Source organism: Rhodoplanes azumiensis, assembly GCF_042682915.1.
In the GTDB taxonomy this organism is placed as follows: domain Bacteria; phylum Pseudomonadota; class Alphaproteobacteria; order Rhizobiales; family Xanthobacteraceae; genus Rhodoplanes; species Rhodoplanes azumiensis.
Genome location: NZ_JBHUIW010000013.1, coordinates 1 through 115,343 on the forward strand (window position 1 = coordinate 1; position 115,343 = coordinate 115,343).

84 protein-coding genes, 1 tRNA gene and 1 pseudogene (1 of these 86 running past the window's edge) are annotated in these 115,343 nt (G+C 70.1%); 51 read left to right on the forward strand and 35 right to left on the reverse strand.

Annotated elements, in window-relative coordinates; all coding sequences use genetic code 11:
• Window positions 1-1,016 precede the first annotated feature (1,016 nt).
• Window positions 1,017-2,975, forward strand: a complete 1,959-nt coding sequence (locus ACFSOX_RS12325) for a peptidoglycan DD-metalloendopeptidase family protein (RefSeq protein WP_378478113.1) — start codon at window positions 1,017-1,019, stop codon at window positions 2,973-2,975.
• Between the two features lie 219 nt (window positions 2,976-3,194).
• Window positions 3,195-4,592 carry a nucleobase:cation symporter-2 family protein gene (locus ACFSOX_RS12330; RefSeq protein WP_378478114.1) on the forward strand — a complete coding sequence of 466 codons (1,398 nt, stop codon included), beginning with the start codon at window positions 3,195-3,197 and terminating at the stop codon, window positions 4,590-4,592.
• Window positions 4,593-4,764: 172 nt separating this feature from the next.
• Here ACFSOX_RS12330 and clpB read toward each other — a convergent pair whose 3' ends face one another.
• A complete protein-coding gene (gene clpB, locus ACFSOX_RS12335; protein WP_378478115.1) occupies window positions 4,765-7,362 on the reverse strand; it encodes an ATP-dependent chaperone ClpB in 2,598 nt (865 codons plus the stop codon).
• A 301-nt stretch (window positions 7,363-7,663) separates the two neighbouring features.
• On the opposite strand from clpB, the gene ACFSOX_RS12340 reads away from it, so the two are divergent.
• The gene (locus ACFSOX_RS12340) at window positions 7,664-8,755 is read left to right on the forward strand and encodes an NAD(P)/FAD-dependent oxidoreductase (protein ID WP_378478116.1); all 1,092 of its coding nucleotides are present in this window, start codon (window positions 7,664-7,666) and stop codon (window positions 8,753-8,755) included.
• Between the two features lie 117 nt (window positions 8,756-8,872).
• Here the strand turns inward: ACFSOX_RS12340 and ACFSOX_RS12345 are convergent, their stop codons facing one another.
• Complete coding sequence (locus tag ACFSOX_RS12345; RefSeq protein ID WP_378478117.1) at window positions 8,873-10,210, reverse strand: ArsB/NhaD family transporter; 1,338 nt, start codon at window positions 10,208-10,210, stop codon at window positions 8,873-8,875.
• Window positions 10,211-10,570: 360 nt separating this feature from the next.
• On the opposite strand from ACFSOX_RS12345, the gene ACFSOX_RS12350 reads away from it, so the two are divergent.
• Window positions 10,571-12,004 (forward strand): patatin-like phospholipase family protein, encoded by a 1,434-nt coding sequence (locus ACFSOX_RS12350; protein ID WP_378478118.1) that lies wholly within the window; start codon window positions 10,571-10,573, stop codon window positions 12,002-12,004.
• 202 nt (window positions 12,005-12,206) lie between these two features.
• Here the strand turns inward: ACFSOX_RS12350 and polA are convergent, their stop codons facing one another.
• Both polA and ACFSOX_RS12360 read right to left on the reverse strand, forming a co-directional pair.
• Entirely contained in the window at window positions 12,207-15,236 is a 3,030-nt protein-coding gene (polA, locus tag ACFSOX_RS12355; RefSeq protein WP_378478119.1) for a DNA polymerase I, read from the reverse strand.
• Between the two features lie 176 nt (window positions 15,237-15,412).
• Window positions 15,413-16,504, reverse strand: a complete 1,092-nt coding sequence (locus ACFSOX_RS12360; RefSeq protein ID WP_378478120.1) for an acyltransferase family protein — start codon at window positions 16,502-16,504, stop codon at window positions 15,413-15,415.
• A gap of 177 nt (window positions 16,505-16,681) precedes the next feature.
• On the opposite strand from ACFSOX_RS12360, the gene hrpB reads away from it, so the two are divergent.
• The 4 genes from hrpB to ACFSOX_RS12380 all read left to right on the forward strand — a co-directional run bounded on the left by hrpB (window position 16,682) and on the right by ACFSOX_RS12380 (window position 24,849).
• Window positions 16,682-19,204, forward strand: a complete 2,523-nt coding sequence (gene hrpB, locus ACFSOX_RS12365) for an ATP-dependent helicase HrpB (protein ID WP_378478121.1) — start codon at window positions 16,682-16,684, stop codon at window positions 19,202-19,204.
• A gap of 235 nt (window positions 19,205-19,439) precedes the next feature.
• Window positions 19,440-22,613, forward strand: coding sequence for a penicillin-binding protein 1A (locus tag ACFSOX_RS12370; protein ID WP_378478122.1), 3,174 nt, complete (start codon window positions 19,440-19,442; stop codon window positions 22,611-22,613).
• A 98-nt stretch (window positions 22,614-22,711) separates the two neighbouring features.
• Window positions 22,712-23,707, forward strand: coding sequence for a hypothetical protein (locus tag ACFSOX_RS12375; RefSeq protein WP_378478123.1), 996 nt, complete (start codon window positions 22,712-22,714; stop codon window positions 23,705-23,707).
• Window positions 23,708-23,871: 164 nt separating this feature from the next.
• Window positions 23,872-24,849 (forward strand): S1C family serine protease, encoded by a 978-nt coding sequence (locus ACFSOX_RS12380; RefSeq protein ID WP_378478124.1) that lies wholly within the window; start codon window positions 23,872-23,874, stop codon window positions 24,847-24,849.
• A 139-nt stretch (window positions 24,850-24,988) separates the two neighbouring features.
• Here ACFSOX_RS12380 and ACFSOX_RS12385 read toward each other — a convergent pair whose 3' ends face one another.
• Window positions 24,989-26,821: a M3 family oligoendopeptidase gene (locus ACFSOX_RS12385; protein WP_378478125.1), complete on the reverse strand. Its 1,833-nt coding sequence runs from the start codon at window positions 26,819-26,821 to the stop codon at window positions 24,989-24,991.
• 475 nt (window positions 26,822-27,296) lie between these two features.
• Between ACFSOX_RS12385 and fldA the strand changes: the two genes are divergently transcribed.
• The 5 genes from fldA to ACFSOX_RS12410 all read left to right on the forward strand — a co-directional run bounded on the left by fldA (window position 27,297) and on the right by ACFSOX_RS12410 (window position 32,526).
• On the forward strand, window positions 27,297-27,782 hold the full coding sequence (gene fldA / locus ACFSOX_RS12390) for a flavodoxin FldA (RefSeq protein WP_378478126.1): 486 nt from the start codon (window positions 27,297-27,299) through the stop codon (window positions 27,780-27,782).
• A complete protein-coding gene (locus ACFSOX_RS12395) occupies window positions 27,761-28,204 on the forward strand; it encodes a DUF2023 family protein (protein WP_378478127.1) in 444 nt (147 codons plus the stop codon). The genes fldA and ACFSOX_RS12395 overlap by 22 nt, the downstream gene beginning before the upstream one ends.
• A 159-nt stretch (window positions 28,205-28,363) precedes the next feature.
• Entirely contained in the window at window positions 28,364-28,864 is a 501-nt protein-coding gene (locus tag ACFSOX_RS12400) for a retropepsin-like aspartic protease family protein (protein ID WP_378478128.1), read from the forward strand.
• Between the two features lie 290 nt (window positions 28,865-29,154).
• A complete protein-coding gene (pgm, locus tag ACFSOX_RS12405; RefSeq protein ID WP_378478129.1) occupies window positions 29,155-30,816 on the forward strand; it encodes a phosphoglucomutase (alpha-D-glucose-1,6-bisphosphate-dependent) in 1,662 nt (553 codons plus the stop codon).
• Window positions 30,817-31,026: 210 nt separating this feature from the next.
• Window positions 31,027-32,526, forward strand: coding sequence for a phosphomannomutase/phosphoglucomutase (locus ACFSOX_RS12410; protein WP_378478130.1), 1,500 nt, complete (start codon window positions 31,027-31,029; stop codon window positions 32,524-32,526).
• 79 nt (window positions 32,527-32,605) lie between these two features.
• Here the strand turns inward: ACFSOX_RS12410 and mepK are convergent, their stop codons facing one another.
• The 4 genes from mepK to ACFSOX_RS12430 all read right to left on the reverse strand — a co-directional run bounded on the left by mepK (window position 32,606) and on the right by ACFSOX_RS12430 (window position 40,358).
• The gene (gene mepK / locus ACFSOX_RS12415; protein ID WP_378478131.1) at window positions 32,606-34,450 is read right to left on the reverse strand and encodes a peptidoglycan L,D-endopeptidase MepK; all 1,845 of its coding nucleotides are present in this window, start codon (window positions 34,448-34,450) and stop codon (window positions 32,606-32,608) included.
• 522 nt (window positions 34,451-34,972) lie between these two features.
• Window positions 34,973-37,063: a L,D-transpeptidase family protein gene (locus tag ACFSOX_RS12420; protein WP_378478132.1), complete on the reverse strand. Its 2,091-nt coding sequence runs from the start codon at window positions 37,061-37,063 to the stop codon at window positions 34,973-34,975.
• A gap of 218 nt (window positions 37,064-37,281) precedes the next feature.
• Window positions 37,282-38,799, reverse strand: a complete 1,518-nt coding sequence (locus ACFSOX_RS12425; RefSeq protein WP_378478133.1) for a sigma-54-dependent transcriptional regulator — start codon at window positions 38,797-38,799, stop codon at window positions 37,282-37,284.
• A gap of 212 nt (window positions 38,800-39,011) precedes the next feature.
• Entirely contained in the window at window positions 39,012-40,358 is a 1,347-nt protein-coding gene (locus ACFSOX_RS12430; protein WP_378478134.1) for a nicotinate phosphoribosyltransferase, read from the reverse strand.
• A 474-nt stretch (window positions 40,359-40,832) separates the two neighbouring features.
• Between ACFSOX_RS12430 and ACFSOX_RS12435 the strand changes: the two genes are divergently transcribed.
• The 8 genes from ACFSOX_RS12435 to ACFSOX_RS12470 all read left to right on the forward strand — a co-directional run bounded on the left by ACFSOX_RS12435 (window position 40,833) and on the right by ACFSOX_RS12470 (window position 49,772).
• Window positions 40,833-42,254 (forward strand): SLC13 family permease, encoded by a 1,422-nt coding sequence (locus ACFSOX_RS12435; protein ID WP_378478135.1) that lies wholly within the window; start codon window positions 40,833-40,835, stop codon window positions 42,252-42,254.
• Between the two features lie 64 nt (window positions 42,255-42,318).
• Window positions 42,319-43,443 (forward strand): 2-oxoacid:acceptor oxidoreductase subunit alpha, encoded by a 1,125-nt coding sequence (locus ACFSOX_RS12440; protein WP_378478136.1) that lies wholly within the window; start codon window positions 42,319-42,321, stop codon window positions 43,441-43,443.
• A gap of 22 nt (window positions 43,444-43,465) precedes the next feature.
• Window positions 43,466-44,329 (forward strand): thiamine pyrophosphate-dependent enzyme, encoded by an 864-nt coding sequence (locus ACFSOX_RS12445; RefSeq protein WP_378478137.1) that lies wholly within the window; start codon window positions 43,466-43,468, stop codon window positions 44,327-44,329.
• Between the two features lie 41 nt (window positions 44,330-44,370).
• Window positions 44,371-44,913 carry a 2-oxoacid:acceptor oxidoreductase family protein gene (locus ACFSOX_RS12450; RefSeq protein ID WP_378478138.1) on the forward strand — a complete coding sequence of 181 codons (543 nt, stop codon included), beginning with the start codon at window positions 44,371-44,373 and terminating at the stop codon, window positions 44,911-44,913.
• 11 nt (window positions 44,914-44,924) lie between these two features.
• On the forward strand, window positions 44,925-46,514 hold the full coding sequence (locus tag ACFSOX_RS12455) for an FAD-dependent oxidoreductase (RefSeq protein WP_378478139.1): 1,590 nt from the start codon (window positions 44,925-44,927) through the stop codon (window positions 46,512-46,514).
• 193 nt (window positions 46,515-46,707) lie between these two features.
• Window positions 46,708-47,619, forward strand: a complete 912-nt coding sequence (locus ACFSOX_RS12460; RefSeq protein WP_378478140.1) for a phosphate acyltransferase — start codon at window positions 46,708-46,710, stop codon at window positions 47,617-47,619.
• Window positions 47,620-47,658: 39 nt separating this feature from the next.
• Window positions 47,659-48,789, forward strand: coding sequence for a butyrate kinase (buk, locus tag ACFSOX_RS12465; RefSeq protein WP_378478141.1), 1,131 nt, complete (start codon window positions 47,659-47,661; stop codon window positions 48,787-48,789).
• Entirely contained in the window at window positions 48,786-49,772 is a 987-nt protein-coding gene (locus ACFSOX_RS12470; RefSeq protein ID WP_378478142.1) for a D-isomer specific 2-hydroxyacid dehydrogenase family protein, read from the forward strand. Before buk ends, ACFSOX_RS12470 begins: the two co-directional genes overlap by 4 nt.
• Here the strand turns inward: ACFSOX_RS12470 and ACFSOX_RS12475 are convergent.
• Complete coding sequence (locus tag ACFSOX_RS12475) at window positions 49,762-51,687, reverse strand: sigma 54-interacting transcriptional regulator (protein WP_378478143.1); 1,926 nt, start codon at window positions 51,685-51,687, stop codon at window positions 49,762-49,764. The two genes, ACFSOX_RS12470 and ACFSOX_RS12475, sit on opposite strands and share 11 nt — an antisense overlap.
• On the opposite strand from ACFSOX_RS12475, the gene ACFSOX_RS12480 reads away from it, so the two are divergent.
• The 4 genes from ACFSOX_RS12480 to ACFSOX_RS12495 all read left to right on the forward strand — a co-directional run bounded on the left by ACFSOX_RS12480 (window position 51,646) and on the right by ACFSOX_RS12495 (window position 55,042).
• The gene (locus tag ACFSOX_RS12480; RefSeq protein WP_378478144.1) at window positions 51,646-52,110 is read left to right on the forward strand and encodes a hypothetical protein; all 465 of its coding nucleotides are present in this window, start codon (window positions 51,646-51,648) and stop codon (window positions 52,108-52,110) included. The genes ACFSOX_RS12475 and ACFSOX_RS12480 overlap by 42 nt on opposite strands.
• Window positions 52,111-52,291: 181 nt before the next feature.
• Window positions 52,292-53,221 carry a DUF6282 family protein gene (locus ACFSOX_RS12485; RefSeq protein WP_378478145.1) on the forward strand — a complete coding sequence of 310 codons (930 nt, stop codon included), beginning with the start codon at window positions 52,292-52,294 and terminating at the stop codon, window positions 53,219-53,221.
• 68 nt (window positions 53,222-53,289) lie between these two features.
• Complete coding sequence (locus ACFSOX_RS12490) at window positions 53,290-54,204, forward strand: cupin domain-containing protein (protein ID WP_378478146.1); 915 nt, start codon at window positions 53,290-53,292, stop codon at window positions 54,202-54,204.
• 61 nt (window positions 54,205-54,265) lie between these two features.
• Window positions 54,266-55,042: an HpcH/HpaI aldolase family protein gene (locus tag ACFSOX_RS12495; protein WP_378478147.1), complete on the forward strand. Its 777-nt coding sequence runs from the start codon at window positions 54,266-54,268 to the stop codon at window positions 55,040-55,042.
• Between the two features lie 305 nt (window positions 55,043-55,347).
• On the opposite strand, the gene csb2 is transcribed toward ACFSOX_RS12495, so the two are convergent.
• The 5 genes from csb2 to ACFSOX_RS12520 all read right to left on the reverse strand — a co-directional run bounded on the left by csb2 (window position 55,348) and on the right by ACFSOX_RS12520 (window position 63,977).
• On the reverse strand, window positions 55,348-57,051 hold the full coding sequence (gene csb2, locus ACFSOX_RS12500) for a type I-G CRISPR-associated protein Csb2 (RefSeq protein WP_378478148.1): 1,704 nt from the start codon (window positions 57,049-57,051) through the stop codon (window positions 55,348-55,350).
• A 4-nt stretch (window positions 57,052-57,055) separates the two neighbouring features.
• Window positions 57,056-58,012: a type I-G CRISPR-associated RAMP protein Csb1/Cas7g gene (cas7g, locus tag ACFSOX_RS12505; protein ID WP_378478149.1), complete on the reverse strand. Its 957-nt coding sequence runs from the start codon at window positions 58,010-58,012 to the stop codon at window positions 57,056-57,058.
• A complete protein-coding gene (gene cas8g1 / locus ACFSOX_RS12510) occupies window positions 58,002-60,557 on the reverse strand; it encodes a type I-G CRISPR-associated protein Cas8g1/Csx17 (RefSeq protein WP_378478150.1) in 2,556 nt (851 codons plus the stop codon). The genes cas7g and cas8g1 overlap by 11 nt, the downstream gene beginning before the upstream one ends.
• Window positions 60,550-63,105 carry a type I-G CRISPR-associated helicase/endonuclease Cas3g gene (gene cas3g, locus ACFSOX_RS12515; protein WP_378478151.1) on the reverse strand — a complete coding sequence of 852 codons (2,556 nt, stop codon included), beginning with the start codon at window positions 63,103-63,105 and terminating at the stop codon, window positions 60,550-60,552. The genes cas8g1 and cas3g overlap by 8 nt, the downstream gene beginning before the upstream one ends.
• 795 nt (window positions 63,106-63,900) lie before the next feature.
• Window positions 63,901-63,977: transfer RNA gene (locus ACFSOX_RS12520), tRNA-Arg, on the reverse strand.
• Window positions 63,978-64,242: 265 nt separating this feature from the next.
• Here ACFSOX_RS12520 and mtnA point away from each other — a divergent pair.
• Complete coding sequence (mtnA, locus tag ACFSOX_RS12525; protein WP_378478152.1) at window positions 64,243-65,343, forward strand: S-methyl-5-thioribose-1-phosphate isomerase; 1,101 nt, start codon at window positions 64,243-64,245, stop codon at window positions 65,341-65,343.
• A 76-nt stretch (window positions 65,344-65,419) separates the two neighbouring features.
• Here mtnA and ugpB read toward each other — a convergent pair whose 3' ends face one another.
• A complete protein-coding gene (ugpB, locus tag ACFSOX_RS12530; protein ID WP_378478153.1) occupies window positions 65,420-66,805 on the reverse strand; it encodes a sn-glycerol-3-phosphate ABC transporter substrate-binding protein UgpB in 1,386 nt (461 codons plus the stop codon).
• Window positions 66,806-66,989: 184 nt separating this feature from the next.
• Here ugpB and ACFSOX_RS12535 point away from each other — a divergent pair, with 184 nt between their 5' ends.
• From ACFSOX_RS12535 to ACFSOX_RS12545, 3 genes and pseudogenes are all read left to right on the forward strand, one after another.
• Window positions 66,990-68,012 carry a TRAP transporter substrate-binding protein gene (locus ACFSOX_RS12535; RefSeq protein WP_378478154.1) on the forward strand — a complete coding sequence of 341 codons (1,023 nt, stop codon included), beginning with the start codon at window positions 66,990-66,992 and terminating at the stop codon, window positions 68,010-68,012.
• A gap of 53 nt (window positions 68,013-68,065) precedes the next feature.
• Window positions 68,066-70,170 (forward strand): annotated as a pseudogene (locus ACFSOX_RS12540) (sensor histidine kinase).
• Window positions 70,086-71,861: an ATP-binding response regulator gene (locus ACFSOX_RS12545; protein WP_378478155.1), complete on the forward strand. Its 1,776-nt coding sequence runs from the start codon at window positions 70,086-70,088 to the stop codon at window positions 71,859-71,861. Before ACFSOX_RS12540 ends, ACFSOX_RS12545 begins: the two are co-directional and overlap by 85 nt.
• A 242-nt stretch (window positions 71,862-72,103) precedes the next feature.
• On the opposite strand, the gene ACFSOX_RS12550 is transcribed toward ACFSOX_RS12545, so the two are convergent.
• Window positions 72,104-74,251: a TonB-dependent siderophore receptor gene (locus tag ACFSOX_RS12550; protein ID WP_378478156.1), complete on the reverse strand. Its 2,148-nt coding sequence runs from the start codon at window positions 74,249-74,251 to the stop codon at window positions 72,104-72,106.
• Between the two features lie 276 nt (window positions 74,252-74,527).
• Between ACFSOX_RS12550 and ACFSOX_RS12555 the strand changes: the two genes are divergently transcribed.
• A complete protein-coding gene (locus ACFSOX_RS12555) occupies window positions 74,528-75,436 on the forward strand; it encodes a helix-turn-helix domain-containing protein (protein ID WP_378478157.1) in 909 nt (302 codons plus the stop codon).
• 228 nt (window positions 75,437-75,664) lie between these two features.
• On the forward strand, window positions 75,665-75,844 hold the full coding sequence (locus ACFSOX_RS12560) for a hypothetical protein (RefSeq protein ID WP_378478158.1): 180 nt from the start codon (window positions 75,665-75,667) through the stop codon (window positions 75,842-75,844).
• Window positions 75,845-75,938: 94 nt separating this feature from the next.
• Here the strand turns inward: ACFSOX_RS12560 and ACFSOX_RS12565 are convergent, their stop codons facing one another.
• Window positions 75,939-76,976 (reverse strand): Bug family tripartite tricarboxylate transporter substrate binding protein, encoded by a 1,038-nt coding sequence (locus ACFSOX_RS12565; RefSeq protein WP_378478159.1) that lies wholly within the window; start codon window positions 76,974-76,976, stop codon window positions 75,939-75,941.
• A 609-nt stretch (window positions 76,977-77,585) separates the two neighbouring features.
• Between ACFSOX_RS12565 and ACFSOX_RS12570 the strand changes: the two genes are divergently transcribed.
• A complete protein-coding gene (locus tag ACFSOX_RS12570) occupies window positions 77,586-78,374 on the forward strand; it encodes an IclR family transcriptional regulator (RefSeq protein ID WP_378478160.1) in 789 nt (262 codons plus the stop codon).
• A 50-nt stretch (window positions 78,375-78,424) separates the two neighbouring features.
• On the opposite strand, the gene ACFSOX_RS12575 is transcribed toward ACFSOX_RS12570, so the two are convergent.
• Window positions 78,425-79,651 carry an integrase core domain-containing protein gene (locus tag ACFSOX_RS12575; protein WP_378478161.1) on the reverse strand — a complete coding sequence of 409 codons (1,227 nt, stop codon included), beginning with the start codon at window positions 79,649-79,651 and terminating at the stop codon, window positions 78,425-78,427.
• A 309-nt stretch (window positions 79,652-79,960) separates the two neighbouring features.
• On the reverse strand, window positions 79,961-80,737 hold the full coding sequence (locus ACFSOX_RS12580; protein WP_378478162.1) for an alpha/beta fold hydrolase: 777 nt from the start codon (window positions 80,735-80,737) through the stop codon (window positions 79,961-79,963).
• 153 nt (window positions 80,738-80,890) lie between these two features.
• Between ACFSOX_RS12580 and ACFSOX_RS12585 the strand changes: the two genes are divergently transcribed.
• The 6 genes from ACFSOX_RS12585 (at window position 80,891) to ACFSOX_RS12610 (ending at window position 86,316) form a co-directional block, all read left to right on the forward strand.
• On the forward strand, window positions 80,891-82,159 hold the full coding sequence (locus tag ACFSOX_RS12585; RefSeq protein WP_378478163.1) for a CaiB/BaiF CoA transferase family protein: 1,269 nt from the start codon (window positions 80,891-80,893) through the stop codon (window positions 82,157-82,159).
• Between the two features lie 206 nt (window positions 82,160-82,365).
• Window positions 82,366-83,106: a GntR family transcriptional regulator gene (locus ACFSOX_RS12590; RefSeq protein ID WP_378478164.1), complete on the forward strand. Its 741-nt coding sequence runs from the start codon at window positions 82,366-82,368 to the stop codon at window positions 83,104-83,106.
• Between the two features lie 122 nt (window positions 83,107-83,228).
• A complete protein-coding gene (locus ACFSOX_RS12595) occupies window positions 83,229-83,999 on the forward strand; it encodes a glutathione S-transferase family protein (RefSeq protein WP_378478165.1) in 771 nt (256 codons plus the stop codon).
• 161 nt (window positions 84,000-84,160) lie between these two features.
• Window positions 84,161-85,321, forward strand: a complete 1,161-nt coding sequence (locus tag ACFSOX_RS12600) for a PepSY-associated TM helix domain-containing protein (RefSeq protein WP_378478166.1) — start codon at window positions 84,161-84,163, stop codon at window positions 85,319-85,321.
• Window positions 85,318-85,569: a hypothetical protein gene (locus ACFSOX_RS12605; RefSeq protein WP_378478167.1), complete on the forward strand. Its 252-nt coding sequence runs from the start codon at window positions 85,318-85,320 to the stop codon at window positions 85,567-85,569. The genes ACFSOX_RS12600 and ACFSOX_RS12605 overlap by 4 nt, the downstream gene beginning before the upstream one ends.
• Before the next feature lie 258 nt (window positions 85,570-85,827).
• Entirely contained in the window at window positions 85,828-86,316 is a 489-nt protein-coding gene (locus ACFSOX_RS12610) for a TOBE domain-containing protein (protein WP_378478168.1), read from the forward strand.
• Here ACFSOX_RS12610 and ACFSOX_RS12615 read toward each other — a convergent pair.
• From ACFSOX_RS12615 to ACFSOX_RS12625, 3 genes are all read right to left on the reverse strand, one after another.
• Window positions 86,216-86,677 carry a winged helix-turn-helix domain-containing protein gene (locus ACFSOX_RS12615; protein ID WP_378478169.1) on the reverse strand — a complete coding sequence of 154 codons (462 nt, stop codon included), beginning with the start codon at window positions 86,675-86,677 and terminating at the stop codon, window positions 86,216-86,218. The genes ACFSOX_RS12610 and ACFSOX_RS12615 overlap by 101 nt on opposite strands.
• Before the next feature lie 125 nt (window positions 86,678-86,802).
• Window positions 86,803-88,944 (reverse strand): DUF294 nucleotidyltransferase-like domain-containing protein, encoded by a 2,142-nt coding sequence (locus ACFSOX_RS12620; protein WP_378478170.1) that lies wholly within the window; start codon window positions 88,942-88,944, stop codon window positions 86,803-86,805.
• A 70-nt stretch (window positions 88,945-89,014) separates the two neighbouring features.
• Window positions 89,015-89,626: a hypothetical protein gene (locus ACFSOX_RS12625; protein ID WP_378478171.1), complete on the reverse strand. Its 612-nt coding sequence runs from the start codon at window positions 89,624-89,626 to the stop codon at window positions 89,015-89,017.
• A gap of 286 nt (window positions 89,627-89,912) precedes the next feature.
• On the opposite strand from ACFSOX_RS12625, the gene ACFSOX_RS12630 reads away from it, so the two are divergent.
• The 5 genes from ACFSOX_RS12630 to ACFSOX_RS12650 all read left to right on the forward strand — a co-directional run bounded on the left by ACFSOX_RS12630 (window position 89,913) and on the right by ACFSOX_RS12650 (window position 93,648).
• A complete protein-coding gene (locus tag ACFSOX_RS12630) occupies window positions 89,913-90,194 on the forward strand; it encodes a DUF4212 domain-containing protein (protein WP_378478172.1) in 282 nt (93 codons plus the stop codon).
• A 13-nt stretch (window positions 90,195-90,207) separates the two neighbouring features.
• Window positions 90,208-92,181 (forward strand): sodium:solute symporter family protein, encoded by a 1,974-nt coding sequence (locus ACFSOX_RS12635; protein ID WP_378478173.1) that lies wholly within the window; start codon window positions 90,208-90,210, stop codon window positions 92,179-92,181.
• Window positions 92,182-92,493: 312 nt separating this feature from the next.
• Entirely contained in the window at window positions 92,494-92,796 is a 303-nt protein-coding gene (locus ACFSOX_RS12640) for a hypothetical protein (RefSeq protein ID WP_378478174.1), read from the forward strand.
• A 9-nt stretch (window positions 92,797-92,805) separates the two neighbouring features.
• Entirely contained in the window at window positions 92,806-93,126 is a 321-nt protein-coding gene (locus ACFSOX_RS12645; RefSeq protein WP_378478175.1) for a hypothetical protein, read from the forward strand.
• A 153-nt stretch (window positions 93,127-93,279) separates the two neighbouring features.
• Complete coding sequence (locus ACFSOX_RS12650; RefSeq protein ID WP_378478176.1) at window positions 93,280-93,648, forward strand: hypothetical protein; 369 nt, start codon at window positions 93,280-93,282, stop codon at window positions 93,646-93,648.
• A gap of 21 nt (window positions 93,649-93,669) precedes the next feature.
• On the opposite strand, the gene ACFSOX_RS12655 is transcribed toward ACFSOX_RS12650, so the two are convergent.
• The 9 genes from ACFSOX_RS12655 to ACFSOX_RS12695 form a co-directional block, all read right to left on the reverse strand.
• Complete coding sequence (locus ACFSOX_RS12655; protein WP_378478177.1) at window positions 93,670-94,374, reverse strand: ABC transporter ATP-binding protein; 705 nt, start codon at window positions 94,372-94,374, stop codon at window positions 93,670-93,672.
• Complete coding sequence (locus tag ACFSOX_RS12660) at window positions 94,361-95,113, reverse strand: ABC transporter ATP-binding protein (protein WP_378478220.1); 753 nt, start codon at window positions 95,111-95,113, stop codon at window positions 94,361-94,363. The genes ACFSOX_RS12655 and ACFSOX_RS12660 overlap by 14 nt, the downstream gene beginning before the upstream one ends.
• A gap of 92 nt (window positions 95,114-95,205) precedes the next feature.
• On the reverse strand, window positions 95,206-96,264 hold the full coding sequence (locus tag ACFSOX_RS12665) for a branched-chain amino acid ABC transporter permease (RefSeq protein ID WP_378478178.1): 1,059 nt from the start codon (window positions 96,262-96,264) through the stop codon (window positions 95,206-95,208).
• Complete coding sequence (locus ACFSOX_RS12670; protein WP_378478179.1) at window positions 96,261-97,133, reverse strand: branched-chain amino acid ABC transporter permease; 873 nt, start codon at window positions 97,131-97,133, stop codon at window positions 96,261-96,263. Before ACFSOX_RS12670 ends, ACFSOX_RS12665 begins: the two co-directional genes overlap by 4 nt.
• Window positions 97,134-97,202: 69 nt before the next feature.
• Window positions 97,203-98,360 (reverse strand): ABC transporter substrate-binding protein, encoded by a 1,158-nt coding sequence (locus tag ACFSOX_RS12675; RefSeq protein ID WP_378478180.1) that lies wholly within the window; start codon window positions 98,358-98,360, stop codon window positions 97,203-97,205.
• A gap of 129 nt (window positions 98,361-98,489) precedes the next feature.
• Entirely contained in the window at window positions 98,490-99,458 is a 969-nt protein-coding gene (locus ACFSOX_RS12680) for an LLM class flavin-dependent oxidoreductase (protein ID WP_378478181.1), read from the reverse strand.
• A 180-nt stretch (window positions 99,459-99,638) separates the two neighbouring features.
• The gene (locus tag ACFSOX_RS12685) at window positions 99,639-100,421 is read right to left on the reverse strand and encodes a CoA-transferase subunit beta (RefSeq protein ID WP_378478182.1); all 783 of its coding nucleotides are present in this window, start codon (window positions 100,419-100,421) and stop codon (window positions 99,639-99,641) included.
• Window positions 100,414-101,385 carry a CoA transferase subunit A gene (locus ACFSOX_RS12690; RefSeq protein WP_378478183.1) on the reverse strand — a complete coding sequence of 324 codons (972 nt, stop codon included), beginning with the start codon at window positions 101,383-101,385 and terminating at the stop codon, window positions 100,414-100,416. Before ACFSOX_RS12690 ends, ACFSOX_RS12685 begins: the two co-directional genes overlap by 8 nt.
• Complete coding sequence (locus tag ACFSOX_RS12695) at window positions 101,382-102,164, reverse strand: LamB/YcsF family protein (protein WP_378478184.1); 783 nt, start codon at window positions 102,162-102,164, stop codon at window positions 101,382-101,384. Before ACFSOX_RS12695 ends, ACFSOX_RS12690 begins: the two co-directional genes overlap by 4 nt.
• Before the next feature lie 263 nt (window positions 102,165-102,427).
• Here ACFSOX_RS12695 and pxpB point away from each other — a divergent pair, with 263 nt between their 5' ends.
• The 6 genes from pxpB (at window position 102,428) to ACFSOX_RS12725 (ending at window position 109,800) form a co-directional block, all read left to right on the forward strand.
• The gene (gene pxpB / locus ACFSOX_RS12700; protein WP_378478185.1) at window positions 102,428-103,198 is read left to right on the forward strand and encodes a 5-oxoprolinase subunit PxpB; all 771 of its coding nucleotides are present in this window, start codon (window positions 102,428-102,430) and stop codon (window positions 103,196-103,198) included.
• On the forward strand, window positions 103,195-104,286 hold the full coding sequence (locus ACFSOX_RS12705) for a 5-oxoprolinase subunit C family protein (RefSeq protein WP_378478186.1): 1,092 nt from the start codon (window positions 103,195-103,197) through the stop codon (window positions 104,284-104,286). The genes pxpB and ACFSOX_RS12705 overlap by 4 nt, the downstream gene beginning before the upstream one ends.
• A gap of 148 nt (window positions 104,287-104,434) precedes the next feature.
• A complete protein-coding gene (locus ACFSOX_RS12710; protein ID WP_378478187.1) occupies window positions 104,435-105,196 on the forward strand; it encodes a GntR family transcriptional regulator in 762 nt (253 codons plus the stop codon).
• A 68-nt stretch (window positions 105,197-105,264) separates the two neighbouring features.
• A complete protein-coding gene (locus ACFSOX_RS12715) occupies window positions 105,265-107,610 on the forward strand; it encodes a xanthine dehydrogenase family protein molybdopterin-binding subunit (RefSeq protein ID WP_378478188.1) in 2,346 nt (781 codons plus the stop codon).
• A 124-nt stretch (window positions 107,611-107,734) separates the two neighbouring features.
• A complete protein-coding gene (locus ACFSOX_RS12720; RefSeq protein ID WP_378478189.1) occupies window positions 107,735-108,562 on the forward strand; it encodes an FAD binding domain-containing protein in 828 nt (275 codons plus the stop codon).
• Window positions 108,559-109,800, forward strand: a complete 1,242-nt coding sequence (locus ACFSOX_RS12725) for a xanthine dehydrogenase family Fe-S subunit (RefSeq protein ID WP_378478190.1) — start codon at window positions 108,559-108,561, stop codon at window positions 109,798-109,800. Before ACFSOX_RS12720 ends, ACFSOX_RS12725 begins: the two co-directional genes overlap by 4 nt.
• A 201-nt stretch (window positions 109,801-110,001) precedes the next feature.
• Here the strand turns inward: ACFSOX_RS12725 and ACFSOX_RS12730 are convergent, their stop codons facing one another.
• The 3 genes from ACFSOX_RS12730 to ACFSOX_RS12740 form a co-directional block, all read right to left on the reverse strand.
• Window positions 110,002-110,853 carry a citryl-CoA lyase gene (locus tag ACFSOX_RS12730; protein ID WP_378478191.1) on the reverse strand — a complete coding sequence of 284 codons (852 nt, stop codon included), beginning with the start codon at window positions 110,851-110,853 and terminating at the stop codon, window positions 110,002-110,004.
• An 89-nt stretch (window positions 110,854-110,942) separates the two neighbouring features.
• A complete protein-coding gene (locus ACFSOX_RS12735; RefSeq protein ID WP_378478192.1) occupies window positions 110,943-112,145 on the reverse strand; it encodes a CaiB/BaiF CoA transferase family protein in 1,203 nt (400 codons plus the stop codon).
• A gap of 199 nt (window positions 112,146-112,344) precedes the next feature.
• Complete coding sequence (locus tag ACFSOX_RS12740) at window positions 112,345-113,724, reverse strand: formimidoylglutamate deiminase (protein ID WP_378478193.1); 1,380 nt, start codon at window positions 113,722-113,724, stop codon at window positions 112,345-112,347.
• Window positions 113,725-113,883: 159 nt separating this feature from the next.
• Here ACFSOX_RS12740 and hutI point away from each other — a divergent pair, with 159 nt between their 5' ends.
• Complete coding sequence (gene hutI, locus ACFSOX_RS12745) at window positions 113,884-115,086, forward strand: imidazolonepropionase (protein ID WP_378478194.1); 1,203 nt, start codon at window positions 113,884-113,886, stop codon at window positions 115,084-115,086.
• 226 nt (window positions 115,087-115,312) lie between these two features.
• Window positions 115,313-115,343 carry the beginning of a urocanate hydratase gene (gene hutU, locus ACFSOX_RS12750; RefSeq protein ID WP_378478195.1) on the forward strand. 1,634 nt of this gene lie beyond the right edge of the window, so only the first 31 of its 1,665 coding nucleotides appear in the window; it begins with the start codon at window positions 115,313-115,315; its stop codon lies off the right edge, out of view.

Below are 115,343 nucleotides of genomic sequence, written 5' to 3' on the forward strand. Positions count from 1 at the left end.
TTTACTTGTCAAACAGCCCGGCGCACACGCCCCGAAAAGAGCCCGGCACCAAAACCCGCCCCCCGCCACGGCAACACGCCAAAACGAGACGCAAGCCTCCATCCTACGACGCAGGCAGAGCGCCCGCATCCGTCACAGCCCCCATCCACACCCCGACACGACTCCGCCACCCGACATACAACCGGGTGCCAAAGTCCCACGCCAAAGTGAGGAACTCAGGGGATGCGCCATCGCGCCGAGGCGGCGGCGGCCCGTGAACTGGCGTTTTATGCTCCCCTGCCCTCGCGAAGTCAACACCGATTTCGCAGAATTTTCGCGTTTCTACATTTTCGCATGGTTTCAATGGCTTATGGATAAGTCAGCGACCCTGACGGAGCCATCCCGATCGGCAGGGCGCGAGCGAAATCGATCACGCCGGCGCCTCGGGGCGGCCCGCGATCTCCGGCTCCGGGAGGGGCGACCGGGCCGCTGCCGATCACGCGGCGATTCCGACGGGCCGTCGCGGACGACCGTTGTCGACGGCGAGCTCGGGTGGCAGCCGCGCCGTGGGCGGCAGCAGATGCGAAACCTCCTTGAACGCCTCCCGTACCCCTCTCCTCAGCGCCGCTCGACAGGCGCCGGAACCGACCGGCCAGAGCTGCCCGTCCTCCGTCCGGACCGCACCGACGCCCCCCCACTCGCGTGTGGTTAACGTGAAGCGCCGCGCGAAAATCCGTCCGACGCCGGAAAGTGTTGCGTCGGCGCAACGACCACCGCCGCGCGTCGCGACCGCAGCCCCCAGAGCCCCATTGCGGCCACAAAATTCGGGCCTCTGGTCACTCACGGGTAAGGGGTTCCATCCGGATTCGACGATCGCACCCGAAACTGTCGCCACCCGGCGACGGTGGAACGGTCGATCGCAGGCTCGGCCGGGTCCGTGCAAGGCGGACATCGGCCGGCTTCACCGCCGGGGGGCGGTGCGGAACCGGATGGGTGAGCGGCCCGCCAGGGCGGCTCGACAAGGGGGAACCGGGGACGTGGATCAGGGCAGGCCGCGCGGGTCGTATCGGCCGGGACCAGGGTCCACGGCTATCGATCTCGGCAACGAGCCGCCGCTGTCGGTCGACGGCGAGGTCGGCGAGCTCGACCGCCGCCGCATCTCGGTCCAATGGTTTTCCGGCACGATTCTCACCGGACTGTGCGGCGCGGCCCTGATGGGTGGCGCCGTGTTCGCGGCGCTCGACGGCGAGGCGAACTTCGCGGCGAGCCCGGAGCGGTTCGAGGCCGGCCTGCGCGGCACGCTCGGCAGCCAGGGCGAGCGCGTCGGCCTGCGCAAGGGTGATCGGCTGCCGGCCGTCGCCGAATCCGTCGCCTCCCGCCAGATCATCCGCATCTCGACGACGGCCCGCCACGGCGACCGCGAGATGGTGCGGGTGCGGCCCTATGTGCGGGTCGGCGCCAACCTGTCGCTGTCGCCGACCGAGTTCGCGGCGAGCGTTCCGCCGTTCAATCCGCAGAAGCTGATCGCCGAGCCGGGGGCCAGCTCGGCCGGCGAGGACGTCGCCAACGCCGCGCCGGACGCCGAGGTCTCCTACGTGACGCGCGATCTCGGCAGCGTGCTGCCGCGCGCCCGTATCGCCGTGTCGCTGCCGCTCGAGGACGTGCTCGGGCGGGTCCGCGAGGCGGCCCACTGGACCGGCGCCGGCTCGGCCCGCTACGCCTCGGCCGATCTGCCCGGCGCGACCCGGCTCGCTTATGCGGTCGAGGGCGACATCGACCCGTATGCGGGTTTCGAGGCCCGGATCGTTCCCGAGAACATCACGCTGCTGCCGAAGACGGCGGCGCAGGCGACCGGCGGCCTCGCCGCCAACGAGCGCATCCTTCCGGTCAAGAAGGGCGACACGGTCGGCTCGCTGCTCAAGGAGCTCGGCGCGTCGCCGGACGACGTCAAGGCGATCGCCGCCCTGCTCGGGTCGCGCGGCCGCGACGGCGCCCTCAAGGAAGGCCAGAAGCTGCGCGTGCTGATGTCGCCGATGATCGGCGGCCGCGCCCAGCCGGCCCGCGTCGTGCTGATCGGCGAGACGACGACCGAGGCGGTCGTCGCCCTCTCCGACATGGGCAAATACGTTTCCGTCGACGTCCAGAGCGCGATGACCCAGCAGGTCAACGAGCCCGAGGAGGACGACGACGGCACCGGCATGCGGCTCTACCAGAGCCTCTACGAGACGGCGCTGCGCAACAACATCCCGCGCCCCGTGATCGAGGATCTGATCCGCATCTACTCCTACGACGTCGACTTCCAGCGCAAGGCGCAGGCGGGCGACTCCTTCGAGGTGGTCTATTCGGGCGAGGACGACGCCGGCGGCCGCTCCGAGGTGCTGTTCGCCGGCCTGGTGATCGGCGGCGAGACCAAGCGGTTCTACCGGTTCCAGTCGAGCGACGACGGTGTCGTCGACTACTACGACGAGACCGGCAAGAGCGCGAAGAAGTTCCTGGTCCGCAAGCCGGTCGCCGCCGGCATCATGCGGTCCGGCTTCGGCTCGCGCTACCACCCGATCCTCGGCTACACCAAGATGCACACCGGCGTGGACTGGTCGGCCCCGATGGGCACGCCGATCTTCGCCTCCGGCAACGGCACGATCGAGAAGGTCGGCTGGGAGTCGGGCTACGGGAAGTATATCCGTATCCGGCACGCCAACGGCTACGAGACCGCCTACGGCCACATGACCGCCTATGCGCGCGGCATGGACGTCGGCACCCGGGTCCGCCAGGGCCAGGTGATCGGCTTCGTCGGCTCGACCGGCCTCTCCACCGGCGCGCATCTCCACTACGAGATCCTGGTCAACGGCCGCTTCGTCGATCCGATGCGGGTGCGCCTGCCGCGCGGCCGCGTGCTCGACGGCGGCGTGCTGGCGAGCTTCGAGCGCGAGCGCGACCGGATCAACGGCATGATGGGCCAGAGCCCCGCGCGCGTGGCGCAAGCCAGCCGTCGGTGATCTCTCCGTAAATCCTCGGACGCAAATTTCCCCGAAACGTGATCACGTCGCGGGCGTTCTGCCGCGTCCTGCGGCAGTTCTTCTCCGGGTCCGCGCCGGTTCTCGGACCGCACGCCGCCGCTGCACCGCAGTGCAGTGCGGCGTCGTTTCCGTGTGCTCGCACGTCCGGCCCACGCTCGACCACGGCGCCGGACCCGCCTGTCAACGAGGGGGAAAGCCTTGCAGCGCGCTATCGATCCCGTCGACGAAATCCTTCCCGCACCACGCCTGATCACGCTCGGCCTGCAGCACGTGCTGGTGATGTATGCGGGCGCCGTGGCGGTGCCGCTGATCATCGGCCGCGCCCTCAAGCTGCCGCCCGAGGACGTCGCCTTCCTGATCAGCGCCGACCTGTTCGCCTGCGGGCTGGCCACGCTGGTGCAGTGCATCGGCTTCCCGGGCGTCGGCATCCGGCTGCCCGTGATGATGGGCGTCACCTTCGCCTCGGTCGGGCCGATGCTGGCGATGGCGACGCAGCCCGACATCGGCCTCCTCGGCATCTACGGCTCGGTGATCGCGGCCGGCGTGTTCGGCATCGTGGTCGCGCCGTTCATCAGCCGGCTCCTGCCGCTTTTCCCGCCGGTCGTCACCGGCACCATCATCATGATCATCGGCATCTCGCTGATGCGGGTCGGCATCAATTGGGCGGGCGGCGGCCTGCCCACCCTCACTCGCGTCGTCGACGGCGTTCCGGGCGCCTTCCCGAACCCGAACTACGGCCAGCTGCCCGGCCTCGGCATCGCCCTCTTCGTTCTGCTGGTCATCCTCGCGCTGATCAAATGGGGCAAGGGCTTCCTGTCCAACATCGCGGTGCTGCTCGGCATCGTCGCCGGCGCCGTGCTGGCCTCCGCGATCGGGGTGATGCATTTCGACAAGGTGCTGTCGGCGCCGTGGGTCGGGCTCGTGCTGCCGTTCCATTTCGGCATGCCGCAGTTCCACCTCGTGCCGATCGCCACGATGTGCATCGTGATGATCGTCGTGATGATCGAGTCGCTCGGCATGTTCCTGGCGCTCGGCGAGATGACCGGACGCCACATCGACCGCAAGGCGCTGTCCCGCGGCCTGCGCGCCGACGGCGTCGGCACGCTGCTCGGCGGCATCTTCAACACCTTCCCCTACACGTCGTTCTCGCAGAACGTCGGCCTCGTCGGGGTCACCGGCGTGCGCTCGCGCTGGGTCACGGCGGCCGGCGGCGTGATCCTGCTGATGCTCGGCCTGCTGCCGAAGATGTCGGCGCTGGTCGAGGCGGTGCCGCTCGTCGTGCTCGGCGGCGCCGGGCTCGTGATGTTCGGCATGGTGGCGGCCACCGGCGCCCGCATCCTCACCGCGGTCGACTTCAAGGGCAACCGGTTCAACCTGTTCGTCGTCGCCCTGTCGGTCGGCTTCGGCATGATCCCGCTGGTGGCGCCGAACTTCTTCAAGGCGCTGCCGCACGCCCTGCACCCGCTGCTCGAGTCCGGCATCCTGCTCGCCGCCATCGTCTCGGTCGCGCTCAACGCCTTCTTCAACGGCGTCGGCTCGGCCGAGAAGGCCGCGCACGACGCCGCCGACACGGCGGGCGCGGCCGAGCATGTGTGAGCGGGACGCCGCTCCACGACTCGCATGACCGGCGAGCCGGTGGCCCTCGGTAGTAAAAGAGTCCAGCAGGAGGATCTTGCCGGCGGAACGAAAAAGCGGCCGGGACGATGTCCCGGCCGCTTTCTTCATATCGACACGAGCCCCGGCCTCACACCGCGCATCGCCCCGCCCCTCACGCCGCCCTGGCCACCGTCTCGCCGTTGAAGGCGAGGCCGGACTTGCCGGCCGTGACCGCGACGGTCTCGTCGTCCTTCACCTTGCCGGACAGGATCAGCTCGGCGAGCGGATCCTGGACGGCCTTCTGGATGACGCGCTTGAGCGGACGCGCCCCGTAGGCCGGATCCCAGCCCTTCTCGGCGAGCCAGTCCTTGGCGCGGGTGTCGAGCGTCAGCGTGATCTTGCGCTCGTCGAGCAGCCTCTGCAGCCGGCCGAGCTGGATCTCGACGATCCGGCCCATCTGGCCGCGCTCCAGCCGGTGGAACAGGATGATCTCGTCGATCCGGTTGAGGAACTCCGGCCGGAACGAGGCCTTCACCACGGCCATCACCTGCTCCTTGACGACGTCGGTGTCCTCGCCCTCCGGCTGGTCGACCATGAACTGCGAGCCGAGATTCGAGGTCATCACGATCAGCGTGTTGCGGAAGTCGACGGTGCGGCCCTGACCGTCGGTCAGGCGACCGTCGTCGAGCACCTGCAAGAGCACGTTGAAGACGTCCGGGTGGGCCTTCTCGATCTCGTCGAACAGGATCACCTGATACGGACGCCGCCGCACCGCCTCGGTGAGCGCCCCGCCCTCCTCGTAGCCGACATAGCCGGGCGGCGCGCCGATCAGCCGCGCGACCGAGTGCTTCTCCATGTATTCCGACATGTCGATGCGGACCATCGCCTGCTCGTCGTCGAATAGGAACTCGGCCAGCGCCTTGGTCAGCTCGGTCTTGCCGACGCCGGTCGGCCCGAGGAACATGAACGAGCCGATCGGCCGGTTCGGATCCTGCAAGCCTGCGCGGGCGCGGCGCACCGCGGTCGAGACCGCCTTGACGGCCTCGGCTTGGCCGACGACGCGCCGGCCGATCGCCTCCTCCATCTTGAGGAGCTTCTCCTTCTCGCCCTCCAGCATCTTGTCGACCGGCACGCCGGTCCAGCGCGACACCACCTGGGCGACGTGGTCGGCCGTCACGGCCTCCTCCACCATGGCGCCCTTGCCCTCGGCCGCCTCGGCGTCGGCGAGCTTCTTCTCGATCTCCGGGATGCGGCCATAGGCGAGCTCGCCCGCCTTCTGATACTCGCCGCGGCGCTGCGCATTGGCGAGCTCCACGCGAAGCTGGTCGAGCTCGGTCTTCAGCTTCTGGGCGTCGGATAGCCGCTCCTTCTCGGCCTTCCAGCGGGTCGTCAGATCGGCCGACTGCTTCTCCAGCGCGGCGAGCTCGGCCTCGAGACCGCCGAGGCGGGCGCGCGAGCCGGGATCGTGCTCCTTCTTCAGCGCCTCCTGCTCGATCTTCAGCCGGATGATCTCGCGGTCGATCGTGTCGAGCTCCTCGGGCTTGGAGTCGACCTGCATTTTCAGCCGCGCCGCCGCCTCGTCGACCAGGTCGATCGCCTTGTCGGGCAGGAAGCGGTCGGTGATGTAGCGGTTCGACAGGGTCGCGGCGGCGACGATCGCGGCGTCGGTGATCCGCACGCCGTGATGCGCCTCGTACTTCTCCTTCAGGCCACGCAGGATCGAGATGGTGTCCGGCACCGTCGGCTCGCTGACGAACACGGGCTGGAAGCGCCGCGCCAGCGCGGCATCTTTCTCGACGTGCTTCTTGTACTCGTCGAGCGTGGTCGCGCCGATGCAGTGCAGCTCGCCGCGGGCGAGCGCCGGCTTCAGGAGGTTGGAGGCGTCCATGGCGCCTTCCGACTTGCCGGCGCCGACCAGCGTGTGCATCTCGTCGATGAACAGCACGATGCCGCCGTCCGAGGAGGTCACCTCCTGCAGCACGGCCTTCAGCCGCTCCTCGAACTCGCCCCGGTACTTCGCCCCGGCGATCAGGGCGCCCATGTCGAGCGCCAGGAGCTTCTTGTCGGCGAGGCTCTCCGGCACGTCGCCGTTGACGATGCGCTGCGCCAGACCCTCGACGATGGCGGTCTTGCCGACGCCGGGCTCGCCGATCAGGACGGGATTGTTCTTGGTCCGGCGCGAGAGCACTTGAATCGTGCGGCGGATCTCCTCGTCGCGGCCGATGACCGGGTCGATCTTGCCGTCGCGCGCCGCCTGGGTCAGGTCGCGGGCGTACTTCTTGAGCGCGTCGTAGGCGTTCTCGGCCGAGCTCGAATCCGCGGTGCGCCCCTTGCGCAGGCTCTCGATGGCGGCGTTGAGGTTCTGCGGCGTGACGCCGGCGGCGGCGAGCGCGCGGCCGGCCTCCGAATCCTTCTCGATCGCCAGGGCGAGCAGCAACCGCTCGGCCGTGACGTAGCTGTCGCCGGCCTTCTCGGCCGCCTTCTCGGCGGTGTCGAACACCCGGGCGAGCGCCGGGTCGATGTAGAGCTGGCCGGCGCCGGAGCCGGCGACCTTGGGCCGCTTCTTGAGCGCCGCCTCGACGGCCTGGGCGACCTGGCGGGCGTTGCCGCCGGCGCGCTGGATCAGCCCGGAGGCGAGGCCCTCGGGATCGTCGACCAGCACCTTGAGCATGTGCTCGGGGGCGAATTGCTGGTGCCCCTCGCGGAGCGCAAGCGACTGGGCGGACTGGACGAATCCCCGCGACCGGTCGGTGTATTTGTCGAAATTCATGAACGTCTCCCTCGGCCTGGCCGGCCCGCCCCGAAGGCGCGAAGCGACCATCGTCGAGGCGCGCCCGGGCGCGCCCCTGGTTGTCTCGGCACGGCCCGTCACGGCACCGCGCCCGTCGGGAGAAATGTGGTAATGCCCCGCCGCTCGCGGAAGGGGCGGACAGGACCGAAATCCCCATTTTGGTTTCCCGGCCGAGGACACACGGCAGCCCGCCGGCCGCGGCCGTTGCTCCGCCCGCGGTCGGGTGTTAGCCGACGGGCGAGCCCGGTCGGGAGCGACGGGGCGGCGGCCGGGAGGGGACATGCAGGTTCTGGTGGTCGGGGCCGGGGTGGTCGGGCTCGCGGTGGCGCGGGCGGCGGCGCTCGCCGGCCACGACGTCATCGTGGCCGAGGCCGCCGGGGCGATCGGCACCGGCACCTCGTCGCGCAACAGCGAGGTCGTCCACGCCGGCATCTACTATCCGCCCGGCTCGGTGCGGGCCTGCCACTGCGTCCGTGGCCGGAGGATGCTCTATGCCTACGCGCAGACGCACGGTGTGCGGCATCGCAAATGCGGCAAGCTCCTGGTCGCGGTGCGCGACGCCGAGATCGCCAAGATCGAGATGCTGTGCGGCCAGGCGACCGCCAACGGCGTCGAGGGCATGACGATGCTCACCGCCGCCGCGGCGACGGCGCTCGAGCCGGCGCTCACCTGCGTCGCGGCCGCCCTGTCGCCCGAGACCGGGATCGTCGACAGCCACGGCCTGATGCTGGCCCTGCAGGGCGACCTGGAGGATGCCGGCGGCGTGGTCGCCTTCATGACCCCGGTGACCGGGATGGCCCCCGGCCCGGCCGGCTGGGAGGTCCGCTACGGCGGGAGCGAGCCCGGCCGCCTGACGGTCGACGCCGTGGTGAACGCCGCCGGCCTCGGCGCCCAGGCGCTCGCCCGGGCAACCGAGGGCTATCCGGCCGCGCGGGTGCCGCGCCTCGTCCTCGCCAAGGGCAACTATTTCCAGTACGCGGGCCGGCCGGTGTTCGGCCGGCTGATCTACCCGGCGCCGGTCGAGGGCGGGCTCGGCACCCATGTCACGCTCGACCTCGCCGGTCGGATGCGGTTCGGCCCGGACGTCGAGTGGATCGAGACCGAGAGCTACGACGTCGACCCGGCCCGCGCGGAAACATTCTATGCCAGCATCCGCACCTATTTCCCGGCCCTGCCGGACGGGGCGCTGACGCCCGACTATTGCGGCATCCGCCCGAAGCTGACCGGCCCCGGCGAACCGGCGGCCGATTTCCTGATCGAAGGCCCGGCCGAACACGGCCTTCCGGGTCTCGTGAACCTGTTCGGGATCGAGTCGCCGGGCCTCACGAGCTGCCTGTCGCTCGGCGAGGACGTGGTGGCGCGATTGGGCTGAGGCCGTCGTTCCGGGGCGGGGGCCTTCGGTCCGCGAACCCGGAATCCAGCGGCATGCTCCATCGGTGGGGCTGGATTCCGGGTTCGCACCTTCGGTGCGCCCCGGAATGACCCACCGTCAGAAATACCGCAGCCAGACGTAGAGGTGGGCGATGATGATCGACACCAGCATCATCGGGAAGCCGTAGAGCGTGTAGGTGACGAAGCGGAACGGCACGCCGTTGCGCTCGCCGAGCCCCGCCACGATCAGGTTCGCCGAGGCACCGATCATGGTGCCGTTGCCGCCCAGGCACGCACCGAGCGCCAGGCACCACCACAGCGGCTCGATCGCCTCCGGCCCGCCGAAGGCCGGCGCCATCGACTTGATCAGCGGGATCATGGTCGCGACGAACGGGATGTTGTCGACGATCGCCGACAGCACGGCCGAGGCCCACAGGATGGCGTAGCCGGCGACCGCCAGATCGCCGCCCGTCGCCGCGACCAGCTTCTCGGCGAGCAGGTTGAGGAGCCCACCGACCTCGACGCCGTGGACGACGATGAACAGACCGACGAAGAAGAAGATGGTGATCCACTCGACGTCGCCGAAGGTCTTGTGGACGTTCTCGGACTGGTGCTCGGCATGGTGCTGCCAGTTGTCGAGCAGCATGAGGAGCGCGGCGCCGCCGATCGCGATGGTGGCCGGCTCGAGGTGCAGCGGGCGGGCCAGCACGAAGCCGACGATGACGAGGCCGAGCACCACGAGCGACTGCTTGAGCAGCACCGGATCCTCGATCGCAGCGCGCTCGTCCATGCCCATCACCAGCGCCTGCCGTTCCGGGATCGACTTGAGGTAGCGCCCCCACAGCAAATGGATCATGCCGAGCTGCGCGATCATCACGACGATGGCGAGCGGCGCGAGATGGATCAGGAAGGCGTTGAAGTCGAGGCCGGCCAACGAGCCGATCAGGATGTTGGGCGGGTCGCCGATCAGGGTCGCGGTGCCACCGATGTTGGAGGCGAACACCTCGGCGAACAGGTACGGATAGGGCGGCACGTCGAGCTCGCGCACGATGGCGATCGTCACCGGCACGACGAGCAGCACGGTCGTCACGTTGTCGAGCGCGGCCGAGAGAGCCGCCGTGGTGATCTGCAAGAGGATCAGGATCCCGGCCGGGTTCGCCTTGGCCTTCTTGGCGGCCCAGATCGCCAGATACTGGAACATGCCGGAGCGGCGCGAGATCGACACCAGGATCATCATCCCGGTGAGCAGGCCGATGGTGTTCCAGTCGACGCCCTTGAGGGCCTCGTGCTGGTCGAGCACGCCGATCAGGATCATCCCGGCGGCGCCGAGCAGCGCCACGATGGCCCGGTTCAGCTTGTCCCAGATGATCACCGCATAGGTGACCGCGAGAATGACGGTCGAGACCGCCATCGGGTCGAGCCCGAAATACACGTTCGGAACGAAGCCGTGGTCCATCACACTTCCCCTGCGCGACCCGAGCTTCGCTCTGTCGATCAGCCGCGCGACACGTCGGCACGGTTCGCGGAACGCGCCGGTCCCGTCAAGCGAACAACCCCGTATCGTCTTCTGCAGCCGGCGCATTGCGCCTGTGCAGCATGGCCCGGGCGTTTCGGACGTGACGCGATGCGCGACCGCCGGGCGCCTCCCGCCGCCGGCGGTCGCGGCCGGCGCGGCCGACAACCGGGCGCAGTCTAGCCGGAAGCGGCGGGGTGGCGCCGCGATCGGCCGACCGGTAAAGCCCCCGTAACCACGAGGGTGCCATATTGCACCGCTTTGTACCGTTCGGGGACCGGGCCGGCCGGGGAGTTCGCGTCGATGGGGTGGCGTCTGGGTCTAGCGATCGCGCTCTTGGGCGCCGGCCTGGCCGGCTGCGCGCATGTCCAGAACCTGCCCGCCAACGTCCCGACCGCGACGCCGCTGCGCGAGACGCTCGATTCCCTCACCGACATGCCCGACGACGACGTGATGATCGGGCTCGCCTTCTCGGGCGGCGGCACCCGTGCGGCCGCTTTCTCGTTCGGCGTGCTGAAGGAGCTCGCCCGCACCCAGGTTCCCGGCGGCCGGGGGCGGAGCCTGATCGACCGGGTCGACATCGTCACCGGCGTGTCGGGCGGCTCGGTGACGGCCGCCTATTTCGGCCTGCGCCGGCGCGACGCGCTGCAGGACTTCCGCGAGCGCTTCCTGATCCAGGACGCCGAGGCGGCGCTCAACACGGCGGTGTCGTTCGGCAACATCGCGCGCGCCTTCGGAGGCGGCGTCAACGGCGACGCGCCGTTCCGCCGCTGGCTCGACGCCAACCTGTTCGACGGCGCGACCTTCGGGGCGCTGCTGACGCATCGCCGGCCCCAGGTGGTGATCAACGCCAGCGACCTCTACAACCGCACGCCCTTCGTCTTCACCCCGTCGACCTTCGCGGCGCTGTGCAGCGATCTTGCGCGCTATCCGCTCTCCTCCGCCGTGGCGGCGTCGGCGGCCGTGCCGCTCGCCTTCGCCCCCGTGGTGCTGGAGACCTTCCCGGACAAGTGCGACGCGCCGCTGCCGGCCTGGATGGCGCGCGCCCGCGACGATCCCGCGGCGAGCCCGATGATGAAGGCGGTCGCCCGCGGCATGACCCGCTACCGCGACGGCTCGATGCGCTACGTCAAGCTGGTCGACGGCGGCGTCGTCGACAATTTCGGGCTGTCGAGCTTCACGGTGGCGCGCGAGGCGGCCAACACGCCTTACGGCCCGCTCACCGCCGCGCACGCCGTCCGCATCCGCCGCATCCTGTTCATCGTCGTCGATTCCGAGCAGGTGACCGAGGGCAACTGGGCCATGACGCTCGACGGCCCGACCGGCGTCGAGCTGATCGGCGCCGCCACCAATGCGGCGCTCGCCTCGAGCGTGTGGTCGAGCTACAGCGCCTTCCAGCTCAGCCTGCAGGACTGGCGCGGCCAGCTGATCCGCTGGCGCTGCGGCCTCTCGATGGCCGAGGTGCAGCGGCTGCGCGGCACCACGGCGGGCTGGAACTGCCGCGATCTCGACGGCTTCATCGGCCGGGTCGCCTTCGACCAGTTCGACGCGACGCGCAGTGCCGCCCTCAACGCCATCCCGACCCGCTTCCGCCTGCCGGTCGAGCAAGTCGATGCCCTGATCGCGGCCGGCGGCGACGCGCTGGCCCAGCACCCGGCCTACCGCGCCTTCCTGCGCAGCCTGCGCGCCACGCCGCGCACGGTGGCCGCGGCCGAGCCGGTGCCACAGGGACAGTGAGCGGGCGCGCCCTGAAGCTGATGCAGCCTTCACCTCTCCCCGCCGGGGAGAGGTCGGATCTCACGCAGATGCGCGAGATCCGGGTGAGGGGGTGCCGAGCTCACCAATTGGCGCCCTAACCCCTCACCCCGACGCGCAAGAGCGCGTCGGCCCTCTCCCTCTGGGAGAGGGTCAGGGCCGAGCCGGTCAACATAACACAATATCAGTGCGCCTCGTCCCAGTTGTCGGCGGCGCGGGCGTCGACGTGGAGCGGCACCGAGAGGGCGACGGCCGGCATGGCGGCCTGCTCCATCACGCGCGTCACCACGGGCAGCGTCGCGTCCACCTCGTCGTCCGGCACCTCGAACACCAGCTCGTCGTGCACCTGGAGCAGCATGCGGGCCGAGAGCCGGCTCGCCGCCAGCGCATCCTCCATGCGCACCATGGCGCGGCGGATGATGTCGGCCGCCGTGCCCTGCAGGCGGGCGTTGATCGCGGCGCGCTCGTTGAAGGCGCGCAGCGACGGGTTCGACGCGCCGATGTCCGGGTAGTGGCACTTCCGCCCGAACAGCGTCGTGACATAGCCGTGCGTGCGGCAGAACAGCTTGGTCGCCTCCATGTAGTCGCGGATGCCGGGGAACTTCTCGAAATACCGCTTGATGTAGGCGCCGGCCTCCTCGCGCGGGATGCCGAGCTGGTTCGCGAGCCCGAAGGCCGAGATGCCGTAGATGATGCCGAAGTTGATCGCCTTGGCGCGGCGCCGCACCTCGCCCGGCATGCCGGCGACCGGCACGCCGAACATCTCCGACGCCGTCATGGCGTGAATGTCGAGCCCGTCCTGGAAGGCCTTCTTCAAGGCCGCGATGTCGGCGATCTCGGCGAGCAGCCGCAGCTCGATCTGGGAGTAGTCGGCCGAGACGAGCTTGGTGCCGGGCTGCGCCACGAAGGCGCGGCGGATCTTTCTGCCCTCCTCGGTGCGCACCGGGATGTTCTGAAGGTTCGGGTCCGCCGACGAGAGGCGCCCCGTCGTCGTCGCGGCGAGCGCGAAGGTGGTGTGGACGCGCCGTGTCTCCGGATTGACGAAAGTCGGCAGCAGATCCGTGTAGGTGGATTTCAATTTCGTGAGCTGCCGCCACTCGAGCAGCTTCACGGGTAACGGGTGGCCTTCCTCCGCCAGCTCGTCCAGCACGTTGGCCGACGTGGACCAAGCCCCGGTCTTCGTCTTCTTTCCTCCGGAGAAGCCGAGCTTTCCGAACAGGATGTCGCCGAGCTGCTTGGGGCTGCCGAGATTGAACGGCTCGCCGGCCAGCTCCTGAACCTCGGCCTCCAGCGCGGCCGCCTTCTGGGCCAGCTCTCCCGACAATCGCGAAAGCATCTCGCGGTCGATGGCGATGCCGCGCCGCTCCATCCGCATCAGCACCGGGACCAGCGGGCGCTCCAGCGTCTCGTAGACCGTGGTCATCCGCTCGGCCACGAGGCGCGCGCGAAACAGCCGCCACAGCCGCAGCGCCATGTCGGACTGCTCGGCGCAGTACGGGCCGGCGCGGGCGATCTCGACCTGCTCGAACGGCACCTGCGTCTTGCCCTTGCCGGCGATGTCGACCAGCGCCAGCGCCTCGTGGCCGAAATGGCGGTGCGCCAGATCGGCGAGCCCGTGTGGGCCGAGGCCGGCATCGAGCACGTAGGACATGAGCTGGACGTCGTCGATCGCCACCGCCGTGATGCCGTGGCGGGCGAGCGCGTGCAGATCGGCCTTGAGGTCGTGCCCGATCTTCAGAACCCCCGGGCTCTCCAGCATCGGCTTCAGGAGCGCCAATGCATCCGCGAGCCTGATCTGATCCGGAACGAGCCCGCCGCCGGCCAGGAGATCGTCGCCGCGGCGATGGCCGAGCGGCACGTAGGCGGCACGCCCCGGCGCGAGCGCGATCGACAGGCCGACCAGATCGGCCCGCATGGGATCGTGCGACGTCACCGTGAGATCGATCGCCACGAGACCCTGGTCGACCGCCTCCAGCACCCAGTCCCGCAGGGCGGCGAGATCGTGGAGCGTCCGATATCCGGCGCGGTCGAGCTTCTGGGTCGAAAGCTCCGCCTTGCGGGCGGCGACGAGTTGATCGGGCGACACCACGACGTCGCCGCCGCCGTTGGTGCGCACCGCCGGCTTCGGCCGCGTGTCGCCGAGATCGAAGCCGAGCTGGCCCGAGGCCCCGGCGCGCCGCGGCGTCGACTCCGCCGTCTCGGCTTCGGCCGGCGCGTCGACGGCCGCCTCCGCACTCGGCGCGGCGCGAAGCGCCGGATCCGCCTCGACGTCGTTGGGATCGATCGCCAGCGCCTCGGCGACGCGCCGGGTGAGCGTGGAGAACTCCATCGCCTTGAGGAAGGCGATCAGCTTCTTCGCGTCACGCCCGTCGAGCAGCAGATCGTCGAGCGGGCAGGTGAGATCGACATGGTCGTCGAGCAGCACGAGTTTTCGCGACAGCCGAGCCGTCTCGGCGTGGTCGAGGATGGTCTGCCGCCGCTTCTCCTGCTTGATCTCGGAGGCGCGGGCGAGCAACGTGTCGAGGTCGCCGTACTCGCCGATGAGCTGCGCCGCGGTCTTCACGCCGATGCCCGGCACGCCCGGCACGTTGTCGGTCGGGTCGCCGATCAGCGCCTGCACGTCCGGCACCTTCTCGGGCGGCACGCCGAACTTGGCGATCACCTCGTCGCGGCCGATGCGGCGCTCGTTGCCGGGCATCGGGTCGTACATCACGACGCCGTCGCGCACGAGCTGCATCAGATCCTTGTCGCCGGCCACGATGGTCACGTCGGCGCCGGCCTCGCGCGCGAGGCGCGCATAGGTCGCGATGAGGTCGTCGGCCTCGAACCCCTCCTGCTCGATCGGGATCAGGCCGAAGGCCCGCACCGCGTCGCGCATCAGCGGGAACTGCGGGATCAGCTCGTCCGGCGGCTCGGGGCGGTGGCCCTTGTAGTCGGCATAGAGGTCGTTGCGGAACGTCCTGCCCGAGTGGTCGAACACCGCGGCGAGATGCGTCGGGCTGACGCCGTCGAGCCCTTCGCGAAGAATCTTCCACATCATGTTGCAGAAAGCCATCACACCGCCGATCGGCAGACCGTCGGAGCGGGTGAAGGAGCGGCCCCGGCTCTGCGCCGCCTTGAACATGGCGAAGTAGGCGCGGAACACGAAGGACGACCCGTCGATCAGGAAGACGTGGTCGCCCTTGCGCAGCGGGCGGGCGAGCGGTTCGGGCATCGGGGACTCGAAAGGCTGGGGACGAGACCCCGAACTATACACTCCCGGAGCCATGCGCCAGCCGGATCCTTGAATCGAAGGATCGTCGCCCGCATCGCGCGCCGCGACATGCGGGAGCGGCGTCCCCGGCTGTCGCTTGCGCTCCGGCCGGGTCACGAGCGTCGATTCGCCTTGCCCTACTCGGCCGGCTGCAGCCGAGCCGCAGCGGCCCGCTTGCGGGGCGCGACATGGGCCCAATCGGGCCGGGTGAACAGGACGTCGAGCCGCGTGCCGCGCACCGCCCACCACATCGCCAGCGCGCCGAGGATGCCGGCCGCCGTGACGATCAGCGACATCGCACCGACACTCTCGATCACGCCGGTCTTGAGCAGCACCACGCGGGTCGCCGCCATCGGCAGGAAGAAGGCGAGATAGATCACGATGGAGTGCTCGCCGCAGTACCGGATCGGATCGAACACGCGGCTGCGCACCAAGAGCGTCGCCAGCACGATGATGGCGCAGGCACCGGCGAAGCCGAGCGCGAGCGAGACGATCGGCCACTCCGAAAGCCCGCCGAACACCAGCGCGCCGTTGATCAGCGCCCACACGGCGAGCCCGGCGATCGCGGCGAGCGGCCGCGCACTGGCCGTCTCGGCCAGTGCGAAGACCCGCGGGGCGAGCAGGAAGCCGGTGTAGAAGTAGACGAAGCGCGCCGCGAACTCGTCCGGCACCATCCAGCCGGTGTGGATCGGCGCGCTCTCCAGCACGGCCGCGACGAGCCACACGGCGAGCGGCGGGATGCGCAGCTGCCGGGCGAGCTTGGTCGCCACGAAGAACACCGGCAGCAGATAGATGAACCACAGCGTGCCGAACGGATCGATCAGTGCCAGTGCCCAATCGCCCGGCACGGCCCACCAGCTGCCGTGCTCGGCGGCCAGCACGGGCGCCTTCACGACGAGCTGGACGGTCATCCACAGCAGATAGAAATAGGCGAAGTGCACGACCTTGCGGTCCGTGTAGGTGCGCCAGTCGCGGTCGATCACGCGCGCCAGGAACAGGCCGGAGATCAGGAAGAAGTCCGGCATCCGGAACGGCTTGGCGAAGGCGACGACGGCGTGCATGAAGCCCTCGCGGCCGACCGCCTGCTCGACCCCGAAGGTCGAGTGCAACAGCACCACCATGACGATGCAGAGGCCCTTGGCGGTGTCGACCCAGTCGACCCGGCCCGGGGCGTCCATCGCGGCGGCGGGCGCGGCGCTCGGGGGAGCGGCGGTCACGGGGGTTGCCATCGTCCGTCCTTGCCTGTTTCTGGCGTCCTCGCCTCGGTCCTGGATGCGGCACTAGCCGGGTCGGGCCAGGAGGGTCGCGCCCCTAAAAAGGGCAAGAACCGGGCTCGCCCGCAAGGGTGGTCTTGTATCGCAGTTAATCGCCGGGCGTGGCCGGCACACACGAACGTGATGTCCCCGATGCGGTTCGACGTCCCCCTCCCGATCGACGAGGCCCTGCCGGCGCTCACCGCGGCGCTCGCGACGCGCGACGCCGCCGTGCTGGTGGCGCCGCCCGGCGCCGGCAAAACGACGCGGGTGCCGCTGGTTCTGGCCGCCGAGCCGTGGGCGGCGGGGAAGAAGATTCTCGTGTTGGAGCCGCGCCGGCTCGCCGCCCGCGCCGCCGCCGCCCGCATGGCCGCGACGCTGGGTGAAAACGTCGGCGACACGGTCGGCTACCGGGTGCGCTTCGGGTCGAAGATTTCGGGAAGAACCCGCATCGAGGTGGTCACCGAGGGCGTGTTCACCCGCATGATCCTCGACGACCCGACGCTCGACGGCGTCGCCGCCGTGCTGTTCGACGAGTTTCACGAGCGTTCGCTGGACGCCGATCTCGGCCTGGCGCTGGCCCGCGACGCCCAGGAGGGTCTGCGCGAGGATCTGAAGCTCCTCGTCATGTCGGCGACCATCGACGGCGCGCGCATCGCCAAAAGTCTCGGCGACGCGCCCGTGGTGGAGAGCCGGGGCCGCGCCTTCCCGGTCGAGACCCGCCACCTGCCGCGCGATCCCGGCAGGCATCTGGAGCCGCAGGTCGCCGAGGCGGTGCTGCGGGCGCTGCGCGCCGAGCCCGGCTCGATCCTGGTGTTCCTGCCGGGCGCCGCCGAGATCCGCCGCACCGAGACGCTGCTCGGCGAGAAGATCACGGATCCGGCCGTCGACGTCGTGCCGCTGTTCGGCGCGCTCGACGCCGACGTGCAGGACCGCGCCGTGGCGCCGGCACCGGCCGGACGCCGCAAGATCGTGCTGGCGACCTCGATCGCCGAGACCTCGCTGACCATCGAGGGCGTGCGGGTGGTGGTCGATTCCGGCCTCGCCCGGGTGCCGCGCTACGAGCCGGATCTGGCGCTGACCCGGCTGGAGACCGTGCGCGTCTCGCGGGCGGCCGCCGACCAGCGCCGCGGCCGCGCCGGACGCACCGAGCCGGGCGTCTGCTACCGGCTGTGGGAGGAGCGCGAGACGGCCGCGCTCGAGCCGTTCGCCCAACCCGAGATCCTCGCGGCCGATCTCACCGGCTTCGTGCTCGACCTCGCCCACTGGGGCGTGACCGACCCGCAAAAACTCCTGTTCCTCGATCCGCCCCCGGCCCCGGCGCTCGCCGAAGCCACGGCGCTGCTGAAAAACCTCGGCGCGCTCGGGCCGGACGGGCGGATCACGGATCTGGGCCAACGCCTGCGCGCCCTGCCGCTGCCGCCGCGGCTGTCCCGCATGGTGCTGGCGGCGGCCGGGCTCGGGGCGGCTCCCCTGGCGGCAGACATCGCCGTGGTCCTGACCGAGCGCGGGCTCGGCGGCACCGACCCGGATCTGCGCCACCGCGTCGAGGGCCTGCGGCGCGACCGCTCGCGCCGCGCCGAGGACGCCCGCCGCATGGCGGGCCGCTGGGCCGAGATGGCGAACGCGGGACGCCGCGCCGGCGGCAGCCTCGGCCTGCCGGACGGCGCCCGCCTCGCCGGCGGCGCCGACACGGCGGCCGGCGCCGTCCTGGCGCTCGCCTATCCGGACCGGGTGGCGAAGACGCGCGGCGGCGGGGCGAGTGCCGGGGGTGGCGGCGTGCTGCTGGCGAGCGGTCGCGGCGCCACGGTCGACCCCGCCTCGGCGCTGGCGAGGGCGCCGTTCCTCACCGTCGCCGAGCTCGCCGGCAGCGCCGGCAACAGCCGCGTCCTGCTCGCCGCCCCCATCGCGATCGAGGACATCGAGGCGCTGTTCGCCGACCGCATCGTCGAGAGCGACGAGGTGACGTTCGATCCCGGCTCGGCCAGCCTTCGCGGCCGCTGGGCGCGACGGCTCGGCGCCGTCGCGCTCGCCGAGCGGCCCGTGAAGATCGTGCCGAACGCCGAGACGGCCCAGACGCTCGCCGAAGGCATCGGGACGCTCGGGCTCGCCCGGCTGCCGTGGTCGTCGGCGCTGGCGCAATGGCGCGACCGGGTCAATTTCCTGCGCCGGCACGAGGGCGACGCGTGGCCCGACCTCTCCGACGAGACGCTGCTGGCGACCATCGGCGACTGGCTGGCGCCGATCCTGACGGACAAGACGTCGCTCGGCGAGATCGGCGCCGACACGCTCTCCAACGCGCTGCACGCCCTCTTGCCGTGGAACCTGCGCAAGACGCTCGATCACGACGCGCCGACCCATTTCGACGCGCCGTCCGGCTCCACCGTGCCGATCGACTACGAGAGCCCGGAGGGGCCGAAGCTCGCCATTAGGGTGCAGGAGCTGTTCGGGCTCGACCAGCATCCGAGCATCGCGGGCGGCCGCGTGCCGCTGATCGTCGAACTCTTGTCGCCGGCGCACCGGCCCGTGCAGATCACCAAGGATCTGCCGACGTTCTGGCGCGGCTCATACGCTGACGTTCGCACGGATCTGCGCGGCCGCTACCCCAAGCACCCGTGGCCCGAGGATCCGCTCTCCGCCCCCGCCACCCGCCGGGCGAAGCCGAGAGGCACCTGAAGCCTCGGACATGACCGAGGGGACGTGACTCCCGGGCGACGGCGCCCGACATCCTCCCTCGACGGGGGTGCCGTTAACCTCGTCGGCGGAAACCGGAGCCGCAGCCGGGGCTAAGCCCCTGCGATGCCGTAAATTTGCACCGGCGCGACGGAACGCCACCGTAAATTCGCCGTTGTAAGTCGCCTAAATCTGTAACGCTGTCCGCGTGTGGGTGCGGACCAATCGGGCCGGTGGCATGGATGTGATCCTGGTGAAGCTCCTCGCGGCGTTCCTGGCGTTGAGCCAGGTGGCGACCCGGCCCGAGGCGATCGAGACGACGTTCGACCGCGACCGCGACCAGGCTCGCGTCGTGCAGATCCTGCGCGACGGTTGCACCCATATGCGCAAGGCCTTCGACATCGAGTCGATCGACATCGACGGGCTGATCTCGACCGCGCTCGACGATCCGCAGGCCTTCACGGGCGAGATCAAGGCGTTCAAGGGTCTCGACTTCAAGGCGCTGCCGCCGCTCTACAAGCAGCTCTGCAAGAACGAGACGGTGGCCGACTCGCCGGCCGACATCGGCGCCGTGGTCGACTGGTACAACAAGGCCGTCGCCGACCTGCCCGACCACAAGAAGCTCAAGGGCTACAAGCCGGCCGGCACCTCCACGATCCTGGACCAGAAAGGCGGCCGCTTCGCCGAGGTGTTCGAGCCCGACAACCGCCGCGTCTCCGTGTCGCTCGCCGAGATCCCGAAGCATGTCCGCGAGGCGTTCGTCGCCGCCGAGGACAAGCGCTTCTATCAGCACAAGGGAATCGACGAGCGCGGCCTGATCCGCGCCATGGTCGGCAACCTCGCCCGGCCGGGCCGGCCGCAGGGCGGCTCGACCATCACGCAGCAGGTGGTCAAGAACCTGCTGGTCGGCGACGACCTCACCTACGAGCGCAAGATCCGCGAGGTGATCGTCGCGGCCCGGGTCGAGCAGATTCTCTCGAAGGACGAGATTCTGGAACTCTATCTGAACACGATCTTCCTCGGCCGCGGCTCCTGGGGCATCGAGCTGGCGGCGCGGAGCTGGTTCGGCAAGCCGGCCTCCGAGCTCACGCTGGCCGAAGGCGCGGCCCTCGCCGGCCTCACCAAGGGGCCGACCTACTACAGCCCCGACCGCCACCCGGCGCGGGCGCAGGAGCGCCTCTCCTATGTGCTGACCCGCATGCAGGAGGACGGCTTCGTGACCCCCGAGCAGGCGAGCGCGGCGCGCGCCGCCGGCGTCGCCTACGCCCCCTACGAGCGGCTCAGCCGCACCTCGGGCTTCCATGTGCTCGACCACATCGCCCGCGAGGCGCGTGGCCTGCCCGGCGTGTCGCCGCTCACCGCGGCCTCGTCCACGGTGAAGTCGACCATCCATCCCGACCTGCAGAAGGCCACCGAGGCGGCCCTGCAGGAGGGCCTGTGGCGCTACGAGGCATCGACGGGCCGCGCCCAGTTCGGCGGGCCGGAGCTGAACCTCGCGGCCGCCATCCAGAAGCTCCAGGCGGCGCGGGCCGCCGCCGACGCGACCGCAGCCGCCGCGGCCCCCACGGCGGCCGCCCCACCCACCGCCCCGCCGACCGCAGCCGCTCCGGAACCCGCGGCCGAGCCCGCGCCCGGTCCCGCGCCGCCGCCCCCGCAGGCCCGCGGCAAGAAGGCCAAGGCCAAGCCGGCCCCGAAGCCGACCGCGCCCGCGCAGGCCGCATCGCCGCCGCCCGCGCCCCCCGTGCCGTGGCTGGAGGCGTTGAAGAACGCCCGCATGCCGCTCTACGACGTGCACTGGAGCCCGGCCGTGGTGGTGCAGACCGGTCCCGACATCCGGGTCGGCCTGACCGACGGCCGTGTGCTGCCGCTGGCGAACGTGACGGCGCAGGCGCGCCGCGCGCTGGCGCTCCACGACGTCGTCTACGTGAAGGCGAGCGACGGCCGGAAGGGCGCCCGCGCCGATCTGCGCATCCGCCCGACCGTGCAGGGCGCAGCCCTGGTGCTGGAGAACAAGACCGGCCGCATCCTCGCGATGGCGGGGGGCTTCTCCTACCCGCTCAGCCAGATCAACCGCACGACCCAGACCAGCCGCCAGCCCGGCTCGGCGTTCAAGCCGTTCACCTATCTGGCGGCGCTCCACAGGGGCCTGCAGCCCAACACGCTGGTGCGCGACGAGCCGATCACCCTGCCGCCGATCGGCGGCACCTCGGCCGCGACGCGCGAGCGCGACTACTGGACGCCGAAGAACTATTCGGGCGGCGGCTCCGGCATCCTCACACTGCGGCTCGGCCTCGAATACTCCAAGAACCTCGTCACGGCGCAGCTGCTCGACGGCGGCATCGCGTCCGATCCGAGCCAGAGTCTCGCCAAGGTCTGCGAGCTGGCGCTCGAGGCACAGGTCTATCGCGACTGCGTCGGCTACTACCCGTTCGTGCTCGGCGCCCAGCCGGTGCGGCTGATCGACCTCGCCGCCTTCTACGCGGCGGTCGCCAACGAGGGCCAGCGACCGGAGCCGTATGCGGTCGAGGAGGTCGAGGAGCAGGGCAAGACCGTCTACCGCCACAAGGGCGAGCTGCGCGCGCTCGCCGGCGGCGACCGCGCCGCCTTCGTCCAGCTCGAGAGCATGCTGCAGGGCGTCCTGTCGCGCGGCACCGCGCGCGCTTACGCGAGCCTCGCCCCCTACGTCGCCGGCAAGACCGGCACCAGCGACGACGAGAACGACGCTTGGTTCGTCGGCTTCTCCAATGACGTGACGATCGCCGTGTGGGTCGGCTACGACAACGCCGACGGCAAGCGCCGCACGCTCGGATCCGGCCAGACCGGCGGCTCGGTGGCGGTGCCGATCTTCGCCGCCATCATGGACCAGGTGTGGGCCAAGGTCGCCAAGAAGACGCCACTCGCCCCGCCCTCGCGCGAGGCGCAGAAGAGCCTGATCGCGCTGCCGATCGACCTGCGCAGCGGCACCCGCCTGCCGCAGAACACGGCCGGCGCCTTCACCGAATGGTTCCGGGTCGATCGCTCCGGCGAGGTCGCCGACACCCAGCACCAGATGGTGTCGTCCTACGACGTCGCGAGCCAGGGTTATCGAGATCCTTACGACGGCGAGCTCTACGGCTACGGCACCGGCGGCAGCCCCTACGGAAACGGCTATGGCGGCGGCTGGGGCGGCGGCGGCTTCTTCCAGGGCTTCCCGTTCGGCTGGCAGCAGCAGAGCCCCTATCAGCGGCCGCAGCCCTACGGGACGCCTTACGGCTCGCCCTACGGCCAGGGCGTGCGGCCGCCGCCGCAGAGCCCGGGCGGCCTGTTCGGCCAGCTCGGCCGCAACGCGGAGCCGCGCTACTATGGGCGCGACTATCCGGCCCAGCGGGTCGACCCGCAGTATCCCTATGCCGACCGCGACAGGTATTGGTGAGAAGCGATCCCGTGAGCACCCCGATGACGGCGAAGCGTCTCGTTTCGGCGCGAATTCTCGTTGCGACTTTGGCGGCTGCGACTTTGGCGGCTGCGACCTTGAGCGTCACGGTCGGAGCGGCCGCGGCGGCGGGCTTCCGCATCCAGGAGGTGCCCGACATCGCCAAGGTCGCGCCCGGCGCGCTGCCGGCCGGCACCATCGCGTTCACGGACCATCGCGACGACAGCCTGGTCGATCCCAAGACCGGGCTGTTCCGCTTCTCCGACTGGGCCCGCGCGCGACCTCAGCAGAAGCGGCTGCTCGCGCTCTATGCGGGCTACGAGGAGCCGAGCGTCACGGCCACGGTCAACGGCGTCGCCAAGACCGTGAAGCGCAAGCTGCACATGTATGTCGCCGAGGCGAAGCTCGAGCTCGCCCGGCCGCCGGCCAGCATCGATCTCGCCCGCTTCGTCACGCTGCCGACGCTGGAGAAGATGGACCCGGCCATCAAGCACCGGCTGATCGGCCCCGACGAGGTGGTGCCCAACAAGGACGCGCGGCTGTCGGCCCACAATCCCGACCGGCGCTGGTGCGAGAGCCCGACCACGACGATCTGCGTCCAGTCGCGCTACCAGTTCGAGGGCAAGCTGCCGGCCGCCATCATGCTGCTCAACAAGCTGCGCGACTCCGGCAAGCAGATCGCCGATCACCTGGAGTTCCAGAGCGAGGTGCGGATCGTCCCGCCGGCCGATCTCGACCAGGCCGCCGTCGCGACGCTGACCGGGGTCGACACGCCGGTCGCGGCGGCGCTGGAGCAGACCATCGTGCACGTCAATCAGGTGATGCAGTTCGGCAAGGTGCTCGCCGTGCTGCAGCCGAGCCCGGCCGACCCGAACCGCACCATCGCCTCGATGTTCGTGGCGCTCGCCGTGGAGAGCGACCTGTTCGAGAAGCGCAAGGAGCTCGAGGGCGTCCCGGTGCTGCGCAACATGGTCCCGGCCCAAGTGCTGGCCGGCAACTCCTCCTTCAACACCGGCACGTCGATCAGCGCCGGGCTGCCGAGCTACTCGCGCAACCGGATCGAGGCGATCGCCACGGCGCTCGCGGCGCGCTGACGCGCCGCGCCCTCCCTGATCGTCCGGGCGCGCGACGCGACGATCCGCCCGGCCATTCGCGGCCCGCTTATTGTCCTCCCCGTCAGGGCTCTCTAAATCTGGCGCTGGGCCGCTTCACCGGGCGTGCCCGGCGATGCCTCCGGCATCGCTCAGGGGAGATGCCGATGCCGTCCTCCGGGGACTGGAAGATTCCGCCGGCCGCACAGCCGAAGGCGGAGGGCTACAAGTTCGACCTCGACCGGGCGCTGTCCGCCGTCGTGTCGCTGCGGGCCGAGGTGCCGGCCGACGCGACGACGGCCGAGACGCTCGGCACCGAGCGGGCCGGCCACGGCGTCGTCATCGGCGACCGCGGCCTCGTCCTCACCATCGGCTACCTGATCACCGAGGCCGAGGCCGTGTGGCTGCGCACCATCGACGGCCGCGTGGTGCCGGGCCATCCGCTCGCCTTCGATCACGAGACCGGCTTCGGGCTCGTCCAGGCGCTCGGCCGGCTCGATGTGCCGGCGCTGCCGCTCGGCCGCTCGGCCGACCTCCTGGTCGGCGAGCACGCGATCCTGGCCGCCGCCGGCGGCCGCCACCGCGCCGTCGCGGCCCGCATCGTCGCCCGCCAGGAGTTCGCCGGCTACTGGGAGTACGTGCTCGACGACGCCATCTTCACGGCGCCGGCGCATCCGAACTGGGGCGGCACCGGGCTGATCAACGCCGCCGGCGAGCTGGTCGGCATCGGCTCGCTGCATCTCGAGCAGCGCCGCGACCCCGACACCGTGTTCCACGTCAACATGATCGTGCCGATCGACCTGCTGACTCCCGTGCTCGACGATCTGCTCCGCCACGGCCGACCGAGCCGGCCGGCGCGGCCGTGGCTCGGCGTCTACGTCACCGAGCTGGAGGACAAGCTCGTCGTCGTCGGGGTGGCGAAGGATAGCCCGGCCCAGCGCGCCGATCTGCGCGCCGGCGACGTGCTGCTGTCGGTCGCCGACGATTCGGTCGACACGCTCGCCGCGCTGTTCAAGCGGATCTGGTCGCTCGGGGCCGCCGGGGTCGAGGTGCCGATCACGGTGCAGCGCGACGGCCGCATGCTGGCGCTGCGCGTCACCTCGGGCGACCGCCAGCGCTTCCTGCGCATGCCGCGGATGCATTGAAGGCGCCGCCACGAGCCGCCCGTCATGCCCGCGCTCGTCGCGGGCATCCACGTCTGACGGCGGCTCGGCCGGGAAGGCGTGGATGGCCGGGACGAGCCCGGCCATGACGAGGGACGTATGCGTGGCTCGTCGCCCCGCCCTACTTCCCCTCCATCGCCTCCAGCTCGTCGATCATGCTGGCGATCAGGCCGAGGCCACCCTGCCAGAAGCCCGGATCGCGGGCGTCGAGCCCGAACGGGGCGAGCAGCTCGGCGTGCGGCTTGGTGCCGCCCGCCGCCAGCATGTCGAGATAGCGCTCGGCGAAGCCCTCGTGGGCGTTCTCGTAGACGGCGTAGAGGGCGTTCACCAGGCAGTCGCCGAACGCGTAGGCGTAGACGTAGAACGGCGCGTGGACGAAGTGGCCGATATAGGCCCAGAAGGTCTCGTAGCCGGGCTTCAGCTCGATCGCCGGGCCGAGGCTCTCGGACTGCACCTTCATCCAGATCTCGCCGATCCGCTCGGCCGTCAGCTCGCCCTCGCGGCGCTCGGTGTGGACGTCGCGCTCGAACGTGTAGAACGCGATCTGCCGCACCACCGTGTTGAGCATGTCCTCGACCTTGCCGGCCAGCATGGCGCGGCGGCGCTTCCGGTCGGTGATGGCGTCGAGCAGCTTGCGGAAGGTCAGCATCTCGCCGAACACGCTCGCCGTCTCGGCGAGCGTCAGCGGGGTCGGCGCCATCAGCGGGCCGTTCTTGGCGGCGAGCACCTGATGGACGCCGTGACCCAGCTCGTGGGCGAGCGTCATCACGTCGCGCGGCTTGCCCTGATAGTTGAGCAGCACGTAGGGATGCGCCGACGGCACGGTCGGATGCGCGAAGGCGCCCGGCGCCTTGCCGGGCCGGGTCGGCGCGTCGATCCAGCGGTCGGTGAAGAAGCGCGCGGCGATCTCGGCCATGCGCGGCGAGAACTGCCCGTAGGCGGAGAGCACCGCGTCCTTCGCCTCGTCCCAGGGGATCGTCGGCGTCGCCACCTTGGGGAGCGGCGCGTTGCGGTCCCAGTGGGCGAGCCGCTCCTTCTTGAACCACTTCGCCTTCAGGGCGTAGTAGCGATGCGACAGCCGCGGATAGGCGTCACGCACCGCCGACACCAGCGCCTCCACCACCTCCCGCTCGACCCGGTTGGCGAGATGCCGCGAGTCGGCGATGTCGGCGAAGCCGCGCCAGCGGTCGGAGATCTCCTTGTCCTTGGCGAGCGTGTTGGTGATCAGCGTGAAGGTGCGCAGGTTCTTGCCGAACGTCTCGGCCAGCGCCTCGGCGGCCTTGCGGCGCACCGTCTCGCTCGGATTCTGCAGGAGCGTCAGCGTCGGCTCGAGCGGCAGCGCCTTGCCCTGCACGGTGAAGCGCAGGCCCGCGATGGTCTCGTCGAACAGCCGGTTCCAAGCCGCGTAGCCGGTCACCGACTTCTCGTGGAAGAGCTGCTCGACCCGGTCCTCGAGCTGATACGGCTTCTCCTTGCGGACGTCCTCGATGAACGGTCGGTAGTGGCCGAGCATCGGATCCCGCATGGCGGTCTCGAGCAGCGCGTCGTCGATGCGGTTGAGCTCGAGCGCGAAGAACAGGACGTGCGACGAGGCGGCCGTGATCTGGTCCTGGACGTCGCCGTAGAACTTCGCCCGCACCGGATCCGTGGTGTCGCCGGCATGGACGAGGCTCGCATAGGAGATCAGGCGGCCGAGCAGGTCGTCGAGCTCCTCGAGCTGCTTGATCGCGTCGGCGAGCGCGCGGCCGGCGTCGGGCTGCGCGGCGAGCGTCGCCAGCCGGCCCTTGAACGCCTCCTCGAAGGCGACGCAGCCGGTGCGGGCGCGGTCGAGGTCGCGCTTCACCTCGGCCGAGTCGATGCCGGGATAGAGGTCGGCGAGGTTCCACTCGGGCAGCGCCCCGAGATCGACCGTCGTCGGGGCGGCCGAGGTCTTCGTCACAGTCGTCGCGGTCATTGCAGCAGCGGTCCTTCCAAGTCCGGGCCCCGGGCTCGCCCGTGAGACCCGGTGCGGGCGGCATCGTAGGGGGCGCGGCGCGGCGAGGCAAAGCATGGCCGATCCGGCGCCCCGCTCGGCGGCCAGTTGCGCGGTCCGGGACCGCCGGACCGCATGTCGGTCTTCGGCCAATCCCGACAGGATCGTTCACTTTGGAGGCGGTCGAAATTCTGATCGAATCGAGACGGCGCCGATCATCGCGGCGTATCAAAGCGATATCGATGTCGAGAATGTCTTATTTTTACGACATCGAAAGAGCGATGGATTTTCCTGGAACTCTGTCATTTCTCCAATCTACTGTTCCGATACGGATTTCTTGTTTACGCGGGACGCCGTCCCGCGTTAGCGTCCGGCCCGTACTCCGGTACGCAACCGCCCCGCCGCCGCCCCTGGCTCGGCCGGGATCCTGTCGACCGACCCCCGTCGAAGACCGACCATGAGCGTGAACGTGATTTTCGGATCGGATGCCGGCGCCACCAAGGCCGTGGCGGCGCGCATCGCCAAGCGGGTCCAGGGCAAGGCCATCGACGTCGCGAAGGCGACCACGGCCGATTTCGAGTCCTGCAGCCTCTTGATCCTGGGCTCGCCGACCTACGGGGCCGGCGACCTGCAGACCGACTGGGAGTTCGGCGGGCTCGACAAGCTCGCCGCCGCGAACATCGCCGGCAAGACGGTCGCGCTGTTCGGCACCGGCGACCAGGCGAGCTATCCGGACAGCTTCGTCGACGCCATGGGCCTGCTCTACGACCAGGTGATCGCCAAAGGCGCCGTCGTGGTCGGCTTCACCGAGACGGCCGGCTACGACTACACGGCCTCGAAGGCCGAGCGGGACGGCAAGTTCGTCGGGCTGGCGCTCGACGAGGACGGCGAATCGTCGAAATCCGACAAGAGGATCACGGCATGGATCAGCCAGCTTCTCTGAACGCCACGCTCGGCATCTTCCGCCATCACCTCTACGAGCTGTCGAAGGGCGTGCGACCGCTGGTGCTGATGACGGTCAATGCCGAGGCGGTGACGCCGATCGTCGAGCGGCTGGTGGCGTCCGGCGTCGCCCACCACGTGCACGCCGCCTGCCGGTCGCGCTTCAACGTGGTGTTCGGCCGGCCGGCCGCCGTGACGGCGGTGCAGCGCTTCATGTCCGGGCCGCTGTGCGACCTCTCGGCCGAGCACGACTTCATGCTGGGCATCCTGCTCGGCTACGACGCCGAGCAGCAGTGCCTGCGCTATGTCGCCCGGGCCGGGGCGGCGGACCGCACCGGGGCTCCGGCGGGCGAAGCAGCGACCGGGACGGCCGCCGACACCGCCCAGGCGCTCGCCGAGGCCGCCCGCGCCGTGATGCATTGAGGCGGGGCGAGCCCCCGGCCGGCGATCGCCGGTCGATAAGATCGTCGCGGCCGCGGCAACGCTCCGTTCGCCATCGCCGGAGAACCTGCCGGCTGCGTTAGCCCGCCGCTCATCGCGGCGTGCTTCACTCCGCCCGGACAGTCTCCGGGGCTCGCCGCGATGCGCAGCATCATCGTTTTCGCGCTTCTGGCGCTGGCGTTCGGCGCCACTCTGCCGAAGCTCTATCTCGACGCGACCGCCAACCCGGCGCCCGCCACGCCGGCGAAGGCCGCCACGCCGACCGACCCAGGCGGCGGCAGCCTGACGCTCCTGAAGGACGCGCGCGGGCACTTCCAGACCACCGCCTATCTGGACGGCGTCCGCCTGTCGGTCCTGGTCGACACCGGCGCCTCGGTGATCGCTCTGAAGGCGAGCGACGCCGGCCGGCTCGGCGTGCGACCGCGGGCCGCCGAGTTCACGGCGCGGGTCTCGACCGCCAACGGCACCGTGATGGCGGCGCCGACCCGGATCGGCCGGGTCGATGTCGGCGGCATCGTGGTCTACGACGTGGCGGCCCTGGTGCTGCCCGACGGCGCCCTGTCGGAGAACTTGCTCGGCATGTCGTATCTGTCCCGGGTGCGCTTCGAGCATCGCCACGGCCGGCTGATCATCGAGAGGTAGGCGAGGCGAGCTCGTCACGCCCAGGTCGCACCTTCGATCCGTCACCCTGAGGCGCCCGGCGAAGCCGGGCCTCGAAGGGCGACGGCCGAGACGCCGCGGCCGCATCCTTCGAGGCTCGCTTCGCGAGCACCTCGGGATGACGGGGAGAGGATGGACGCCCGGGACGACCGCGAGGTCCGCCCCCCCGGGATGACTCCCCGAAAAATCCCCCGCGTGCCAAACCGGCCGGGGCGCAGTAGATTGGCCGGCATTTCCGCCGGACCCCGTCCGCGCCCACCAGGGACCGCCCGATGACGATTTCGCCCCTCGCCGGCAAGCTGCCGCCCGCGGAGCTGCTGGTCGACCTCGACCGCCTCGACCGCGCCTATTACGAGCGCATGCCCGACGTGTCGGACGCGACCCAGAAGGTCGCCTTCGGTACCTCCGGCCACCGCGGCACCTCGCTCGCCTCGTCGTTCAACGAGGCCCACATCCTCGCGATCTCGCAGGCGATCTGCGAGTACCGGGCGGCGCAGGGCATCGACGGTCCGCTGTTCATGGGCAAGGACTCGCACGCGCTCTCCGGCCCGGCTCAGAAGAGCGCCCTCGAGGTGCTGGCGGCGAACGGCGTCACGGCGGTGATCCAGCAGGGCGACGGCTACACGCCGACGCCGGTGATCTCGCGCGCCATCCTGGTCCACAACCGTGGCCGCACGGACCATCTCGCCGACGGCATCGTGATCACGCCGTCGCACAATCCGCCCGAGGACGGCGGCTTCAAGTACAATCCGCCGCACGGTGGACCGGCCGACACCGACGCGACCAAGTGGATCGAGAACCGCGCCAACGCGCTGCTGCGCGACGGCAATCGCGACGTGAGGCGCATCCCCTACGAGCGCGCGCTCGCCGCCGAGACCACCCGGCAGGACGACTTCGTCCATCCTTACGTGAACGACCTCGACGCGGTCGTCGACATGGCCGCCATCAAGGCGGCCGGCCTCGAGCTCGCCGTGGATCCGCTCGGCGGCGCCGGGCTCGCCTATTGGGAACCGATCAACGCGCGCTACGGACTCGATATCGACATCGTCAACAAGGGCGTAGACTTCCGCTTCGCCTTCATGACCGTCGACCACGACGGCAAGATCCGGATGGACTGCTCGAGCCCGCACGCGATGGCGAGCCTGGTCGGGCTGAAGGACAAGTACCGGGTCGCCTTCGGCAACGACACCGACGCCGACCGCCACGGCATCGTGGTGCCGGGCGTCGGCCTGATGAACCCGAACCACTATCTCGCCGTCGCCATCCAATATCTGCTCACCCATCGCGAGGACTGGCCGGCGACATCGGCGGTCGGCAAGACGCTGGTCTCGTCGAGCATGATCGACCGGGTGGTGGCGAGCCTCGACCGCAGGCTCTCGGAGGTGCCGGTCGGCTTCAAGTGGTTCGTGGCGGGCCTCGTCGACGGCTCGACCTGCTTCGGCGGCGAGGAGAGCGCCGGCGCGAGCTTCCTGCGCCGCGACGGCACCACCTGGACGACCGACAAGGACGGGCTGATCATGGATCTGCTGGCGGCCGAGATCACGGCCGTCACGGGCCGGGATCCGGGCGAGCATTATCAGGCGCTGACCCGGAAATTCGGCGCGCCCCACTACACCCGCATCGACGCGGCGGCGACGCCCGAAGAGAAGGCGAGGCTCGGGAAGCTGTCGCCCGCCGCCGTGACGGCGAGCACGCTCGCCGGCGACCCGATCACGGCGAAGCTGACCAACGCGCCCGGCAACGGCGCGCCGATCGGCGGCCTCAAGGTGACGACCGACGCCGGCTGGTTCGCGGCGCGTCCCTCCGGCACCGAGAACATCTACAAGATCTACGCCGAGAGTTTTCGAAATGCCGTCCACCTGAACGCCATCGTGTCGGAGGCGAAGGCGATCGTCTCCGCCGCACTGGCCGGCGAGAGCACGGCGGCGGCGTGATGCTTTTCACCTCTCCCCGCTTGCGGGGAGAGGTCGGGCCGCGAAGCGGTCCGGGTGAGGGGGCGTTTCCGCGAATCGAAGGGTCTCTGCTGCGTCGAGACGCCCCCTCACCCGTCTCGCCGCGAGGCGGCGAGCCACCCTCTCCCCGCGCGCGGGGAGAGGGAAAAACGGCGCCGCATCCTTGTTCGACTTCTCACGACATAGGTTCTCATGTTCCCCGTCCCCCGCCCTGCCCTGTCGCCCAACACCTACGATTACGAGTCGCTGCCGCTGGTGAAGCCGACCGGCTTTCGCGAGTACGACGCGCGCTGGCTGTTCGAGAAAGAGATCAACCTGATGGGCGTGCAGGCGCTCGGCATGGGACTCGGCACGCTGATCCGCCGCGCCGGCGTCGCACCGTCGATCGTCACCGGTCACGACTTCCGGAGCTACTCGGCGTCGATCAAGACGGCGCTCGTGTCGGGCCTGCTCGCCGCCGGCTGCACCGTGCACGACATCGGCCTCGCCATCACGCCGATGGCCTATTTCGCGCAGTTCGATCTCGACGTGCCCTGCGTCGCCATGGTGACGGCCTCGCACAACGACAACGGCTGGACCGGCGTGAAGATGGGCATGGCGCGGCCCCTCACCTTCGGACCCGAGGAGATGACGCGGCTGAAGGAGATCGTGCTCGCCGCCGACTTCGATCTGGTGGGCGGCGGGTCGTATCGCTTCGTCGAGAGGTTTCCGGAGCGCTACATCGCCGATCTCACGAACCGCGCGCCGCTGACGCGCAAGCTGAAGGTCGTCTGCGCCTGCGGCAACGGCACGGCCGGCGCCTTCGCGCCGGCGGTCCTCGAGACGATCGGCTGCGACGTGGTGCCGCTCGACACCGATCTCGACTTCACGTTCCCGCGCTACAATCCGAACCCCGAAGACCTCGAGATGCTGCACGCCATCCGCGACGCGGTGGTGGCGAACGGCGCCGACGTGGGGCTGGGCTTCGACGGCGACGGCGACCGCTGCGGCGTCGTCGACGACAGGGGGGAAGAGATCTTCGCGGACAAGATCGGCGTGATGCTGGCGCGCGACATCTCCGCGCTGCACCCGAACGCGCAGTTCGTCGTCGACGTGAAGTCGACGGGCCTGTTCGCCACCGACCCGGTGCTGATCGGAAACGGCGCGAGGACCGAGTACTGGAAGACCGGCCACTCCTACATGAAGCGCCGCACCCACGAGCTGAAAGCGCTGGTCGGCTTCGAGAAGTCGGGGCACTTCTTCTTCAACACGCCGTTCGGCCGCGGCTACGACGACGGCCTCGTCTCGGCGCTCGCGGTCTGCGACATGCTCGACCGCAATCCGGGCAAGAGCCTGTCGGCGCTGCGCGACGCGCTGCCCAAGACCTGGTCGTCGCCGACCATGTCGCCGCACTGCGCCGACGAGACGAAATACGGCGTGGTCGACGCCGTGGTGGCTCACTTCAAGGACGCGCAGGCGAAAGGCGCGCCGGTGGCCGGCCAGACGATCCGCGATCTCGTCACGGTCAACGGCGTCCGGGTCACGGTCGCGGACGGCACCTGGGGGCTGGTGCGCGCCTCCTCCAACAAGCCGGAGCTGGTCGTGGTCGTCGAGAGCCCGGTCTCGGAGGCGCGGATGCGCGACATGTTCGCCGCCGTCGACGGCGTGCTGCGCACCCACCCGGAGGTCGGCGCCTACAATCAGACGATCTGAAGGTTTCGCGACACGGTCCGACGGGGCGACTCGACGCCCCGTCGCGATCCGCGACGGCAGGGCTCGACGCAGCCAGGGCTCAGCGCAGCGACGCGGTGCGGCCGAACGAGACGGTGGCGAGGAACACCACGGCGCCGCCACCGAAGCGGTCGGAGGCGAGCCCCGGATAGGGCTCGGCGCCGAAGCTCATCACCAGCGAGCCGAGCGGCTTGCCCATCAGGCTGCGCAGCTCGGCGTAATCGGGATCCCCGTAGACCGTGACCGTCATGGCCGAGTGCAGGCTGGGCGACAGCATCACGGCGCGCAGCCACGGATCGTCGAAGCGCATGCCCGGCTTCACCGTCACCACCGCGGTCGTGGCGGTCGAGCCGACCGGCGCATCGCCACCGCGGCCGGTCGGCACCCGCGCCGCGGTCTTCTTCACGACGGCGAGCGGCGAACCGTCGGCCGGCAGGCGGGCACGATCGACGAGCGAGCCCATCGCGGCGGGACGCACCGGCGATTCGGCGGCGGCCCGACGGGACGGCTCGGACGCGTAGGCGAGGGCGAGCTCGAGCGGGACGCGGTCTGCGGTGTCGCGACCGGACGAATCGCGGGTACCGGAGGTGCGGTTCGGCGCGTAGAGCGAACCGGTCTGGCTCGGGGTGCGCTCGCGGCCGACCGGGGCCATCGGATCGACGGCCGCCGTGGTCGCCCCCATCTCGGCGGGCGGACGCGGCGGCTCGGCGCCCAGCACCGCGACCGCGGTGCTCTCGATCGGCATGTCGCCGGCGCCGGCGAGCCGCACCGGCGTGCTCGACGCCGAGGCGAGCGAGAACATCTCGGGGCCGGCCGGCTGTGACGGAGCCGGGTCGGGCTTCACCGCGGTGCGGGCGACCGCCGGCCGGGCGACCTCGACGCGGACCGTCCGAGACTTGGGCTCCGTCTTGGCGACATCGGTCTTGGCGACATCGATCTTGGCAGGCTCGATCTTGGCAGGCTCGGCCTTGGCGGGCTCGATCTTGGCGGGCTCGGCCCGGGCGGCCTGGACACGCGCCGGGACCGGGGTGATCGGCTTCGCGGCGGCCTGCTTGGCGGCGGCCTGCTTGGCGGCGGCCGGAGCAGCCGCACGGGCCGTATCCTCGGCCTCCTCGGCGTCTTTGCCGCCGAACAGCGAGGCGATCAGGCTCTTCGCAGGCTTCGGCGCGGAGCCGGCGTCGAGCGACGCCACCGCGGTCGACGCGCCACGCGACTGGAGCTGGGCGAGCGCCTGTTCGTAGCCGGGCAGCGGCTTGCCGTTGGACGGCACATGGACGGTGCGGCCGTCCGGGAAGACCTTGGCGAGCTGATCGTAGGTCATCCGCGGCCAGTGGCGGATGCCGCCGGTGTCGACGTGAATGAATTGCGAGCCCGGATAGTAGCCGACGCCGCCACGGTGCAGCCGGAGCGCCGCGGCGCGCTGCTTCTCCAGCGAGACGCCGCGCACCTTCAGGTCGATCGCCTTGCCGACCATGTGCTGGCTTTCCTTGGCGACGCCGCCGGAGCGGGAGCGCAGCATGGAATTGGTGGCCGGCGCCCGATAGCCGCAGATGATGTCGACCGTGTCGCCGTCGACCGCGCGGGTGAGCTCCCACACGGCGTCGATCACGGCCGGATCCATTTTGATCGACTGGTTGCGGCGCCAGTCGCGCATCACCCAGTCGATCTTCTTCAGCGCGTCGGCGTCGTAGCGGCCGTTGCGCCGGTACGTGACCGTGAGATTCTCGCCCGTGTGGGTGTGGTGGAAGGTCAGCGTGCGGGTGTCGCCGTTGGCGGCCGCGGTCTGCAGGCCGTTGCAGCCGAGAACGACGATCACGGCGGCGAGGCCGATTCGGCGACCGGCGCGGAGCACCGTGCCGGTCGCCGAATCGCGGCGGACGCCGCTCAGAGCCACGTGCGATCCCATTCAGACCATGCTCCGACGTCTCCGCGAACGGTGTCCGCGGAGCGCGTCGCTCGACCTCACCCCCGTGATCGGTCGAACGACAGGGCAGTTCTCGTCTTTCTCGGGATCGGCCGACGCAGCTCTGCGTCCCCCCTCTCCCCATCACAGTCTGTTCACTAAACCGTGAGTATGGCGAAAAGAAGCCGCCTGTCACGGCCGCGCCACGCCTCTCTAAATTTTTGATCGCGCTAGTATTTTACCGGAGACTCCGAAGCGCTTCTCGGTCTGATGGTGCAATGCGAAATCCGCGACTCGTCGTGAACGAACAGTTCTCCCGACCTGGCGCAAGTCTTGCTGACCCGGACAAGTCTTGCCGCCCCGGACAAGTCTTGCCGCCCCGGACAAGTCTTGCCAAATCGTGAGCGTCCCCGCCGCCGTCGCCGAACGTCAGCCCCCTGAAAACGCCGACGGCCGGGACGGGCCCGGCCATCGCGCACCACGGTCGTGATCCCGTCGCCGGCGCTTCGCGTCCGGCGCGAGACGTCAACGGAACAGGTTGAACAACGGGAACACGCTGCGCGGCTGCTCCTGCGGAAGCTGCACGGCCTGACGACGCGGCGCCGACGAGGCGACGCGACGCTCGGCCGTCGGCTGGTCGGCGACCTTGCGCTCGTCGCTCTTCATCGCCGCGATCAGGCGCTGGTCGCGGCCGTAGATGTCCTCGCGCAGCACCAGCTTGCCGGTCTCGTCGACCGACGCGGTCTGATAGGTGAGATGCACCGGGATCGGCGTCGGGAAGTTGATGTTGGTCTCCGAGGTTCCGTACATGCGGCGGATGCGCTCGGCCGTGTAGCCCTCCTTGGGCAGCGTGATGCCGAGCAGCACCTCGGCGTACTTGTCCGGATCCTTCACCCGCATGCAGCCGTGGCTGTAGGCGCGCCGCTCGTGTGCGAACAGGTGCTTGTCCGGCGTGTCGTGCTGGTAGACCAGGAACTTGTTGGGGAAGTTGAAGCGGATGCGGCCGAGCGCATTGCCGGCGCCGGGCGGCTGCGAGATGTGGATCGAGCCGTCGCGGTTGCGCGACACGTTGAGGCCCATGCGCGACAGCACGGTCGGATCCTGCTGCAGGGCCGGCAGATACTCGTTGTAGACGATCGAGGGCGGCACGTTCCAGGTCGGGTTGACGGTGATGTATTTCATCGTCTCCGACAGGAGCGGGGTCGCGTGGTTGCCGGGCTTGCCGACGACGACCCGGGTGGTCCACAGCATGGCGTCGTCCTTGTAGACGCGCAGCACGAACTCCGGGATGTTGACGATCACGTGCGCCTTGCCGAGATCGTGCGGCACCCAGCGCCAGCGCTCCAGATTGGCCCGGATCACGTCGGCGGTGCGCTCGTTGCGCGGGCCGTTGAGGGCGTCGACCGCGGCGGCGTCGAACACGCCGGTCTGCTTGAGGCCTTTCTTCTTCTGGAACGCCTTCACGGCCTCGGCGAGCGTCTTGTCGTAGGCCGTGCCGGTGCCGCCGACGCCGAGCTTCTCACGCAGCTCGGGAACCCGCGCGTCGTCCATGCCGACCTTGAGGGCCGGGCCGTAACCGATGCGCTTGCTCGTGTCGGAGGAGAGGCCGCGCGCCTCGGCGAGCTTCGCCTTGAGCGCCTTGTAATGGGCGTGCTGCGGCTGATAGCCGTCGAGCGCCGCGCCGGCGTCCTCGCCCTTCACCGAGACGAGCTTGCCCATCACCTCGGCCGCCTCGGGCGGGTTCTGGTAGTAGACCACGTCGCCGTTGATGCGCGACCAGTGGATGCGGCCGACCGCGGCGTGCTTGGCGTAGGCGAGCACCGACTGGGTCAGCTTCATCTCGTAGTCGGCGACCTCGTCGGCGGTCGCGTCGGCCTTCAGGGTCGGCACCGGATAATCGTCCGCGTCGAGGCCATCGGCCTCGGCCTGGCCGAGCTGGGCGATCACGGCCTTGGCCCGGGCATTGACGGCGCCTTCGCTCGTCCACACCGGCCCGTTGGCGCGCGCCGCATAGAAGCTCTCGAGCGAGGCGCGGGTCTTGGCGTCGAAGCGGCGGTCGCCCTTCTTGGAGAGCAGATCGGCGAGCTTCTCGCCGACCTGCTGGTCGAGGCTCACGACCGGAGCCGTCGGACCGGCGGGAGCGGCGACGGCGGCCGGCACCGAACCGGTGGCCGGCTCGGCGGCGGGCGGCGTCGCGGTCGCGGCCTTCGGCGCCGTCGTGTCGGCCGGCGTCACATCGGCGGGCGTCACGGCGACCGGGGCCGGCGCGGTCGCCGGGACGGCGGCGGTGTCGGGCGTCGCCACCTCGGGCGTCGTGACGGGAGCCGCGGTCGCCTCGACACGGACGGCATCGGGCGCGGTCGCGGCGGCGAGCGGCTGCGGCTCGGGCGTCGGGGTCGGGGTCGGGGTCGGGGCGACGGCGGCCGGCGTCGAATCGGCCGGCGCGAGGTCCGCCGGCGTCACGGCGAGCGGGGCCGGCTCGGTCGGCGGAACGGCATCGGCCGCGGAGGCGGCCGGAGCGACGGCCGGCGTATCGGGTGCGGACTGGGCGTTTGCGGTGCCGAGGGCGAGAACCAGCGCGAGGGCCGTTCCGGCGAGCAGACGATCGAAGCGCATAGGCGATGTCCTCCCAGGGGCAAACGTCAGCACCACATCGAGTCCGCCGCGCGACGCCGACGGGTCCGGACCGGCGGCGCCGCCTCTCCGGAGACTCGAATTCTCCCGCAGCCGCCGCGAAGCGACGCGCGGCCACGGCATCGGGACTTCAACTTAGCTCAGCCGATCGCGGCCGAGCCCCTGTTTTCGTGGCCGATCTCGCGCTTTTCGCGGCGCTGTCACCGGGCGGACACGTCGACGGTAACGTCGTCTTCCGACGGCGCCAGCCCGAGCCCTTCCAGCTTGCGATACAAAGTCGACCGGCCGATCCTCAATTTGCGTGCGACCTCAGACATTTGCCCATTGTAATGGGCGATCGCGAAGCGGATCGCGCAGGCCTCGATCTCGTCCAGCGGCCGCACCTCGCCGTCGGGGCCGAGCAGCGGCATCAAGTCCGCGGCAGGCGGCATCGTGTCGGTGAGCGAGACGGCGTCCCGGGCGGTCTGCGGCAAATTCGTGGCGGCGAGCGACGCCGGCACCAGCGGAGGCGGCGCCTCCGCGATCGCCGTCGCGGCGGACGCGGTCGCGATCTGGGGGAACTCGTCGAGGCCGATCTCGTCGCCCTCGGCCAGCACGACGGCGCGGAACACCGCGTTCTCGAGCTGGCGCACATTGCCCGGCCACGCATGGCGGGCGAGCAGCGCCAACGCCTCGGCGGACACGCGGCGCACCCGCCGCCCCTCCTCGGCCGCGAACCGCACCAGGAAATGGCGCACGAGGTCGGGGATGTCCTCGGCCCGCGCGCGCAACGGCGGCAGCGTGATCGGGAAGACGTGCAGGCGGTAGAACAGATCCTCGCGGAAGCGCCCGGCGCCGACGTCGGCGATCAGATCCCGGTTGGTCGCCGAGATCAGCCGCACGTCGACCTTGACCGGACGCCGCCCGCCGACCGGCTCGACCTCGCCCTCCTGGAGGGCGCGCAGGAGCTTCACCTGGGCGGCCGGCGGCAGCTCGCCGACCTCGTCGAGGAACAGCGTGCCGCCCGACGCCTCGACGAACTTGCCGACATGCTTTTCCGAGGCGCCCGTGAAGGCCCCCTTCTCGTGGCCGAACAGGATCGACTCGACGAGCGTGTCGGGCAGCGCGCCGCAGTTGACGGCGACGAACGGCTTGGCGCGCCGCTCGCCGGACCCATGGATGGCGCGGGCGAGCAGCTCCTTGCCGACACCCGATTCGCCACCGATCAGCACCGGAATCGTGGAGGTGGCCGCCTTCTGGGCGGCGCGCAGCACGGCCCGCATCGCCGGGCTGCGGGTGACGATGTCCTCGAGCGTGAGCGTGCCGGCACGGCTGCGCTTGAGGCGCGACAGCTCGCCTTCGAGGGCGCGCGCCTGCAGGGCGTTGCGCAGAGATACGAGCAGCCGCTCCGGCCCGACCGGCTTGACGACGAAGTCGACGGCGCCGGCCCTCATCGCGGAGACGACGTTGTCGATGCCGCCATGGGCGGTCTGGACGATCACCGGAACCGAGAGGCCGACGTCGCGCAGCCGCGAGAGCACGCCGAGCCCGTCGAGATCCGGCATCACGAGATCGAGCACGACGGCGTCGACGGCGGGCGTATCCGGATCGGCGAGCAGCGCCACGGCGGCGTCGCCGCCCGGGGCCGACACCGCCTCGAAGCCGAACTTCTGGACGAGCCCCTCCAGCAGGCGCCGCTGCACCGGGTCGTCGTCGACGATGAGGATGCGCTCCGCCATGGCGGCCAAGGTCCGGATCGGATGTCCCGAAGTGGGGCATTAATCCAGAACAGACTTAACGCCGGCTTACCGCGCTCGGTTGTCATTCCGCGGCGCGTGCGCCGAACGCGAATCCGGAATCCCGCCGAGAACGCGGAAGTCGCCGCCGGATTCCGGGTTCGCGGCTTCGCCGCGCCCCGGAATGACGGCGACCTCATCGACCGAAATCGGTATCACCCGTGCGCGGCGATGCGGCGGTCGACCGCCGCGGTGAGGTCGTGCAGCGCGGTGCCGATCTCGACCCGGTAGGGGCCGGGATGCAGCGGGTCGCGCAACGCCTTCGGCAGGGCGGCGAGTTCGGCGGCGGCGCGCGCCCGGATGTCGGCGAGCGAGGGATCGCGGCGCACCCGCTCGCCGCCCCGCATCACCGGGGCGAGCAGCGTCTCGCCGGACAGCGTCTCGCCGTCGAGCGAGACGACGTCGCCCGCGATCGTCCCGTCGGCGGCCCGGGTGCGCCACACCTGCTTGCGGCCCGGGAAGGTCTGCTTCGCGGCCGAGCGCTTGCGCCGCGCCACGCCCTCGTACTCCTGCAGCTTGTAGACGATGTCGAGCACGGGCTGGTCCTGCGACGTCGTGAGCGCGGTGCCGACCCCGTAGCCGTCGATCGGCGCCCCCGATTCGACGATCGCGGCGATCTGCCCCTCCTCCAGCCCGCCGGAGACGAAGATCCGGATGTCCGGGCAGCCGCCGGCATCGAGGATCGCGCGCACCCGCCGCGACAGCCCGACGAGATCGCCCGAGTCGATCCGCACCGAGCGGATCACGATGTCGTCACGCGCGAGCTTGGGCGCCAGGGCCACGACCTTGCGGGCGGCGGCCTCGGGATCATAAGTATCGATCAGCAACGTGAGATTGTCCGGCCGGGCGCGGGCGAAACTCTCGAAGGCGACGCTCTCGTCCTCGTGCGCCTGCACGTAGGAGTGGGCCATGGTGCCGTAGATCGGGATGCCCCACAGCATCTCGGCCAGCACGGTCGCGGTGCCGGCGAAGCCGGCGACATAGGCGGCCCGGGCCGCCATCAACCCGGCCTCGGCCCCGTGCGCCCGGCGGAAGCCGAAGTCGACCAGGGTTTTCCCAGGCGCGGCCAGCATCACGCGCGCCGCCTTGGTGGCGACCAGGCTCTGCAGCTGGATCAGGTTGATGAGCCGCGACTCGAGCAGCTGGGCGAGCGGCAGCGGCGCCGTGACCCGCAGGATCGGCTCGTGCGGGAAGAACACCGTGCCCTCCGGCATGGCGTCGACGTCGCCCTCGAAGCGCAGGGTCGCGAGATGGTCGAGCATCGCGGCGTCGAACCGGCCGCTCTTCTCCAGGTAGGCCAGCTCGTCGGCCGAGAAGCGAAACGAGGCGAGCCAGTCCACCGCCTGCTCGAGCCCCGCCGCCATCAGGAAAGACCGCCCCGGCGGCAGCCGCCGCACGAACAGCTCGAACGACGCCGTCCCGGTCATCCCGTTGGCCAGATAGGCCTGCATCATGTTGAGCTGGTAGAGGTCCGTCAGCAGCGGACTGTCACCGATGTTCATTGCTCGCGTCCGTGGATTGTTCCGGGGCCGGACCGGCCGGCCACCGCCGGCGCGCCGGGCACGCCCTCCGACGCGGTGTAGCACGGGCGCGACCGCCGCGGGAGCCCGTGTCGCCGAGGACCGACGACGACGCGTTCATTTTTTTGACGGCGTTGAAAGTTTGAACACGGCGCGGCGTTCGCGACCGCCTTCGGCGCGCGCCCGGCACGCCGCTCGCGCCTCCGCAGATCACCTTACGGGTTCGTCCGAGGGCGAACCGCAATTCTCTGATTCGACGAATTAAAGACTCCCGCCCTTCGATCGCCGGCGAGCCTTCCCCGCCCCCGCCGCTCCGGCTGGCACCTCGGTTGCTCTCTTCCCGGCGAGCGCCTCCCCCCGTGGGCGTCCGGAGAGGCTTTTCGCCTCTTCTTCCGGTTCTGCCGCAGCCGCGGTCGAACCACTCCAGAACACGTTCAGAAGTTTCAGGAGCGGACGATGGGAGCTGAGCGAGAAGAGCTCGACGTCATCAAGATCATCAGAATCGTCGGATCGCTGGCCGCGATCGCGATCGGCGTCTATGTCGGAACCCTGCCGCCGCCCGACGGCCTGACCACGCAGGCCATGTACGCGCTCGGCATCACGATCTGCGCGGTCGGCTGGTGGATGACCCAGCTCGTGCCGGAATACGTCACCGGCCTGATGATGTGCACGCTGTGGGTCGCCTTCGGCGCCGTGCCGTTCCCGCGCGCCTTCTACAACTTCTCGACGCCCGGCTGGTGGATCATGGTCGGCGCCTTCGGTCTCGGCGCCGTCGCCGGTCGGGTCGGGCTCCTGAAGCGGATCTCGCTGTGGGTGCTGTCGCTGGTGCCGCCGACCTTCAAGGGCCAGGTGCTGGGTCTCGTCGGCTCCGGCATCATCATCAGCCCGCTGGTGCCCTCGATGAACGCCAAGGCGGCGCTCTCCTCGCCGATGGCGCTGGCGATCTCCGATTCGCTCGGCCTGCCGCGCAAGAGCGCCGCGGCCGCCGGCATGCTCGGCGCCTGCTATCTCGGCTACGTGATCATGGGCCACATCTTCCTGTCCGGCTCGTTCTCGCACTACGCCCTGATCGCCGCCCTGCCGAAGGAGTTCCAGAACGTCTCGTGGATGGACTGGCTGCTGTGGTCGCTGCCCTGGGGCCTCGTCGTCGGCGTCGGCATGACGGTCGCGATCCTGATCCTCTACGCCCCGAAGGAGAAGGTCGCGCTGCCGGCCAACTACGGCAAGGAGGCGCTCGCCAAGATCGGCCCGATGACCAAGGACGAGAAGATCGTCCTCGCGGTTCTGGTCTGCGCGCTCCTGATGTGGATGACCGAGGGCTACCACAAGGTCAACTCGGGTGTCGTCGCCGTCACGGCCATGTGCACGCTGCTGGGCGTCCGCACCATGACGGCCAACGACTTCAAGAACGGCATCGAGTGGCCGGCCGTGATGCTGATCGGCAGCGTCTTCAACATGGCCTCGGTGATCGGCTTCCTGAAGATCGACAAGTATCTCGGATCGCTGCTCGGCCCGTTCCTCGACTCGGTGATCCGTCAGCCGGTGCTGTTCGTCGCCTTCATGGCCGTGGCGGTCTACGGGCTGAAGTTCCTGCTCACCAACATGACGTCGATGTCGGTGATGTTCGCCATGATCCTCTCGCCGCTGCTGGTTCCGCTCGGCGTCAATCCTTGGATCGTGATCTTCGTGACGTTCTGCGCCGGCGGCATCTGGATCCTGCGCTACACCAACACGATCTACATGTGCGCCCAGTTCGGCACCAAGGACGAGATGGCGACCGACGGACAGATGGTGAAGCTCACCTTCGTCTACATGGTCCTGATCGTGCTCGGCGCCGTCGTCAGCATTCCCTGGTGGAAGATGCTCGGCCTGATGTGACGTCCGGCGCGACGCGCGCGCCGGCACCGGATGAACTCTGCCCGAACACCATCGGGAGGAATCGATGAAGAACCACGGACGATTGTTGCAGGGCAACGAAGCCATGGCACAGGGCGCGATCTACGCCGGTGCACGCTTCTACGCCGGATACCCGATCACGCCGTCGTCGGAGATCGCCCAGGAATGCTCCCGGGTGATGCCCAAGCTGGGCGGCGTCTACATGCAGATGGAGGACGAGATCGCCTCGATGGCGGCGATCATCGGGGCGTCGCTCACCGGCGCCAAGTCGTTCACGGCGACCTCGGGCCCGGGCTTCTCGCTGATGCAGGAGAATCTGGGTCTGGCGATCATGGGCGAGGTGCCCTGCGTCGTGATGAACGTGCAGCGCTCCGGTCCGTCGACCGGGCTCGCCACCAAGCCGGCCCAGGCGGACATCATGCAGATCCGCTGGGGCCGCCACGGCGACCAGGAGCTGATCGCGCTGTCGCCGTCCTCGGTCGCCGAGTGCTTCAGCCTGACCGTCGAGGCCTTCAACCTCGCCGAGACGCTGCGCACCCCGGTGGTGATCGCGGCCGACGAGATCGTCGCCCACATGCGCGAGAACATCGTGATCCCGGACGCGGGCGAGATCGAGGTGGTCGATCGTGCCAAGCCGACCGGCGACCCGGCCGCCTATCGGCCGTTCGCGCCGGCGCCGGACGGCGTGCCGCCGATCTCCGCCTACGGCAGCGAGTACATCATGCACGTGTCGAGCTCGATGCACGGGCCCGACGGCTACTCCAACAACTCGCCCGAGAACGCCGCCCGGCAGATCGCCCGCAAGAACGCCAAGTTCGAGCATCACCGCGCCGAGATCGTGAAGACGAAGGCGTTCGAGGCCGACGACGCCGACATCCTGTTCGTCGCCTTCGGCACCGTGACACGGGCGGCGCGCGCCGCCGCCGCCAAGCTGCGGGCCGAGGGCGTCAAGGCCGGCGTTCTGCAGCTCGTCACGGTGTGGCCGTTTCCGAGCGAGGCGGTCGCCGCGCTCGGCGGCCGGGCCCGGACCGTCGTCGTGCCGGAGATGAACTACCACGGCCAGATCGCCGGCGAGGTGAAGAAGGTGCTCGGCGCCGACAAGGACGTGCGACGGGTGAACGGCTGGAACGGCCAGATCATCACGCCGCGCGACATCCTGAAGGCGATCTGAGCCAGCGGCGAGGAGATTTCTCATGACTTGCGCCACCAAGACCTGCGGCGCCCAAGCCCGCGCCGACGTGCCCTACGCGACGGGCCAGCAGTACCTCAAGGACGGGGTGATGCCGCACATGTGGTGTCCTGGATGCGGCATCGGCGTGATGCTGCGCGCCTGCCTGCGATCCTTCGAGGAGCTCGGGTACCGCAACCAGGACACCGTCGTCGTCACCGGCATCGGCTGCACGGGCAAGCTCGACGACTATCTGGTCACCCATGCCCTGCACACCACCCACGGCCGCGCGCTCGCCTGCGCGACCGGCATCAAGGCGGCGAAGGACGATCTCCACGTCGTCGTCTTCATGGGCGACGGCGACAGCGTCACGATCGGGGGCAATCACTTCCTGCACGCCGCGCGGCGGAACATGGACCTGACGGCGATCATCATCAACAATTTCAACTTCGGCATGACCGGCGGCCAGTTCTCGGGAACGACCTTCAGCGGGGCCATCACCCAGACCAGCGCCTACGGCAATCCCGAGCGGCAGATCGACATCTGCGCGCTCGCCGAGGTCGCGGGTGCCAACTACGTGGCCCGCTCGACGCCCTGGCACGTCGACGACCTCAAGACGCTGATCGGCGAGGCGCTCGGCCGCAAGGGCTTCTCGGTGGTCGAGGTGCTGAGCCCCTGCCCGACGCATTTCGGGTCCAACAACAAGATGAAGAAGGGCACCGAGATGCTCGCCTGGCTGCAGGAGAAGACCGTGCCGGTCGAGACCTGGCGGACCATGACGCCGGAGGCCCGCGCCGGGCTGTTCCCGATCGGTCGGCTGGTCGACCGCGACGAGCCCGACTTCAACGCGCGCTACGCCGAGGTCGGCGCCCGGGCGACCGGCAACTGAGGGCGCGACATCATGTTCAAGAGCTTCACGAGGTGACCGAGATGTCCAGGCGATCAGAGATCGTTCTCGCCGGGTCCGGGGGTCAGGGCGTCCTTCTGGCCGGCACGCTGCTGGGCGAGGCCGCGATCCTGGAAGGCGCCAACGTCGTCCAGACCGTGTCCTACGGCATCGCCACCCGCGGCGGCACGTCGATGACCGAAGTGATCATCGACGACGCGGAGATCGTCTACCAGCAGGTGGAGAGCCCGAATGTCGTCCTGGCGATGTCGCCGGAGGCGATGAAGAAATACGAGGGGAGCGCCGCCGAGGGGGCGCTGGTGATCTACGACACGACCTTCGTTCCGGAGCGCGAGGGCCGCAATCTCGCCGGCTTCCCGTTCACCGAAACGGCGGCCAAGATGGGCAATCCCGGCCTCGCCAATCTCGTCGCGCTCGGCTTCCTGTGCACGGCCGGCCGCATCCTGACCAAGGACGCGCTCGAGATGGCGATCTCCGAGCGCTTCTCCGACAAGAAGCGAGACGCCAACCTCGCAGCGCTGCGCGCCGGCGCGGCGGCGGCGGCCAACGTCCTCGCGGCAGCCTGAAAGAACCAGCCATGAACGACCATGTTCGTCTGGAACCGCGGGTCGCGCCCTGCCGGGCGGCCTGCCCGGCCGGGATCGACGTGCCGCGTTACGTCCGCGAGATCCGCGACGGCGACTTCGACGCGGCGCTCGCCACCATCCGCGAGAAGATCCCCTTCGCGGCGGTGTGCGGCTATGCCTGCTTCCATCCGTGCGAAGCGAAATGCGCCCGTCGTCAGTTCGACGAGCCGGTGGCGATCCGGCTCCTCAAGCGCGCCGCCGCCGATCTCGCTCATACGGTGCCGCCACCCGCGCCCGCCGCGTCGACCGGCCGCAAGGTCGCGGTCGTCGGCTCGGGTCCGGCCGGTCTCACGGCCGCCTATTATCTCGCGCTGAAGGGCCACGCCGTCACGGTGCTGGAGGCGGCCTCGAAGCCCGGCGGCATGCTGCGCTGGGGCATCCCCGAGTATCGCCTGCCGAACGACGTGGTCGAGAACGAGATCGCCCATATCACGGCGACCGGCGTGACGATCACGACCGACACCGCGGTGCGCTCGCCCGAGGCGCTGCTGGCGGAGGGCCACGACGCCGTGCTGGTGGCGACCGGCGCGTGGACGCCGGTGAAGCTCGGGGTCGACGGCGAGACCGCCGCCGGCGTGCTCGACGGGATCGACTTCCTCAAGCGCGTGAATGCCGGCGAGACGGTCGCCCTCGGCAAGACCGTCGCCGTGATCGGCGGCGGCAACACCGCGATCGACGCGGCCCGCACGGCGATCCGCCTCGGGGCGCAGACGACGCTCGTCTATCGCCGCGGCCGCATCGCCATGCCGGCCTCGGCCGAGGAGATCGCGGAGGCCGAGGAGGAAGGGCTCGGCTTCGTGTTCGAGGCGGCGCCCGTGACGATCGAGGCGGGGCGGCTCACCTGCGTCAAGCTCGCTCCGAAGGACGGCGGCAGCGGCCGCGGCGCGACGCTGGTCGCGGTCGACGGCAGCGCTTTCACGATCGCCTGCGACACCGTGATCGTCGCGGCCGGCCAGCAGGCCGATGCCGCGGCGCTGAAGCTGAAGGTGGCGCGCGGCGGCACCGTCGCGGTGGACGACAAGGCCGCCACCTCGGTGCCCGGCGTGTTCGCGGCCGGCGACGTCGTGAGCGGCCCGTCGACCATCATCGACGCGATCGCCTCGGGTCGGACCTCGGCGAGCGCCGTCGACGTCTTCCTCGGCGGCGACGGAAACATCGATCCGCCGCGCGTAGAACCGGTCGAGGCGGACGCGCCGGTCGGCGGTCCGCGCCGCCGACGCCTCGCATCGAAGAAGGCCGATCCGGCCGCGCGGGCGAAGAGCTTCGCGCTGGTGGAGGACGGCTTCGACGCGGCGACGGCGCGGAGCGAGGCCGAGCGCTGCCTCGCCTGTCAGACGCACCATCACACGGTGGAGATCACGACCGACATCTGCAAGGCGTGCGGCTATTGCGGCGAGATTTGTACCATGGGCGTGTTCGGCATGTCCGACGCGTTCAACGCGATCGGCTACCAGCCGGCCGTGGCGCTGCATCCCGAGCAGTGCATCGGCTGCCTGAAGTGCTTCGCGGTGTGCCCGGACTTCGCCATCGCGGTCCGCTGACGCAGATCCCCTGACACGTCCAACCAAACGCGACCGGACCTGAACGTCCGGTCGCCCCGCTCTCCGCCCCGGCCGCCGACGCGGCGGCCGGTCCCTGGGCTGCGCCCTGGCGACAAATCCTCGCGAAAGGTCGCGAGGACGGGCCGGTCCGTCGCGGAGAGGCCATGTTCCTCGTTCTTTCGAAGGTGCTGCCTTGATCTATCCGAGTTTCGACACGCTGATCGAGAAGGTCCGCCACGGCGCGGCGCGCCGCAAGGTCGTCGCCGTGGTCGCGGCCGAGGACGAGCACACGCTGGAGGCCGTCGCACAGGCCAGGCGTGACGGAATCCTGGACGCTTGCCTGATCGGCCGGGCCGACAAAATCCGCGCGCTGCTCGCCGGCCTCGGCGAGGTCGCCGAAGATTTCCGCATCGTCGACGCCGAGGATCCGGTCGCCTCGGCGAAGCGCGCCGCCGTGCTGGTGCGCGACGGCGCCGTCGACTTCGTGATGAAGGGCAAGGTGCAGACCGCCGATCTCCTCCGCGCCATGCTGTCGTCCGAAAGCGGCATGCGCACCGGGCGGCTGCTGTCGCATTTCGCCCTCGTCCAGATCCCGAACTACCACAAGCTGATCGGCCTCACCGACGTCGCCATCAACATCGCGCCGGACCTCGTCCAGAAGAAGGAGATCGTCGAGAACGCGGTCTCGACCATGCGGGCGATCGGTTTCGATCCGCCCAAGGTGGCGCTCTTGTCCTCGGCCGAGACGGTGAACCCGAAGATGCCCGAGACCGCCGAGGCGGCCGAGATGACGGCGCTCAACCGCGGCGGCTGGCTGCCCGGCTGTCACGTCGAGGGACCGATCTCCTACGACCTCGCGATCAGCGCCGAGTCGGCCCGCATCAAGGGTTACGACAGCCCGCTGCCCGGCGAGGTGGATCTCCTCGTCGTGCCGCACATCTCGGTCGGCAACATCCTGCTCAAGGCGCTGCGCTACTCGGCCGGCGCGGCGAGCGCCGGCATCGTGGTCGGCGGCCGCGTGCCGATCGTGCTGACCTCGCGGGCCGTCGACGCGCAGGACAAGTTCCTGCCTCTCGTGATCGCGGCCTCGGTGAGCGGGGACTGAACCAGACATGCGGGCAAACGGCCGTTGAAAGAATTCGCCATGACCGAACCGAAGATCATCCTGACCGTCAATCCCGGCTCGACGTCGACCAAGATCGCCGTCTTCGCCGACGAGACCCGCCTGTTCGAGCGCAAGGTCGATCACTCCGCCGCCGACCTCGCGCCCTTCGACACGATCGGCGACCAGTTCCAGATGCGCAAGGCGGCGATCGTCGCCGCCCTGAAGGCCGAGGGCTTCGACCTCGGAACGCTCGCCGCGGTCGCGGGCCGCGGCGGCAAGCTGCCGCCGCTCGCGCGCGGCGCCTATCTGGTCAACGACGACATGGTCGCGTTCCTGCGCCACCGGCCGATCGACCAGCACGCCTCGAACCTGGGCGCCCTGATCGCCCACGACATCGCCGAGCCGCTCGGCATCCCCTCCTTCATCTACGACGCCGTGGTGGTGGACGAGATGGAGGACATCGCCCGCTTCTCCGGCGTGCCGGAGCTGACGCGGCGCGCCTCCTGTCACGTCCTCAACATGCGCGCCATGGCGATCAAGGTGCTCAGGCGGGACGGCCTGCGCCTGGAGGATGCGAACGTCGTCGTCTGCCACATGGGCGGCGGCGTCACCGCGACCGTGATCTCGGGCGGCCGGATGATCGACGTCCTGACCGACGAGGAGGGACCGTTCTCGCCGGAGCGCGCCGGGCGGGTGCCGTGCCGGCAGCTCGTCGATCTCTGCTTCTCCGGAGATTACGACCGCAAGTCGGCGACCAAGCTGATGCGGGGCGTCGGGGGCCTCGTCGCCTATCTGGGCACCAACAGCGCGCTCGAGGTCGAGGCGCGCATCGACGCCGGCGACGCCGAAGCCGAGCTCGTCTATCGGGCCATGGCGTATCAGATCGCCAAGGGCATCGGCGAGCTTTCGACCGTGGTGATGGGCAAGGTCGACCGTATCGTGCTGACCGGCGCCATCGCGCATTCCAAGCGGATGGCCGACATGGTGTCCGCGCGCGTCGCGTTCATCGCGCCGGTCGAGATCGTTCCGGGCGAGAACGAGCTTGAGGCACTGGCCGCCGGAACGCTGCGCGTGCTGCGCGGCGAGGAGACGCCGAACGTCTTCGTCGCGCCGCCGCGCGCCCGCCCCGCGGCCGAGATCCGTCGCGTCGAAGAGGCGTCGCGCGCATGAACGTGATCGCCTATGCGGCGCGCGCCTACGAGAGCGACGCCTTCGACCGCTTCGCCGACGAGCTCGGCATCACGCTGACCCGGGTGCCGCAGAACCTGTCGCTCGACAACGCGCATCTCGCCAAAGGCTTCGAGGGCGTGACGATCCTCAGCGCCTGCGACGCCGGCGCGCCGGTGCTGGAGATCCTCGCCGCCGGCGGCACCCGCTTCGTCGCGGCCCGCACGGCCGGCTACAACAACATCGACGCCGCGGCGGCGCGGCGCCTCGGCATCCGGTTCTCCAACGCCGACTATTCGCCGAACTCGGTCGCCGACTTCGCCGTCATGCTGATCCTGATGTCGATCCGCAAGGCGAAGACCATCATCGCCCGCAACAACGCCCAGGACTACACGATCGTCGGCGCCCAGGGGCGCGAGATGCGCAACCTGACGATCGGCATCGTCGGCACCGGCCGCATCGGCGCAGCGACCGCCAAGAACCTCTCGGGCTTCGACGCCTGCCTGATCGGCTACGACGTGGTGCCGAACCCGGCCCTGAAGGAGCTCGTCACCTACGTGCCGTTCGAGGAGCTCCTGGCCGAGAGCGACGTGATCTCGCTGCACGCGCCGCTCACCGCCACGACCCGACACCTGATCAACGCCGACACGATCCGGAAGATGAAGGACGGCGCCATCGTCGTGAACTGCGCACGCGGCGAGCTGATCGACACCGAGGCGCTGATCGAGGCGATCGAGGAGAAGAAGATCTCGGCCGCGGCGCTGGACGTGCTGGAGAACGAGCGCGGCATCTTCCACGCCGATCACCGCGACGAGATCCTCAAGCACCGGCAGCTGGCGATCCTGCGCGCCTTCCCGAACGTGGTGGTGACCACCCACAACGCCTTCTTCACCGATCAGGCGGTGTGCGACATGGTCGAGGTCGGGCTGCGCTCGCTCGCGAGCTTCGTGCGCACCGGCGCGAGCCCATGGGAGATCAAGGCCTGAAGCGGACCGCCGCGGCGCGCGCGAAGGGAGCGTCCGCCCGGAGCGCTTCGGCGTCGCGCGGCCCGGCGTCGGCCTCCTTCATCTTGTTCCACACCGTCACCCGGCTGATGCCGAGACGGCGCGCCACCTCGACCTTGTTGCCGTTGGTGCGCTCCAGCATGCGCTCGACGATCTGGCGCTGCATGTCGCGCATCGGGCCGACCGCGAGCGTCAGACGATCGTCGTCGTCCGTCGCGTCGAGGAGCGGCCGTGGCGATGCCGCGTCGCGGCCGTGGTCGCGGGTGTGCTCGCCGAGCAGGAGGCCGATCAGGTCGCTGGTGCGCACCGAGGCGTCGGCCAAAATCGCGAGCTTCTCGAGGAAGTACTCGAGCTCGCGGACATTGCCGGGCCAGGCGTAGCGCTGCAGCATCCGGATGTCGTCGGCCGAGAGATCGTCGAGGCGCTTGCCCGTCGTCTCGCTCGCCATCCGCACGAAGCGATCGGCGAGCGGGCGGATGTCCTCGGTGCGCTCGCGCAACGGCGGGAGCCGCAGGTTCAAGACTCCGAGCCGGAAGAACAGATCGTCGCGAAACCGGCCCTCGCGGACCATCTGGTAGAGATTCTTGTTGGTCGCCGAGAGAACCCGAACATTGACCTTGACGACGCGGTCGCCGCCGACCCGCAGGATCTCGCGCTCCTGGAGGACACGCAGAAGCCGGCTCTGGATCGCCGGCGACACCTCGCCGATCTCGTCGAGGAAGATCGTGCCGTTGTGGGCGAGTTCGAACAGCCCGGCCTTACCGCCGCGCTTGGCGCCCGTGAAGGCGCCGTCGGCATAGCCGAACAGCTCGCTCTCCAGCAGCGTCTCGGGCAGCGCCGCGCAGTTGATCGCGACGAACGGCCCGTCGCGACGGTCGCTGGCGTTGTGGATCGACTGGACGAACAGCTCCTTGCCGGTGCCGGTCTCGCCCTCGATCAGCACCGAGGCGGAGGTCTCGGCGAAGCGGCGGGCGCGGTCGATCGCGGTGCGCAGCGCCGCGCTGGTGCCGACGATGTCCTCGAAGCGGTGCTTGGCGACCAGCCCCTTCGAGAGGAGCTGCATGCGCGCCTTGATCTCCAGGCGTTGGATGTCGGTGACCCGCTGGAACGAGACGATCGTCTCCTCCAGACGGTCGTTCACCCGCACCGGGATGCGGTTGACCAGCAGGTCGTTGCCGTCGAGCTTGACGAGCTGATTGAGCTGGAAGTCGCCGTCGCCGTGCAGCTCGCGCAGCGCCGCCGGCATCGCCGTCTCGTCGAGGCGACGCGACAGCACGGCGCCGGCCCGGATGTCGAGAATCCGCTCGGCTGCCGGGTTGACCGAGGTGACACGGCGCTGGTCGTCGATCGACACGATGCCCTGCGCCGAATAATCGACGATGCTCTTCATCCGCTGGGCCTTGAGCTCCTCGCGGCCCTTCGACTCGACGATGCTCTTGGCGGACAGGACGGCCTTCTGGATGTTCCGCTGCGACGGGCAGATCAGGGCGAAGTCGATGCCCCGCCCCTCGAGCTCGGCCTGCATGTCGAGCACGCAATAGCAGGAGACGCCGATCAGCGTGTGACCCTGCAGCGTCGCGGCGACACGATACTGCGCCTCGAACTCCTCCTTGTGGGAGTAGGCGAGGAGCTTGTAGTCCGGCGCCCGGCCGGAGAAGCGGGCGACCCGCTCCATCTCGGGCAGCACCTCGCTGGCGACGCAGAACAGCGCCAGCGGCCGGTCGCGCTCGATCGCCCGCCCGAAGGCGTCGAGGAAGTCGGTGATCGACAGCTTGATGGTGATGACCGGGATCGAGGTGATGCAGGATTCGATATGCGCCGCCGTGCCGCCCTGGCTGACGATGACGTCGTAGTCGTGCTGGTGCTCGATGGCGTATTGCAGGCCACCTTTGGTCATTCCACCTTCGAAGATCTCGATCGGAAGATCCAAGTCGTTCGCGAGTCGGCGCACCTGCTCGGACACTTTCGGGCAGATCGACACGAAGAGGATGCGCGGCCGCAGGGCTCGCCGCTCGCCGGACGACCGGCCCTCCGATGGTGTGACGGGGTGGCTCCTCTCGACGACTGCGGCCGTCATCGACGTCCTCGACTGCTCCTCGGCGGACGACGGGGCGTCGTCGCGTTCCGCGTGGTGAAATTCTACCAGATTTCCATTGCGCCGGACCGGCGGGCGGTGATCGTCGGGTATGCCGATCGTGACCGGATCACTCGCGACACGACGGCGTCTCGGGCGCGCGACAATCGTCGGTGGCAGCCGCCGCGATCGCGCCGGACCCGATGGCTGGCGATTGACAGCCGCGGCGAAGGGTCGTTACCTTGAAAAGAGAACAGCGTTTCGTTCTCGCGAACACGAAGAGAATCTCCGGCTCGCCGTCCCGACACCCTCGCGCGCCCGCCCGGGCGACGTCGGGTCGGCCGCCGCACGATCGTCCCTCGCGCGACCTCCGTGGCCCGGCCGCGGACGTCCCCGGCGACGACCATCAGAGAGGCCGCTGCCGACGATGACTTCGCGGGACGACACCGAGGTGCGGATCGACCGACTGCTGCGCGGCGCCGTCGATCCGCATGTCCACAGCGGCCCGTCGATCGCGCCGCGCGCGCTCGATCACGTCGCGCTGCTGCGTGCCGCATCGGCGGCCGGCTTCGCCGCGGTGGTGACCAAGGATCACGACTACTCGAGCGTCGTGACCGCGGCGCTGATCCGCACCAACTTCCCCGAGCTGACGACGAAGATCTATCCGAGCATCGTGCTCAACAACGTGGTCGGCGGCTTCAATCCCCACGCGGTCGAGCACACCGCCGCGATGGGCGGCAAGATCGTCTGGCTGCCGACGCTCGCGGCCGAGAACCATCTGCGCTGGCAGGCGCAGGCGCAGTGGAGCCACCCGGCCTCGACCGACCGGATGCGCCCGCCGGTCGGCATTCCGGTGCTCGATGCCGGCGGTGGCGTGCGCGACGAGGTCAAGGCGGTGCTCGACATCGTCGCCCGCTTCGACGTGACGCTGGCGAGCGGGCACCTTCACATCGGCGAGACCTGGGTGGTGTTCGAGGAGGCCAAGCGGCGCGGCGTGACGCGCCTCATCCTCACCCATCCGGAGGAGATCGTCGGAGCGAGCCTCGACGACGTGGCCGGCATGGCCGCTTTCGGCGCCCATGTCGAGCATTCGCTCGCCATGTTCGTCGAGGGCTCGCGCTTCAAGATCGCCGGGGCCGAGGCGCTGCGCCGCCACATCGAGGCGGCCGGCGTCGAGAAGACCATCCTGTGCTCGGATCTCGGCCAGGTCGGCTCGGTCGATCCGATCGAGGGATTTCGGCGCGGCATCGCGATGTGCCTGGAGCTCGGCTACGACGACGACCAGATCCGCCACATGGTGTCGCTCAACGCGGCCCGGGTGCTGGGGCTCGAGGCGGATCTTCCGGCGGCGGCCTGAGCCGCGACGGCCCTTCGACGACGACCGAGACGACGACCGAGACGATCACGACGATCGAAGAGGTGATCATGTACGACGTCAGCGATCCCCGCGCCGCCCTCGCGCCCGCCGCCACCGCCAAGCCGGCCGGCGCCGGCGCGGCCGCCGGCCCGTTCGGCGGCGCCGAGTATGCCCGCTTCTATGCCGAGCCGCCGCAGGAGGACGGCCCCGACGGAAAGACCTGGTACGCGCGGGGGCAGAACTTCGTCATCGCCTATTCGGAGCCGACCGCGGGTGCCGTGCTGGCCCGCGATGTCCAGGAGGACGAGTACGCGGTGCTGATGCCCGACCGGCACAGCGTGGTCGAGATCACCGCGCGCGGCAGCACCACGAGAGTCGAGGGCAACTCGCTCGCCTTCGTGCCACCGGGGCCGTCGCAGATCGAGGTGATCGTGCCGGGCCGCATCGTCCGCATGATCACGGCGCGGGCCGCCGACCTCGTCGCCAAATGCAGCAACGCCGCATCTTATGCCGACGCGAAGCCGCTCGTCGCGCCGCTCGTGCCGTGGCCCGCGCCGAAGCGCGGCCACGCGCTGCACGTCTACGGGCTCGACGTGCCGCCCGAGAAGGGACGCTTCGGCCGCATCTGGCGCGGCAGCACCTTCATGGTGAACGTCCTCGATTCCTATCAGGGGCCGCGCGACGCGACCCGGCTGTCGCCGCATCACCACGACGACTTCGAGCAGTGCTCGCTGGCGATCGAAGGCGCGTTCGTCCACCATCTGCGCTGGCCGTGGACGGTCAACAAGGCCTTCTGGCGCGCCGACGATCACGAGCTTTGCGGCAGCCCGTCGATCGCCGTCATCCCGCCGCCGGCGATCCACACGACCGAGGCGATCGGCCCCGGTCTCAATCAGCTCGTCGATATCTTCTGCCCGCCGCGGCTCGACTTCTCTCAGAAGCCGGGCTGGGTGCTCAATGCCGACGACTATCCGATGCCGTGACCGGCGGCTGTCACCGGCTGCCGCGATCGACTGAATCGACTGGTCCAGCGGACGCGTGATCATGACCCCATCCCCCTCGACGTTCCGCCAGCGCGTGCTCGCCCGCGAGCCGCTGATCGGCACGTTCCTGAAGACGCCGACCGGCCACGCGACCGAGATCGTCGCCGACGCCGGCTTCGACTTCGTCGTCATCGACCAGGAGCACGCGGCGTTCGATCGCGGCACCACCGACATCGCCATGATGGCGGCGCGCGCCGCCGGCGTGCCGGCGCTGGTGCGGGTGCCGGGGCCGGACGCCATCCTCTCGGTGCTCGACAGCGGCGCGACCGGCGTGCTCGTCCCGCACGTGTCGAGCGCGGACGATGCCCGCAAGGCCGCGGCCCTCTGCCGCTACCGCGGCGGCAAGCGCGGCTTCGCCACCAGCACGCCGGCGGGCCGCTACACGGCCGTGCCGATGTGGCGCCACATCACCGACGCCGACGCCGGTATCGTGATGGTGGCACAGATCGAGGATCCGGAGGCGCTCGACGAGATCGACGCCATCGCGGCCGTCGAGGGCGTCGACTCGCTGTTCATCGGCCGCGGCGACCTCACCGCCGCCTTCGGCGACGAGACGCCCGATCCGCCGGCGGTGCGCCGCGCGGTCGAGCGGATCACGGCGGCGGCGCGCGCCGCCGGCAAGTCGATCAGCGTGTATGCGGCCAACGGCGACGAAGCCGTATGGCTGAAGGATCTCGGCGCCAGCACCTTCGTGGTGTCGTCCGACCAAGGCTTTCTACGCGCCGGCGCCCTCGCCGGCCTCGCCGACGTCAAGGCGCGGATCGGAACCCCGGCCTGAGCGCCGGCCCGCTCTTGCGGGCCGCAGCGCGCGAAAGACCGCGAGCAAGACCGCGCGGGCCGGGCCGATCCGGCGGTGACGGGCCGAGCTCGCATTTCGGCAGTCCCACTACGGGACGTGAACCGTCCGGCGTGCTCCCCCGGAGCTGCCCGAGCCGAGGCGCCGGACGGAGAGGGCGAGATCGTTCCTCGAGATCGCCGGCGCGCCACGGTCGACGGAGATGGGCACGCTTGCTTCGCCTTGCTCCCATGATGCGGTGATCCGCAATACGCTGCCGTTGGCAAGATCCCGCCAATGGTCATCGTTCACCATGGTGCGGGAACCCTCGGACAGGCACCGCCATCGACGCGGGAGGCGAACAGGCCGAGCCCGAAATGGCATCCGTAGCCGAACGCCAGCGGACCCTCGACAGGCTCGGCGAAAGTCAACTTCAGGAAAGTGCCGAGCGTGTCGAGCTGTCGTTCGCGACCACGTGGGCGGAAGCGGTCGAAATGAATGGCGCGGCGCAGCCGCCCGTGGACCTCGATGCCGACGTCGTCGGCTCGGCCGGCGTCCGATTCGGGCGCGGCGCGCGGTCGCGAGAATTCGACGGCGGCGAGAGCGGGACAGCCACGGCGCGCGGCGAGGCGGCGAATCTCGGAGGCATACCCGCCCGCCTTGAGATGCCCTGCCGCCAGAAACGGCGTGACGCTCTCCCATCGTCTCGAACGTCCGAGAAGCCGGCTCGAGCCGGAAAAATCCTCCGGCACCCCGAACCCCTCCAGCGCCAGCCGCCATTCCCGGCGCGCCTCCGGTGCGCCGGCGCCGTCTTCGTCGGTGATCCGGGGCGCCCGCTCGGTCCAGAGCCGGGTCACGCGGTCGAGCCTGCCGCGGACGTGCGCGTCGAAGCCGTCTTTCGCATAGACGACGACGTGATCGATCTCACCGTCGCCGTCCGCGTCCTCCGGCAGCCAGAAGGCATGGCGATGGTCGCCCCCGCGCAAGGGCCGACCGTCCTCGCCGTGACCCGAGATCACCGACGGCGCGTTCGGCCGGCAGCGACCGTTCTCGTCCTTGATCCAGTCGAACTTGGAGAGCGTGGCCCGACGCATCAGATCGCCGATCGCGACCGCGGCCTCGATCCGCGGACGGGGCCGGCCGGCCAGCACGAAACGCGCGACCGTGAACCTTGCGCGGTCGTCCCCCGCCGCACGGCTCGGCCGCGCGACACGCGGCGTCGGCGTCAGCGGAGCGCGGATGTAGATCGCCTCCCGGCTCGCCGGCGGCCGGCTCCAACCGCAGCGCTGATAATCGCTGGTGTCGAGCGCCAGCGCGTCGACGAGCCGCTCGGGCAGGGTCGCGCCGAACGCCTTGGCCCGCGCGGCGGCGAGCGCCTTGCCGGTCGGCGCCTTCCGGCCGGCCGCGGCCGCAGCCTGGATTTCGCGTGCATCGAGGTCCGACAGCAGCCGCGCGCGTTCGGCGGCGTAGTCGGACGGCGAGCGGGGCGCGATCAGCCGGGTCGGCTCGCCCGTCGTGTCGGGCTCGCCCTCGGGCCGGCAATTGGCCTTGCCGTCGATCCAATCGGCCGTCGCCTCGCACTCGACCCAGCTTTCCGCCCGCCCGAGATAGCCGATGCCGCGCGCGAGGTCGGCGGCGAGCGCGAACAGCGGCTGCGGCAACGCGACCCCGGGCCACGCCGCGACGATCTCGGCATCCGCCGGCAGGCGGGCGAACGCATCGAAGACGAGCGTCGTCTTGACCGGCGCCGGCATGTAGTGGCGGGTATGGGCGTGAACCACGCCGTCCGGCAGCCGATAGACCGGGAGCTCCTCGGCCAGGGCGTCGATCAATGCGGACAGGTCGTCCTCCGACCACCGCTCGCGGTCGCCCTTGCGCCAATACGTCGCGATCAGCGCGCGCAGGATCCGCCACGGCTCGGGCGGCCAGGAGACGTCGGCCTCGTTGACGTTCCGGCCCCAGGGCGTCGCGTGATAACGACCGGCGGGGAAACGGAAGACGAGCGCGAACATCAGCTCATTTCCGATAGGTGACGGTGTGCGTCCGCTCCGTGCCGAACGCGCCGGTTTCCGCAACCGCCTCGATGGAGGCCGGAAGCTCCGCCTGGAGAGCGCTCGCATCGGGCAAGACGAAGTCGTTCGGACGGACCACGCGAACGGCGATCACGTCGAGATCACATGCGGTGCGCAGGCGAAGCCCGTCCGACAGCAAGGTCACGATCTTGAACAAGGCCAACGTAATCAGAAGGCGCTCCACCGCGTCACCGAGGTCGAAAGCGCGGATTTGCCGGAGATCGATATTGAAATAGGCGACGATCTTCGCCGCGGTCCATTCATCGCGGGCGAAGGGGACGTTACCGAAGCCTTTCGCCGTATCGCCCGATGGATCGACGGAATCGTTCTTGACGCCGCCGCTCGCCGCCACCTGTGCCCCGTCGGCCTCGATGAAAGCGGACAGCGCGCGAGGCAGGCGCAAACGACCGCCTGCAAGATCGCTCTTCGCCAGGAATACGCCATGGAGCAGTGCGTTGACGTCGAACTCGAGAAGCACCCGAGCAAGCTCGCGCAGATCGACGCGGCCTTGGGACATGGCGGCAAGCCGCGTCTTCAGCACGTCGAGCACACGGCGGTCTTTGCCTTCCAGAATGTAGGGCGAATTCAGGCGATGAGCTTCGAGCACCGAATTGGTGAGCGGCGCGCCCGCCTCGTCCAGCACCTTGACCACCGGCAGGCCACGCAACGGCGCGACCCAATCGTCGGCCCGCTCGTCCCAGCAGACCGCCTCCAACCGATTCGCCATGCTCTGGGCGCTCTCCACCAGGATCATTTTCCCGCCGCCGTTCGGCGACTCGTAGACGGCGTGCCCGAGATTCGGAAAGCCCGTGGGCTGGAATCGCGTCCCCTGCACCGGCTTCAGGTCCGCTTCGACGAGCAGGCGCGGCGCGTTCTTCAGGGCGGAAAGGTCAAGCGGCATCGTCGGCATCCTCCTGGCGCGGAACGATCGGATAGGCGCGCTCCAACAGCGAGTTCAGGGCATGGTCGTCGATCGGGATCAGCAGCGCGGCCGCGAGGCGCTCCGGCGCGACGGCGGCGCCGAACTCCGTGCCTTTGGCGGCGCGGCCGCCCGGATCGAACGGCGAGGCGATCCCGGAGCCGCGAGCGCGGGCGAGCGCGATGCGGACGGCGTCGTCGAGGGCGCCGCGGCGCAGGCGAGCGACGAGGCCCGGCGGAATCGGAAGCGTCCCGCGCGGGGGCAGGCGCCGCCGGGCGTCCGGGGCGGCGCCCGGCGGCGCGCGCAAAGCGTCTTCGGGGGTGAACAGCGGCTTCAGCGCCGCGTAAGCGAAGGGGATCGCCGTGTTGGTCGCCTCGACGTCGTCGACGTGCGGGCGGCGAGACAGCCGCGCCGGTCGCGCCCAGACGAGCCCGGCGAGCAGCGCGGCGCAGCGCGCGTCGTCGAACCCCGGCGGCCCTTCGAGAAAGGCGACGACATCGGCGAGGCGGGCCGGGCTCGCGGCGCCGAGCGCCTTGTCCGCGAAGGCGTGCCTGGCGTGCTCGACCAGCCGGCGCTCCAGCACGGCGATCATGTTGCGGGCGAGCCCGCCCGCGCCCCAGACGACGCCGGGCGGAGCGTTCGCGGCCCAATGACGGACGCGGCGCGCGATCGTCGCTCCGTCGGCCGGGGCGAGATGGGCGGCCATCGGCGGTGCGGGCGCTCGGTCGCTCTCGCGCGGCCGCGCCGGCGCGCCGGACATGGCAGCTTCCGCCGCCGCACCGGCATCCTCGCCGCCGGCGTCCTCGTGATCCTCGTCTGCACGCGACGCAGACGGCTCTTCGTCGTCGTCCGCATCGGCTGTCGCCCGCGGGTCGGCCGTGTCGTCCGCCGTCGCCGCCGACGGCCAGCCCAGGCTCGCGAGCGCCGCCGCGACGCGGAACTCCGGGCTGCCGTCGTCCGCCGCGCGGACCCAATGCGAACCGAGCCGCGGCGGCGGCGCGACGTTCTCGCGGCCCTCCCGCTCGCGCGCCTCGCGGCTTGTCGCGAGCCAGGCGGCGACGCCGCCGAGTGCCACGAGCGCGGCCTGCAGGCCGTCGCGCTCGTGCTCCCCGCGCGCGATCTCGAACAACGCGTCCTCCAATCGGCGGGTCGCGATCCGCGCCCGCGCCGGCGCGTTCTTGCCGGCCGCTCGCCGCAGCCGCGCCAGCCACCTCCCGGCGTCGAGGTCGGCGACGAAATCGCGCCGCGGCCGATCCGGCGTCCGGAAACGGCCGAGCGGCGTCGCCTGGTATGGCATCTTCGCATCGGGCTGGATGAGCGAATAACGCTCGAAAGCGGCGATCCCGCGCGAAACCCCGAGGCGCGCAATCGCACGAGCCGCGTCGAGGCCGGTCCGCGCCACCACACGTCCGAGCGTCAAACGGCCTTCGGCCAGCAAGGCCTCGATCTCGGCGATACCGCTCGGTTTTGCCCAAAGCGGAGTCCATATCTCGCCGCGCGCGGCGTTGGAATCGTCCGAGGACAGCGCGCCGGTTCCGGCACCGCTCGGCTCGAACGTGAACGGAAACGCGGCGCGGCCCGATCCGCTCACGCCCCAGCGTCGTGTCAGCGCGCCCGCGAAGAGCAGGGTTCCCTCCAGCATCAAAACGACGTCCCACCGGTTGAGCGGGTTCCAGCCCTCGAACCGGGTGGATGCGTTGGGGCCTCCTTGGCCGGGCTCGAACTGGCCCATCGCGCCGGTTGTCTCGAGCCTGTGCGCGGCCGCGAAAACCGACGCCTCGAGTTCGTCCTGCGCGGGCCCCTTCGGGCGGTCGGCGTCGAAGTCGAACAGGGCGTCCAGCGCCTCGGCGAAGTTGACTCCGAAGTCCCGACTGCCGTCGTTTCCGCCCGACCCGAGCAAGGGCGCCGCACGCTCGTCTTCAGCAATCACGAAACACGCATCGATAAACCCGAGGTGGCGCGCATCCGCACTCGACCGAAGGCTCGGCAGCAGCGCGCTCTTGGTCGCTTCGATTTGCTTGGTCAGCGATTTTCTCGTCTCACCGGCCTTGATCTTCGACGCCCCGGTCGCCCGCTTCTCCTCCTCGCCCGCCGCTTTCGCCTCGGCGCGGAGCTTGTCGAAGCGGATCAGCATAGGCTCCATGCGGAGCCTCGCGATCACCGCACGCATATTGCCCAGACGCGGCGACGTGCTCCCCTCGATCGACTTCATGAGCTGCGCGCCCGTGCGATTGGACTCCGCGCCCGCGTCGCCTTCCAGGAACCCGGCTCGCCCGTTCCACGGCGCGATGATCGGCGAGGGCGCGTAGTCCTCGAGGAAGAAGCGGACGAGCGCGTCGCGGTCGAGGCGTGTCTTCAGATGAAAGCGCTCGCCCGCCCACCAGCCGCGCGCGGCGGGATCGGCGGCGGCGCCCGTGACGCTGTTCGCGGGACTCGCGAGCAGGCGCAGCACGCCGAGCGCCTTCAGGTAGCTCGCCAGCGGCGTCGGCGCGCAGCCGTCGAGCCGGTGCGTGAAGACCTCAGCCATTCGTTTCGGCTCCCCTGTCCGGGCGTGGCCCCGCGGGCCTGCGCTCGCCCGCCGAGGCGCGCCAGTCCGCGATGGTGAGCAGCGCCTCGAGCCAGGCGAGCCGGAACGGCCCGTGCCGGTCGAGCAGGGCGCGCGTGCGTTCGGTCCAGCTCGCGCCGGTGATCTCGTCCTCGCCGAGCTCCATCACCGACAGCGTGAGCGGGCCGCCCGCGAATATTTCGCCGCCGCCGAGATCGACCGCCGGCAACGTGTCGCCGTCCCAGACGCCGCGGGCGAAGCGCGCCCCGGCTTTTTCGCCGTCCGGCGCCCGCTCGGCCGGCAGGGCGCGCAGCGACATCCGGACCTTGCCGTGATGGGCCGCGACCAGATAGGCGACGAGGTCGGCGTCGCACGACCAGTTTACGTGCGAGAGGAACGCCAGCGCGGAGGCGAGCTCGTGCCGGAAATAGGGCCGGGCATGTCGCAGATGCCTGTCTTCTGTCTTCGCCAGCAACACCCCGTCGTGGCTCGCCTTGTCGCGCAGACCGCGGCGCATCGTGCTCTGGAACACGTCATGGGCCTTGCCGAGGTCGTGCCAGCGCGCCGCGCGCAGGATGGCGTCACGATCCGCCGCCTCGACGTCCAGCGCGTCGCACAGCTCGACCGCCGCCTGCACGACATGCGCGGTGTGGTCGACGAGCGTCACCGCGCGTGGGAAATCGGCCGAGCGGGCGTCACCGTCCTGCTGATCGGCATCGCTCTCGTCCGGCTCCGCCGTGACCGTCTCGTCGGCCGTCGGTCGGATCGGCTCGACCGGCACGCTGCTCGCCTCGCCGACGAAGCCGCGCGCCGGCTCGTAGCCGCCGGCCGAGACGTCGACGAGGAGCGTCATGCCGGGCCACGGCGGTTCGTCTCCTCCCAAGATCCGCCATCCGGGCGGCGCCGCAGCGCCCGGCCGGTCGCCCTCGCGCCATTGCGGGTCGGGCGCACGGGCCGGAAGCTGGCGTCTGCGAAGCGACGCGATCCAGTCCCGGGCCTTGCCGATCGAGACGGCACACAGCTCCTCGCGCGACGGCCTCACCGTTTCGTCTCCCGGCGTGCTCAGGTCGCGCCAGAACACATGGACGTCGGTGTCGTCGGCGTCGCGCACATAGGGAGAGATGTCGACGTCGAAGCCGGTCAGGTCGGGATCGGTGTCGAACAGGTCGATCAGATCCTTGCGGCGGATCACGCGGCGCGGCGGTGCGAGATCGCCGGGATCGCGCAGATGCACGGGCGCTGCGTCCGCGAGCGTCAGCAGCCGATCACGCGCGGCCCGCAGCTCCGCCGGCGGATAAGGTTGCGCGAGCAGCCGAGCGTCCTTGTCGTCGTCGCCGCGATCGCCGACGAGATCGATCCAATGGACCGGCGCGCCGCCCTCGTCCTTCGGCCGTTCGCCGCGCCGGTTCACGCGTCCGAAGCGCTGAACCAAGGACGACCACGGCGCGAGCTCGGTGACGAGAGCCGCCGACGACAGATCGACGCCGGCTTCGATCGCCTGGGTCGCCACGACGATGCGGCTCTTCGCCGCCTGCAGTCGCTGCATTTGCCGTCGGCGGTCGGCCGGCCGAAACCGTGAATGGACGAGGACGAGATCGCTTTCGCTGGCGCCGGCCTTCAGCAGCGCGGCATGGAGCTTCTGCGCGCGCTCGACGGTGTTGACGATCACGAGCGTCCGCCCGCCGGAGACGCCGCCGTGGACGTCCCGAACGAGCTCGGCGAGCGCCCGGACATACGCGTCGATCTCCGGCTTCTTCGTTCCTGCCGGCGCGACCGCCGCCCTGGTGACGGGTTTGTACGCTTCGAGACGCCGGCGGACCGCCGGTGCGGCGGCGTCTTCCGGGACGTCGTCCGGAACCCGACGAATCGTTCGCGGACCGTCGGGATAGTCGACGGAGCGCAGCCAGGCCGGATCGAGCGTGGCCGACACCCACAGGCTGCACGTGCGACGCGCCGGCCCGAGCCGCGGCGCCTCCCGGAAGGCCTGAAGCTGGGTGGAGGTCGCGAGCCCCGCCCCCATCAGCTGCACTTCGTCGAACACCCAGAACGCATCGTTGTGAAGGAGCGCGAACTCGGCCGGCCACCGCGCCCGGCCGGCGGCGTAGCCCCGCATCAAGGCCCGCGAGATCAGCATGTCCTGCGTCCCGATCAGGATGGCGGATCGCTCCGGGAATTCGGACCAGCGCGGCTGATGCGGCCGACTCTCGACGCCGCCCATCAGGAGGTGGAGGTCACCGGGCGCCGGGAGATTCTCGGCGAGACCGGCTTGCGCCAGCCGACCGAGCCACTCGCGGGCGTTGTCCGCGGTCTGCTCGACGAGCGTGCGCATGGGCAGGCAGTAGACGAGACGGCGCGGCGTGGTGTCGGGATCGGCCCGCCGGCGCCAGAGCCAAGCGAGAATCACGGCGGCGGTCTTGCCGAGACCGGTCGGCGCGATCAGCGCATCGGGCGCCCCGCCTTCGGCGAGAAGGCGCTGGTAGGCGTATGGCTTCTTGCCCGTCGCGTGCTCGAAGAATTCGGTGAAGCGCATGGCCCGCCCCGCTCCCCCCCGCAGTGCGCAGAACGGGCATAAAACAGGTTAGTCCACCCATCAACTTTCTTTTCGAGGAAACGCCGCGGAAAAGCTTGGAGTTGTGTCGGTCCGTCAGAGGTTGGAGCTGGACTTCCGCCGAGCGGGCAAATCCGGAAGGTCGACGATACCCGGCCGATCATCGACCCGGCGGACGTCGTGGCCATCCAGACCCTGCTCGAGACCCGCGGCCCGGCGTGGACGGCGCCGCGGATCGTCAGCGGTCCGATCCTGCCGGCGCGCAACTGCTTCTGCGCCGCCTGCGGCGGGGCGATGACCGCGTGGACCGGGAGGAGCGGGCGGAACACCGGGCCGCCCCATCGCCGACCCGCGCGGATGCGCCGCCGAGGCCGTGACCGAGAGCGGGCGCCTTCACGTCGCGATCGAACGCGGCATCGCCGACCTGACCGACCCACCGTCGAAGGACCGAATCGCCGAGCTGAAGACCGTCCGCGAGCAGGCCCGTCGCGACGCGGAGCGGGCCGAGGAGGCCGGCTCCCGGGCGGGGCCTCTCATCACCCCGCCGGCGGTCGCGACCTTCGCCGGGCAGGCTCGCAAGCGCATGCGCACCGAGAGCGGCAGCGATCGCCGCGACGACCGCCGCGCATTCGCCCGACGCGTCACGATCGACGCGACGGACGTTCCGACCATGGGCTCGAAAAGCGAACTGCTGCGCCTGCTGGTCACCGCCTCGGGCAAGAAAACCGAGGGTTTCGGCGTTCCCAGCCTTGTGGCGTTCCCGGCCGTGTACCGAAATGGCGCGCCCGACACGATTCGAACGTGTGACCTTTGCCTTCGGAGGGCAACGCTCTATCCAGCTGAGCTACGGGCGCCTGCGGTCTGGATAACCGATCGAGCCGGGCCGGGCAAGCGGCCCCCCTGGCGTGCGGCCAGGCCGATGGGGCCTCCCTCCCGCGTCACTCCCCCCGTCCCTCGCGCCACCCTCCGCGACCGGCCGGAGTGCCCGACCGGCTGCCCCGGCGCGCCCGGGCGCGCCCGGGCGCCCCGCCCGGGTCGCGGCCCCTTCCCATCCCGGCCCGGCCGCCCTATGACGCTGCGGCCCCCTCCGACACCCTGGACAACCCGCGGAACCGACCCATGAAAGTCGACGGCAGGCACACCCGCACGATCTGGCTCGAGCCGGACGGCGTCACGGTCGGCACCATCGACCAGCGGCTGCTGCCGCACCGCTACGTCACGGTGCGGCTCGAGACGCTCGCCGACGCCGCCGAGGCGATCCGCTCGATGCTGGTGCGCGGCGCCCCGCTGATCGGCGCGACAGCGGCTTACGGGGTCTGCCTGGCGCTGCGCGAGGACTCCTCGGACGCCGGCCTCGCGGCCGCCTGCGAAACATTGGCGAAGACCCGGCCGACCGCCATCAACCTGCGCTGGGCGCTGGGCGAGATGCTGGCCGCGGTGCGCGATCTGTCACGCGACGCGCGGGTGGCGGCTGCGTATGCGCGCGCGAGCGCGATCGCCGACGAGGACGTCGCCATCAACCAGGCGATCGGCCGCAACGGCCTCGCCGTCATCGAGGAGATCGCAGCCCGCAAGGGCGGCGGGCGGGTCGAGATCCTGACCCATTGCAACGCCGGCTGGCTCGCCACCGTGGATTGGGGCACCGCGACGGCCCCGATCTACATGGCGCACGACAAGGGCATCCCGCTCCATGTCTGGGTCGACGAGACGCGGCCGCGCAACCAGGGCGCCTCGCTCACCGCCTGGGAGCTCTCGCATCACGGCGTGCCGTGCACGCTCGTCGCCGACAATGCCGGCGGCCATCTGATGCAGCACGGCAAGGTCGACATGGTGATCGTCGGCACCGACCGGGTGACGGCGCAGGGCGACGTCTGCAACAAGATCGGCACCTATCTGAAGGCGCTCGCGGCGCACGACAACGGCGTGCCGTTCTATGTCGGGCTGCCCTCCCCCACCATCGACTTCGCGGTGTCGGACGGGGTCAAGGAGATCCCGATCGAGGAGCGTGGCGAGGAGGAGGTGACCCTGATGACCGGCAAGACCGCCGACGGGCGCTTCGAGACGGTGCGGATCGCGCCGGACGGCATGCGCGCCTCGAACTACGGCTTCGACGTGACGCCGGCCCGCCTCGTCACCGGCCTGATCACCGAACGCGGCGTGATCGCGCCGACCCGCGACGCGCTGGCGGCCGCGTTCCCGGAGCGGGCGGGCGGGGCATAGGTCCGGGGGTCACGACACACAGGGGTCATGGGTTCCGGGCTCGCGCCTTCGGCGCGCCCCGGAACGACGGACCTTCTCACCGGCTGGCGCGATCGAACTGGGCGAGGAGCTCGTTGCCGCGGCGGACCGCCGTCGCGAGCGCTTCGGCGGCCGGCTTCTTGCCGGCGAAGGCGGCCTCCAGTTCCTCCTCGATGACGTCGCGCACCAGGATGAAGGAGCCGAGCCGCAGTCCGCGCGAATTGTCGGTCGGCGGGTTGAGGGTCAGCTCCTCGATGGCGATCGCCGCGCCCGGGTTGCGGTCGTAGAATCCCTCGGAGCGCGCGTGCTCGTAGGCCGCCCGCGACACCGGCAGGTAGCCGGTCGCCTGATGCCAGCGCGACTGGACCTCGGCCCGCGCCAGATAGGCGAAGAAGCGCGCGGCGCCGCGATACTCGGCGGCCGGGCGGCCGCGCAGCACCCACAGGCTCGCGCCGCCGATCATGGTGTTGCGCGGGGCCCCCGGCACGTCCGGCCAGTAAGGCAGCATGCCGTAGCCGACCTCGAACTTGGCCCGCGCCCGGATGTCGGCGGCGAGCGCCGAGGAGCCGATGAAGATGCCGCACTGGCCGGTGTGCAGCATCGGCTCGGCCGCGGTGCCGCGGCCGCCATAGGAGTACACGCCGCTCTTCTGCCAGGCGGCGAGCGCCGCGACGTGGCGGGTCAGCACCGGGTTGGCGAGCATCAGCTCGGCGCCCGGCCCGGCGAGGCCGTTCGACCGCGTGGCGATCGGGACGTCGTGGAAGGCCGAGAAGTTCTCGACGTTGACCCAGGACGGCCAGTGCGTCGAGAAGCCGCACACGACCCCGGCGAGGCGCAGCCGCCGGGCCGCATCCTCGACCTGCGGCCAGGTTTTCGGCGGCGTCTTGTCGTCGAGGCCGGCGGCGCGGAACAGGTCGCGGTTGAAGTAGAGGATCGGGGTCGACGCGTTGAACGGGTAGGACAGGAGGTTGCCGGCCGGATCGCGGTAGAAGCCGGCGATCGGCGGCAGGAAGGCCGAGGCGTCGAACGGCTCGCCCATGTCGCGCATCAGCTCGAACAAGGGATAGACGGCGCCCCGGGCCGCCATCATGGTCGCGGTGCCGATCTCGTTGACCTGGACGATCGCCGGATGGGCCTTGGTGCGCACCGCGAAGATCGCCGCCGACACGGTATCGGTGTAGCTGCCCTTGAACACCGGCACGACCCGCACGGCATCCTGGCCGGCGTTGAAGCCCTCGACGATGCGCTCGATCTGGCGGCCGAGCTCGCCCGCCATGGCGTGCCAGAACTGGACCTCGGTCGGCGCGGCACGCGCCGGACGAGGCGAACCGACGGCGCCGAGGCCGGCTCCGGCGCCGATGCCGACCAGCACGGCACGGCGGCTCGGCCCGGACCGGGCCGGCGTCGTCGGCCGTGTCGGCCCGGGCGGAGTGGGTTCCGACATCGAAGCACACCCCTGTTCGGGATCGAGAGACCGGCGGCAGGACGAGCGGGCCGCCCGAGGATGGTCATCCGATCACGGTTTCGCTAAAATTTCGAGGTCTTACGAAGACGAGCCTCGACGAACCGACGACGTTCTTCGACGACAAGGCGGTGCAATTTTGTCGCCAACAGGAATCTTTCGCACATTGGCTCCGAGCCCCGCCGGCCGTCTGCAGCGCCTGTTGGCCCGTGCCGCACATGCGCTCGCCGCGATTTCGTTCGCCGCGCTGGCGGTCACCTTGTCGGCGGCGGCGTCCGTGGCCGCACGAGAATTCCGGGTCGCCGACACCCAGGTGGAGGATTATCCGACCGTCCAGGCCGTGCAGCACATGAGCCGGCTGATCGAGGAGCAGACCGGCGGGCGCCACCGCCTGCGGGTGTTCCATTCCCGCCAGCTCGGCGAGGAGCAGGACACGATCGAGCAGACCCGGGCCGGCGCCATCGACCTCAACCGCACCAACGTGGCGCCGATCGGTGCCATCGTGCCGGTCGCCGACGTGCTCGCGATGCCGTTCCTGTTCCGCTCGAAGGCGCATCTGCACAACGTCCTCGACGGTCCGATCGGCGACGAGATCCTGAAGAGCTTCGAGGCCTATGGCTTCGTCGGCCTGACCTTCTACGATTCGGGCGCCCGCTCGCTCTACACGCGCGGCCGCCCGGTACGCGACATCGCCGACATGAAGGGCCTGCGCATCCGGGTGCAGCAGTCCGCGCTGATGACCGCGATGATCCGAGCGCTCGGCGCCACCGCGGTGCAGCTCCCCTACGGGCAGGTCGAGACCGGCCTGTCCACCGGTCTGATCGACGGCGCCGAGAACAACTGGCCGTCCTACGTCACCACCGGCCACTACAAGCTCGCGCCGAACTACACGCTCACCGAGCACACCATGAGCCCGGAGGTGCTGGTGATGTCGCTGCGCGCCTGGCAGAGCCTCTCGGCCGACGACCAGGCGATCTTCCGCAGCGCCGCCCGCGCCTCCAACCGGGTGATGCGCGAGCAGTGGAACGCGCTGGAGGAGCGATCGCGCGCCCAGGCCCGCGCCGCCGGCACGACGATCGTCTCCGAGTTCGACCGCCGCCCCTTCGTCGCGGCGATGGCCCAGGTCTATGCCGGCGTCACCGACCCCAACCTGCGGCGGCTGATCGACCGCATCCGCGAGAGCGAGTGACCGTGGCGGTTTCTCCGACGGGGCAGGGCGGCCCGGCGTTCGACGCCGTCGAGCTGCCGCCGAAGCCGGCGGAGCGGCGCCGGTTCGATCTCGTCCGGCTCGTCCGCGCGGTCCCGATCCGCTGGCGCATCCTGTCGATCGCGGTGCTCAACACCGGCGTCGTGATCGTGCTCGCCGGCCTGATCTGGAACGGCGCCATGGCGCTGAGCCGCGCCTGGGACGAGGTCCGCGCGGTGCGCGAATCCGACAGCGTGCTGGTGCTGCTGGAGGGCGAGGCAGGGCGCCTGCAGAACCTCATCCACCGCTACATCAACGAGCCGAGCCCCGAGATCCTCGCCGAGATCCTTCTGGTGCGCGAGGCCGTGCTGGGCACGCTGCGCAGCCGCAAGCCCGCCGACCCGATGCTGGCGAGCGGCATGGACGGACTCGCCGCCGTCACCGAGAAGTTCCTCGACGGCTTCGGCGAGCTGCGCGCCGTGCAGACCGCGATCAACCGGCTCTACGATGCCGAGGTGCTGCGGCCGGCCCGCGAGATGGCCGGCCTCTACTCGATCGTCGAGGGGGCTGCCGGGCGACGCGAGGCGCTGATCTGGCCGGCGCTCGGCAAGTCGCGCGAGGCCTTCACGGCCGCGCTGGTCGGCGCTAACGCCTATTACCTGTCGCTCGATTCGTCGGCGGCCGACGAGGCGCGGCGCAATCTGGAGACGATCGAGCGGACCATCCCGGTGATGTCCGACCTCGCTTCCGACGACATGCAGCGCGCCGCCCTCGAGGCGCTGGGCGGCCGCGCCGCGGCGTTCCGCGACGGCCTCGCCGGGCTGTCGGAGCGCTTCGCCGCCCGCACCCACCTGCTGCGCACCGTGATCGACGGCAACCAGGCCTCGATGATCTCGCTGATCGACACCCTGCAGACCGAGATGCGGCGGCGCGAGGCCCGTGCCCAGGCGACGCTCGACCGCACCCTCAAGGCGATCTACCGCCAGGTCGTGCTGGTGGCGGCCGGCTTCCTGATCGCCATCATGGTCGGCGCCATGATCGTCACCCGCTCGATCCGCAATCCGCTCAAGGAGCTGATGTCGGCCATGCACGCCATCGTGGCCGGGCATTACGGGCCGGTGATCCGCTCCACCAGCGAGAAGGACGAGATCGGCGCGATGGCGCGCGCCGTCGAGGTGTTCCGCGAAAACGCCATCGCGAAGCGCCAGGCCGAGAACGACCTGCGCGCCGCCAAGGACAATGCCGAGAAGGCGCTCGCCGAGCTGCGCGACGCGCAGAAGAGCCTGATCGACGCCGAGAAGCTCGCGGCGCTGGGCGGCCTCGTCGCCGGCGTCGCCCACGAGGTCAACAATCCGGTCGGCATCAGCCTCACGGTCGCCTCGAGCCTGGTCCGCCGCACCGAGGTGTTCGCCGAGGAGATCGCCAAGGGGCCGCTGCGCCGCTCGCGGCTCGACGACTTCGTCGCCGGCACCCGCGACGCGGCGCGCCAGCTCGTCGGCAACCTGCAGCGCGCCGGCGAGCTGATCCAGTCGTTCAAGCAGGTGGCGGTCGACCGCAGCCACGCCGAGCTGCGCGACTTCGACCTGCGCGAGGCGACCGAGCAGATCGCCGCCAGCGTCCGCCCGGTGCTGCGCAAGGCGCAGCTCTCGCTCGTCCTCGAAGTGCCGGACGGTATCGTGATGGACAGCTATCCGGGCTCCTACGGACAGGTGCTGACCAACCTGTTCCTCAACTCGGTCGCGCACGGCTTTCCGGACGGCCGCACCGGCACGATCGAGGTGCGGGCGCGTCAGCTCGGCCCCGGCCATGTCGAGATCGTCGTCGCCGACGACGGCGTCGGCATGACGGACGACGTGCGCCGGCGGGCCTTCGACCCGTTCTTCACGACGCGACGCGGCCGCGGCGGCACCGGCCTCGGCCTCCACATCATCCACAGCCTGGTGACCCAGAGCCTCGGCGGCCGGCTGACGCTCGACACCGCGCTCGGCCACGGCACGACGTTCCGTATGGTGCTGCCCCGTCGGGTGGTGCGCGCGGACGAGCCGGCGGCCGTCCTCCAGACAACGGACCGAGCCCATGGCTGATCACGACGACATCGTCGACATCGTCGAGGACGGCGACGACGCACCGGCGGCGGCCGGGCCGCGCTGGAAGATCATGATCATCGACGACGAGCCGGCCGTCCACGACGGCACTCGCTTCGCGCTCGCCGACTACTCGCTCAACGGCCAGGGGCTCGAGATGATCTCGGCCTACTCGGCCGAGGAGGGCCGCGCCCTGCTGGCGCAGCACCCCGACACCGCGGTCGTTCTCCTCGACGTGATCATGGAGAGCGAGACGGCGGGCCTCGATCTCGTCGACCACATCCGCACCGTGCTGCGCAACGAGACGATCCGCATCATCCTGCGCACCGGCCAACCCGGCCAGGCGCCGGAGCGGCGCATCATCGTCGACTACGACATCAACGACTACAAGGCCAAGACCGAGCTCACCGCCGACAAGCTGTTCACCTCGCTCACCGCCGCGCTGCGCAGCTTCCAGCAGCTCCAGCGCATGGTGGAGACGCGCCGCGGGCTGGAGATCATCGTCGACGCCGCCTCGACGCTGTACGACTTCAAGTCGATCCAGCGGCTGGCCGAGGGCGTGCTGGTGCAGCTCGCCTCGCTGCTCAACGTCGACTGCGACGGCATCCTGGTGTTCCACGAGGACGGCCGCGAACACCCGGTCTCGGTGCTGGCGGCGGCCGGCGGCTACATCCGCCATCTCGGCCTGAACGGCGTCGACGCGCTCGATTCCGAGCTGCGTCACGTCGTCGAGCAGGCGTTCCGGGCCCGCACCCACCAGTTCCAGCCCGACTGGTCGGTCCTCTACATCCGAACCGCGAGCGACCGCGAGGTGGTGGTCGTGCTGCACGTGACGCGGCCCCTCTCCGAGACCGACCGCACCCTGGTCGAGCTGTTCACCAGCAAGCTGTCGATCGCCTTCGACAACGTGATCCTCTACGAGCAGCTGCAGGAGGCGAACTCGCGGCTCGAGGACCGCGTCAACCAGCGCACCCGCGAGCTCTCCTCGGCGAACCGTCGCCTCGCCGCCCAGTGGGCGCGGCTGCAGCGCGCCAACGCCTTCAAGAGCGAGATCCTCGGCACCGTGGCGCACGACCTGCGCAACCCGCTCTCGGTGATCATCGGCCGCGCCGAGATTCTGGAGCGCATGGTGTCGAGCCCGGCGCTGACGCCGGAGGCCGCCAAGGCGCAGATCGGCCACATCCACAAGGCCGCCGACCGGGTCGCCGACATGGTCGAGAGCCTGATCGCCGACGCCATGACGGACGCGCTCGACATCACGATCCGGCGCGACCCCGCCGACCTCGCCGCGGTGCTGCGCGACGTCGCCGAGGCGAACCAGCCGCTCGCCGCCAAGAAGCAGCAGGTGATCGACGTGTCGATCGCGCCCGGCCCGCCGATCGTCTGCGACGTCGACCGGGTCCGCGAGGCGGTCGACAACCTGGTCAGCAACGCCGTCAAGTACAGCGTCATCGGCGGCCGCATCGAGGTGGGCCTCGCCCATGCGTCGGACGGCGCCCGCATAAGGGTGAAGGATTCGGGGCCGGGCATGACGCCCGAGGATCTGAAGCGCCTCTACGGCCGCTTCCAGCGGCTCTCCGCCAAGCCGACCGGCGGCGAGACCTCGATCGGGCTGGGCCTGTCGATCGTCAAGCGCATCGTCGACCTGCACGGCGGCACCATCACGGCCGAAAGCGCCGGCGAGGACCAGGGCACGACCTTCACGCTTTTCCTCCCGGCGAAGCCGCCCGAGACCGAGACCGAGCCCGCGGCCGCCGCGAAGGAGTGATCGAGGCCCGGATCATCGGCTCTCCCCGTTCATCGGCTCTCCCCGTCCCCCTGAGGTACCCGACCGTCGGTCGAGCCTCGACGGGCGACGGCCCGGGCCGCATCCTTCGAGGCCCGGCGGAGGTTACACTCGGGCCGCGCGAAACGCGGACCCGGGTGCCGGGCACCCCGGGATGACGCGTCGACGGCCGATCGAGCAGCGTCGGCATGCCCCATCGCGTCGAAGCCGCCGGGCGCACGCCGTCACCAGGTGTACGCCACCCGGCCCGTGACGGTGCGGCCGTTGCCCCAGTAGCAGCCGAAGAAGCCGCAGCCCGAGACGTATTTCTCGTCGGCGATGTTGGCGATGTTGAGCGACAGCTTGTAGGGCCCGGTGGTGTAGCTCGCGGCCGCGTCGAACAGGATGTTGGACGGCAGGAGATTCGTGTTGGCGTCGAGGTCGTAACGGCTGCCGACGTAGCGGATGCCGCCGCCGAAGCCGAAGCCGGTGAGCGGCCCGGACTTGATGGTCTGGAACAGCCACAGATTGGCGGCGTTCTCCGGCACGTTGGCGGGCCGCTTCCCGGCGTTCTGCCCGGCCGTGATCTCGGCGTCCGTGAAGGTGTAGTTGGCGATCAGGTCCAGGCCCTCGACGAGGTTCGCGAGCGCGGAGAGCTCGAGACCCTTCACGTGCACCTCGCCGGTCTGCACCGACTGGCTGACGCCGCCGACCAGCTCCGAGGTGAGCACGTTGGTCTGGGTGAGGTCGTAGACGGCCGCCGTGAAGAAGCCCTTGAACCAGGTCGGCTGATACTTGACGCCGGCCTCCCACTGCTCGCCCTCGGAGGGCTTGAAGGCGCCGCCGCCGAGCGCCGGCGCGTAGTTGCCGATCACCGGCTCGAACGAGGTGGAATAGCTGACGTAAGGCGCCAGCCCGTTGTCGAACAGATAGGTGAGACCAGCCCGCCCGGTGAAGGCGCGATCGCTCTGGTCCTGGGTGATGCTGGTGCCGCCGAGCACGTAGCGGGTCGTCTGGTCGGTCGCCGCCCAGTCGTGACGCAACCCCAGGGTGAGCAGCCACTTGTCGAGCTTGATCTGATCCTGGACGTAAACGCCGGTCTGGGTCAGCGTGCCGTCGGTCTTGGCCGCGTACCAGACGTTCTTCGTGATCGGGACGCCGTGCACGGGCGCGAACACGTTGACGGACGGCGCGGTGCCGAACTCGGCCAGCGTGTCGAGCGTGTGGCGGCGGACGTCGACGCCGAGCAGCACCGTGTGGGCGAGCGCGCCGGTCGAAAACTTCGCCTCGAGGTGATTGTCGATCGTGAAGGTGCCGTAGGACTCCTCGTTGTAGGAGGCGCCGCGGGCCGCCGTGTCGGCGCTGGTCAAGCCGTTGAAGTAGAGGTTCTGATAGTCCCAGCCGAGCCACAGGTAGCGGGCGTTCTGCTGGAACTTCAAACCGTCGTTGAAGCGGTGCTCGAACTCGTAGCCGATGCTGGCCAGCGTGCGCTTGGAGTCGTCGAAGCTCGGGTCGCCGAGATTGGTGCTGCGGGCGAGCGCGATGCCGGTGCGATTGGAATAGAGCGTGTAGGCGGCCGGCAGGCCGACCGGCGAGCTCGCCCGATCGTGCTGCAGCTTGGCCAGCACGGTGAGGCTGGTCTGCGCGTCCGGCCGCCAGGTGACGGCGGGGGCGATGGCGAAGCGGTCGTCGCGCAGGCCATCGGTCTGGCCCGAGCCGTCGCGCGCGAGACCGGTGAGCCGGTACGCGAACGCCGACGTGCCCGGCACCGGGCCGCCGAAGTCGAAGGCGCCGGTGTAGCGGTCGTAGCTGCCGCCTTCCGCCTGCACGGTGCCGAAGCTCGTCCAGGTCGGCCGCTTGCTCACCAGATTGATCATGCCGCCCGGGTTGCCCTGGCCGTACAGCACCGAGGAGGGGCCGCGCAGCACCTCGATACGCTCGAGCCCCCACGGCTCGATCGCGGTGGTGTCGCCGGTGCCGCGCATCAGCTTCAGGCCGTCGAGATACTGGCTGTTGGCGGACGGGAAGCCGCGGATGATCGGCGAGTCGAAGCGCGGGTCGAAGCCGAACGGCGCGGCGACCACGCCGGCCGAGTAGGTCAGGGCCTCGTCGATCGTGGTGACGGCGCGCTGGTCCATCTGGTCGCGGGTGACGACCGAGATCGACTGCGGAACCTCGCGGATCGGGGTGTCGGTCTTCGAGCCCGTGACGGTGCGGGTGGCGACGAAGCCCTGCACGGGGCCGGTCGGCGACTCGCCGACCCGGTCGGCCTCGACCGCGATCGGGGCGAGCTCGCCGCCCGCCGTCTGGGCCGCGGCCGCGCCGGGCAGCAGCAGGCAGGTCAGCGCGACGCCGCAGGCCAGCCGCTCGAAAACAGTCTTGGTCGTGGACATGACACCCCGTCGATTCGTCTACTCGGGTCGCCACGAGTCGAGAATTGTTCTAATTCAAATCTCGTGCGCCCACCCCTCGTCGAGGCTCGTGATAGCAACAGCATAACGGGTGGGATTGTCTATCTCTGTTCCTCGTTGAACGGTCCTGTCCTTCGGGATAAGACTCGTGAAGACGTGTGTTCCGCGCGAAACAAGGCAGAACACTTCCAAATAAGATCATCACGACTGGCTGAAACTCCGGGGAGATGCCGGAGAACGGCCCGCGAGACCCCCGCGATGACGTTCACGCCCGGCCCGACCGTCCCCGCCTTCACGCCCAACATGACCAGCCGGATCGAGGGGATCGCGGTGCTGGAGGATCTGCGCTTCCGGCGCTGGCCCGGCGCGGTCGCCGATGTCTGGCACGCCGCCTGCGCGGCCGGGGCGCACGGCGAGTACGTGTCCGAGCATCCGCGGCTGTTCGTGGTGCTGGAGCGCGAGGGCGGCGGCGCGGCCCTGCGGCTCACGGCCCGCGGCGGCGAGCGGCCGGCGCCGCCGGCCGTGCATGCGATGAGCTTCGTGCCGGCCGGCGTGCCGATCTGGTCGCGGGTCGACGCGCCGATGCGTATCCGCCATCTCGACATTCATTTCGACGTGGCGACTCTGTCGGCGCGGATCGGCGAGGCGCCCGACCGGACGGCGCTTTCGACGCCGCGCCTGCAGTTCACCGACGCGCGGCTCTTCTCGCTCGCCCGGCTGATCGCCGAGGAGTGCAGCGGCCCCGACACCCGTCACGACGTGTACGGCGAGAGCCTGGTCACGGCGCTGTTCATCGATCTGATGCGGCTCGCGCCCGAGCCGTCACGTCGCCGTTCGGCCCTGTCGCCGCGCCAGCGCGACCGCGCCGTCGCCTATCTCGAGGAGAACTGTCTTCGCGGGCTTCGGCTGGAGGAGGTCGCGGCGCTCACCGGCCTGTCGCAGTCCTATTTCAGCCACGCCTTCAAGGCGGCGACCGGCGTGCCGCCCTATCAGTGGCACATGCAGGCGCGCATCCGCCGCGTCCAGGAGATGCTGTCGCGCTCGACCTTGCCGCTGACCGAGATCGCCCAGGCGGCCGGCTTCGCCGATCAGGCCCATCTCACCCGCGTGTTCCGCCGCCAGGTCGGCACCACGCCGGCGGCGTGGCGGCGCGACGCGAGGCTCTGACGGGTCGGGCTTTCACGCTTCGGGATCTGGCACCGACGATTCTGATCATCGATCACGCAGAGCCGTCGTCACGCCCGGTTTCGCCGCACGGCCGGGACAGTGGCGCGGCGCAGGCGGAAGGCGACTGCCGACCGAATGTGCATCGGGCTCACGGACTAGGTAACTGCCCTGAATTGTGCCACGGCCGAATTCGGACTTCGAATACGGCTCGAAACTCAGAGCCGGACCATGACACCCTCCGACGACAGTCATGCGCGCCATCCGCATTGCGTCGTCTGCGGCGCGCGGATGCAGTTCGCCCGCAGCCTCCCGCGCCTCGGGGCGAATCCCGCGCTCGTCTCCTACGAGTGCAAGCGGTGCGGCCATGTGATCACCCGCTCGGAGGACGAGCCCCGACAGCGCGAGTGAAAGGGTCGTCGGCAGCGCGAGGTCTGCGCGTGTCGAGGCGCTCAGCCCCCATCTCGCCGCGCGCCGGCCCCGATCATCGGCAAATGAAAACCTCTCAGAACGAGATGTTGGCGGCCTTGATGATCGGCCCCCATTTGGCGATCTCGGCGGCCTGGAAGGCGGCGAGATCCTGCGGCGTGCCGCCGGCCGCGACGACCCCGAGGCTGTCGAACATCTGCTTGGCCGTGTCGGTCTTCAGGAACGCGTTGGTCGCGGCGTTCAGCTTGGCGACGATCGCGGGCGGCGTGCCGGTCGGCGCGAGCAGCGCATACCACACCGCCGCCTCGAAGCCGGGCAGGCCGGACTCGGCCGCGGTCGGCACGTCGGGCAAGCCGCTCCACCGCTGCGCCGTGGCGATCGCCAGCGCCTTGAGCTTGCCCTCTCTGACGTTCGGCACATAGGCGGCCATCGAGTCCATGCCGACGTCGATGTGGCCGCCGAGCAGGTCGGTCATGATCGGCACGCTGCCGCGATACTGGGCCTGGCCGAGCTTCACGTCGCCCTTCGCCATCAGGAGGAGACCGGTGATGTGGCCGAGCGTGCCGTTGCCGGGAAAGCCGGCGGTCAGCTTGCCGGGTTCCGCCTTGGCGAGCGCGATCAGCTCGGCGAGCGTGTTCGCCTTCAGATCAGGGCGCGCCGTGACGATCACGGGCGCGCGGCCGATCAGCACGATCGGCGAGAAATCCTTCTGCGGATCGTAGCTCATGTCCTTGTACATGAGCTTGTTGGTCGCCGCCTGGCCCGTGGTGGCGAGCAGCAGCGTGGTGCCGTCCGGCGCCGCCTTGGCGACCGCGGCCGCCCCGATATTGCCGCCGGCGCCGCTGCGGTTGTCGATCACGACCGGCTGGCCGAGGCTGCGGCCGAGATGCTCGACCAGCGCCCGGGCGATCACATCCGAGGTGGTTCCGGGGGCGAACGGCACCACCAGGGTGATCGGCCGCGTCGGCCAGTCCTGGCGCCCACCGGTCTGGGCGAAGCCGGGCGCCGGGACACCGGCGAGGCCCGTGGCGAAGCCGGTGGCCAGGCCGACCGTCACGAGCAGGCGAAGGCCGGATCGCCGGGACAGCATGCACCAAGGGGACAGACGACGCATCGCTCCTCCTTCCGGCGACCGGGCGGTCACCGCACGCGTTTCCGAAGAGGCCCTTCTGCGGGGCCGTTCGCCGGTCGGCCACACGGGGCGGGCGCCGGCGCGCGAATTGGAGCCGAAGCCTCGGCCGCTGTCGAGCCGGATCGCGGCATCGGCCGCCCGAAGCCGCGATCCGGACGCGGGGACATCCGACGGGGCGGGTGTTTCCGCGATCTCCGGACGGGATCGGAGCATGTTCACGATCACGAAACATTGTTCTGTTTCATGAAACGCTAGACGACGATTCGACGGCGCGGCACACGGGCTGCACCGCCGCCGTCGGCCCGGCATGGGCGCGTCGACGCGGTTGCGCTGCGGCGACGCGCCTCGCCGGCGCGGGCGGATCGGGGTCGGCCCTCGCTTGTGATTCGTGGCGGACTCCCATAGGAACGATTCACGGCGGGGTGCGCACGACGCGCCAGCGCCACCTCACCGCTGCGGCCGGGCCCCGCCTCCCCCGACCGGTTCCGCTTCGGACATGGACGTCACGTGCCGCCCGGCCGTCCCCCGGGCATCCTCGAAACCGCTCCGCGCGCCTCGCGCGCGGCCGTCTTTTTGGGAGTGCGCAGTCCGATGCCGCGGATCTCTGGGTCACAGCCGGGTGACGGCGTTCAGGCGGTGGTGTTCGCCTTGCAGATTTTGGAATACTTGGCGCAGCGTCGCTCGACCGTCGGCGTGACGGATCTGGCGCGGGTGTTCGGCACCACCAAGAGCCGGATCTATCGCCACCTGCAGACCCTGATGGCGGCCGGCTACGTGATCCAGGAGGCGGAGACCGAGCGCTACCGCACCGGCGGTCGGCTGATCGCGCTCGGTCGGGTGGTGAGCGAGAACTTCGAGCTGATGAGCGCCGCCCGCACCGTGATGGAGGAGCTGCGCGACCGGCTCGGCCACGCCGTCACGCTGTCGGAGGTGGAACTCGCCGGGCTGCGCGTGCTCTCGACGGTCGCCGGCACGCAGCCCTTCGAGATCGGCGTCAAGCCGGGCTCGCTGCTGCCGGCGCACGCCACCGCGCAGGGCAAGCTGCTGCTCGCCTTCGGGCCCGACGCCCCGCGCGAAAAGCTGCTGCGCAAGACGCTGCCGGCCAACACGCCGCAGACCGTCACCAATCCGGCGCTGCTGCGCGAGGAGCTGAAGCAGATCAAGAAGCAGGGCTGGGCGACGGCGCCGAACCAGGCCGTGGTCGGGCTCAACGCGCTCGCCGCGCCGATCCTCGACGCCACCGGCGCGCTGGTCGGCACCGTGGCGATCATCGACCTGATCCAGTTCATCCCGGCCCGCCCGACGCCCGAGCAGATCCGCCGCATCGTCGAGGCCGGCAAGCGCATCTCGGCGAACATCGGTTTTCGCGGCGCGAACTGAGAGCGGGCGCGTTCGTCACTTCTCCCACCGACCGTAGCACTCGGGGCTGTTCAACCGGGAAGATGGTCGACACTTTGGACCGGGATGATGGTCGACAGGTCTGGGTTGGGGTTTGCGGTTTGTTCCGCCGCTTCGCGGAGCCCCGGACGGGGCGGAGCGAAGCGGCGGAACAAACCGCGGCGATCGATCAGGCCGATGTCGTGCGCGCAGAAGCGCACGACATGGTCGCCCGTCTCGAGCTCCTCGAGGCCGAGCAACTCGCCCGCGAAGGCTTCGCCGATGAAGACGTGCTCGCCCTTCCATTTGATGTCGCCGGCCGGCCGCACCCGGCGCACCTGATGATCGGCGTCGTACCAGGGATCCTCGACCGTCTCCGGCATCGCTCGCGAGGATGCGACGTAGACATCGGCCGGGGGATGCTGCGCCAGCGCCTCGTGCGGCCGTTCCTCGTTATAGTGCCGGCGGAACGCATCGAAGCGCGCCTGCTGCTCGGCCGCCGTCGCCGCCGCGGGATGCGTCGTCTGCTCCTTCAGCGTCCGGTGCATGCGCTCGTGCCGGCCGTTCTCCTGCGGCGAGGCCGGCCGAATGAAATGCGGCGCGATGCCGAGCTTGAGCCACCATACCGACAGCCGCGTCAGTCCGCCCGCACCCGTCGAGCCGAACGGCGGCCCGTTGTCGCAGCGGATCGCCTTCGGCAGGCCGTGCTCGCAGAACGCCTGCGCGAACACCGGCCGAACCCCCGCCACCGTCGGAGCCGCAACCCGCACCTCGATCAGGAACCGCGTGACCCCGTCGGTCAGCGTCAAAGGATCGATCCGCCGCCCGTCCCGCGTGCGGAACCAGCCCTTGAAATCCGCGCTCCACTCGTCGTTCGGCGCCGCCGCCGCGACGAACGTGCGAGCCGGGTCGATCGGACGCCGCCGCCGCTTCACCGGTGCGACCAGCCCGCACGCCTTCAGGATGTCGCCGATCGTCGAGGCCGCCGGCCACGTCACCGCGGGCGCCTCCCGCTGCAACCGGGCCAGAAGCTTGCGCGGCCCGAAATGCGGAAACCGCCGCCGAAGCCGCACGACCTCCTCGGCAAGCGCCGCCGGGGTGCGGTGCGGGCACCGCAGCGGCGCGTGCGACCGGTCCACGAACCAATCCGCAGCCCCGCTCGCCCGACGCCCACGCCACGCATAAAACGTATCCCGGCTCACCTCGTAGCGCCGGCAGAGCTCCGATACGCTCCACGCCCCAGTGTCGTAATCCGACAACATCCGAATCCGCTGCTCCATCCGACAGGTCTCCAAGAACGGCATCGAAGATCCTCCCTCCGATGCACTGTGACCTGTCGACCATCTGCCCGGTCTGAACTGTCAGGAATCTACCCGGTCCGTACCTGCATTTCCCCCCACCCCCGACCCCTCCCCACCACTCGCTTCGCGAGCGGGAGGAGGGGAGTCGAGCGCCGTGCCTGCGGAACGACGAGGCGCTGCGGCTCCCCTCCCCCCATTCGCCCATGCGAATGGCGGGGAGGGGTCGGGGGTGGGGGGCTGATCTTGCACCGACGCTTGTTGTCGCCAACCCTCGGACAGAAAGCGAAATCACCCGCCCGCCAGGAACGCCCGCAGCAGCGGCAGGGCGAGGTCGGGCCGCTCCAGCACGGCGGCGTGGCGGGTGCCGGGGATCTCGACCACGCGGGCGTGCGGGATCGTGCCGGCGAGCCAGTGCGCCCCCTCGACGAAGGGCGCCCGATCCTCGCTGCCGCACAGGATCAGGGTCGGCGCCGCGATGCGGCTCGCCTCGGCGAGGAGGTCGGCGGCGGCGAGCGCCTCGCAGGCCAGCGCATACCCTTCGGCCGGGCAGCGGGAGAGCGCGTCGCGGAAATAGCGGACGCCCGCGGCATCGGCCGCGATCGCGGCCGACGAGAACCAGATCGGCAGCAGCCTGTCGGTGAGCGAGGCGACGCCGGCGGCGCGCACCGCGGCGGCGCGCTCCAGCCAGGCTGCCCGCATCTCCGCCGTGTAGCGCGGGATCGTGTCGATCAGCACGAGCCGATCCACCAGCGCGGGGAAATGCGCGGCGAAGTGCTGGGCGACCAGCCCGCCGAGCGAGATGCCGGCGACGTGAGCCCGGCCGATGTGCTGGGCGCGGAACAGATCGGCGAGCTGCTGGGCCAGATCCTCGACCGTGTAGGGCGCGTCCGGCACCGGGGTCGCGCCGTGCCCCGGCAGATCGTAGGAGACGAGCCTGAAACGATCGGCGAGCGGCGCGGCGAAATCCCAGAAGCCGTGGTCGCAGCCGAGCCCGTGCAGCAGCACGAGCGGCGTCCCGAAGCCGGAGACATGGAGGGCGATCGGGCCGGTCGGCAGGTCCGTCATGGAACGATCCGCGGTTCGAAGGGGCGCCCGGAGAACGGGCGGGTCGATGCAATGTCCCGCGACCGGCGACGGCCCGGATCGGGCTCGCCTCGGCGCGAGGAATCTGCTTCCTTGCTAGCACACCCGCCCGAAATCCGTCATCGCGTGCGTCATATGCCTCCTGCCACCGAGCCCCGCCCTCCTCTCGCCGGCGTCCGTGTCCTCGAGCTGGCCCGCATCCTCGCCGGCCCGTGGGCCGGCCAGCTCCTCGCCGATCTCGGCGCCGAGGTGATCAAGATCGAGCGTCCGGAGGTCGGCGACGACACCCGCAGCTGGGGCCCGCCCTTCGTGCCGGAGCGCAGCGCCGACGCCACCGACGCGAATGGTGCGGCGCATGGTGTGGCGCATGGTGCGGCGAGCCGCGGCGCCGCGGCCTATTATCATTCGACCAACCGTGGCAAGCGCTCGGTGGAGGCCGACTTCGAGACGCCGGAGGGGCGCGATCTGGTGCTCGCGCTGGTGCGCGAGGCCGACGTGCTGATCGAAAACTTCAAGCTCGGCGGCCTGAAGCGCCACGGCCTCGATTACGACAGCCTGAAGGCGATCAACCCGCGGCTGATCTACTGCTCGATTACCGGCTTCGGCCAGACCGGGCCGTATGCGGCGCGGGCCGGCTACGACTATCTGATCCAGGCGATGGGCGGCATCATGCATCTCACCGGCGCGCCCGACGGCGAGCCGATGAAGATCGGCGTCGCCTTCGCCGACATCTTCACCGGCCTCTACGCGACGGTGGCGATCGAGGCGGCGCTGATCGAGCGCGCGCGCTCCGGCCTCGGCCAGCACATCGACATGGCGCTGCTCGACTCGATGGTCGGCGTGCTCGCCAACCAGGCGCTGAACTATCTGGTCTCCGGACGCTCGCCGACCCGGATGGGCAACGCCCACCCCAACATCGTTCCCTATCAGGTCTTCCCGGCGTCGGACGGCCATCTCGTCGTCGCGGTCGGCAACGACGGTCAGTACCGGCGGTTCTGCGAGGTGCTGAAGGCGCCCGAGCTCGCCGCCGATCCGCGCTACGCCTCCAATGCCGGCCGTGTCGCCGAGCGTGCCGGCCTCACCGCGGCGATCGCGGCGCTCACCGCACAGCACCGCCGCGACGATCTGCTCGCCGCCCTGGAGGCGGTCGGCGTGCCGGCCGGGCCGATCCACGACGTCGCCGAGGTGTTCTCGGATCCGCAGGTGACGGCGCGCGGCATGCGGCTCGACCTCCCTGCACCCGCGACCGAGGCCGGGCACGTCCCCGGGGTGCGCACGCCGATCCTGTTGTCACGGACGCCACTCGACTACACGGCGGCGTCGCCGGCGCTCGGCTCCGACACGGCGGAGATCCTGGCGCGTCGCACCGACGGCCGTCGACTGTTCCGCAGCTCCGGCGAGTAGGCCGGACGGGTTCACCCGGGAGCGGCCACGCATGGCGGCCGTGCACACAGAATCGGGTAAAAACGCGAAAGTGCAATCGACAGGCGACCCTCCGGCGTGCGAAGAACTAGCCGTCGTGAACACCGGACGGCGCGATTCGCTCGCCCGCCGTTCGACCTCGAGCACTTTCGGTCGCTCCATCCCGACGGCCTCACAGTTTTATCACCATGCGTAACACGCGCCGCTCCTTCCTGTATCACGACGTCGCCTCGGCGCTGCGCGCCCGCATCGCCCGCGGAACCTATCCGCCGGGCGAACGGCTGCCCAGCCTCAGCGAGCTGATGGAGGAGTTCGAGGTCAGCGCCATCACGGTGCGGCGCGCCCTCACCGAGCTCACCTACGAGGGGCTGATCCGCGGGCACCAGGGCCTCGGCGTCTTCGTCAAGGAGAAGCCGCGAATCCACCGCGTGCTCGCCGGCGATCCCGACCGCTCGATCGGCGACGAGATCGCCCGCGCCGGCTTCACGCCGCGGCTGGAGGAGATCGGCTTCAGCGAGGTCGAGGCCGACGACGACGTCGCCGCCCGCCTGCGCGTGCCGCGCGGAACACGCCTGTTCGTCCACCAGAAGCTCACCTTCGCCAACGACGAGCCGGTGGCGCTGCACTCGTGGTGGCTCCGCCCGCGTCTCGCCAAGCAGTTGCGGGCCGGATTGTCGGAACGGTTCATCTTTCCGCTCCTCAAGGAGCGCAAGTTCGACGTCGAGAACCTGCGCTGCGAGTTCTCCGCCACGGCCCTGCCCGAGGAGCACGCCGCTCGCTTCGGCCTGCCGGCCGGCTCGCCGATGATGCGGGTCGACTACACGATGGCGACCAAGACGGGTGCGCCGACCCTGATCGGCCGCACGCTGGCCCGCGCCGACCGCTTCACCTTCGAGGTGACGCTGCCGCAGCGCCGCGGCCGGCGCTAGACAGCGTCATTGCGGGGCGCGCCGCGGAATGACCGGTCATACAAAACGCCGGAATCTTTGACGCGTCCCGGCTCCCCTGCGAGCCTCCCGCCCCACAAGAAAATTCGCGGGAGAGAATGCCGATGGCCGTGACCCTCTACAACGCGCCGCAATCGACCTGCAGCCAGCGGGTGCGCTTCGTGCTGAACGCGAAAGGTCTCGCCTTCGACGAGCGCCGGCTCGACCTGTTCGCCGGCGATCAGTTGAAGCCGGACTACCTCGCGCTCAACCCCAACGGGGTCGTCCCGACGCTCGTCCACGACGGCGCCGTGATCGTCGATTCGTCCGTGATCATGGAATATGTCGAGGAGGTGTTTCCGGTCACGCCGCGCTTCGTTCCGGAGGATCCGGTGGCGCGCGCGAGAATGCGGTCGCTGATGCGCTTCGTCGACGAGGTGCCGGCGCCGGCGATCCGGGTGCCGAGCTACAACCTCGCCTTCCTGCCGCACTTCCAGGCGATGAGCGAGGAGGCGTTCCGGGCGATGGCGGATTCGAAGCCGCTGCGCCGCGAGTTCCTGCTGTCGATGGGGCGCACCGGCTTCCCGCAGGCCGACATGGATCTCTCGTTGAAGAAGCTCGAGCAGACCGTCGCGCGCATGGCCGACGCGATCGCCGCGAGCGGTGGCCCGTTCCTGCAAGGCGCCGCACCGACGCTCGCCGACATCTCGGTGATGCCCGTGATCGTGCGGATGGACGACATCCGCCTCGCGCATCTGTGGGCGAAGCGACCGGCGGTCGGCGCCTGGCTCGACGCGATCCGGGCGCTGCCTGCGTTCCAGCCGACCTACTACACGGGCTCGCTGCTCACCGAGAAGTACCCGCATCTGCGCGAGCAGCTCGCCGCCGCGTGCTGAGCCCGGCGGCACCGCGCACATGATCTGATCTGAAGCGATTCCAACCTTGGAATCGCTTCGAACTGAGCGCTCGCGCGCCGCCGGCGATTGTTCTGCTTCGAGCGTCCGTGCTACGGGCGGACCATGACGGAGATCACCCCCGACTCCCCCGGGTCCGCGCGATGACGCCGCAGGCCGTGAAGATCTGGTCGCGCGTCCACACCTGGACGAGCCTGATCTCGACCGTGTTCCTGCTGATGCTGTGCATCACCGGGCTGCCGCTGATCTTCCACCACGAGATCGAGCACCTCACCGGCGAGACCGCCGAGCCGGCGGCGCTGCCGGCCGGCACGCCGATGGCCGATCTCGACCGCATCGTCGCCGCCGGGGTCGCGCGCTATCCCGGATACGTGCCGCACTACGTCGTGTGGGACCGCGACGAGGCGGCGCTGGTCCATGTCGTGGTCTCGCCGACCTACACGTCACCCGTCGAGGAGAATCGTCTGGTGACGCTCGACGGCCGCACCGCGCAGGTGCTCGGCCAGCCGGCGCCGGGCGGCTTCATGCACGTGATGCTGCAGCTCCATGTCGACATGTTCGCAGGGCTTCCGGGCAAGCTCTTCCTCGGCGCGATGGGGCTCCTGTTCGCCGTGGCGATCGTCTCCGGCGTCGTGCTCTACGCGCCGTTCATGCGCCGCCTCGACTTCGGCACCGTGCGGGCGACGTCGTCGCGGGCGCGCTGGCTCGACGTCCACAATCTGCTCGGCGTCGTCACGGTCGTGTGGGCCCTGGTGGTCGGCCTCACCGGCACGATCAACACCCTCGCCGAGCTGATGATCGGCCTGTGGCAGAAGACCGAGCTCGCCGAGATGGTGCGGCCCTACGCGGGCAAGCCGCCGCTGGCGCAGCACGGCTCCGTGCAGGCGGCCGTCGACGCGGCGCGCGCCGTGACGCCCGGCAAGACCACGTTCTTCATGGCCTTCCCCAAGGCGCCCTACTACACCGACCAGCACCACTTCGTCGTGTTCATGCGCGGCGAGACGCCGCTCACCTCGCGGCTGATGACGCCCGTGCTGGTCGACGGCGAGACCGCGACCGTCACGGCGACCCGCGAGCTGCCGTGGTATCTGACGGTCCTGCTCGTCTCGCAACCGCTGCATTTCGGCGACTACGGCGGCATGCCGCTGAAGATTCTGTGGGCCATGCTCGACGTGATCACGATCGTGGTGCTGGCGAGCGGCCTCCGGCTCTGGGTGGCGCGCCGCCGCTCCCGGGTCGGCGCGCGCCGCGTCGCGCCGCCCGAGACGATGCCGGCCGCGACCTCGACGCAGCCCGCCGAATGACCGCCCCGCTCCGCCGCCCCGTGGCCGCATGCCGACCGGCGGGCCGGCGCGACTCGCTCGCCCGCCTGTGGGCCTGGCCGATCGCCGTCGCGGTGGCGAGCACGGCTGGCTTGATCGCGGCGCTGGTCGGCGACGGCCTCCTCGACGTGGTCTCCTGGCTCGGCCTCGGCCTCCCGGTCGCCGTGTCGGCGTGGTTCTGGGTCCGGCGGCCGAAGGTGGCGCGGCGTCAGGGCCGCGCGCGCCCGTGAAGCGAATGCGCGGTCGCAGCCGCGCAGCGACGCGCCGACCGCCCCGTCATCGGAGGCCGATCATCGCGTCGCAGGCCCGGATCACCGCGCAGGCCTCGCGGCCCACCACGAGGCTCGCTTCGCGGGCGGGGGAGGAGGGCTCGAGGCCCCGGTTTCCGCGGCCCGGCCTTGCGAGAGAGCCCCGTTGCGGCCGCGCCTTCAGCGTCCACCCCCACGTCCGTCTCCCCCCACCGGCGTGTTTCTGGCATGGTGGCGGGCATGTCGGACCAGCCCGCCACCACGGCCGCCCCACCGGTCGCCTTCTCCACCACGCTCGACGCGCGGGTGCTGCGGCACGACCCGCAGTGGGGCATGTCGACGCTCTACGTCGGCGACGGCGAGCTGCGGGTGCCGATGGTGGCGGCGCCGGTCGACACCGGCGTGCGGGTGACGATCGACGCGCGCGACGTCGCCGTCGCGCTCACCCGCCCCATGGACGTGTCGATCACCAACCGTCTGCCCGGCACGATCGTCGCGGTGGAGCGGCTCGCCGCGCCCTATGCGCGCGTCACCTTCGACCTCGGCGCGACCCGGCTCGATGCCCTCGTGACTTGGGAGTCGGTCGAGCGGCTGGCGCTCGAGCCCGGCCTTTTGGCGTGGGCGATGATCAAGTCGGTCGCGATCGGGAGCGAGGCTGTTCGTCCGGCGGATCTGCCGACGCCCCGCCGCTGGCCCGTGGTTCGTAATCCGGATCGAGGGCCGCGGTGAGCTCGGCCAGCGCCGCGGCGCCGCTTTTGCGGGCCTGCCGCTCCAGCGAGCGATAGAGCGCGATCAGCCGCTCGCCGAACACGGTGAGCGCCGCCCCACCGCCGCGCCGGCCCGGGAAGGTCTCGACCACGGCGGTCTCGAAGGTGTGGTTGAGGGCGTCCACCATCAGCCAGCATTTGCGGTAGGACGTGCCGGACGCCCGGCTGGCGCCGAGGATCGAGCGCTCGCGCCGGATCGTCTCCAGCAGTGCGATGTCCTCCGGATCGAGGCGGCCGCCATTGCCGAAGGCGACGCGCAGCGCGACGCTCGCCGGCGGAATGCAGGCGGGCTTAGCCGCGGCGCTCTCGCCGGTGGGGGGCACGGCCGGTTTCCGCGGCATCGGGCAGCCTCGCGTGTCGAACGGCGGGCCGGCCGGGCCGCCTCATCGATCCTTGTCCTTGGCGTAAGTCAGGACACGGACGCTGGCAAGCGGCCGCGGGCGGCCCCTCACCGGCCGATCAGGAGATCCCGGGTCAGCCAGTCGATCTGGGCGACCTGCTCGAGGCCGAGGCGCAGGCGCTCGCGGTCGCGCGCGGCGAGCCGCTTGATGACGACGCTGTTGCCGGCCGGAACCCCGTGCTCGAGGTCGTCGAGCTGCTGGCCGAGAACGAGGTGGAGGAACGTCCCGTAGGCATCGACCAGGCCCTGCAGGTCGTGCTGGCCGCCGACCCCGCGGCTCCCCATCGCGGCGAGACGCTCGGGCGTCGAGCGCTCGACCACATGGTGCCGGATGGCAAGCGCGCGAGCCGCCGTGACGATCGGGAACGTACCGGTGCGCTTGAGGTCGAGCCGCCCGCCCTGGGTGCGGAACCCCCCGAAGAAGCCGAGCCCCAGCTCGACCGCGCCGGCGGATTCGGCCAGGAGCTTGGCGAAGGCGATCTCGCCCTTGGCGGCGTCGAAGGCGGCGGCGCGCAGATCGTTGGCGATCGCAGCGTCGCCGTGTACGGGCCGCAGATCGAAGAAGATGTCGACCGACAGGAGATCCTGCGGGCGCGAGCGGCGCACCCAGGCGGCGATGCGCTCGCGCCAAGTGGCGACCGAGCCGCGCCACTCCGGCGTCTTGCCCATCACGCCGCCCTTGCAGAACGGCAGGCCGACGTCGTTGAGGATCGAGGCGAGATGGGTGCCGAGCGCGGCGAACCAGCGGTCCTCCGGGCCGTCGGGCGTGCCGGTCTCGAAGAACAGCGCGTTGTCCTGGTCCATGGCGAGCAGGCTCTCGCCCCGCCCGGCCGAGCCGAGCACGGCGACCGCATAGGCGCAGGGCGGCCCGCCCTGCCCGGCCTCGCGCATGCGCGCCTCGGCCAGCACGGTGGCCTGGCGGGTGAGAGCGCCGAGCTCGCGCGAGATCACGGCGGCGATGTTGCGGGCCGAGACCTTCTCGGCCATCAGGGCCGCAGCGACCCGCGGCAGCGTCGCCCAGGCGGCGGCGAGGCCCTCGACGTCCTCGGCCTGATCGATGGCGTCGCCGAGCGTCACGGCCTCGCCGGCGCGCAGCCGCAGGAGGTCGCGGGCCGACACGGCGCCGACCACCACGCCGGCCTCGTCGACGGCGCCGAGATGGCGGACGCCGAGCCGGCCCATGCGGCCGATGGCGCGATACACGAAGGCGTCGGCCGGCACGGCGGCGAGCGGCGTCGCCATCACCTCGGCGACCGGTCGGGCGAGCGCGTCCGGCCCGCGATTCGCGAGCGCTCGGAGAATGTCGCGCTCGGTGACGATCCCGAGCTGATCCGGCCGGAGCTTGCTCGGATCGGCTCCGGGCGGGTGGACGAACAACGACGAGATGCGCTCGCCCACCAGGGTGGCGAGCGCCTCGCGCAGCGGTGCGTCGGCCGCGGTCATGCGCGGCGGCGCCTGCATGATCTCGCCGACCGTGTGGCGATACGGGTAGGAATCGATGCGGGCGAACACCGCCTCGCGATCGGAGCGCAGCGGCGGCGACACCGGCTCGACCCAGCCGGCGCGATGATGCTGATCGAGCACCTCGGTGAGGGTGCGGCAGGCCTGCTCGGCCTCGGCCAGCGTGCGGATGCCGCGCTGGCGCAGCCGTGGCACCAAAGCGAGGAACAGCTCGGCACAGGCACGCGCGTCGCCGAGCCCGCTGTGGCGGCCCTCGATCGTGATGCCGAGCCAAGCGGCGAGGCTGTCGAGCGAGTACTCGGCGAGGTCGGGCTGCGCCACCTCGGCGAGGAGCAGTGTGTCGAGCGTGCGCGGGCGCGTCCACGGCAGACCGGCGCGCTCGCATTCGCGGCGCAGGACCGCGAGATCGAAGCCGATCGCATGCCCGATCACCACGGCGCCCCGCCCCATGAAGGCGGCGAAGTCCGGCCACGCCGCGACGAAGGGCGGGGCAGCCGACACCATGGTGTCGTCGATCCCGTGGATCGCCGCGGCGGCCCGCGGGATCGGCTCCGGCGGGCGCACCAGCCGACGGAACACCGGGTCCGGCACCACCTTGCCGGACGAGATACGCACCGCGGCGAGCTCGACGGCCCAGGCCTTGCGCGGATCGAGGCCGGTCGTCTCGGTGTCGATCGCGATCGCCTCGAGCACCATCAGGGGCGTGGCATTGTCGGCGGCCGCCATCATGGTCCAGGTGCTTCCCCCCGTGTCTCCCCGCGCATCTCCCCGCGCGCCGCCGCTCCGGCGCGCCTCGCGCTCAGCCGCCGCGCGAGAGCGCCGCCGTGACGGCGGCGGCGTCGAGCCGCTCGGCGAGCTCGTCGTGAATGTTGCACAGCGCGACCCGAAGATAGTTGCGGGTCGTGTCGAAGTCCTGGCCGCGCAGCTTCTTGTGAATCGGCATCAGCGCGAAATAGGGCTGCGCGTAGGGCTCCGGCACGTCGATGACGCGCTTGACCGGATGCATGGCGCAACGCGCGACGACATGGGCGATGTCGTCGCGCGCCGCCGCCCAGGCGTCGGGCGCGAGCGGTGCCGGCGCGGGATAGCGATCGAACACGGCGAGCGCCGTCGCGGTGAGGGCCGCGTGGAACGCCGCGAGATCTCCCGCGGCATGAGGCCGCAGCTCGCCCTCCACCATCTCGACCACCATGGCGAGCCCGAGCGGATAGGCGCGCCAGCGCGCCGCCTCGACGGCGGCTTTGAAGTCGGCCTCGTGGAACATCACCTTCGCGTAGTGTCCGGCGCGGGCGCGCGCATACTCGAAGATGCCTTTCTGGACCAGAAAAGCCGCCTGCGTGTCGATGAAATCGGCGAGTGCCGCCGCGTCGCGGACGGGCGGCTTGCGCTGGGGGAGCTTGAACAGAGCCATTGCGAGTCCCGGTTGTCGCAGAACCTTACCGCGGTCGCGCGCCCGACCGGAAGAGGCCGCGCACGGACTTCGATATTGCACCGCAACATCAACGAACTGATCACGTCGCGATCGACGAAAGTCTAATGGTCGTTGCGACAACCGATGTTAGCATTTTTACTATCCCGAACCCGGCGCCAAGTCCGGGAGGACAAGGGACGAACGCCGTCGCGATCAACGCCGGCCCTTATTTTCAACATCGACCCGAACGCTGCCCTCCGGCGGCGTCGCAGGAGGTTGCACGCTCATGTCCGTCGAACCCGTCAGTACGCCCGAGAACGATCGCGACCACTGGAGGAAGACCACCCGGCTGATGTTCGGCCACCTCGCGGTGTGGTTCTTCTTCGGCTACGTGATCCACATGTTCGTGATCCCGCTCAACAAGATCACGATCCCGGTGCTCAACTTCCCGCTCGGCTTCTACATGGCCGCACAGGGATCCCTGATCGTCTTCGTCGTCATGCTGTTCCTCTTCGCATGGCAGCAGGACAAGATCGACCGCGACCACGGCGTCGCCGAGGACGAGTGAGCGAGGACCAGACATGGCGACACAGGCTTCCGGCTCTTCGGACTTCATCAAGAACCTGGGGAAGATCTACGGGTTCTACACGGGCGGCTTCTTCCTGTTCGTGATGGCGCTGGCGCTCCTCGAGCAGGTCGGCGTGCCGAACAAGATCCTCGGCTACCTGTTCGTGTTCTTCACGATCGCCGTCTATGCGATCATCGGCATCATGTCGCGGACCGCCCAGGTCTCGGAGTACTACGTCGCCGGCCGCAGCGTGCCGGCGCTCTACAACGGTATGGCGACGGGCGCCGACTGGATGTCGGCGGCCTCCTTCGTCGGCATGGCCGGCACCCTGTTCCTGCTCGGCTACGACGGGCTGGCCTGGGTGCTCGGCTGGACCGGCGGCTACGTGCTGGTGGCGATCCTGATCGGCCCGTATCTGCGCAAGTTCGGCGCCTACACGGTGCCGGACTTCATGGCGTTCCGCTACGGCGGCAACTTCGCCCGGATGCTCGCCGTGATCGTGCTGGTTTGCTGCTCCTTCACCTACGTGACGGCGCAGATCTACGGCACCGGCCTGATCGCCTCGCGCTTCCTCGGCATGCAGTTCGAGATCGCCGTGTTCGCCGGCCTGTTCGGCATTCTCGTGTGCTCGCTGCTCGGCGGCATGCGCGCCGTCACCTGGACGCAGGTCGCCCAGTACATCGTCCTGATCGTCGCCTACCTGACCCCGATCGTCATCCTGTCGTACCAGAAGTTCGGGATCCCGATTCCGCAGCTCACCTACGGCAACGCGATCATGGACATCACGGCGCGCGAGCAGCAGATGCTGCAGACGGGCCTCGCCACCGCCGCCGCCCTGAAGCCGCATATCCAGCCGTTCACCAGCTACACGCCGCTGAACTTCTTCGCCATCATCTTCTGCATGATGATCGGCACGGCGTCGCTGCCGCACATCCTGATGCGCTACTTCACCACGCCGAGCGTCCGTCAGGCGCGCCTGTCGGTCGGCTGGTCGCTGCTGTTCATCTTCCTCCTCTACTTCTCGGCGCCGGCCTACGCGGCCTTCTCCAAGCTCGAGGTCTACACCGAGATCATCGGGCGTGATCTGAACGCGATCCGTCCCTGGCTGTTCAACTGGGGCGAGCTCGGCCTGATCCAGATCTGCGGCAAGAACGCCACCAACATCGACACCGTGCTGGCGGCGTGCAAGGCGGTGGCCGGGCATCCGGGCGTCGTCCGGCTGCAGGACTTCGTCATCAACACCGACGTGATCGTGCTCTCCACCCCGGAGATCGCGGGCCTGCCCTACGTGATCTCCGGCCTGGTGGCGGCCGGCGGCCTCGCCGCGGCGCTCTCCACCGCCGACGGCCTGCTGCTCGCCATCGCCAACGCGCTCAGCCACGACGTCTACTACAAGATGCTCGACCCGAACGCGCCGACCGCCCGTCGGCTCGTCGTGGCGCGCGTCCTGCTGCTGATCGTCGCGGTGTTCGCGGCCTACCTCGCCTCGACCAAGCCGGCCGACATCCTCGCGATGGTGGGCTGGGCGTTCTCGCTGGCCATGGCGGGCAACTTCCCGGCGCTGATCATGGGCGTGTGGTGGAAGCGGACGACCACGGCGGGCGCCATTGCCGGCATCATCGCGGGCTTCGGCCTCTGCCTGTTCTACCTGCTCGTGACCCGCTACTTCCCGGGCTACGGCGTGGCGTATTTCGGCATGACGTCGAACCTCAACCCGGTCACCGGGGCGCCGCTGGTCGACATCGCCAAGGCGATGACGCTGCCGAACGCCATGGAGGTGTGGCCGACGCTGGCGCATCCGCTCGCCAACAAGGTCGGCTGGTTCAACCTCACCAACATCGCCGCCGGCCTGCTCGGCATGCCGCTCGGCTTCCTGACCATCATCCTGGTCAGCCTGGTGACCAAGGCGCCGTCGGCCGAGATGCAGTCGCTGATCGACGAGATCCGCAAGCCGCGCGGCCGCACGGTGCTGCAGGAGAAGACCTGACCCTAAGCTCCCGGCGGGGCAGCCCCCGCCGGGACGTCTCCTCGGGATCACGGCGGGGTTCTCCGGAACCCCGCTTTTTTGTGGCTTGCGGTCGGGCGTGTCGCGGTGCAATGGAACCCCGGGTGGCGGGGCTGCTCGGTGGTCATTCCCGGGCGCAGCGAAGCCGCGAAGCCGGAATCCAGCCGGAACGACGGAGATCGCCGCCGGATTCCGGGTTCGCGCGCCTTCGGCCCGCGCCCCGGATCGACAGCGAACCAATCGACCGGGCTCTCGTCATCCGGCCCGACCTGCATTTCGAAAGGACGTCCTTTCATGACCACTGCGGCATCGCTCGGCTCCTGGCTGCTGTTCGTGCCGAACTTCATCCTGGCGGCGCTGATGTACACGCTGCTCGGCCGCGCCGTCCTGGGGCTCGTCGTCGGCACCGACTCGACGAATTACATCTGGCGCTTCTTCTGCCGTGTCACCGACCCGGTGGTCGCCGTGGTCGCGCTCGTCACCCCGAAGGCGGCCGCGCCCGTGATCATCTGGTTGTTCAGCGTCGTGTGGCTGTTCTGGCTGCGCGTCGGGCTGCTCTACGCCTATCTCGCCTTCTCGCCCACGCAGGCTGGTTGAGGCCGCAGCATGGACCGCACGTTCTACTTCGTCGGCATCGCCTTCTTCGGCATGGTCAACGGCCTGTTCAGCCCGCTCAAGCCGGTCGCCTACGTGTTCTCGACGGCGCTGATGGCCGAGCCGCTGTTCGGCAGCCAGGCGGCGATCTTCTACTTCGCCTCGCTGATGCTCTCGACCGCGACCGTGATTCTCGGCGGCATACCGGCGGCGCTCTACGAGCGGATCACCAGCAAGGACGACTCGACCACCGCGTCGCTGTTCATCTGGCTGGCCGCGACCGCGCTCCTCACGTTGCCGGCGGTCGGCACCTTCCTGCAGTTCGGTCTCTGACCGGGTTAGCGCGGCGACCGTGACGGCGGGGGCGAGCGCCGTTCAACCCCTCGTGAGCGCGTTGAGGCCGTCAGAAACAGCCGGTACCCTCCTGCTGGTCACGGTCGCGACAGCCGGCACCGCCGTGCGATGCGGCCGGAAGCGGGAGGCGGCATGGAGGTTCTGCGGCGAGTCGCGTTCGAGATCGTGATGCGCGCCTGCCTGTTCGGCTCGCTCGCGATCTTCTGCGTGATGGTCGGGCTGTCGTTCGAGCCGCGCGCCGCCTTCAAGGCCGGCGGATTCCTCACGCTGGTGATGGTCGGAGTGCTGTGGCTGAAGGCCGTCGAGGCCCGGACCAAGGACCATCGGCGGATGGAGATGTGGCTCTACCTGCCGAAGGAGCACCGGCCTCCACCGGCCTATGCCCAGACGGTGAGCGCCATGGTGATGCGGGAGACCTATCTGTCCTTCGCGCGCCGCACCGCGATCGTGTCGATCGTGATGTGGGCCATGGCACTGCTGTTGAGCGTCGCCGGAATCTAGGCCCGGTGCCACCGCCGGCCATCAGGCCCCCAGATAGGCGGCGCGCACGTGCGGGTTCTCCAGGAGCTCGCGGCCCGTGCCGGTGAGCGTCACCCGGCCCTGCTCGAGCACATAGGACCGATCGGACAGCTCCAGCGCCGCGAAGGCGTTCTGCTCGACCATCACGACCGTGACGCCGTCGCGCCGGATGCCCTCGATGATCTCGAAGGTGCGCTCGACCAGATTGGGCGCGAGGCCGAGCGAGGGCTCGTCGAACAGGACGAGCTTCGGCCGCGACATCAGAGCGCGAGAGATCGCCAGCATCTGCTGCTCGCCGCCCGAGAGCGTGCCGGCCGTCTGGTCGCGCCGCTCGGCGAGGATCGGGAAGCGGGCGAACAGCCGGTCCATGTCGTCGGCGATCGCCGCCGCGTCGCGCCGCAGGAAGCAGCCCATCTCCAGGTTCTCGCGGACCGTCATGAAGGGGAAGACCCGCCGCCCCTCCGGGCAGTGCGCGATGCCGAGCTCCAGCACGCGGCGCGCCGAGGCGCGCGTGATGTCCTCGCCGTCGAACGTGATCTTGCCGGCGGCCGGCGTGAGCAATCCGGAGATCGCCTTGAGGCTCGTCGTCTTGCCGGCGCCGTTGGCGCCGATCAGCGTGACGAGCTCGCCGCGCGCGACCCGCATGGAGAGGTCTCGCACCGCCTCCACCTTGCCGTAGCGGCAGACCAGGCCCTCAACCACGAGCACGGACGTACCTTTCCCCGAGATAGGCGCGGATCACCTGCGGATCCTGCTGGATCGCGGCCGGCGGTCCATCGGCGATGATCTTGCCTTGGTTCAGGCAGACGACGCGGTCCGACACGCCCATCACCATCTTCATGTCGTGCTCGACCAGCAGGATCGTGATCCCGCTCGCGCGAATGCGGGCGATGAGCGACATGAAGGCGCCGGTCTCGGCCGGGTTCATGCCGGACACCGGCTCGTCGAGCAGCAGCAGGGTCGGCTCCGCGGCGAGCGCGATCGCGACCTCGAGGAGCCGCAGCTCGCCGTAGGACAGCGCCGCCGCGACCTCGTTCGCCCGTGGCCGCAGCGCGACCAGATCGAGAATCTCCCAGGCGAGATCGCGCAGCCGCGCCTCGTCGCGCCGCACGCCCGGAAGTCCCAGCATGATGGCGAGCGGGTGCTGCCTCGCCCGCCGGTGCAGGCCGATCAGCACGTTGTCGAGCACCGGCAGGCCGTTGAACACCGAGGTCTTCTGGAAGGTGCGGACGACGCCGTGGCCGGCGATCCGGTCGGACTTGAGGCCGGCGAGCGGCGTGCCCCGATACGTGATGGTGCCGCTCGACGGGGTGATGTAGCCCGTGATGGCGTTGAAGGCCGAGGTCTTGCCGGCGCCGTTCGGCCCGATCAGCGACAAGACCTCGCCTTCCCGCACCTCGAACGTCATGTCCTCGACGGCGGTGAGTCCCCCGAACCGGATCGACAGCCCGGTGACGGCGAGGGCGACGGGTGCCGTCGCACCCGGCCCGGACGGAACGGCCGCCGCGGCCTGCGACGACGGGGTGATCGCGGTGTCGCTCACGGCCGCGCCTCCGCCGGCGTCGCACCCGCAGCGACGGCGGCCGGGTCGGCAGGTGGGGCACCCGACCGGGCACGCACACGGCGCCAGGCGTCACGCAGTGCCGGCACGATGCCCTCGGGCAGAAAATAGACGACCAGGATCATCAGCACGCCGTAGACGACCCACTGGATCTCGGGCTTCACCTCGAAGCTGCGCACCACCTCGGGCAGCAACCCGAAGATCAGGCCCCCGACGATCGGGCCGGCGAGCGTGCCCTTGCCGCCCGTCACCACCATGATCACCATGGTGACCGTGTAGATGAACAGGAACACGTCGGGGTCGACGATCCGAACGTAATGCGCGTAGACGGCACCGGCGAGACCGGCGAGCGAGGCCGAGACGACGGTCGCCAGCACCAGGAAGCGCGTCACGTCGATCCCGACCGAGGTGGCGAGCGGCTCGTTCTCGCGCAGCGCGATCATGGCGCGGCCGGCACGCGAGTTCACCAGACGCCGGATGATCACATAGGTGACGACCGCGACGACGAGCACCAGATAGTAGTTCGGCACCTTGCCGAGAACGTCGATGTCGCCGATCCCGGGCAGCCACAGCTTCAAGAACGGAATGTTGTTGAGGGCCATCGGGCCCTGCGTCAGCTCGATCCAATTCAGCGCGACGAGGCGCGTCACCTCGGCGAAGCTGACCGACACGATGACGAAATATGCCCCGCGCACTTTGAACGAGATCTTGCCGATCATGTAGCCGCACAGGCCGGCGAAGATCACGGCGAGGATCATCGAAAACCAGACCGGCTTCGGAGCCAGCGAGATCGGCACGTCGAACACGTGGATCTCGAAGCCGAGCGAGACGAGGCTCGACACATAGGCGCCGATGCCGAAGAAGGCGACGTGACCGAGGCTGAGCTGGCCCGTGTAGCCGAGCAGCAGGTTGAGGCTCATCGCGGCGATGATGAAGATGCCGGCGACGATCAGGACGTGGAGGATGTAGAGGTCGGTCATCCACAGCGGCAGCGTGAACAGGAACGCCACCCAGGCGAGCGTGACGGCGCGGCTCATCCGATCCGCTCCTTGCGGGCGAACAGGCCGGTGGGCTTCACCAGCAGGATCACGATGATCAGGAGGAAGCCCATGGCGTCGCGATAGCCAGACGACACGTAGCCGGCGCCCAGCTCCTCCATGAAGGCGAGGATGAAGCCGCCGATGGTGGCGCCCGGGATGCTGCCGAGCCCGCCGAGAATGACGATGGCGAAGGCCTTCAGCGAGGCGAGGTCGCCGATCGTCGGATAGACGACGAAGACCGGACCGAGCAGCGCGCCCGCGGCCGCCGCGAGGCCGGAGCCGATCGCGAATGTCGCGGTGTGGACCCGATCGATGCGCACGCCCATCAGGGCGGCGGACTCGCGATCCTGGAAGGTCGCGCGCATCGCCTTGCCGAGCCGCGTCTTCTGGATCAGCAGCCAGGTCGCGGCGATCAGCGCCACGGCGACGACGAAGACGAACAGCCGAGTCCACGACACCGAGACGCCGCCCATGACGAGCGGCGCCGGGGGGAACGGCGAGTCGATCGACTTGGCGACGCCGGTCCACACGAGCTGCTCGGTGTTCTGCATCGCGATCCAGGCGCCGATCATCACCAGCATCGTGGTGTCGATGTCGGCGCCCCGCAGCCGGCGCAGGAGCAGGATCTCGATCCCGGCACCGAGCAGCACGCCGAGCGCCATGGCCAGCGCGATCGACACGACGAAGTTCGCGCCGATCAGCATCACCCACATGTACATCATGTAGGCGCCGAAGGCGTAGAGCTCGCCGTGGGTGAAGTTGACCACCCGCATGATGCCGAAGATCAGCGTCAGCCCGATCCCCAGCAGCGCATAGGTGCCGCCGAGAATCAGGGCATTGAGGGCGTGCTGCAGAAGCTGATCCATGGACTCACGCGACAGGGAGAGCGGGAACGAGTGCGCCGCCCGTCGGGCGGCGCACGGAGGCTGGGCCGATCAGAGGCCCGACTTCACGACCTTGCCGCCGTCGATCTTCACCAGATAGATGGACGGGGCGTTCTGGCCGCTCTCGGACCCGGCGGGGCCCTGCTTGACGAACTCGATGTTGCCGTAGATGCCCTTGATCTTGGTCTTCCACAACGCGTCCTTGATCGCGGCCGGCTCGGCCTTGCCGGCGATCTTGATCGCCTCGACGATCACGTGGATGCCGTCGTAGCCGCGGAAGCCTTCGGTGAGGCCGCCCGGCTCGTGGCCGCGCTTCTTCCACTCGTCCATGTAGCGCTTGGCCGGCTCCGGATTAGTGACCACCTCGGGGAACCAGGGCGGGAAGAACACGGTGTGGAACGAGCCGTTGGCCGCCTCGCCAGCCTGGGTGATCAGCTGATCGGGCGAGTTGGAGCCGCCCGTGCTGACGATCCGGGTGTTGAGCTGAAGCTCCTTCGCTTGCTTGAGGATCAGGGTCAGCTGCTCGACCGCCGTGGTGACGAACAGCGTGTCGCCGCCCGAGGCCTTGATACGGGTGAGCTGCGCCGAGAAGTCGGTCGCCTTCGGGTCCATCGTCTCCATCACCCCGATGGCGACGCCCTGGGCCTTCAGCATCTTCGAGTACTCGGCCGCCGAGCCGATGCCGAAATCGTTGTTGGTGTTCAGGAAGTCCGCCTTCTTGATGGCGAGCTTCGGAACCAGCGGCTTGAACGCCACCGCTTCCATCTCGGAGGTCGGGCTGATGCGGAAGATGTAGGGGTTGCCGGAGGTCGTGATCTTGCCCGAGGACGAGGTCTCGACCACCATCGGAACCTTGTACTCCTGCAGCTTCGGCATCACCGCGAGCGTCAGGGTCGAGCTCCAGGCGCCCATGATGGCCGGCACCTTGTCACGCACGATCAGCTTCTCGACGGTCGCCACCGCCTCGGTCGGGTTCGACTTCGAATCCTCGATCACGAGCTGGATCTTCTTGCCGAGCACGCCGCCGGCGGCGTTGATCTCGTCCTCGGCGATGCGGGCGCCCTGCGCCACGTAGTTGCCTGACGCCGCGAAGGCGCCGGTGAGGGGCTGTGTCACCCCGATCTTGATCGTCTCCTGGGCGAAAGCGGGCCCGGCGAACAGCGTCGCCCCGAGCAAGGCGAGAGCGAGCTTGGCAGTCCTGGTATGCATAGCAGTCTCCCTGTCGTCTCCCGGAATTCAAGCAATTGTCGTGCCGCCGCCGCGTGAATTCTTCTGTTCTGGACGTCGCCGGAGCGGCACGGTCGGAGCCTGCCCGGCGAACCGGGCGGGCGCGTCGCGTCACCTCGCCTTCAGCTTCGGCAAGATGTCGTTGGCGATGGCGTCGATCTGCTCCGCCTCGTAACGATACGGCACGAAGATGATGCGGTCGATGCCCGTGTCGAGATGGGCCTGGAGCTGTTCGACGCACTCCTCTGGCGTGCCCATGATGGCCGAATCCATCGTCGACTCCGACCAGGAGGCGTAATCCCACTCGGTCTGCAGCCAATGCTTCATCGGCCCTTCGATCTTGTCTCTCGGACCGACGCAGATCGGCAGCTGGTTCGTCGAGATCAGCTCGTCCGGGTTGCGGCCCGCCTCCTCGGCGAAGCCGCGCACCTTGGTCCAGGTACGGGCGAAGGCCTCGGCCGTGTAGTAGTAGGTGAGCCAGCCGTCCCCCTTGGTCGCCGCGCGCTTGAGCACAGCGTCGACATAGCCGCCGATCAGGATCGGGATGCGCGGCTTCTGCACCGGCTTCGGATACATCACGGCGCCCCGCAAGTTGTAGGGATCGTAGTCGCCGACCACCTTCTCCTCGGTCCACAGCCGCGTGACGATCTCGAGGCTCTGCTCCATGATCTTGCCGCGCTTGGTGAAGTCGACGCCGAGCGAGTCGAACTCGCGGCGATACCACCCCACCGCGGCGCCGAGGATCATGCGCCCGTCGGAGATGTGGTCGATGGTGGCGAGCTCCTTGGCCAGCAGCACCGGGTTGCGCAGCGGCATCACGAGAATTCCGGTGCCGATCTTGATCGTCGAGGTGCGGGCCGCCACGGCCGTGAGCATCAAGAGTGCGTCGTGAATGGGGAAGTTCGGATCGACGCCGAGCAGCGTGTGGTCCCACGCCCACAGCGACTCGAAGCCGAGCTCTTCCATGCGCACGCCGTACTCGATCAGCCCCTTGGCGTCCGGCATTTCGGGGTAGCGCGTGAAGTTGCGCATCGCGACGCCGTAGACGGTCTCACGCTTCGGGGCCAGTTGGGGGGCCATGCAAGTCCTCCGGTCGCCGGGCGACCTCGCTCTTCGTTGTCGGGGACGGCGCCGTGACGGTGCCGCAGGATCATTTCGTAGGGTGGGCAAAGCGAAGCGTGCCCACCATCGGACCATCCAAATGCGCCTCGTGACGGCGTGGGCACGTCGCGTTCGCGCCTTTGCCCACCCTACGGGACGTCAAGCCGTGTAGAGCCGGCCGGGATCGAGCTCGCGGATCAGCGCCAGCTCGTCGGCTTGCGGCGGCGTCGTGACCGCGAGCTCGCGGGCGCGGCGCAACCTGAAGCCGGTGTTGTCCTGCACCTGCTCGAAGCTGACGCCGGGATGCAGCGCCAGCACCTCCATCTCGCGCGTCTCCGCGTCGAATCCCATGACGGCGAGATCGGTGACGACGCGCCACATGCCGCCGGTCGGCAGACCGCGCCGGGCGCGGCTGTCGCCGCCGTCGATCCAGCCCGGCGAGGTGACGAAGTCGACCCGCTCCACGAAGCGACGCCGCTCGTGCTTCATCGCGACGATCATGTTCGTGAGCGAGGAGATGTCGTTGCCGCCCCCGGTGCCGGGCAGGCGGATCGAAGGCTTCTCGGCCGGGCCGATGAAGGAAGAGTTGAGGTTGCCGAAGCGATCGATCTGGGCGCCGCCCATGAAGCCCACGTCGACATAGCCGCGCTGCAGGAGCAGCAGAACGTCGGTGGAGGGCAGCACCATGTTGGCGCGGCGCGTGCACCGCTGCTCGTTGGTCGAGGGCGGCAGCTCGCCGGGCTTGATGAAAGGGCCGATGACGCCACCCTCGAACAGGATGGTGAGCTTCGGCGCGAACACGCGCTGTGCGAGCGTCGCGGCGAGCAGCGGGATTCCGACACCGGCGAAGACGATCTGCCCGTCGGTGAGGAGCCGACCCGCCATGATGGCGATCAGCTCGGAGGCCGTGTAGACCGTGGCGGTCGCGGCGTGCTCAGTCATTGAAGATCACCCGGCCGCGCCGGCTCGCGGTCAGCAGCGTCTCGAGGCCCACCATGTCGAGATAGCCGGCCCAATCCTTCGGGCCGTGGACGAACTCGTCGAGATACGTCTTCACGCCGGCGATCGGATCCTTGGACGTCAGGGCCGCGTAGTTGTCGAGCTGGGCGAAGATCGGCTCGTACTGGCCGTAACACTCGTGCGGCACCGATCCGTAAGGCACCTCGACCACGGCTTCGACGGTGAAGAACGGAATTCGCGTGTGATCGGGGGCGCGCCGGATCTGGTCGTTGGAGACGATTCGCTCGGTCGTGAGGATCACCTTGTTCGCGGCCATCGCGATGTCGATGTCCATGAACTGCAGGCCGTCGAGCTGGGCGTTGCCGTAGGCGTCGGCGCGCTGCACGTGGATCAGCGCCACGTCCGGATTGAGGGCCGGCAGCGCCATCACCTCGTCGCCCGTGAACGGACAGCGCACCGGCTTCACCTCGTCGGCGCGGATGCGCGCCACGTCGGATCCGACCATCGAGCGCACCGGCATGAACGGGATGCCCATGCCGCCGGCCCGATAGCGCAGGCCCATCGCCATGTGGCTCCACTCGTCGAACTCGGCGAGCCCCTTCTCGACATGGTGGCGCATCACCTTGGAGATGCCCCACACGATGCCCTGGCTGAACCAGCTCGTGACGATCTTCTTGCCGAGCCCCGACGCGAAGATCAGGTCGCCCTCGGTCGAGGTGATCGAGCGCGACACCGTGAGGCCGGTCCGGCGCGCCCGGATCAGCGCCCAGATCATCGCCATCGGCGTGCGCGAGAGCGTGCACCCGCCGATCGCAACGTGATCACCGTCCGAGACCAGACGCGCCGCCTCGTCGAGCGACATCACCTTCTCGCGCAGCCCGCGGTCGCGCGCCGCCAGCTCCCGGCGCAGCGTGTCGTAGCCCTTGACGAGCGTCTCGGCACTCATCGCCCCGGAAGCTCCATCTCGGTGAGCGGAACGATCTCGACACCGGCCTTCTCCAACGCGGCCCGTGCCGTGCGGGCGACGCCGACCGCGGTCGGCTCGTCGCCGTGGACGCAGAGCGTGTCGACCTCGACCTTCACGACCTTGCCGTTCATCGAGACGATCTCGCCGTCCACCACCATGCGGACGGTCCGGCGGGCCGCCTCCTCGGCGTCCTTGAGCACCGTGCCGGAGAGGGCGCGCGAGGCGAGATTGCCGTCGTCGTAATACATCCGGTCGACGAAGCCCTCGCGGGCGAGCGGCAGACCGAGCTTCTCGGCCGCCCACTGCATCTTGGAGCCGGCGAGCGCGACGTAGACGATCGACGGATCGACCGTCTTGATGGCGCGGCCGATCGCGAGCGCGTACTCCTCGTCCTCGGCCGCCATGTTGTTGAGCGCCCCGTGCGGCTTGAGATGCGTCACCTTCAGGCCGGAGTACCGGGCCATGCCCTGCAAGGCACCGATCTGATAGGCGACCATGTATTCCAGGTCGACGGGCTTCATCTGGATGCGCCGCCGGCCGAAGCCCCACAGATCGTTGAAGCCGGGGTGAACGCCGATGCTGACCCCCTGCTCCTTCGCCAGCATGCAGAGGCGATGCATCGTGTTGGGGTCGCCGGCATGAAAGCCGCAGGCCACGTTGGCCGACTTGATGATGGTCATCAGCTCGGCATCGTTGCCGATATTGTAGGCACCCCAGCCTTCCGCGATGTCGGCGTTGAGATTGATCCGCTTCGCCATTGCGCTTCGTCTCTCCGGTGGGGATCCGGTCGGGATCACGGAACGCCGTCTTTTCCGGCAAAGCCGAGGGTGGACGACTGGTGCTATTTATAGGACAACCATACAACAGCCGCCGCGGCGCGCAACCACCCGCACTGCCGTTCTTTCGGGCGATGTGGACGCGTCGGCGGCACGGATCACAAACGGGCGACGGCCGGCGACGGACCGGGCCCGGCGGACCGGACGAGGCGCCGGTCGGACGAGAGATGCCGGTCGGACGAGAGATGGCGAACGCGACGCACAAGGCCGAACCGCGCATCCTGACGAGCGGCGATACCGCCCTGGTGGTGGAGTTCGGTCGCGAGGTCGACCGTCGCGTGAGCGCGCTCGTGCTGGCGCTGACGCGGCGCCTCGAGGCCCAGCCGATCGCCGGCGTGATCGAGCTGGTGCCGACCTTCCGATCGCTGATGGTGCACTACGATCCTCTCGTGATCGCGCCCGCCGATCTGTCGGCGCGGCTCGCCGCGTCGGCGGCCGGGCTCGACGCAGTCGAAGAGCCCGGCCGGTTGTGGCGTCTGCCGGCCTGCTACGATCCCGCCGTCGCCCCCGACATCGCCGCCGTCGCCGCCGCGACCGGCCTGACGCCGTCCGAGATCGCGGCCCTGCACAGCGCCGAGACCTATCACGTCTACATGCTCGGCTATCTGCCGGGCTTTCCCTACATGGGCGACACCCCCGCGGCGTTGCGCCTGCCGAGACGGACGGATCCGCGCGTAAAAGTGCCGGCCGGCTCGATCGCCATCGCGACCGCGATGACGGCCGTCTACGGGATCGAGAGCCCGGGCGGCTGGAACCTGATCGGCCGCACCCCGGCGCTGATGTGGGATTTGCGCCGTGAACCGCCGGCCCTGCTCGCCGCCGGCGACAAGGTACTGTTCGAGCCGATCGGTCTTTCGGAGTACGAGGCGTTGGCTGCGCGCGCCTCCGCCGGCACGCTGACGATCACGTCGGAACCGGCGCCCCGTTTCGCCCCTGTTCCGGAGTCCGCGACATGAGCGCGGGCGTGGCGATTCCTGCTCCTTCGCACGGCGGCGGTGGCGCGGCGCTGCGGGTCGTCGCCACCGGCCCCGCCGTCACGCTGCAGGATGCCGGCCGGGTCGGCCATCAACGCTTCGGCATCCCGGTGTCGGGGGCCATGGATCGGGTCGCCCTCGCGGCCGCGAACGTTCTGGTCGGCAATCCGCCCGGCACCGCCGCGCTCGAGATCGCCTATCTCGGGCCGACTCTCGCCGTGGAGGCCGAGAGCGTGCGCATCGCCTTCGCAGGCGGCCACGCCAGCGTCGATGTGCTGGACGAGACCGGCATGTCGGTGCGGACGGTGCCGCCACTGACCAGTGCGCGACTCGTGCGCGGCGAGCGACTGCGGATCGGCGGCTTGTCGGGCAGCGTGGTCGGCTATCTCGCCGTCGCCGGCGGCTTCGACGCGCCCGTCTTCCTCGGAAGCCGCGCGACGCTTCTGCGCGCCGCACTCGGCGGGTTCGCCGGGCGCGCGCTCGCCGTCGGCGATCGCCTCCCGCTCGTCGCCGACGCCGCGCCGACCCGCGACGAGATGCATCTTTCCGACACGACGTTTCCGCTGCCGGACCGGGTGCGCGTCGTGCTCGGACCGCAGGACGACCACTTCACCGAGGAGGGCATCGCGACCTTCCTCACCCGAACATATAAAGTGACGGCCGCGACCGACCGCATGGGCATGCGGCTCGACGGCCCGACCATCGCGCATCGCGACGGCTTCAACATCGTCTCGGACGGCATCGCGCCCGGCGCCATCCAGGTGCCCGGCAACGGACAGCCGATCGTGCTGCTCGCCGACCGCCAGACGACCGGCGGTTATCCGAAGATCGCGACCGCGATCTCGGCCGACCTGCCGGGGCTCGGCCGGCTGACACCAGGCGCGACGATCCGATTCGAGCGCGTCGATCTCGACGCCGCGGTCGCGGCCCGCCGCGCCCTCGTCGCCGAGATCGCCGCGATGCGTGGGCGGCTGGTGCCGGCCGGCGGCGAGGTCGATGTCGAGGCGCGGCTCCTCGCCGAGAATCTGGTCGGCGGAATGGTCGACATGTTCGGGGAGCACGCGCCATGAGACGCGTGCGATCGGGCGGGAGGACACGATGAGGCCGGCCGGACCCCGCCCCCCGACAGGACGCACGACCGCAGGACGCACGACGTCGAGTCGCCCGACGACCGGACGCCCCAAGCGCAGTGGCACGACGAGCGACGCCGACAGTCGCGTGCCGCGCTACCTGCAGGTCGCCTCGGTGCTGCGCCGGCGCTTGCGCGACGGCGTCTGGTCGGTCGGCGAGAAGATCGCGACGCTCGAGGAGATGGAGCGCGAGTTCGACGTCGCCCGCGTCACGGTGCGACAGGCCATCGAGTTGCTCCAATCGGAGGGGCTCGTCGAGTCGCAGCAGGGGCGCGGCACCTTCGTCACCAACACGGTCGATCATCGCCGCTGGCTCGCGCTCGCGACCGACTGGGAGAGCCTGATCGCCGGCATTCGGGAGAACGTTCCGTATCCGCTGCCGGCGGGCCTCGCCGGAACACCGCGCATCGAGCCGGGCGAGGGACGGCCGGCCGCCGCCTACCGTTTCCTGCGCAGCCTGCAGAAGCGCGGCGACGAGCCGTTCGGATACGCGCGCGTGCATCTCGCCCGCGACATCTTCCGGCGCGCGCCGAAACTCTTCACGTCGCGCGCCGCCCTGGTCGTGCTCGCCGAGATGAGGGGCATCCAGATCGCGCGCGCGCACCAGACGCTGACCATCGGAACGGCCGATGTCGAGACGGCGAAGCTGCTCGGCATCGGCCTCGCCGCACCGACCGCCGAGGCGCGCTGCGTCGTCACCGACGCCGACGGCGTCGTGATCTATGTCGGCGAGATTTCCTACCGGGGCGACTGCGTCAGCCTGGACATCGAGTTGCGCGGCAAGGTCGCCGCCAAGACGGATCGCGGCGTGACGCCGCCTCGCCTTGCCGGTCCGCCTCGGCGCCGGTAGCATCCCTTCTCATACACACAATGCCGCCGGGAGCGAGGGCGCGACGTGATCAGCAGCGGACCAGCGAGATGACCGACGCAGGCATCGGGGCGCGGCTGCCGCGCAAGGAGGACGACCGCTACATGCGCGGCCGCGGCCGCTATGTCGGCGACATCCGGCTGGCCGGCCAGCAGGAGGTGGCGTTCCTGCGCAGCCCGTTGGCCCATGCGCGGATCCTCGCTGTCCGGGTGCCCGATCACCTGCGGTCTCAGGTGCTTCTCGCCGCCGATCTCGACGGCGTGCGCGAGATCAGGGCCGACACCACCCTGCCCGGCTTCAAGTCCTCGACCCAGCCCGTGCTGGCGCGCGACCGGGTCCGTCACGTCGGCGAGCCGATCGCGCTCGCGGTCGCACCCTCCCGCGCCGAGGCCGAGGACATCGTCGCCGAGATCGAGATCGATTTCGAGGAGCTCCCCGCCGTCGTCGACATGCTGAAGGGCCGCGCCGCGGACGCGCCGCTGCTGCACGAGCAGTGGGGCGACAATCTCTTTCTCGTGTCGCTCACCGACGTCAACTCCGCCGCGCTGAAGGCGAAGGCGGCCTACAGCGTGACACGCGAGCTGCGCACCGCCCGCCAGGTGATGAGCCCGCTCGAAGGCCGCGGCGTGATCGCCGAATGGGACAGCCGCGTCGGCCAGCTCGTGATCTGGTCGTCGACCCAGCAGCCGCATATCGTGCGCTCCGGTCTCGCCGAGTGTCTGGGCATCGACGAGGGCGCGATCCGGGTGATCGCGCCGGATGTCGGCGGCGGCTTCGGCTACAAGGGCATCCTGCTGCCCGAGGAGGTGGCGCTCGCCTTCGCCACGCGCCGCTTCGGCCGTCCGCTGCGCTGGCTCGAGGATCGTCGCGAGAATCTGATCGCCGGCGCCGACTGCCGCGAGCACCACTACGTGATCACGGCTTACGCGGACTCCGACGGGCGCCTACTCGGTCTCGACTGCGAGGCGAGCGTCGATTGCGGCGCCTACTCGGCCTATCCGTTCTCGGCCTGCCTGGAGGGCGGTCAGATCGGCAGCATCCTGCCCGGGCTCTACGACTTCTCGCACTACCGCTGCCGCGTGCACTCGGTCGCCACCAACAAGCCGCCGATCCTACCCTATCGCGGCGTCGCTCGCACGGGAGCCTGCTTCGCGTTGGAGGTGACGCTCGACGCGCTCGCCCGAGAGATCGGGATCGAGCCGACCGCGCTGCGCATGAGGAGCCTGGTGCGACCCGAGCAGATGCCGTTCGACAACGTGGCGAAACGGCACTTCGACTCGGGTGATTATCCCGAGGCGCTGCGCCGCGCCATCGACGCCGTCGACCTGACGGGCGTGCGGGCGCGCCAGGCCCGCGGCGAGCCGGACGGCCGACGCATCGGCATCGGCTTCTCCATGTATGCCGAGCAGGCCGGCCACGGGACCAGCGTCTACTCCGCCTGGGGTATCCCGTTCGTGCCGGGCCACGAGCAGTGCCAGGCGCGCTTCACGCCCGACGGCGGGCTCGAATTGCGCATCGGCGCGCACAGCCACGGCCAGGGCCTGGAGACGACGCTCTCGCAGGTCGCGCATTCGATCCTCGGCGTGCCGCACGCGCTGATCAGATTGGTGCACGGCGACACCGCGATGACGCCGTACTCGACCGGCACCTGGGGCTCGCGCTGCATGATCATGTCGGGCGGAGCGGTCGCGAGCGCCTGCGACGCGCTCGCCGAGCGGGTGAAGACGATCGGCGCGGCACTGCTGCAGACCGATGTCGCCTCGGTGCGTTTGGAAGGCGGCGCGGTGGTCGGTCCGGGTGGCCGCATGAGCGTCGCCGAGATCGCCCGCACCTGGTATCGCCGACCGCAGGATCTGCCGCGCGACGTCGATCCCGGCGGCCTGGAGGTCACGGCCGGCTACAAGGCGGCGCGCGACACCGGCACGTTCAGCTACGCGGCGCACGCCGCCGTGGTCGCGGTCGACACCGAGACGGGCGAGACCGAGATCCTCGACTACGTGATCGTCGAGGACGGCGGCGTGCTGGTCAATCCGATGATCGTCGACGGTCAGATCATCGGCGGCACGGCGCAGGGCATCGGCACCGCCTTCTACGAGGAGATGCGATACGACGAGCGCGGCCAGCCGCTCGCCTCGACGCTCTCCGATTATCTGCTCCCCGGCCCGACCGAGATGCCGAACTTGAGAATCCTGCACATGGAGACGCCGTCACCCTACACACGCTTCGGCCAGAAGGGAATCGGCGAGGGCGGCGCCATCGCGCCGCCGGCGGCGCTCACCAACGCCGTCAACGACGCGCTGAAGGATCTCGGCGCGGAGTTGCTGATGTCGCCGATCACGCCGCGTCGCATCATCGAGGCGATCACGGCGGCGCAAAGTCGCGAGGCCGCGGAATGATCAGATCGATATCCGGCGATCTCTCCGCACCCTCCGCTCACGCCCGCGAATCCCGACATCCAGGGGCGTCGTGTGGTGAAGCTCCTGGATTCCCGCCTTCGCGGAGACGAACGGAGCGGGTCACATGAAGGCCGCCGCATTCGACTATGTCCGCACGGCGAGCGTCGCCGAGGCCTGTGCGCTGCTCGCTGCCGATCCGGACGCCAAGATCATGGCCGGCGGCCAATCCCTCGGGCCGATGCTGAACCTGCGGCTCGCGCGACCGACGAAGTTGATCGACATCACCCGCATTCCCGAGCTCGGGCGCGTCGAGGAGAGCGCCGACGCCGTGACGTTCGGAGCCGTCGTCACGCACGCCGCGATCGAGGACAAGCGCGTCGTCGATCCGACCGGCGGTTTCATGGCGCGCGTCGCCCGCGGCATCGCCTACCGGGCCGTGCGCTCGCGCGGCACCATCGGCGGCAGCCTCGCCCATGCCGACCCGGCGGCCGACTGGGTCTCGACCCTGACGGCGCTCGGCGCCGAGATCGTGATCACGAGAGCGGCAGGCGCACAGCGGCGCGTGATGGTCGAGGATTTCGTCCGAGGTGCGCTGAGCAGCGCCCTGATGGACGGCGAGATCGTCGAAAGTGTCCGCATTCCTCGCTTCTCCGCGACGGCCCGCTTCGGCTTCGAGAAGATCTGCAGAAAGACCGGCGAGTTCGCCGAGGCGATGGGGGTCGCGGTTCACGATCCGGAACGCGGCGTCTGCCGCATCGTCGTCGGGGCGACCGCCGGCCGACCGATCGTCGTCGAGGCGAGCCGCGGCGCCGGTGCGCGGCTGCTCGACCGCTTCGCCGATGCCGACACGACGCGCGACATGCTGAGCGAGGCGGGCCTCATGGGCGACGACTTCAAGGTTCGCCTCGCCGTCGCGGCGGTCAGCCGTGCGGTCGCGGAGGTGCGCCGATGACCACGATCACGCTGGACGTCAACGGCCGCACCGTCACGGCCGAGGTGACGCCGCGCACGCATCTCGCCGATTTCTTGCGCGAGCACCTGCTTCTGACGGGAACTCACATCGGCTGCGAGCACGGCGTCTGCGGCGCCTGCACGGTCGAGATCGACGGCGAGATCGCGCGCTCCTGCATCACCTTCGCGGTCGCCTGCGACGGCGCGCGCGTGCGCACCATCGAGGGTTTCGACGACGACCCGCTGATGGCGCGGCTGCGCGACGCGTTCTCCACGTCGCACGCGCTGCAATGCGGCTACTGCACGCCGGGCCAGCTCGTCGCCGCACGTGATCTGATCCGGCGCAAGTGCCTCGAGCCGGACCTCGACATCCGCACCGAGATGAGCGGCAACCTCTGCCGCTGCACCGGCTACGCCGGCATCGTCGCGGCGATCGAGACCGTGGCGGCCGAAGCCCCCTCGGTTCCGACGCTGCCGAAGGAGCGTTGGGCCGGCCCGGCGCCAGGACCGGGCGCGCAGCCGGCCCGAGCAGCGACCGGCGCGGCGACGGGGACGGCATCGCCCTCGGTCCGTCCGCCGACACCCGGTCCTGTGCCTTGCGCCAGACCGACCATGCCGGCGCGACAGGTGAAGGTCGAGGTCGGCCCGGTCACGATTGAGAACGGCGAGACGCGCTTCACCCAGAGCTTCGTGCTGGAGCATCGGGCCGAGGCCGTTTGGGAGCTGATGCGCGATCCCGCGCGCGTCGCGGCCTGCATGCCGGGCCTCGCGCTCGATCCGCCCGGCCAGGACGGCCGCCTCGCCGGCCGCATGGCGGTGAAGCTCGGGCCGATCACCGCGGGCTTCTCGGGCGACGGCACGATGGTGCGCGACGACGATGCGCGCCGCATGGTGATCGAGGGGCGTGGCAGCGACCGCAAGAGCGGGTCTCGCGCATCGGGCCGTGTGGAATACACGCTGTCGGAAGCGGCGGCGCCCACCGGTGCTCCGGCGACGCGCGTCGCCTGCGTCATCGCCTTCACGCTGCAGGGTCCGCTCGCCCAGTTCGGCCGCTCGGATCTGGTCCGCGATCTCGTCGGCCGCATCGGGGCGGCGTTCGCATTCAACGTCGACGCGCGCCTGCGTGCCCCCGACGCCGAACTCGCGCCGGCCGAGCTCGGCGGCGTGTCGCTGATGCTCGGCGTGCTCTTCGGGCAGATCAAGCGGGTGTTGGAGCGGCTTCTCGGACGCGCGAGCTGATCACGCCGTCGCTTCACCTCTCCCCTGCGGGGAGAGGTCGGATCTCGCGCAACAGCGCGAGATCCGCGTGTGGGGGTGCCGAGGCAAACCAACCAGCGCCGTAAACCCTCGCCCCGGTTGCGCGCTACGCACGCGCCCGACCCTCTCCCCCCTCAGGGAGAGGCACCGGCGCCATACCGAGCCGAGACCCGAACAGCTCATTCACTCCGGAACCTTGCGCGGACCCGGGCCCGTGTAGGTCCAGATCTGATCACGCGGGATCGGCCCCTTGTTACGGTAGTCCGACTGGCTCTCCTCCCAGGCATGGGCGAGGCATCCGACCGAGCGCGACAGCACGAACAGGCCGCGGCACAAAGGCGGGGGAAAGCCGAGCTCGGCGAAGACGACGGCGGTGGCGCCGTCGATGTTCATCGGCACGCGCTTGCCGCCCCGCCGCGCCGCGATCACGTCCTCGACGGCGCGCGCGATAGCGGCGAACACACCGCTCACCGCGCCCTCGGCCGCCGCCTGATCGACCAGCGCGAGGATGCGCGGGGCGCGCGGATCGAGATGATGGAAGCGGTGGCCGAAGCCCGGCACATGCTTGATACCGCGCGCCGCCAGGGCCTCGATCTCCTCGGTGACGGCCTTGGTGATCCCGGCGGCGTCGATCGTCGCGGCGGCGCGTGCTTCTTCGGGCAGCCGGGCCGCGATCGCGTCGAACAGCTCGACGCACTGCTCGCCGGCGCCGCCGTGCACGTCGCCCAGCACGTTGGTGGCCGACGCCATGGCGTTGTTGATGCCGACCCCGCAGGTCATCGCCATACGGGCGATGGCGATCGACGGCGCCTGCGGCCCGTGGTCGACGGCCGCCACCATGGCGGCCTCGAGCAGCTTGGCGGCCGGCTTCGACGGCAGCTCGCCACGGGTGAGCAGATAGACCATCTCGGCGAAGCCGATCCGGCCGATCAGATCCTCGATCGCATAACCGCGATAGCGGATCATGCCGGGCTTCATCTCGATGATCGAGGTCGCCCACCAGTCGGACGGCGACAGCTTCTGGCGTTCGCTCATAGGATCCTCGGTTCGTTGTGTCGGCCTGTGTCCCGTCACCCTGAGGTGCTCGACCGGAGGTCGAGCCTCGAAGGGTGACGGAAGCGGCGTCAGACCGCGCCGCCGTCACGGAGCGCGCGAATCTCGTCCGGCCCGTAGCCGAGCTCGGCGAGCAGCACCTCGGTGTCGGCGCCGAGCGCCGGCGGCGGCGAGCGCGGCTCCGGATCGCCGCTCGCGAGCTTGAAGCCGGAGCGCACCACCGGCACCTCGCGATCGACGCCGGGGGCGCCGGGGAACCGGGTGACGAGGCCGCGCTCCTTGATGTGCGGATGCTCGAGCACCTGCGGGATCGACAGCACCTCGCCGGCCGGAATGCCCTTGGCGTTGAGCAGCACCGACCATTCCTTGGCGGTCTTTCGCGCGAGGGCCTTCTCGATCTCGGCCTTCAGCTCGGCGCGGCGCTTCTTGCGGTCCTCCCGGTCGACATAGCGCGGGTCGGTCGCGAGCTCCGGGCGACCGATCACGGCGCACAGCGCGACGAACTGCTCCTGCTTGTTGGCCGCGATGTTGAGCGGGCCGGAGCCGGTCGCGAAGGTGCCGGACGGGCTCGCCGTCATGTTCTCGTTGCCGATCGGCCGCGGCTGCACATGCGCGACCAGATAGTTCGACACCTGCCAACCCATGGTGACCAGCGTCGACTCCAGCATCGAAACGTCGATGAACTCGCCCTCGCCGGTGCGGCCGCGACGCACCAGCGCCGCCGCGATGGCGAAGGCCGCCGTGATGCCGCCGATCGTGTCGGCGACCGGGTAGCCGACCCGCAGCGGCGCGGAATTCTCGTCGCCCGTCACGCTCATCACGCCGGCGAGTCCCTGGACGATCTGGTCGTAGGCCGGGTTGCCGTGCAAGGGGCCGGTCTGGCCGAAGCCCGAGATGGCGCAATAGACGAGGCTCGGCTTGATCTCCTTGAGGGCGGACCAGCCGAGCCCGAGGCGGTCCATCACGCCGGGGCGGAAATTCTCCACCAGCACGTCGGCGCTCTCGACCAGACGGCGAAACACCGCCTTGCCGACCTTGTCCTTCAAGTTGACGGTGAGCGATCGCTTGCCGGCGTTCTGGGCCAGGAACGAGACGCCCATCAGCGCCTTGTTGAGGTCCGGATCGGCGCCGAGCTGGCGCGCGAGGTCGCCCGTGCCCGGAACCTCCACCTTGATCACGTCGGCGCCGAGCAGCGCCATCTGATAGCAGCAGAACGGCCCCGCCAGCACGTTGGTGAGGTCGAGAACGCGGATCTTGTCGAGGAGTGGGCTCACGGCGTGCCCCATGGGACAGTGCGCGGCGCCGGCAGGTTCGGAACGAGCGAGCCGTGCATCCGGCCGATCGACCGGCGCGTGTCGCCGGTCGGGTCGATTGGCGATCCTGTGTACACGATTTCACGGTGCGGCACGAGTGACGGCTCGTCGGGTCCGGCATGTGGACGAATGCGGACCGCGACGGCGCGCCGCCCCCGGCCTATGCGGCGAGGATCCGCTTCAGGGTCGCGCCGTAGCGGGCCGTGATCGCCTCTCGCCCGCGATGACGACCGCCTTCGACCACGATCGCGCCGCCGGCCATCACGGTCGCCACCGCCTCGCGGCCGGCGACGAACAGGAAGGTGTCGAGCACCCGGTCGCTGGCGACCGCGGCGAGATCGGGATGCGTGGTGTCGAGCACGACCAGATCGGCCCGGCAGCCGGGCGCGATCGCGCCCGCCGGTTGCGCCAGCGCCTGGGCACCGCCGGCCAGCACCTCGGAGAGAAGCCGGCGGCCGGTCGACTCGCCCTCGGCCGTCGCCATCACGTTGCGGGCGCGGTGCGCGAGGCGCTGCGCGTATTCCAGCTGGCGCAGCTCGCCGGCCGGATCGATGTCGATGTTGGAATCGGTGCCGACGCCGAAGCGGCCGCCGCTTCCGAGATAGCGGGCGCCGTCGAAGATGCCGTCGCCGAGCGAGGCCTCGGTGAGCGGGCACAGGCCGGCGACGGCGCCGGAGCGCGCGAGCCGCACGGTCTCGTCCGGCGTCATGTGAGTCGTGTGGATCAGCACCCAGCGGCGATCGACCGGCATCTCGTCCAGAAGCCATTCGACCGGGCGACGGCCCGACCAGGCGACGCAGTCCTCGACCTCCTTCACCTGCTCGGCGGCGTGGATGTGGATCGGCCCGTCGGGCGCGATCTCGAGCGCGGCGCGCAGCGTGTCGGGCGTCACGGCGCGCAGCGAATGCGGGGCGATGCCGATCCGCGCCCCCGGCACCGTTGAGACCAGCACGCGGCTGCGCTCGACCAGTCGGGAAAATCGCTCGGGGTCATTGAGGAAGCGCCGCTGACCGGCGACCGCCGGCTGCCCGCCGAGCCCGCCGTAACCATAGAGCGAGGGCAGTAATGTCAGGCCGATACCTGTCGCCGCGGCCGCCGCGGCGATGCGGCCCGCCATCTCGCCGAGATCGGCATAGGGCGTGCCATCGACGTCGTGGTGGAGATAGTGGAACTCGGCGACGGTCGAAAAACCGCGCTCCAGCATCTGCATGTAGGCGAAGGCGGCGATCGCTTCGGCGTCGTCGGGCGTCAGATGGGCGAGGAAGCGGTACATCACCTCGCGCCAGGTCCAGAAGCTGTCGGAGGCAGGGCCACGCCGCTCGGCGAGACCCGCCATGCCGCGCTGGAAAGCGTGGCAGTGCAGATTCGGCACGCCGGGCAGCGCGAGGCCGGCGATGCGCTGCGCCCCGTCCGCCGATGCGCCGTCCGGCGTGACGTTCGGCTCGACTGCGACGAACAGGCCGTCCCGCACCGTCACGCGCACGTTTTGCGCGAACCCGTCCGGCAGCAGCGCCCGCGCGAGCAGCCACATCTTGTCCATCGCCCTCGTCCTCCGTCTTCCCCCTCTTCCCGCGGACGGGGAGAGGACGCGCCGGCGCCGATGCCGGCCCGACGCGGCGGACCATAGCGGAGGGCGCGGCGATTCTGTATGGGACGGAACGCGGGCGCGACATGCGTGCGCGACCTCGACGAGGCTTCGATGCGATTCGACCGGCTGTGGCGCGACGCCCTGATCGCGACGCTCGACCCGAACAAGCCCGGGCTGGGGCTGATCGCGCGCGGCGCGATCGCGGCGACGGACGGCCGCATCGCCTATGTCGGCCCCGAGGCGGATCTCCCGGCCGGCACCGACGCGGCCGAGACGATCCGGCTCGACGGCCGGCTGGTCACGCCCGGCCTGATCGACTGCCACACCCACCTGGTCTACGGCGGCTCGCGCGCCAAGGAGTTCGAGATGCGGCTCGCCGGCGCCTCCTACGAGGAGATCTCGCGGGCCGGCGGCGGCATCGCCTCCACGGTGAAAGCGACGCGCGCGGCGAGCGAGGACGATCTCGTCGCGACCGCCCGCACCCGACTCGACCGGCTGACCGCCGAAGGCGTCACCACGGTGGAGATCAAGTCCGGCTACGGGCTCGACGACGCGACCGAGACCCGGATGCTGCGCGCCGCCCGCCGCCTGGGCCGCGACGCCGACGTGCGCGTGGTCACGACCTATCTGGGCGCCCACGCGACCCCGCCCGGCGCGCCCGACAAGGATGCCTATGTCGACAAGGTCTGCGCCCTGATCCCGACGCTGGCGCGCGACAAGCTCGCCGACGCCGTGGACGCCTTCTGCGAGGGCATCGCCTTCTCGCCCGAGCAGACTCGCCGCGTGTTCGCCGCCGCGACGGCGGCCGGCCTGCCGGTGAAGCTGCACGCCGACCAGCTCTCGAACCTGCACGGCGCACGGCTCGCAGCCGACCACGGCGCGCTCTCCGCCGATCATCTCGAATACACGGACGAGGAGGGCGCGGCCGCGATGGCGAAGGCCGGCACCGTCGCGGTGCTGCTGCCCGGCGCCTTCTACGTGCTGCGCGAGACGCAGAAGCCGCCGATCGAGGCGTTCCGCAAGCACGGCACCCGCATGGCGCTCGCCACCGACTGCAATCCCGGCACCTCGCCCGTCACGTCGCTTCTCCTGATCATGAACATGGGCACGACGCTGTTCCGCCTCACCGTCGACGAGGCGATCGCCGGCGTGACACGCGAGGCTGCGCACGCCCTCGGTCTCGCGGCCGAGATCGGCACCCTCGAGCCCGGCAAGAGCTGCGATCTCGCGATCTTCGACGTCGACACCCCGGCCGAGCTCGTCTACCGCATCGGTGCCGCGCCGCTGTTCTCACGCGTGCTGCGAGGCGCGTGATGCTGAGAGAGAGAGCGGCATACTCCACTTTACCTCTCCCCGGCGGGGAGAGGTCGACGCGCGCAGCGCGTCGGGTGAGGGGGTGCCGAGGTCTCCATCGGCTCCGTAAACCCTCACCCCGGTCGTGCGCTGACGCGCACGCCCGACCCTCTCCCTCAGGGAGAGGGTGCCGGAGACCGTGGCGCTTTCGTATGATCAACCAGAAGACGATTGGCTCGACACGCCCATGACCCGCATCGACAACGCCCGCGTCATTC

Bases quoted from the DNA above. Each gene is read 5' to 3' on its own strand.
- clpB (WP_378478115.1), bottom strand. From the start codon at position 7,362: ATGAATTTCGACAAATACACCGACCGGTCGCGGGGATTCGTCCAGTCC.
- ACFSOX_RS12340 (WP_378478116.1), top strand. From the start codon at position 7,664: ATGCAGGTTCTGGTGGTCGGGGCCGGGGTGGTCGGGCTCGCGGTGGCG.
- ACFSOX_RS12345 (WP_378478117.1), bottom strand. From the start codon at position 10,210: ATGGACCACGGCTTCGTTCCGAACGTGTATTTCGGGCTCGACCCGATG.
- ACFSOX_RS12350 (WP_378478118.1), top strand. From the start codon at position 10,571: ATGGGGTGGCGTCTGGGTCTAGCGATCGCGCTCTTGGGCGCCGGCCTG.
- polA (WP_378478119.1), bottom strand. From the start codon at position 15,236: ATGCCCGAACCGCTCGCCCGCCCGCTGCGCAAGGGCGACCACGTCTTC.
- ACFSOX_RS12360 (WP_378478120.1), bottom strand. From the start codon at position 16,504: ATGGCAACCCCCGTGACCGCCGCTCCCCCGAGCGCCGCGCCCGCCGCC.
- hrpB (WP_378478121.1), top strand. From the start codon at position 16,682: ATGCGGTTCGACGTCCCCCTCCCGATCGACGAGGCCCTGCCGGCGCTC.
- ACFSOX_RS12370 (WP_378478122.1), top strand. From the start codon at position 19,440: ATGGATGTGATCCTGGTGAAGCTCCTCGCGGCGTTCCTGGCGTTGAGC.
- ACFSOX_RS12380 (WP_378478124.1), top strand. From the start codon at position 23,872: ATGCCGTCCTCCGGGGACTGGAAGATTCCGCCGGCCGCACAGCCGAAG.
- ACFSOX_RS12385 (WP_378478125.1), bottom strand. From the start codon at position 26,821: ATGACCGCGACGACTGTGACGAAGACCTCGGCCGCCCCGACGACGGTC.
- fldA (WP_378478126.1), top strand. From the start codon at position 27,297: ATGAGCGTGAACGTGATTTTCGGATCGGATGCCGGCGCCACCAAGGCC.
- ACFSOX_RS12395 (WP_378478127.1), top strand. From the start codon at position 27,761: ATGGATCAGCCAGCTTCTCTGAACGCCACGCTCGGCATCTTCCGCCAT.
- ACFSOX_RS12400 (WP_378478128.1), top strand. From the start codon at position 28,364: ATGCGCAGCATCATCGTTTTCGCGCTTCTGGCGCTGGCGTTCGGCGCC.
- pgm (WP_378478129.1), top strand. From the start codon at position 29,155: ATGACGATTTCGCCCCTCGCCGGCAAGCTGCCGCCCGCGGAGCTGCTG.
- ACFSOX_RS12410 (WP_378478130.1), top strand. From the start codon at position 31,027: ATGTTCCCCGTCCCCCGCCCTGCCCTGTCGCCCAACACCTACGATTAC.
- mepK (WP_378478131.1), bottom strand. From the start codon at position 34,450: ATGGGATCGCACGTGGCTCTGAGCGGCGTCCGCCGCGATTCGGCGACC.
- ACFSOX_RS12420 (WP_378478132.1), bottom strand. From the start codon at position 37,063: ATGCGCTTCGATCGTCTGCTCGCCGGAACGGCCCTCGCGCTGGTTCTC.
- ACFSOX_RS12425 (WP_378478133.1), bottom strand. From the start codon at position 38,799: ATGGCGGAGCGCATCCTCATCGTCGACGACGACCCGGTGCAGCGGCGC.
- ACFSOX_RS12430 (WP_378478134.1), bottom strand. From the start codon at position 40,358: ATGAACATCGGTGACAGTCCGCTGCTGACGGACCTCTACCAGCTCAAC.
- ACFSOX_RS12435 (WP_378478135.1), top strand. From the start codon at position 40,833: ATGGGAGCTGAGCGAGAAGAGCTCGACGTCATCAAGATCATCAGAATC.
- ACFSOX_RS12440 (WP_378478136.1), top strand. From the start codon at position 42,319: ATGAAGAACCACGGACGATTGTTGCAGGGCAACGAAGCCATGGCACAG.
- ACFSOX_RS12445 (WP_378478137.1), top strand. From the start codon at position 43,466: ATGACTTGCGCCACCAAGACCTGCGGCGCCCAAGCCCGCGCCGACGTG.
- ACFSOX_RS12450 (WP_378478138.1), top strand. From the start codon at position 44,371: ATGTCCAGGCGATCAGAGATCGTTCTCGCCGGGTCCGGGGGTCAGGGC.
- ACFSOX_RS12455 (WP_378478139.1), top strand. From the start codon at position 44,925: ATGAACGACCATGTTCGTCTGGAACCGCGGGTCGCGCCCTGCCGGGCG.
- buk (WP_378478141.1), top strand. From the start codon at position 47,659: ATGACCGAACCGAAGATCATCCTGACCGTCAATCCCGGCTCGACGTCG.
- ACFSOX_RS12470 (WP_378478142.1), top strand. From the start codon at position 48,786: ATGAACGTGATCGCCTATGCGGCGCGCGCCTACGAGAGCGACGCCTTC.
- ACFSOX_RS12475 (WP_378478143.1), bottom strand. From the start codon at position 51,687: ATGACCAAAGGTGGCCTGCAATACGCCATCGAGCACCAGCACGACTAC.
- ACFSOX_RS12485 (WP_378478145.1), top strand. From the start codon at position 52,292: ATGACTTCGCGGGACGACACCGAGGTGCGGATCGACCGACTGCTGCGC.
- ACFSOX_RS12490 (WP_378478146.1), top strand. From the start codon at position 53,290: ATGTACGACGTCAGCGATCCCCGCGCCGCCCTCGCGCCCGCCGCCACC.
- ACFSOX_RS12495 (WP_378478147.1), top strand. From the start codon at position 54,266: ATGACCCCATCCCCCTCGACGTTCCGCCAGCGCGTGCTCGCCCGCGAG.
- csb2 (WP_378478148.1), bottom strand. From the start codon at position 57,051: ATGTTCGCGCTCGTCTTCCGTTTCCCCGCCGGTCGTTATCACGCGACG.
- cas7g (WP_378478149.1), bottom strand. From the start codon at position 58,012: ATGCCGCTTGACCTTTCCGCCCTGAAGAACGCGCCGCGCCTGCTCGTC.
- cas8g1 (WP_378478150.1), bottom strand. From the start codon at position 60,557: ATGGCTGAGGTCTTCACGCACCGGCTCGACGGCTGCGCGCCGACGCCG.
- cas3g (WP_378478151.1), bottom strand. From the start codon at position 63,105: ATGCGCTTCACCGAATTCTTCGAGCACGCGACGGGCAAGAAGCCATAC.
- mtnA (WP_378478152.1), top strand. From the start codon at position 64,243: ATGAAAGTCGACGGCAGGCACACCCGCACGATCTGGCTCGAGCCGGAC.
- ugpB (WP_378478153.1), bottom strand. From the start codon at position 66,805: ATGTCGGAACCCACTCCGCCCGGGCCGACACGGCCGACGACGCCGGCC.
- ACFSOX_RS12545 (WP_378478155.1), top strand. From the start codon at position 70,086: ATGGCTGATCACGACGACATCGTCGACATCGTCGAGGACGGCGACGAC.
- ACFSOX_RS12550 (WP_378478156.1), bottom strand. From the start codon at position 74,251: ATGTCCACGACCAAGACTGTTTTCGAGCGGCTGGCCTGCGGCGTCGCG.
- ACFSOX_RS12555 (WP_378478157.1), top strand. From the start codon at position 74,528: ATGACGTTCACGCCCGGCCCGACCGTCCCCGCCTTCACGCCCAACATG.
- ACFSOX_RS12560 (WP_378478158.1), top strand. From the start codon at position 75,665: ATGACACCCTCCGACGACAGTCATGCGCGCCATCCGCATTGCGTCGTC.
- ACFSOX_RS12565 (WP_378478159.1), bottom strand. From the start codon at position 76,976: ATGCGTCGTCTGTCCCCTTGGTGCATGCTGTCCCGGCGATCCGGCCTT.
- ACFSOX_RS12570 (WP_378478160.1), top strand. From the start codon at position 77,586: ATGCCGCGGATCTCTGGGTCACAGCCGGGTGACGGCGTTCAGGCGGTG.
- ACFSOX_RS12575 (WP_378478161.1), bottom strand. From the start codon at position 79,651: ATGGAGCAGCGGATTCGGATGTTGTCGGATTACGACACTGGGGCGTGG.
- ACFSOX_RS12580 (WP_378478162.1), bottom strand. From the start codon at position 80,737: ATGACGGACCTGCCGACCGGCCCGATCGCCCTCCATGTCTCCGGCTTC.
- ACFSOX_RS12585 (WP_378478163.1), top strand. From the start codon at position 80,891: ATGCCTCCTGCCACCGAGCCCCGCCCTCCTCTCGCCGGCGTCCGTGTC.
- ACFSOX_RS12590 (WP_378478164.1), top strand. From the start codon at position 82,366: ATGCGTAACACGCGCCGCTCCTTCCTGTATCACGACGTCGCCTCGGCG.
- ACFSOX_RS12595 (WP_378478165.1), top strand. From the start codon at position 83,229: ATGGCCGTGACCCTCTACAACGCGCCGCAATCGACCTGCAGCCAGCGG.
- ACFSOX_RS12600 (WP_378478166.1), top strand. From the start codon at position 84,161: ATGACGCCGCAGGCCGTGAAGATCTGGTCGCGCGTCCACACCTGGACG.
- ACFSOX_RS12605 (WP_378478167.1), top strand. From the start codon at position 85,318: ATGACCGCCCCGCTCCGCCGCCCCGTGGCCGCATGCCGACCGGCGGGC.
- ACFSOX_RS12610 (WP_378478168.1), top strand. From the start codon at position 85,828: ATGTCGGACCAGCCCGCCACCACGGCCGCCCCACCGGTCGCCTTCTCC.
- ACFSOX_RS12620 (WP_378478170.1), bottom strand. From the start codon at position 88,944: ATGATGGCGGCCGCCGACAATGCCACGCCCCTGATGGTGCTCGAGGCG.
- ACFSOX_RS12625 (WP_378478171.1), bottom strand. From the start codon at position 89,626: ATGGCTCTGTTCAAGCTCCCCCAGCGCAAGCCGCCCGTCCGCGACGCG.
- ACFSOX_RS12630 (WP_378478172.1), top strand. From the start codon at position 89,913: ATGTCCGTCGAACCCGTCAGTACGCCCGAGAACGATCGCGACCACTGG.
- ACFSOX_RS12635 (WP_378478173.1), top strand. From the start codon at position 90,208: ATGGCGACACAGGCTTCCGGCTCTTCGGACTTCATCAAGAACCTGGGG.
- ACFSOX_RS12640 (WP_378478174.1), top strand. From the start codon at position 92,494: ATGACCACTGCGGCATCGCTCGGCTCCTGGCTGCTGTTCGTGCCGAAC.
- ACFSOX_RS12645 (WP_378478175.1), top strand. From the start codon at position 92,806: ATGGACCGCACGTTCTACTTCGTCGGCATCGCCTTCTTCGGCATGGTC.
- ACFSOX_RS12650 (WP_378478176.1), top strand. From the start codon at position 93,280: ATGGAGGTTCTGCGGCGAGTCGCGTTCGAGATCGTGATGCGCGCCTGC.
- ACFSOX_RS12665 (WP_378478178.1), bottom strand. From the start codon at position 96,264: ATGAGCCGCGCCGTCACGCTCGCCTGGGTGGCGTTCCTGTTCACGCTG.
- ACFSOX_RS12670 (WP_378478179.1), bottom strand. From the start codon at position 97,133: ATGGATCAGCTTCTGCAGCACGCCCTCAATGCCCTGATTCTCGGCGGC.
- ACFSOX_RS12675 (WP_378478180.1), bottom strand. From the start codon at position 98,360: ATGCATACCAGGACTGCCAAGCTCGCTCTCGCCTTGCTCGGGGCGACG.
- ACFSOX_RS12680 (WP_378478181.1), bottom strand. From the start codon at position 99,458: ATGGCCCCCCAACTGGCCCCGAAGCGTGAGACCGTCTACGGCGTCGCG.
- ACFSOX_RS12685 (WP_378478182.1), bottom strand. From the start codon at position 100,421: ATGACTGAGCACGCCGCGACCGCCACGGTCTACACGGCCTCCGAGCTG.
- ACFSOX_RS12690 (WP_378478183.1), bottom strand. From the start codon at position 101,385: ATGAGTGCCGAGACGCTCGTCAAGGGCTACGACACGCTGCGCCGGGAG.
- ACFSOX_RS12695 (WP_378478184.1), bottom strand. From the start codon at position 102,164: ATGGCGAAGCGGATCAATCTCAACGCCGACATCGCGGAAGGCTGGGGT.
- pxpB (WP_378478185.1), top strand. From the start codon at position 102,428: ATGGCGAACGCGACGCACAAGGCCGAACCGCGCATCCTGACGAGCGGC.
- ACFSOX_RS12705 (WP_378478186.1), top strand. From the start codon at position 103,195: ATGAGCGCGGGCGTGGCGATTCCTGCTCCTTCGCACGGCGGCGGTGGC.
- ACFSOX_RS12715 (WP_378478188.1), top strand. From the start codon at position 105,265: ATGACCGACGCAGGCATCGGGGCGCGGCTGCCGCGCAAGGAGGACGAC.
- ACFSOX_RS12720 (WP_378478189.1), top strand. From the start codon at position 107,735: ATGAAGGCCGCCGCATTCGACTATGTCCGCACGGCGAGCGTCGCCGAG.
- ACFSOX_RS12725 (WP_378478190.1), top strand. From the start codon at position 108,559: ATGACCACGATCACGCTGGACGTCAACGGCCGCACCGTCACGGCCGAG.
- ACFSOX_RS12730 (WP_378478191.1), bottom strand. From the start codon at position 110,853: ATGAGCGAACGCCAGAAGCTGTCGCCGTCCGACTGGTGGGCGACCTCG.
- ACFSOX_RS12740 (WP_378478193.1), bottom strand. From the start codon at position 113,724: ATGGACAAGATGTGGCTGCTCGCGCGGGCGCTGCTGCCGGACGGGTTC.
- hutI (WP_378478194.1), top strand. From the start codon at position 113,884: ATGCGATTCGACCGGCTGTGGCGCGACGCCCTGATCGCGACGCTCGAC.